The organism is Amycolatopsis sp. A1MSW2902, from assembly GCF_017312175.1.
Lineage (GTDB): Bacteria > Actinomycetota > Actinomycetes > Mycobacteriales > Pseudonocardiaceae > Amycolatopsis > Amycolatopsis nivea.
In genome coordinates this window covers 8,585,753-8,701,095 of the sequence record NZ_QJPO01000001.1, presented here as the reverse complement: position 1 = coordinate 8,701,095, position 115,343 = coordinate 8,585,753, and the positions used below count along the sequence as shown (strand labels likewise).

The 115,343-nt window shown below is 68.6% G+C and carries 91 protein-coding genes and 1 pseudogene (1 of these 92 cut by a window edge); 50 read left to right on the top strand and 42 right to left on the bottom strand.

Features of this window, described 5'->3' with window-relative positions:
• Positions 1-8 precede the first annotated feature (8 nt).
• Entirely contained in the window at positions 9-923 is a 915-nt protein-coding gene (gene rmuC, locus DMP23_RS40780) for a DNA recombination protein RmuC (protein WP_037816668.1), read from the top strand.
• A 1,117-nt stretch (positions 924-2,040) separates the two neighbouring features.
• Positions 2,041-2,940, top strand: a complete 900-nt coding sequence (locus tag DMP23_RS40775) for a DUF6542 domain-containing protein (protein ID WP_043828139.1) — start codon at positions 2,041-2,043, stop codon at positions 2,938-2,940.
• A gap of 568 nt (positions 2,941-3,508) precedes the next feature.
• On the opposite strand, the gene DMP23_RS40770 is transcribed toward DMP23_RS40775, so the two are convergent.
• A complete protein-coding gene (locus DMP23_RS40770; RefSeq protein WP_337824158.1) occupies positions 3,509-4,519 on the bottom strand; it encodes a 4-hydroxy-3-methylbut-2-enyl diphosphate reductase in 1,011 nt (336 codons plus the stop codon).
• Positions 4,520-4,669: 150 nt separating this feature from the next.
• On the opposite strand from DMP23_RS40770, the gene DMP23_RS40765 reads away from it, so the two are divergent.
• The 6 genes from DMP23_RS40765 to DMP23_RS40740 all read left to right on the top strand — a co-directional run bounded on the left by DMP23_RS40765 (position 4,670) and on the right by DMP23_RS40740 (position 9,157).
• A complete protein-coding gene (locus DMP23_RS40765; protein WP_337824157.1) occupies positions 4,670-5,305 on the top strand; it encodes a lipid droplet-associated protein in 636 nt (211 codons plus the stop codon).
• Positions 5,302-6,567 carry an exodeoxyribonuclease VII large subunit gene (gene xseA, locus DMP23_RS40760; RefSeq protein WP_134667033.1) on the top strand — a complete coding sequence of 422 codons (1,266 nt, stop codon included), beginning with the start codon at positions 5,302-5,304 and terminating at the stop codon, positions 6,565-6,567. The genes DMP23_RS40765 and xseA overlap by 4 nt, the downstream gene beginning before the upstream one ends.
• A complete protein-coding gene (locus DMP23_RS40755) occupies positions 6,567-7,022 on the top strand; it encodes a hypothetical protein (protein ID WP_337824502.1) in 456 nt (151 codons plus the stop codon). The genes xseA and DMP23_RS40755 overlap by 1 nt, the downstream gene beginning before the upstream one ends.
• Positions 7,019-7,243, top strand: coding sequence for an exodeoxyribonuclease VII small subunit (locus tag DMP23_RS40750; RefSeq protein ID WP_037367840.1), 225 nt, complete (start codon positions 7,019-7,021; stop codon positions 7,241-7,243). Before DMP23_RS40755 ends, DMP23_RS40750 begins: the two co-directional genes overlap by 4 nt.
• Positions 7,244-7,332: 89 nt before the next feature.
• On the top strand, positions 7,333-8,385 hold the full coding sequence (glpX, locus tag DMP23_RS40745; protein ID WP_337824156.1) for a class II fructose-bisphosphatase: 1,053 nt from the start codon (positions 7,333-7,335) through the stop codon (positions 8,383-8,385).
• A gap of 19 nt (positions 8,386-8,404) precedes the next feature.
• The gene (locus DMP23_RS40740) at positions 8,405-9,157 is read left to right on the top strand and encodes a S1 family peptidase (protein ID WP_337824155.1); all 753 of its coding nucleotides are present in this window, start codon (positions 8,405-8,407) and stop codon (positions 9,155-9,157) included.
• A 1-nt stretch (position 9,158) separates the two neighbouring features.
• On the opposite strand, the gene DMP23_RS40735 is transcribed toward DMP23_RS40740, so the two are convergent.
• On the bottom strand, positions 9,159-10,130 hold the full coding sequence (locus DMP23_RS40735; RefSeq protein ID WP_337824154.1) for an NAD(P)/FAD-dependent oxidoreductase: 972 nt from the start codon (positions 10,128-10,130) through the stop codon (positions 9,159-9,161).
• A 165-nt stretch (positions 10,131-10,295) separates the two neighbouring features.
• Here DMP23_RS40735 and DMP23_RS40730 point away from each other — a divergent pair, with 165 nt between their 5' ends.
• Positions 10,296-11,693, top strand: a complete 1,398-nt coding sequence (locus DMP23_RS40730; protein ID WP_134667039.1) for a class II fumarate hydratase — start codon at positions 10,296-10,298, stop codon at positions 11,691-11,693.
• Positions 11,694-11,696: 3 nt separating this feature from the next.
• On the opposite strand, the gene DMP23_RS40725 is transcribed toward DMP23_RS40730, so the two are convergent.
• Positions 11,697-12,596: a DMT family transporter gene (locus DMP23_RS40725; protein WP_337824153.1), complete on the bottom strand. Its 900-nt coding sequence runs from the start codon at positions 12,594-12,596 to the stop codon at positions 11,697-11,699.
• An 88-nt stretch (positions 12,597-12,684) separates the two neighbouring features.
• Between DMP23_RS40725 and pdxR the strand changes: the two genes are divergently transcribed.
• The 5 genes from pdxR to DMP23_RS40700 all read left to right on the top strand — a co-directional run bounded on the left by pdxR (position 12,685) and on the right by DMP23_RS40700 (position 19,684).
• The gene (pdxR, locus tag DMP23_RS40720; protein ID WP_337824152.1) at positions 12,685-14,046 is read left to right on the top strand and encodes a MocR-like pyridoxine biosynthesis transcription factor PdxR; all 1,362 of its coding nucleotides are present in this window, start codon (positions 12,685-12,687) and stop codon (positions 14,044-14,046) included.
• 91 nt (positions 14,047-14,137) lie between these two features.
• Positions 14,138-15,817, top strand: a complete 1,680-nt coding sequence (locus DMP23_RS40715; RefSeq protein WP_337824151.1) for a PstS family phosphate ABC transporter substrate-binding protein — start codon at positions 14,138-14,140, stop codon at positions 15,815-15,817.
• A 69-nt stretch (positions 15,818-15,886) separates the two neighbouring features.
• Positions 15,887-17,458, top strand: coding sequence for an ATP-dependent DNA ligase (locus DMP23_RS40710; RefSeq protein WP_337824150.1), 1,572 nt, complete (start codon positions 15,887-15,889; stop codon positions 17,456-17,458).
• 157 nt (positions 17,459-17,615) lie between these two features.
• A complete protein-coding gene (locus DMP23_RS40705) occupies positions 17,616-18,920 on the top strand; it encodes a S53 family peptidase (RefSeq protein WP_337824149.1) in 1,305 nt (434 codons plus the stop codon).
• A 116-nt stretch (positions 18,921-19,036) separates the two neighbouring features.
• Complete coding sequence (locus DMP23_RS40700; RefSeq protein WP_337824148.1) at positions 19,037-19,684, top strand: Pr6Pr family membrane protein; 648 nt, start codon at positions 19,037-19,039, stop codon at positions 19,682-19,684.
• On the opposite strand, the gene DMP23_RS40695 is transcribed toward DMP23_RS40700, so the two are convergent.
• Complete coding sequence (locus DMP23_RS40695) at positions 19,644-20,864, bottom strand: NADH:flavin oxidoreductase/NADH oxidase family protein (protein WP_337824147.1); 1,221 nt, start codon at positions 20,862-20,864, stop codon at positions 19,644-19,646. The two genes, DMP23_RS40700 and DMP23_RS40695, sit on opposite strands and share 41 nt — an antisense overlap.
• A gap of 94 nt (positions 20,865-20,958) precedes the next feature.
• On the opposite strand from DMP23_RS40695, the gene DMP23_RS40690 reads away from it, so the two are divergent.
• On the top strand, positions 20,959-21,582 hold the full coding sequence (locus tag DMP23_RS40690) for an MBL fold metallo-hydrolase (RefSeq protein ID WP_337824146.1): 624 nt from the start codon (positions 20,959-20,961) through the stop codon (positions 21,580-21,582).
• 492 nt (positions 21,583-22,074) lie between these two features.
• On the opposite strand, the gene DMP23_RS40685 is transcribed toward DMP23_RS40690, so the two are convergent.
• Positions 22,075-22,542: a DUF309 domain-containing protein gene (locus tag DMP23_RS40685; protein ID WP_043828116.1), complete on the bottom strand. Its 468-nt coding sequence runs from the start codon at positions 22,540-22,542 to the stop codon at positions 22,075-22,077.
• Positions 22,543-22,609: 67 nt separating this feature from the next.
• Between DMP23_RS40685 and DMP23_RS40680 the strand changes: the two genes are divergently transcribed.
• Positions 22,610-24,049 (top strand): GuaB1 family IMP dehydrogenase-related protein, encoded by a 1,440-nt coding sequence (locus tag DMP23_RS40680; RefSeq protein ID WP_037816703.1) that lies wholly within the window; start codon positions 22,610-22,612, stop codon positions 24,047-24,049.
• A 57-nt stretch (positions 24,050-24,106) separates the two neighbouring features.
• Here the strand turns inward: DMP23_RS40680 and DMP23_RS40675 are convergent, their stop codons facing one another.
• Positions 24,107-25,393 (bottom strand): PhoH family protein, encoded by a 1,287-nt coding sequence (locus tag DMP23_RS40675; RefSeq protein ID WP_107051135.1) that lies wholly within the window; start codon positions 25,391-25,393, stop codon positions 24,107-24,109.
• Between the two features lie 735 nt (positions 25,394-26,128).
• Here DMP23_RS40675 and DMP23_RS40670 point away from each other — a divergent pair.
• Positions 26,129-26,377, top strand: a complete 249-nt coding sequence (locus tag DMP23_RS40670) for a hypothetical protein (protein WP_037367894.1) — start codon at positions 26,129-26,131, stop codon at positions 26,375-26,377.
• Between the two features lie 105 nt (positions 26,378-26,482).
• On the opposite strand, the gene DMP23_RS40665 is transcribed toward DMP23_RS40670, so the two are convergent.
• Positions 26,483-27,241, bottom strand: a complete 759-nt coding sequence (locus DMP23_RS40665) for an isoprenyl transferase (RefSeq protein ID WP_037816707.1) — start codon at positions 27,239-27,241, stop codon at positions 26,483-26,485.
• A 105-nt stretch (positions 27,242-27,346) separates the two neighbouring features.
• Between DMP23_RS40665 and trhA the strand changes: the two genes are divergently transcribed.
• Both trhA and DMP23_RS40655 read left to right on the top strand, forming a co-directional pair.
• Entirely contained in the window at positions 27,347-28,021 is a 675-nt protein-coding gene (trhA, locus tag DMP23_RS40660) for a PAQR family membrane homeostasis protein TrhA (protein WP_199817900.1), read from the top strand.
• A gap of 215 nt (positions 28,022-28,236) precedes the next feature.
• Positions 28,237-28,698 carry an SHOCT domain-containing protein gene (locus DMP23_RS40655; RefSeq protein WP_337824145.1) on the top strand — a complete coding sequence of 154 codons (462 nt, stop codon included), beginning with the start codon at positions 28,237-28,239 and terminating at the stop codon, positions 28,696-28,698.
• A gap of 29 nt (positions 28,699-28,727) precedes the next feature.
• Here DMP23_RS40655 and DMP23_RS40650 read toward each other — a convergent pair whose 3' ends face one another.
• From DMP23_RS40650 to DMP23_RS40640, 3 genes are all read right to left on the bottom strand, one after another.
• Positions 28,728-30,623 (bottom strand): acyl-CoA dehydrogenase family protein, encoded by a 1,896-nt coding sequence (locus tag DMP23_RS40650; protein WP_337824144.1) that lies wholly within the window; start codon positions 30,621-30,623, stop codon positions 28,728-28,730.
• A 58-nt stretch (positions 30,624-30,681) separates the two neighbouring features.
• A complete protein-coding gene (locus DMP23_RS40645; protein WP_037367819.1) occupies positions 30,682-31,236 on the bottom strand; it encodes a hypothetical protein in 555 nt (184 codons plus the stop codon).
• A gap of 94 nt (positions 31,237-31,330) precedes the next feature.
• Positions 31,331-33,319: a thioredoxin domain-containing protein gene (locus DMP23_RS40640; RefSeq protein ID WP_337824143.1), complete on the bottom strand. Its 1,989-nt coding sequence runs from the start codon at positions 33,317-33,319 to the stop codon at positions 31,331-31,333.
• A gap of 168 nt (positions 33,320-33,487) precedes the next feature.
• Between DMP23_RS40640 and DMP23_RS40635 the strand changes: the two genes are divergently transcribed.
• Positions 33,488-34,798, top strand: coding sequence for a DNA cytosine methyltransferase (locus DMP23_RS40635; protein WP_337824142.1), 1,311 nt, complete (start codon positions 33,488-33,490; stop codon positions 34,796-34,798).
• On the opposite strand, the gene DMP23_RS40630 is transcribed toward DMP23_RS40635, so the two are convergent.
• Genes DMP23_RS40630 through DMP23_RS40620 form a run of 3 tightly spaced genes read right to left on the bottom strand, consistent with a single transcriptional unit; the run spans position 34,776 to position 40,014 of the window.
• Entirely contained in the window at positions 34,776-35,654 is an 879-nt protein-coding gene (locus DMP23_RS40630; protein ID WP_337824141.1) for a DUF6339 family protein, read from the bottom strand. The genes DMP23_RS40635 and DMP23_RS40630 overlap by 23 nt on opposite strands.
• Positions 35,651-36,643: a hypothetical protein gene (locus DMP23_RS40625; RefSeq protein ID WP_337824140.1), complete on the bottom strand. Its 993-nt coding sequence runs from the start codon at positions 36,641-36,643 to the stop codon at positions 35,651-35,653. Before DMP23_RS40625 ends, DMP23_RS40630 begins: the two co-directional genes overlap by 4 nt.
• Positions 36,640-40,014 carry a sigma-70 family RNA polymerase sigma factor gene (locus DMP23_RS40620; RefSeq protein WP_337824139.1) on the bottom strand — a complete coding sequence of 1,125 codons (3,375 nt, stop codon included), beginning with the start codon at positions 40,012-40,014 and terminating at the stop codon, positions 36,640-36,642. Before DMP23_RS40620 ends, DMP23_RS40625 begins: the two co-directional genes overlap by 4 nt.
• Positions 40,015-40,171: 157 nt before the next feature.
• Between DMP23_RS40620 and DMP23_RS40615 the strand changes: the two genes are divergently transcribed.
• The 4 genes from DMP23_RS40615 to DMP23_RS40600 are packed head-to-tail and all read left to right on the top strand — an operon-like array spanning position 40,172 to position 47,929.
• Entirely contained in the window at positions 40,172-41,788 is a 1,617-nt protein-coding gene (locus tag DMP23_RS40615; protein ID WP_337824138.1) for an NERD domain-containing protein, read from the top strand.
• Positions 41,785-44,943, top strand: a complete 3,159-nt coding sequence (locus DMP23_RS40610) for a helicase-related protein (RefSeq protein WP_337824137.1) — start codon at positions 41,785-41,787, stop codon at positions 44,941-44,943. The genes DMP23_RS40615 and DMP23_RS40610 overlap by 4 nt, the downstream gene beginning before the upstream one ends.
• Entirely contained in the window at positions 44,916-46,832 is a 1,917-nt protein-coding gene (gene drmB / locus DMP23_RS40605; RefSeq protein WP_337824136.1) for a DrmB family protein, read from the top strand. Before DMP23_RS40610 ends, drmB begins: the two co-directional genes overlap by 28 nt.
• A gap of 14 nt (positions 46,833-46,846) precedes the next feature.
• Positions 46,847-47,929 carry a hypothetical protein gene (locus DMP23_RS40600; RefSeq protein ID WP_337824135.1) on the top strand — a complete coding sequence of 361 codons (1,083 nt, stop codon included), beginning with the start codon at positions 46,847-46,849 and terminating at the stop codon, positions 47,927-47,929.
• Positions 47,930-48,978: 1,049 nt separating this feature from the next.
• Here DMP23_RS40600 and DMP23_RS40595 read toward each other — a convergent pair.
• The gene (locus DMP23_RS40595; protein WP_337824134.1) at positions 48,979-49,311 is read right to left on the bottom strand and encodes a hypothetical protein; all 333 of its coding nucleotides are present in this window, start codon (positions 49,309-49,311) and stop codon (positions 48,979-48,981) included.
• Positions 49,308-50,222 (bottom strand): mycothiol conjugate amidase Mca, encoded by a 915-nt coding sequence (gene mca / locus DMP23_RS40590; RefSeq protein WP_238604290.1) that lies wholly within the window; start codon positions 50,220-50,222, stop codon positions 49,308-49,310. Before mca ends, DMP23_RS40595 begins: the two co-directional genes overlap by 4 nt.
• Positions 50,223-50,438: 216 nt before the next feature.
• On the opposite strand from mca, the gene DMP23_RS40585 reads away from it, so the two are divergent.
• From DMP23_RS40585 to DMP23_RS40575, 3 genes are all read left to right on the top strand, one after another.
• Positions 50,439-50,858 (top strand): DUF4307 domain-containing protein, encoded by a 420-nt coding sequence (locus DMP23_RS40585; RefSeq protein WP_337824133.1) that lies wholly within the window; start codon positions 50,439-50,441, stop codon positions 50,856-50,858.
• 187 nt (positions 50,859-51,045) lie between these two features.
• On the top strand, positions 51,046-51,546 hold the full coding sequence (gene greA / locus DMP23_RS40580; RefSeq protein ID WP_037816721.1) for a transcription elongation factor GreA: 501 nt from the start codon (positions 51,046-51,048) through the stop codon (positions 51,544-51,546).
• 97 nt (positions 51,547-51,643) lie between these two features.
• Positions 51,644-52,447, top strand: coding sequence for an MBL fold metallo-hydrolase (locus DMP23_RS40575; RefSeq protein WP_337824132.1), 804 nt, complete (start codon positions 51,644-51,646; stop codon positions 52,445-52,447).
• On the opposite strand, the gene DMP23_RS40570 is transcribed toward DMP23_RS40575, so the two are convergent.
• Positions 52,431-52,901, bottom strand: coding sequence for an Lrp/AsnC family transcriptional regulator (locus DMP23_RS40570; RefSeq protein WP_009083170.1), 471 nt, complete (start codon positions 52,899-52,901; stop codon positions 52,431-52,433). The genes DMP23_RS40575 and DMP23_RS40570 overlap by 17 nt on opposite strands.
• A 121-nt stretch (positions 52,902-53,022) precedes the next feature.
• On the opposite strand from DMP23_RS40570, the gene hppD reads away from it, so the two are divergent.
• The 7 genes from hppD (at position 53,023) to DMP23_RS40535 (ending at position 62,609) form a co-directional block, all read left to right on the top strand.
• Positions 53,023-54,222 carry a 4-hydroxyphenylpyruvate dioxygenase gene (hppD, locus tag DMP23_RS40565; protein ID WP_037816724.1) on the top strand — a complete coding sequence of 400 codons (1,200 nt, stop codon included), beginning with the start codon at positions 53,023-53,025 and terminating at the stop codon, positions 54,220-54,222.
• Positions 54,223-54,421: 199 nt separating this feature from the next.
• On the top strand, positions 54,422-54,985 hold the full coding sequence (locus DMP23_RS40560; RefSeq protein ID WP_134667077.1) for a YbaB/EbfC family nucleoid-associated protein: 564 nt from the start codon (positions 54,422-54,424) through the stop codon (positions 54,983-54,985).
• A 30-nt stretch (positions 54,986-55,015) separates the two neighbouring features.
• Positions 55,016-55,321, top strand: coding sequence for a type VII secretion target (locus DMP23_RS40555; RefSeq protein WP_037816726.1), 306 nt, complete (start codon positions 55,016-55,018; stop codon positions 55,319-55,321).
• Positions 55,321-59,337, top strand: a complete 4,017-nt coding sequence (locus DMP23_RS40550; RefSeq protein WP_337824131.1) for a hypothetical protein — start codon at positions 55,321-55,323, stop codon at positions 59,335-59,337. Before DMP23_RS40555 ends, DMP23_RS40550 begins: the two co-directional genes overlap by 1 nt.
• Positions 59,337-59,894 (top strand): hypothetical protein, encoded by a 558-nt coding sequence (locus DMP23_RS40545; protein WP_037816728.1) that lies wholly within the window; start codon positions 59,337-59,339, stop codon positions 59,892-59,894. The genes DMP23_RS40550 and DMP23_RS40545 overlap by 1 nt, the downstream gene beginning before the upstream one ends.
• On the top strand, positions 59,891-60,769 hold the full coding sequence (locus DMP23_RS40540) for an immunity 49 family protein (protein WP_337824130.1): 879 nt from the start codon (positions 59,891-59,893) through the stop codon (positions 60,767-60,769). The genes DMP23_RS40545 and DMP23_RS40540 overlap by 4 nt, the downstream gene beginning before the upstream one ends.
• A gap of 40 nt (positions 60,770-60,809) precedes the next feature.
• Positions 60,810-62,609, top strand: a complete 1,800-nt coding sequence (locus DMP23_RS40535) for a hypothetical protein (protein WP_337824129.1) — start codon at positions 60,810-60,812, stop codon at positions 62,607-62,609.
• Positions 62,610-62,614: 5 nt separating this feature from the next.
• On the opposite strand, the gene ilvA is transcribed toward DMP23_RS40535, so the two are convergent.
• Positions 62,615-63,820 carry a threonine ammonia-lyase gene (gene ilvA, locus DMP23_RS40530; RefSeq protein WP_037816730.1) on the bottom strand — a complete coding sequence of 402 codons (1,206 nt, stop codon included), beginning with the start codon at positions 63,818-63,820 and terminating at the stop codon, positions 62,615-62,617.
• Between the two features lie 95 nt (positions 63,821-63,915).
• Here ilvA and DMP23_RS40525 point away from each other — a divergent pair, with 95 nt between their 5' ends.
• Positions 63,916-64,179, top strand: coding sequence for a hypothetical protein (locus tag DMP23_RS40525; RefSeq protein WP_043828078.1), 264 nt, complete (start codon positions 63,916-63,918; stop codon positions 64,177-64,179).
• A 917-nt stretch (positions 64,180-65,096) separates the two neighbouring features.
• Here the strand turns inward: DMP23_RS40525 and DMP23_RS40520 are convergent.
• From DMP23_RS40520 to DMP23_RS40495, 6 genes are all read right to left on the bottom strand, one after another.
• Positions 65,097-66,254, bottom strand: coding sequence for a cystathionine gamma-synthase (locus tag DMP23_RS40520; RefSeq protein WP_134667085.1), 1,158 nt, complete (start codon positions 66,252-66,254; stop codon positions 65,097-65,099).
• Between the two features lie 102 nt (positions 66,255-66,356).
• Positions 66,357-67,013: a hypothetical protein gene (locus tag DMP23_RS40515; RefSeq protein ID WP_037816736.1), complete on the bottom strand. Its 657-nt coding sequence runs from the start codon at positions 67,011-67,013 to the stop codon at positions 66,357-66,359.
• 85 nt (positions 67,014-67,098) lie between these two features.
• Positions 67,099-67,644 carry a hypothetical protein gene (locus tag DMP23_RS40510; protein WP_235146593.1) on the bottom strand — a complete coding sequence of 182 codons (546 nt, stop codon included), beginning with the start codon at positions 67,642-67,644 and terminating at the stop codon, positions 67,099-67,101.
• 227 nt (positions 67,645-67,871) lie between these two features.
• A complete protein-coding gene (locus DMP23_RS40505) occupies positions 67,872-69,335 on the bottom strand; it encodes a hypothetical protein (RefSeq protein ID WP_107051136.1) in 1,464 nt (487 codons plus the stop codon).
• A gap of 115 nt (positions 69,336-69,450) precedes the next feature.
• Positions 69,451-70,821 (bottom strand): cystathionine beta-synthase, encoded by a 1,371-nt coding sequence (locus DMP23_RS40500; protein ID WP_337824128.1) that lies wholly within the window; start codon positions 70,819-70,821, stop codon positions 69,451-69,453.
• Between the two features lie 320 nt (positions 70,822-71,141).
• Entirely contained in the window at positions 71,142-72,056 is a 915-nt protein-coding gene (locus DMP23_RS40495) for a pentapeptide repeat-containing protein (protein ID WP_134667089.1), read from the bottom strand.
• Between the two features lie 120 nt (positions 72,057-72,176).
• Here DMP23_RS40495 and DMP23_RS40490 point away from each other — a divergent pair, with 120 nt between their 5' ends.
• On the top strand, positions 72,177-73,397 hold the full coding sequence (locus tag DMP23_RS40490; protein ID WP_037816740.1) for an acetyl-CoA C-acetyltransferase: 1,221 nt from the start codon (positions 72,177-72,179) through the stop codon (positions 73,395-73,397).
• Between the two features lie 63 nt (positions 73,398-73,460).
• On the opposite strand, the gene DMP23_RS40485 is transcribed toward DMP23_RS40490, so the two are convergent.
• From DMP23_RS40485 to DMP23_RS40470, 4 genes are all read right to left on the bottom strand, one after another.
• On the bottom strand, positions 73,461-74,993 hold the full coding sequence (locus DMP23_RS40485) for a DHA2 family efflux MFS transporter permease subunit (RefSeq protein ID WP_337824127.1): 1,533 nt from the start codon (positions 74,991-74,993) through the stop codon (positions 73,461-73,463).
• Between the two features lie 185 nt (positions 74,994-75,178).
• Complete coding sequence (locus DMP23_RS40480) at positions 75,179-76,456, bottom strand: YeeE/YedE family protein (RefSeq protein WP_370318197.1); 1,278 nt, start codon at positions 76,454-76,456, stop codon at positions 75,179-75,181.
• A 150-nt stretch (positions 76,457-76,606) separates the two neighbouring features.
• Positions 76,607-77,239 carry an LppU/SCO3897 family protein gene (locus tag DMP23_RS40475; RefSeq protein ID WP_337824126.1) on the bottom strand — a complete coding sequence of 211 codons (633 nt, stop codon included), beginning with the start codon at positions 77,237-77,239 and terminating at the stop codon, positions 76,607-76,609.
• A 147-nt stretch (positions 77,240-77,386) separates the two neighbouring features.
• On the bottom strand, positions 77,387-78,247 hold the full coding sequence (locus tag DMP23_RS40470; protein ID WP_037816748.1) for a Bax inhibitor-1/YccA family protein: 861 nt from the start codon (positions 78,245-78,247) through the stop codon (positions 77,387-77,389).
• A 320-nt stretch (positions 78,248-78,567) separates the two neighbouring features.
• On the opposite strand from DMP23_RS40470, the gene DMP23_RS40465 reads away from it, so the two are divergent.
• The 4 genes from DMP23_RS40465 (at position 78,568) to DMP23_RS40450 (ending at position 84,269) form a co-directional block, all read left to right on the top strand.
• Entirely contained in the window at positions 78,568-80,058 is a 1,491-nt protein-coding gene (locus DMP23_RS40465; protein WP_337824125.1) for an MSCRAMM family protein, read from the top strand.
• Between the two features lie 19 nt (positions 80,059-80,077).
• Positions 80,078-80,791, top strand: a complete 714-nt coding sequence (locus DMP23_RS40460) for a class F sortase (protein WP_037816753.1) — start codon at positions 80,078-80,080, stop codon at positions 80,789-80,791.
• 217 nt (positions 80,792-81,008) lie between these two features.
• The gene (locus tag DMP23_RS40455; RefSeq protein ID WP_337824124.1) at positions 81,009-83,000 is read left to right on the top strand and encodes an SDR family oxidoreductase; all 1,992 of its coding nucleotides are present in this window, start codon (positions 81,009-81,011) and stop codon (positions 82,998-83,000) included.
• Between the two features lie 120 nt (positions 83,001-83,120).
• Complete coding sequence (locus DMP23_RS40450) at positions 83,121-84,269, top strand: cell division protein DivIVA (RefSeq protein ID WP_043828063.1); 1,149 nt, start codon at positions 83,121-83,123, stop codon at positions 84,267-84,269.
• 926 nt (positions 84,270-85,195) lie between these two features.
• Here DMP23_RS40450 and DMP23_RS40445 read toward each other — a convergent pair.
• The 4 genes from DMP23_RS40445 to DMP23_RS40430 all read right to left on the bottom strand — a co-directional run bounded on the left by DMP23_RS40445 (position 85,196) and on the right by DMP23_RS40430 (position 87,803).
• Complete coding sequence (locus DMP23_RS40445) at positions 85,196-86,515, bottom strand: amidase (RefSeq protein ID WP_337824123.1); 1,320 nt, start codon at positions 86,513-86,515, stop codon at positions 85,196-85,198.
• Positions 86,516-86,526: 11 nt separating this feature from the next.
• Positions 86,527-87,162 carry a response regulator transcription factor gene (locus tag DMP23_RS40440; RefSeq protein ID WP_037816759.1) on the bottom strand — a complete coding sequence of 212 codons (636 nt, stop codon included), beginning with the start codon at positions 87,160-87,162 and terminating at the stop codon, positions 86,527-86,529.
• A gap of 102 nt (positions 87,163-87,264) precedes the next feature.
• Positions 87,265-87,528, bottom strand: a complete 264-nt coding sequence (locus DMP23_RS40435; RefSeq protein ID WP_037816761.1) for a hypothetical protein — start codon at positions 87,526-87,528, stop codon at positions 87,265-87,267.
• Positions 87,525-87,803 (bottom strand): WXG100 family type VII secretion target, encoded by a 279-nt coding sequence (locus tag DMP23_RS40430; protein ID WP_336157263.1) that lies wholly within the window; start codon positions 87,801-87,803, stop codon positions 87,525-87,527. The genes DMP23_RS40435 and DMP23_RS40430 overlap by 4 nt, the downstream gene beginning before the upstream one ends.
• Positions 87,804-88,123: 320 nt before the next feature.
• On the opposite strand from DMP23_RS40430, the gene DMP23_RS40425 reads away from it, so the two are divergent.
• The 3 genes from DMP23_RS40425 to DMP23_RS40415 all read left to right on the top strand — a co-directional run bounded on the left by DMP23_RS40425 (position 88,124) and on the right by DMP23_RS40415 (position 96,196).
• Positions 88,124-91,363 carry a BTAD domain-containing putative transcriptional regulator gene (locus tag DMP23_RS40425; protein ID WP_337824122.1) on the top strand — a complete coding sequence of 1,080 codons (3,240 nt, stop codon included), beginning with the start codon at positions 88,124-88,126 and terminating at the stop codon, positions 91,361-91,363.
• A gap of 63 nt (positions 91,364-91,426) precedes the next feature.
• Positions 91,427-95,047, top strand: coding sequence for a BTAD domain-containing putative transcriptional regulator (locus DMP23_RS40420; protein ID WP_337824121.1), 3,621 nt, complete (start codon positions 91,427-91,429; stop codon positions 95,045-95,047).
• Positions 95,048-95,116: 69 nt separating this feature from the next.
• Positions 95,117-96,196: an alpha/beta hydrolase family protein gene (locus DMP23_RS40415; RefSeq protein ID WP_337824120.1), complete on the top strand. Its 1,080-nt coding sequence runs from the start codon at positions 95,117-95,119 to the stop codon at positions 96,194-96,196.
• Here DMP23_RS40415 and DMP23_RS40410 read toward each other — a convergent pair.
• Genes DMP23_RS40410 through DMP23_RS40395 form a run of 4 tightly spaced genes read right to left on the bottom strand, consistent with a single transcriptional unit; the run spans position 96,182 to position 99,769 of the window.
• Positions 96,182-97,006 carry a carbohydrate ABC transporter permease gene (locus tag DMP23_RS40410; RefSeq protein ID WP_337824501.1) on the bottom strand — a complete coding sequence of 275 codons (825 nt, stop codon included), beginning with the start codon at positions 97,004-97,006 and terminating at the stop codon, positions 96,182-96,184. The two genes, DMP23_RS40415 and DMP23_RS40410, sit on opposite strands and share 15 nt — an antisense overlap.
• Complete coding sequence (locus DMP23_RS40405) at positions 97,006-97,890, bottom strand: carbohydrate ABC transporter permease (RefSeq protein ID WP_337824119.1); 885 nt, start codon at positions 97,888-97,890, stop codon at positions 97,006-97,008. The genes DMP23_RS40410 and DMP23_RS40405 overlap by 1 nt, the downstream gene beginning before the upstream one ends.
• A 5-nt stretch (positions 97,891-97,895) precedes the next feature.
• Positions 97,896-99,161: an ABC transporter substrate-binding protein gene (locus tag DMP23_RS40400; protein WP_238604274.1), complete on the bottom strand. Its 1,266-nt coding sequence runs from the start codon at positions 99,159-99,161 to the stop codon at positions 97,896-97,898.
• 14 nt (positions 99,162-99,175) lie between these two features.
• Positions 99,176-99,769: a helix-turn-helix transcriptional regulator gene (locus tag DMP23_RS40395; RefSeq protein ID WP_037816773.1), complete on the bottom strand. Its 594-nt coding sequence runs from the start codon at positions 99,767-99,769 to the stop codon at positions 99,176-99,178.
• Positions 99,770-100,171: 402 nt separating this feature from the next.
• Between DMP23_RS40395 and DMP23_RS40390 the strand changes: the two genes are divergently transcribed.
• Positions 100,172-101,143: a glycoside hydrolase family 3 N-terminal domain-containing protein gene (locus DMP23_RS40390; RefSeq protein ID WP_043828051.1), complete on the top strand. Its 972-nt coding sequence runs from the start codon at positions 100,172-100,174 to the stop codon at positions 101,141-101,143.
• Between the two features lie 30 nt (positions 101,144-101,173).
• Positions 101,174-101,617, top strand: a pseudogene (locus DMP23_RS40385) (HAD domain-containing protein); the annotation flags it as partial.
• Positions 101,618-101,684: 67 nt separating this feature from the next.
• On the opposite strand, the gene DMP23_RS40380 reads toward DMP23_RS40385, so the two are convergent.
• Complete coding sequence (locus tag DMP23_RS40380) at positions 101,685-103,097, bottom strand: tetratricopeptide repeat protein (RefSeq protein ID WP_337824118.1); 1,413 nt, start codon at positions 103,095-103,097, stop codon at positions 101,685-101,687.
• A 99-nt stretch (positions 103,098-103,196) separates the two neighbouring features.
• On the opposite strand from DMP23_RS40380, the gene DMP23_RS40375 reads away from it, so the two are divergent.
• Positions 103,197-104,111 carry an alpha/beta hydrolase family esterase gene (locus tag DMP23_RS40375; protein ID WP_337824117.1) on the top strand — a complete coding sequence of 305 codons (915 nt, stop codon included), beginning with the start codon at positions 103,197-103,199 and terminating at the stop codon, positions 104,109-104,111.
• A gap of 42 nt (positions 104,112-104,153) precedes the next feature.
• A complete protein-coding gene (locus DMP23_RS40370) occupies positions 104,154-104,561 on the top strand; it encodes a hypothetical protein (RefSeq protein WP_275292723.1) in 408 nt (135 codons plus the stop codon).
• Here the strand turns inward: DMP23_RS40370 and DMP23_RS40365 are convergent.
• The gene (locus DMP23_RS40365; protein WP_337824116.1) at positions 104,554-105,714 is read right to left on the bottom strand and encodes an FAD-dependent oxidoreductase; all 1,161 of its coding nucleotides are present in this window, start codon (positions 105,712-105,714) and stop codon (positions 104,554-104,556) included. The two genes, DMP23_RS40370 and DMP23_RS40365, sit on opposite strands and share 8 nt — an antisense overlap.
• A gap of 209 nt (positions 105,715-105,923) precedes the next feature.
• On the opposite strand from DMP23_RS40365, the gene DMP23_RS40360 reads away from it, so the two are divergent.
• Positions 105,924-107,288, top strand: coding sequence for a purine-cytosine permease family protein (locus DMP23_RS40360; RefSeq protein WP_134667455.1), 1,365 nt, complete (start codon positions 105,924-105,926; stop codon positions 107,286-107,288).
• Here the strand turns inward: DMP23_RS40360 and DMP23_RS40355 are convergent.
• From DMP23_RS40355 to DMP23_RS40335, 5 genes are read right to left on the bottom strand one after another with little or no spacing between them, the layout of a single operon-like run.
• The gene (locus DMP23_RS40355) at positions 107,257-108,129 is read right to left on the bottom strand and encodes a hypothetical protein (RefSeq protein ID WP_337824115.1); all 873 of its coding nucleotides are present in this window, start codon (positions 108,127-108,129) and stop codon (positions 107,257-107,259) included. The genes DMP23_RS40360 and DMP23_RS40355 overlap by 32 nt on opposite strands.
• On the bottom strand, positions 108,129-110,615 hold the full coding sequence (locus tag DMP23_RS40350) for an Hsp70 family protein (RefSeq protein WP_337824114.1): 2,487 nt from the start codon (positions 110,613-110,615) through the stop codon (positions 108,129-108,131). Before DMP23_RS40350 ends, DMP23_RS40355 begins: the two co-directional genes overlap by 1 nt.
• Entirely contained in the window at positions 110,608-111,108 is a 501-nt protein-coding gene (locus tag DMP23_RS40345) for a hypothetical protein (RefSeq protein ID WP_337824113.1), read from the bottom strand. The genes DMP23_RS40350 and DMP23_RS40345 overlap by 8 nt, the downstream gene beginning before the upstream one ends.
• Positions 111,108-112,451, bottom strand: coding sequence for a hypothetical protein (locus DMP23_RS40340; RefSeq protein ID WP_337824112.1), 1,344 nt, complete (start codon positions 112,449-112,451; stop codon positions 111,108-111,110). Before DMP23_RS40340 ends, DMP23_RS40345 begins: the two co-directional genes overlap by 1 nt.
• Positions 112,452-112,501: 50 nt before the next feature.
• Entirely contained in the window at positions 112,502-113,539 is a 1,038-nt protein-coding gene (locus DMP23_RS40335) for a LacI family DNA-binding transcriptional regulator (protein ID WP_337824111.1), read from the bottom strand.
• Between the two features lie 199 nt (positions 113,540-113,738).
• On the opposite strand from DMP23_RS40335, the gene DMP23_RS40330 reads away from it, so the two are divergent.
• Together DMP23_RS40330 and DMP23_RS40325 are read left to right on the top strand one after the other, a co-directional pair.
• Positions 113,739-114,992 carry an ABC transporter substrate-binding protein gene (locus DMP23_RS40330; protein WP_443111367.1) on the top strand — a complete coding sequence of 418 codons (1,254 nt, stop codon included), beginning with the start codon at positions 113,739-113,741 and terminating at the stop codon, positions 114,990-114,992.
• A 2-nt stretch (positions 114,993-114,994) separates the two neighbouring features.
• Positions 114,995-115,343: the 5' end (the start) of a carbohydrate ABC transporter permease gene (locus tag DMP23_RS40325; RefSeq protein ID WP_337824110.1), read on the top strand. It continues 614 nt past the right edge of the window; 349 of the gene's 963 nt are visible here — the first part of the coding sequence; the start codon lies at positions 114,995-114,997; the stop codon falls past the right edge of the window.

The window sequence follows — 115,343 nt, the reverse complement described above, 5'->3', positions numbered from 1 at the left end:
AGGACCGGGTGGAGACGGTGATCACCACCGCGGCCGTCGTGCTCGCGCTGCTCCTGTGCGTCGCGGTAGTCGCGCTGTGGCGGCTGTACAACGACGGAATGCGCCGCGCCGACGCGGCCGCGCGGCTCGTGGCGGCGGAGCGTGCGAAAGGCGACCAGCAGCAGCTCGCGCTGCGCCGGTACGAGGTGGCGTTCGCGTCGATCCACGGCCGCGGCGAACTCGGCGAACAGGTGCTCGTGGAAACCGCGCGCGCACTCGGACTGCGGGAGGGACTGCACTTCACCCTGCAGACCGATTTGGGCGGCGGCGGAAGCGCGAAGCCCGACCTGGTGCTGAATGTCGGCGGCGGCCGGGCGGTACCGGTCGACGCGAAAGCGAGCATGGCCATCTGGGCGGAGGCAGTCGAGACCGACGACCCGGAAGAACGACTCGACGCGCTGCGCGTCCACGTCCGGCAGCTGCGCTCCCGCGCGGCGGAGCTGGCAGGCAAGGGCTACCAGCGCTGGGCGGACGCGATCTACGGCACCATCATGTTCGTCCCGTCCGACGCGGCCGTTGTCGCTGCCCTCGACACCGATCCCGAACTGCTGCGCTGGCTGATCGACCGACGCGTCTTCCTGTGCGGCCCCACGGGATTCGGGGTGCTCGCGTCGGCAGCGCTGTTCGCCGCCAGCGACCGGGCGCTCGTCGAGGACGTCGAGCAAGTGCGCGCGGGCGCCGCCGCCGCACATCGAGCCGCGGGCAATGCGGTGGAGGCGCTGAATCTGTCCTCCACGCACCTGCAGCGCTTCGTTTCGGCCCGCCGCCGGGAACTCGAGGCACTGGAGTCGTTCCGCGCGACCGTCGCGCCGCTCACCGACGCGTCGGGCAGTCCGGCGCCGGTGCCGCAACTTCGGAAGGGAGACGAGGTGGCAGCTGGTTGAGGTCACGGCGCGATGGCCGCGGGCTCGGCATTCGCGATCGGATGATCGACGGTGTGCCCCTACGGGGCGGGCTCCGCAACGGGGCTTCCTGACGTCAGATGACGGCCGTGGGCTGATGCTCTCGCATGTGGAGCGTGGTTGACGTTGGGCAGGGCGAGGTTGCGGTTGTCTGGTCTGGCGGGACGATCTGCGCGGACTTGGCGGACGCGATCGTGGCGACACGGTTCGGCGGCATGCCTCCGGGACACGAATCCGGTGGCACGTCCCGACGAGCCGAGCCCATGCAGCGCGATCTGGCGGCATGGCCGCTGGCGGCGCGATCTGGCCGAGTAAGCCACGGCAGTGCACTTTGGCGGGCGTGGGTCAGATGGCGCGATCCGGCAGAGCGGGCCTCGGCGGCGCGATTTGCCTCCACGTCGTCCGGAGGGAGTGAGCCCGGTCGAGGGAGCAGTTGCGCGGCCTGGCGCGGTGCGGCTCGGCCCCTGGCGCTCTTCGCACGAGGAGCGTGGTCTCGCTCGGGCGGTGGCGCGGCAGGCGTCCGAGGAGTGCCCAGCGACGTCCCGGTGAGCGGTAGGCCGGAGGTCACGCGTCGGAGGCCAACACGGTGACGCGGCCCAAGCGGTCATCGTCCGCAGCGCCGACGGTCGGCGGCTTGCAGCTGAGTGCGGCGAGCGGGTACCAAGGTCCGGATTGCCCGGAACGAACGGCGAAGTCCAGGTTGGACACTGCTGCCGGGGCGAGCGAAAGGGCATGGTTCCGACGTCGCGCGGGCAGGATCCGGACGCTCAGGCGGCTCACGGGAACGTCAATTCCCGGTCAAGTTCCAGAACGGCGAATGTTCCGGAACAGGACCGGTGGCGCCGCCGTCGCGGTCGTCGGCTGGTGGCATAGCCTGGGGTCAGCGCAGGGCCAGGAAACGGGCAGCCGGACCATACCGTCGGTATCACCGCTGGTCAGAGGTCTGGTCCACTGGTTCCTCGTTCGGCGGAGCGGTGCGGGAAGGCCGTACCGCGGGTACCGCTCGACCGTACGAAATGTCATGCGGTCGAGTGGCTGCTTCGTGCTGTCCTCGGCAGTGCCAACAAGATCGTGACAAGTACGGGCTACGGTGTGCCTCGTGACCGCGATACGCGATCGCCAGAGCGATCCCGATGCCGATGACGCCCCCGTGCCGTGGGACGAGCGTCTCGTCGTCGGCACGAGGCGCGGCCTGCCCTGGTGGGCGGCTGTGCTCGTGGGCTTCGGCTTGGCAGTGCTCGGCGCCATCATCGACGAGAAGTCCACCGGCAGCCTCGGTTTTGTTTTCAAGGCGGGCTACTTCCTCGGGGCCGTGATCGCGGTCGGCGCGGTGCAAAGACGCGGACTGTTCGGTCCGATGGTGCAGCCGCCGCTGGTGCTCGCCGTCACCGTGCCGGGTGTGGTGCTGCTGACCGGCGGGGGTCCGGAAGCCAGCGACACCCTGTCGAAGCTGCTCAACATCGGGACGCCGCTGATCAAGGGCTTCCCGACGATGGCGGTCACCACCGGTGTCACGCTGCTGTTCGGCTTCTTCCGCATCTACCGCGAACGCGACCCGGACGCACCGGTCAAGATCAAGGACGGCAAGGTCCCTCGCACTCGGGACGAGGACGACGACAAAGCCGCCAACCGTCCGCGCTCACGGCCGCCTGCTGGTCGCGCTGGGCAGTCCGGTCAGACGCCGCCTCCGGGCAACCGTCGCCGTCCGCCGCGGGATCTCGACGCTCCCCCGCCGCGACGGCCGCGTCCGCCTGGCGAGCCGGGTGCCCGACCGCGTCGTGAGCCGATGGACCCGAACGCTCCGCGCGGTGGGCGCAAGCCGCCGCCGGAAGGACGTCGGCCCCGGCCGCCGGAGGGCGATCCGCGCCGTCGTGATCCGCGGGGTGACGCTCCGCCGCCGCGTCGTCGGCCGCGCGGGGACGAGCCACCGCCCGGGCGTCCGCGTCCGCCTCGCAGGGAACCGCCGCGCCGTCAACGTCCTTGGGAAGACGAGGGCTGACCGAGCGCGCAGGCCACGCTGGAATCGGGCGAACCGACGAAGCCTGACCGAGCATGCAAGTCACGCCGGAGCCGGGCGACTCGACGAAAGCTGGCTGAGCACGAAAGTCACGCCGGGGCTGGACCACCCAACGAGAGCCGAGCGGGCACGCAAGTCACGCCGGAGCCGGGCCACCCAACGAGGACTGACCGGGCGCGCAGGGCAGGTCGAAACCAGACCACTCGACAAACCTGACCGAGCACGCAAGTCAGGCCGAAGCTGGACCAACCGACGAGAGCCGACCGGGCGCGCAAGCCACGCAGGAACCGGACCATCTGCCGAAGGCTGGGCACCCAACTCACGGCGGAAGCTGGCAACACAAGGCAAACGAGAAAGGCCGCCGATCCCCACACCGGGATCGGCGGCCTTTTCGTTGCGGCTAAAGGAATTCTCTCGTCCGGGTCGTGACTCAGCACGAACTACTGCACGGCTCAGCGGCCAAATCGACCGGAGCGGCTCGCACGACTTCGCGGCGAAAGCTTCAGCGGCGCGCCAAACGCTCCGACTGCCGCAGCACCGAACGAAACCCTCAGGACTCCGACTTAACAGCCTTCCGAAGCTCCTTAGGCAACGCAAAAGCGATCTTCTCGTTCGCCGTAGTCACCTCGTCAACCTGCCCGTACCCGCGCTCGGCCAGCCACTTCAGCAGGTCTATCACCAGCACGTCCGGCACCGAAGCCCCAGACGTGACCCCGACCGTCGAGACGCCCTCGAGCCAAGCCTCGTCGACCTCCGAAGCGAAGTCGATCAAATGCGAGGCCGAAGCGCCAGCCTTCAACGCCACCTCGACCAGCCGCTTCGAGTTCGAGGAGTTCTTCGAGCCAACGACCAGCACCAGGTCGCATTCCGGGGCCATTGCCTTGACCGCGACCTGGCGGTTGGTGGTGGCGTAACAGATGTCGTCGCTGGGCGGGTCGGCCAAGGTCGGGAAGCGGTCTCGGAGCTGGTCGACGCGTTCCATCGTCTCGTCAACCGACAGGGTGGTCTGCGACAGCCAGATCACCTTCGACGGGTCGCGCACGTCAACCTTGTCGACATCCTCGGGCTTGTCGACCAGCTGCACCTTGTCCGGAGCCTCGCCAGCCGTGCCTTCGACCTCCTCGTGGCCCTCGTGGCCGATAAGAAGGATGTCGTAGTCGTCCTTGGCGAAGCGGTTGACCTCTTTGTGCACCTTGGTGACCAGCGGGCAGGTCGCGTCGATGGTGCGCAGGTTCCGTTCCTCGGCCTCGGCGTGCACCGCGGGCGAGACGCCGTGTGCGGAGAACACCACGAGCGCGCCCTCAGGCACCTCGGACGTCTCGTCGACGAAAATCACGCCGCGTTCTCGCAGGGTCTCGACAACATGCCGGTTGTGCACGATTTCCTTGCGCACGTACACCGGCGGCCCATACAGCTCGAGCGCCTTCTCGACGGCGACGACCGCGCGGTCAACGCCGGCGCAGTACCCGCGCGGCTTCGCGAGCAGCACGCGTTTGGCGGCGCCGGACCGGGAGATCGTCGGGGTACCGGCGGGTTCGGTTCCGGGACTCGCAGAAGTCATGCCTCCAGGGTACGGGCAGTGCCGATCCGGGGTTGAAGTCCTCGTTCGGATGATGGCGGCGGCCATTCAGGCTGTGCCGGGCGTCACGTCCGGTGCCCCTGGCCACCCGTTCGGTTGGGCAGAACAGCCCTGATGCGGCACGCTGGACCCATGAAGCCACTCCCGCTCCCCCTCCGGGTCGCCGCGGGCCTCGCCGTCACCACCGCCGAGCGGGTTCGTGAGCTCCCGAAGCAGCTCACCGGCCTGCCGGTCACCGTCGTGAGCCAGGTGCTGCAGCTGTCCATGCGCGTCCAGCAGCAGGTCACCGAGCTGGCCATCAAGGGCGACGACGCGCTGGCAATGCTGCGTCCGGTCGAGGACACGCCCAGCTGGGCCACGTTCGACGAGGACGCCGAGCCCGAGTTCGCCCCGTCCCGGCCCACGCTCGTGCCGGTCGACGACCTGCCCGAGCCGCGTACCAACGGCCATCGCGCGCAGCCGCCGGATCTCGCCGCGGAAACCATCGACGATCCGTGGGTCGAGGAGACCCGCGCACTCGCCGAGGAGCACTCCGAGGGCGAGAACGACAGCTCCTCCGGCCCGGCCGGGCTGGGCAATTACGACGAGCTGACCCTGCCGCAGCTGCGTGCTCGGCTGCGCCGGCTGACCGTGCCTCAGCTGGAAGAACTGCTGGAGTACGAGAAGTCCCACGCCGACCGGGCGTCGTTCGTCGGCATGCTCGCGCGGCGGATCGGCAACGCACGCAAGGCCGAGGAACAGCCGGGCGACCCCGCGGAAGGCCAGTGAGCAACGACCCCGCCACCAGCGCGGAGAATCCGTGGCCGGTCCGCACTGTCGCGCGCAAGATCGGCGACTGGGTCCACCGGCTCGGCGACGTCTGGGTCGAAGGCCAGGTCACGCAGATGAACGCGCGGCCCGGCACGCAGACCGCGTTCCTGACCCTGCGCGACCCGTCCGCGGACGTCTCGATGTCCGTGACCTGTCCGATGTGGCTGGTGCGCGAACTGCCGACACCGCTGCGCGAAGGCGACCGCGTGGTCATCCACGCCAAGCCGTCGTTCTTTTTCGGCCGCGGCACGCTGAGCCTGCGCGCGGACCAGATCCGCGCGGTCGGCATCGGTGAACTGCTCGCGCGGATCGAACGGCTGCGCAAGCTGCTGGCCGCCGAGGGCATGTTCGCCCGCGAACGGAAGCGGCCGATTCCCTTTCTGCCCAAGGGAATCGGGCTGATCACCGGACGCGCGTCGGCCGCTGAGCGGGACGTGCTGGCGAACGCGCAGGCACGCTGGCCGCACGTGTTGTTCAAGGTGCTGAACACCGCCGTGCAGGGTTCGCAGGCGGTGCCGCAGATCCTCCGTGCACTGTCCATATTGGACAAAGATCCGGACGTCGACGTGATCGTCATCGCCCGCGGCGGCGGCAGCGTCGAGGATCTGCTGCCGTTCTCCGACGAGGCGCTGTGCCGGGCGGTCGCGGCCGCGGGCACGCCGATCGTCAGCGCGATCGGGCACGAGCCGGACACTCCCCTGCTCGACTATGTCGCCGACCTGCGCTGTTCCACCCCGACCGACGCCAGCAAGCGCATCGTGCCGGACGTCCGCGAGGAAACCGCGCGGGTCCGGCAGATGCGCGACCGCGGCCGGCGTGCGCTGCACGGCTGGGTCGACCGGGAGACGCGGCTGCTGACCCAGTTGCGCAGCCGTCCGTCGCTGGCCGATCCGCTGGGCCCGATCGAACGCCGCCTCAGCGACCTCGAGATGCACCGCGAACGCGGCCGGCGCGCGATGCTCAGTCTGCTCGCCAAGGACCAGGCGGAGGTCGCGAACGCGCGGGGCAAGCTGGCCGCGCTCGGCCCGGCGGCCACGATGGAGCGCGGGTACGCCGTCGTCCAGTTCACGGATTCCGCAGGCAACCTCCACGTGCTCCGTTCCGTCTCCCAGATCGAGGACGGAGCGCAGCTGCGCGTACGGGTCGCCGACGGGGCGGTCCACGCGGTGGCCGAGTCCGTCGAGCCGACTACACCCGCACCGGAAGGAGACCGGCCGTGATGCACCGGGCCCCGGCGTTCCTCCCGCTCACGGTGGACGCCGCCGCCCGGCTCGACGCCGGTCTCCTGCTGCGGCAGGCCCTGGTCACCGACCGGGCCGCCGACGAATGCTGGACCGCCCTGCTGGCCGGCTGCGGCACCGCGGCCCGGCGCGGGCTGGCCCCGCAGCTCAGGCGGCTGTCCGAGGCGACGTCCGAGCACGTCGGCGTCCGGTGGTGGTTCGCCGAAGGGACCGGCCATCGGCGACGCGTGGCGAGCGCGCAGGAGAACCTCGAGGACGCCATCGCGGACGGTGACGGGCAGGAGTTCGCGCTGGCGTTCGTCGGATACGACCACGCGATGGCCAGCGCGGTGGTCGCGGGCCCGCAGCGGGCCCGACCCGGTTCCCCGGGAATGTCGGCCGAGCGCGGTAGTCTGCGCCGACAGCCCCGTGCACCACAAGGTCGGAGAACGTGAGCGAAGCAGACACCGCCGGACTCGGTTACGAGCAGGCCCGCGATCAGCTCGTCGAAGTGGTGAAGGAACTCGAGGCAGGCGGGCTTTCCCTGGAGCAGTCGCTCGAGCTCTGGGAGAAGGGCGAGCGGCTCGCCAAGGTGTGCGAACGGCATCTGGAAGGCGCCCGCGAGCGGATCGAGGCCGCGCTGGCCTCGGTGGAGACCGACGACGACACAGAGTGACGTGCACCATGCGTTGCTGAATCGGTCAGGTGGTCTAGGGATCTGACAGACTGGGCACCCGCTGACGAACCGTGTTCCGGGAGGCCACCATGACCACCGCCAGTGACCGCAGCCGACGCGAAGCGCCTGATCGCAACCTCGCCATGGAACTGGTGCGGGTGACCGAGGCAGCCGCGATGGCGGCCGGCCGCTGGGTCGGCCGAGGCGACAAGATCGGCGGCGACGGGGCTGCCGTCGACGCGATGCGCCAGCTCGTCTCCACCGTCTCGATGCGCGGCGTCGTCGTCATCGGCGAGGGCGAGAAGGACGAAGCGCCGATGCTGTTCAACGGCGAAGAGGTCGGCAACGGCGACGGCCCGGACTGCGACGTCGCGGTCGACCCGGTCGACGGCACCACCCTCATGGCGAAGGGCATGCCGAACGCGCTGGCCGTGCTCGCCGTCGCCGAGCGCGGCGCGATGTTCGACCCGTCCGCGGTGTTCTACATGGAGAAGCTGGCCGTCGGCCCGGACGCGGCGGGCAAGGTCGACCTTTCCGCCCCGGTCGCGGAGAACATCCGGCGCGTGGCGAAGGCGAAGAACTCCAGCGTCAGCGACGTGACGGTCTGCATCCTCGACCGGCCGCGGCACGAACAGCTGGTCAAAGAGGTCCGCGAGGCGGGAGCCCGGATCCGGTTCATCTCGGACGGCGACGTCGCGGGCGCGATCGCCGCGGCCCGGCCGACCACCGGCGTCGACATGCTGCTCGGCATCGGCGGCACGCCCGAGGGCATCATCGCCGCGTGCGCGATGAAGTGCCTCGGCGGCGAACTGCAGGGCCGGCTGTGGCCGAAGGACGACGCGGAGCGCGAGAAGGCGCTCGCCGCCGGTCACGACCTTGACCGGATCCTGCTCAACGACGACCTGGTCACCGGCGACAACGTGTTCTTCTGCGCGACCGGCGTCACCGACGGCGACCTGCTGCGCGGCGTCCACTACCGGGCGGGCGGCGCGACGACGCAGTCGATCGTCATGCGGTCCAAGTCCGGGACGGTCAGAATGATCGACGGCTACCACCGGCTCGAGAAGCTGCGGGCGTACTCGTCCGTCAACTTCGACGGCAACCTCGAACTCGACGAGGGCGCGGTGCCTCCGCTTCCCTGATCTGCCAAGGAGTTTCCCGGTGTCGAAACGGCTGTTCGCGCTGGTGCTGACTGTCCTCACCGGAGTCGTGCTCAGCGCGGGCAGCGCGTTCGCCGGGCCCTCGATCGTCGGCGGGACCGACGCGGACCAGCCCTACCCGTTCGCGGTGTCCCTGCACACCTCGGGCGGCGCGCTGTTCTGCGGCGGCTCGCTGATCACGCCGACCTGGGTGGTCACCGCGGCGCACTGCCTGTCCGCGAAGGACCCGGCGACGATCGGGTTGCGCGTCGGCAGCAACGACGCGGACGAGGGCGGGGAAACTCCGAAAGCGGCGGAATTCGTGCTGCACCCGCATTTCAACGCCGAAACGCAGACCGGCGACGTCGGCCTGATCCGGCTGACGGCCCCGGTGAAGGCCGCGCCGATCGCGATCGGCGGTTCGGCGTCGCCAGGCACGGCGGTCCGAGTGATCGGCTGGGGCCAGACGTGCGCGACGCCGAATTGCGGCCCAGTGTCGAAGACGCTGCGCCAGCTGGACACGCACCTGGTGCCAGGCGCGAAATGCACGGCGGCGTTCGACGGAACCTCGGAACTGTGCACGGAAAGCCCTAGCGGATCCGGCTCGTGCTACGGCGATTCCGGCGGCCCGGAACTGATCCGCGACGGCGACCGGTGGACGCTGGCCGGGATGGTCAGCCGCCCGGGAAACCGGTCGTCGACATGCGGATCGGCTCCGTCGATCGCGACCTCGGCGGTGGCGTATCAGCCGTGGATCGCGGAGAAAACCGGCTGAGTCACTCGACGTTGCTCGAATGCCCCGGGAACAAATGCGCCTCGGGATTCAACGCCACCGCGATGTTGTTCACCGCCGTCGCCGCCTCGCCGAACCCGGTCGCGATCAGCTTCACCTTCCCCGGATACGCCGCCACATCCCCAGCGGCGTAAACGCGCGGCCGCGCCGTCGCCATCGTCGAATCCACCGAAATCGCGCGGTGATCGATTTCCAAGCCCCAGCTTTCGATCGGCCCCAAATCCGCGGTAAAGCCCAACGCCGCAACCACCGCGTCCGCGCGCAGCTGCTCGTCCGCGCCGCCCTTCACTGTCACGTCGACCGCCGTCAGCGAGCCGTCCGGGGCTTCGACAAAGCGGGCCACCTCGGCGTCCGTGACCAGCCGCACGCCCAGCTCCTGCACTTGCCGCACGATCGATTCCGCAGCCCGGAACTTCGCGCGACGGTGCACGAGCGTCACGCTCGCCGCGACCGGATGCAGCGCCAGGCACCAGTCGAACGCCGAGTCCCCGCCGCCGACCACGACGACGTGCTGGCCCGCGTGCGCCGCCAGCGATGGGACGAAGTGGACCATCCCGCGGCCGAGCCAGCCGTCTCCGGCGGGCAGCGGACGGGGCGTGAACTCGCCGATGCCCGCGGTGATCAGGACCGCGCCCGCGCGCAGCACGTCGCCGCCGTCGAGAGTCAGTTCGAGACCGCCGTCGACGCTCTCCAGCTTTTCCGCCTTGCGGCCGAGCAGGTAATCCGGCTTCCACGGCGCGGCCTGGTCCACCAGGCCCTGCACGAGATCACGGCCGCGGATCGAGGGGAACCCGCCGACGTCGTAGATCATCTTCTCCGGGTACATCGCGGTGACTTGCCCGCCCGGTTCGGGCAGCGAATCGACGACGGCCATCGACAGGCCGCGGAATCCCGCGTAGTAGGCGGCGAAGAGGCCGGTGGGACCGGCTCCGATGACGACGAGGTCGTAATCCATGAGGCTCGCTCCATGCCAGTGGTGGGTGGCGGTGATCGAGAACACATCGAGAGTAGCCAGTGTGGCAATGCCACTCCGTTGAGGGCGGAGGTGGGGCGGGTGCGGGTTACCGAGGTGGGCGACAACACCCGGCCGGTTGCGCGAAACGGGGCCAGAATCGGGGGTATGGCTGAACAGGAATACCGGATCGAACACGACACGATGGGTGAGGTCCGCGTCCCGGTCGACGCGCTTTACCGCGCGCAGACGCAGCGTGCCGTCGAGAACTTCCCCATCTCCGGCCGCGGTCTCGAGCGCGCCCAGATCCGCGCGCTGGGCCTGTTGAAGGCCGCCGCCGCCCGTGTGAACGCGCGGCTCGGCGTCCTGGACGCCGACGTCGCCGACGCGATCGCGAAGGCCGCCGACGAGGTCGCCGAGGGCCGTCACGACGAGCACTTCCCGATCGACGTCTTCCAGACCGGCTCGGGCACCTCGTCCAACATGAACGCGAACGAGGTCATCGCGACGCTGGCCAGTCGCGCGCTCGGCCGCGACGTGCACCCGAACGACCACGTCAACGCGTCGCAGTCCTCGAACGACACCTTCCCGACGACGATCCACGTCGCCGCCACCGAGGCCGTCCTCACCGACGTCGTCCCGGCGCTGGAGCACCTTGCCGGCGCGATCGAGGCGCGCGCCGAGGAGTGGCAGGACGTCGTCAAGTCCGGGCGCACGCACCTGATGGACGCCGTGCCGATCACGCTCGGCCAGGAGGCGGGCGCGTGGGCCGCGCAGATCCGGTTCGGCATCGAACGGCTGCAGTCCGGTCTGCCGAGGCTGGGCGAACTGCCGATCGGCGGCACCGCGGTCGGCTCCGGCCTGAACGCGCCCGACGGTTTCGGTGCGGCGGTGTCGGCCGAACTGGCGCAGATCACCGGGTTGCCGCTCACCGAGGCACGCAACCACTTCGAGGCGCAGGCGACGCAGGACAGCGTGGTCGAGACTTCCGGGCACCTGCGCACGGTCGCGGTGTCGCTGAACAAGATCGCGAACGACCTGCGCTGGCTGGGTTCCGGCCCGCGCACCGGCTTGGCCGAGCTGGCGTTGCCGGACCTGCAGCCGGGTTCGTCGATCATGCCGGGCAAGGTCAACCCGGTCATCCCGGAGGCGACGCTGCAGGTCGTCGCGCAGGTCGTCGGCAACGACGCGGCGGTCGCGTTCGCCGGCGCGGCGGGCAACTTCCAGCTCAACGTGAACCTGCCGGTCATCGCGCGCAACGTGCTCGAATCGGCGCGGCTGCTCGCGGCCGTCTCGCGGCTGCTGGCGGACAAGGTGTTCGCCGGGGTCACCGCGAACGTCGAGCGCGCGCGGCAGTACGCGGAGGGGTCGCCGTCGATCGTCACGCCGCTCAACAAGTACATCGGTTACGAGGAAGCGGCCGCGGTAGCGAAGCAGGCGCTCAAGGAACTCAAGACGATTCGCGAGGTCGTGCTGGAGCGCGGGTACGTCCGAGACGGCAAGCTCACTGAGGCACAGCTGGACGAGGCACTCGATGTGCTGCGGATGGCGCGTGGCGGCAAGTAGCGGTCAGCCGATCGTAGCGGCTCGCTCGGACAATTCCGGGCGAGCCGCTTCGCGTTTCCACAGTCCACATGCGACTCCCGCGGCGACCAGGATGACCCCGGCCAGGTCCTTGAGCTCGAACTGTTGCGCCCCGATCAACACCGCCACGGCCAGCCCGGACACCGGCATCAGCCCGATCAGCACGCCCGCCCGGTCCGCGCCCAACTCGACGACGCAGCTGTACCAGAGCACGAAAGCCACCGCGGTCACCACGACGGCCAGCAACAGCAACGCGACGAGTTCACGCCCGTTCGGCCACCGCCAGGCTCCGGCCGGATCGACCACCGTCCCGACCACGGAACCGCTTGCCGCAGCGGTGAAACAGCCCCACGCGGACGTGGCCAACGGTCCGAGCCGACGCAGCAATCCCACCGCGAGCAGGGTGAACGACGCTTCGCACAACATCGCCAGCGCAGCCAGCAACAGCCCTGGCGCGGAAGCGGATCCGCCGCCGGACAGCACCACGATGCCGAGCCCGGCCAGTACCGACCCGACGACCGGCGCGGCGGACGGACGGCGACCGTCCAGCATCGGCGCGATCAACGCGAGCACGAGCGGGCTGGCCCCGAGAAACGCCGCCACCGCACTGGGTTCCGCGTAGCGCTGTGCCAGCAGCAGACAGGCCTGGAACCCGATCATCCCGGTCGCGGCGAGGCCGAGCAGGGTCGGCAGATCGCCCAGTTTCGGCCGCGGCAGCGGACTGCGCGTGACCTTCGCCCAGCCCAGCAGCAGAAGCCCGCCCAGCGCGTACCGCAACGCCTGCCCGGTGATCACCGGATACCCGTCCAGCATGCCGGTGACCGGCACCGATCCGCCGACCAGCACCGCGCCGGCCACCCCTGAAAGCACCATCGACCGTTTCACGCCGCTCAGTCTTCAGCGGAGAGTGGTCTATTCAGAAGGACCACTCAACACTGGCCTAACTGGACCACTTGGCCGTACTGTCGTGGCCGTGGAGACCATCCGGGAGTTGCTCCTGCCCGCCGCCACCGGAGGACGCCGGGGCCGCGCCGTCGAGGCCGCGTTGCGCGACGCGATCCGCACCGGGCGGCTGGCGGTCGGCACCCGGCTGCCGTCGAGCCGCGATCTCGCGCGCCAGCTCGGGGTCGCGCGCGGCACCGTCACCGCGTTGTACGAGCAGCTCACGGCTGAGGGTTACCTGCTGAGCAAGCACGGGTCAGGCACTCGCGTCGCGCCGATCGACGATCCCGCGCCGAATCCTCTGGTCAGCGCAGCGAAAACGCCGACTTGGGAGTTCGACCTGCGTCCGGGCCTGCCCGCCTTGTCGGCGTTCCCGCGGGCAGAATGGCTTGCCGCCGAACGAGAAGCCCTGAACGCGACGCCAGATCTCGGTCTCGGCTACCCCGATCCGACCGGACACCCGGCGTTGCGCGCGGAACTGGCCGCTTACCTCGGCCGCGTCCGGGCGCTGCCGACGAACCCGGACGACATCGTGATCACCAGCGGAGCCGCGGAAGCGTTGTCGTTGCTGGCCGACGCCTTGCCGGACCAGCGCATTGCCGTCGAAGACCCCAGCCACCACGGCCAAGCGAACCTGCTGCGCGACCACGGGCTTGCCCCGGTCGGAATCCCGGTCGACGACAAGGGCATCAATGTCGAAGCACTGTCCATTTCAGACTGCTCCGTCGTGCTGGTGACCGCCGCACACCAGTTCCCGCTCGGCGTCGCGTTGCATCCGGAACGCCGTCGGCAACTGCTTGCCTGGGCGGCGGAAACCGGCGGACTCATCCTCGAAGACGACTACGACGCCGAACATCGCTACGACCGTCCCGCGCTGGGCGCGATGCGCGCGCTCGCACCGGATCACGTCGCGTACATCGGCAGCGTCAGCAAAGTTCTTGCGCCAGCGTTGCGGATCGGCTGGCTCATTCCGCCGCGACGGCTGCGCGACGCCGTGGCGCGGGTCAAGGAAATGCACGACCTCGGCTGCCCGCCGCTCCCGCAAGCCGCGCTCGCGCATCTGATCGCCACCGGCGGTTACGACCGGCATCTACGCCGCACTCGACGGCTGTACCGCGCTCGTCGCGACGCGCTGATCGAAGCCCTGACCGAGCGTCTTCCGCAATGGCAGCCGGTCGGAATCGCCGCCGGACTGCACCTCGTCGTCCGGCTGCCCGACAGCACCGATGACGTGCGGCTGCAGGAAAAACTCGCCGCGGCAGGCGTGCACGCTCCGGCTTTGTCGACTTATTCCCATACCTCAGCCGGATATCCGGGCCTCGTGCTCGGGTACGCCGCGCTCCAGCCGGACCGGCTCCGCGCCGCTGTCGAGCGGATCGCGTCGGCCGGTTGAACCGCTGGTGAACACCTGGTGCACCGGGGAGGGGTCCCGTTGATGACGCTTAGGGTTGACCTTCTCGGGAGCAGGCAAGGGGGAGGCGACCGTGAGCTTCGGGGAAATAGTGCGAACACTCGCCGACGTGCTCACGTCCAGCCGCGGCATCGTGCCCATCGCCGTCGTCGCGGGCGCGACCATCCTCGCCCCGATCATCGACCGCTACGTGATCCGCCGCAGGCGCGTGATCTACCGGGAGCTGTACAACTCCAAAATCGGCCTCAACCCGGTCACGCTCAGCGACTCGGACAACGGTGCGGTGCAAGCGGATCCGGAACTCGTGCGCACCGTGCAGCTGCTCGAACCGCTCAGCGTGGTCGTGATCCGCATCCGCAACACCGGCAGCTTCGACATCGGCCCGGACGACTGGGAACACCCGCTGCAGTTCACCTTCGGCAGGCGGGTGGTGTGGGACGCGCGCGTGTCCGATGCCAAAGACGGGTTGCGTGAGGTGGTACGGAACGGACTTGAATTCTTCACTCATGATCAGCCTACGCCGGAAAACGGAACCGCGCGACTGTCCGGTGTGCGAGCGTTGCTGCCGCAGCGGCTGACCGCACTGCTGCGGCAAGCCGACGCACCGGCAGCCGCAGCACCGCAATGGCACGGCGTCCGCCTCGAACAGCTTTCCTTGAAGCGGCGGGAAAAGTTCAAACTCGTCGTCGTGCTGCGCGAGCCGGACGACTGGCGCGGCGGGTCGTTGTCCAAGGAACTGGACGTCACCGGAAGGCTCAGCGGCGGGCGAATCAAAGACGAACGCAAACAGCGCTGGCTGTCGTGGCCGGTGGTCACGGGAGCGATCGGGGTGCTGCTGACCGGGGCGTTGCTGAGCATGCTCCTCGTCGCCGTGTCGCGCGGGTCCGAACCCGGCTGTGGCAACGGATCCCTCGCGGTGCACGGATCCAGCGCGTTCGCACCCATCATGAACAGCGTCGCGACCGAGTACCAGAAGCTGTGTCCTGGCGCGACGATCACAACGCAAGCGGACGGAAGCGTGTCCGCGGTGCGCGAACTGGGGCCGTTGCCCGCGGAACAAAAGGACAGCATGGCAGTGCTTTCCGACGGCAAGGCTTCCGGCGCAGGGCCGGATCTGGTCACGCAACCGGTCGCAGTGCTCGTGTACAGCCTGGTAGTGAACAGCGCCGTCGGCGTCGACCGGCTGAGCAATGAGCAGGTGCGCGGCATCTTCAACGGGAAGTACACCGACTGGGCGCAACTGCGCGAGGGTCCGTCGATCCCGATCCGGGTTGTCGGGCGCGGGCAGGAATCGGGTACGCGCAAGACTTTCGAGCAGAAAGTGCTGGGTGCCGCAGAGCCGGGACTGTCCTCGGACGACTGCCGGACGCCGACCCGCGACCCGCACGCCACCGTGGTGCGCTGCGAACGCGGCAAGACCGACGAACTGCTGCGCGCGGTCGGCGACACCCCCGGTGCCATCGGCTACGCGGACGTGCCCGCGGCCAAGATCGCCGCGGCGGGAGGCCGCGTCGCGATGGCGAAACTCGACGACCGCTACCCCGACGTGACCAGCATCGACGCTGGCTATCGCTTCTGGACGGTCGAGTATCTCTACACAAAGGGCGTGCCGGAGAACGATTCGCTGCTGAAGCAGTTCCTCGACTACCTGCGCAGCAGCACGGCGCGGGCGGAACTGCAGGACGCAGGGTACACGCCATGTGTGACAAAACAGGGGCTGCTGGACCAGTACTGCACTCGTCCGGATGCCTGACCAGCTCTTTTTCACCCGGTCGAGGCTGGAGCGAGAGTTTTTGTCGGTGGCGGGGGCGATGATGGCCGGGTGTTGTTCACCGACCTCGTCACCGCCTCCGCCGAACTGGCGGCCACGCGGTCACGGAAAACGAAGATCGCCGTGCTGGCCGCCGTGCTGCGCGCGGCCGAACCCGGCGAACTGCCCGCGGTGATCGCGTATCTCACCGGGCAGACCGCACAGGACCGGCTCGGCGCCGGCTGGCGCACGCTCGCCGACCTCGCCGTCGAACCCGCGGCCACGCCTGCCGTCTCGGTGGCGGAGGTCGATGTCGCGCTCACCGAGGTCGCGGCCGCGGCGGGCGCGGGTTCGGTGAAGCGCCGGGCGGAGGTGCTCGCCGCGCTGTTCTCCCGGTTGACCAGGGCCGAGCAGGAGTTCGTGTTCCGGCTCGTCACCGGGGAGCTGCGGCAGGGTGCGCTGGAAGGCGTGATGGTCGACGCGGTCGCGGCGGCGGCCGAGGTGGAGGTCGACCAGGTGCGGCGCGCGTTCATGCTGTCCGGGCGGCTGCCGGTCACCGGACAGGCGGCGCTCACCGGGGGCGCGGCGGCGCTCGCGGAATTCGGGCTGGAGCTGGGCCGTCCGGTGCGGCCGATGCTCGCGTCGCCGGCGGAATCGCTGGAGGAAGCCGTGACGGAGCACGGGAACGCGATCGTCGAGTACAAAATGGACGGTGCGCGGATCCAGGTGCACCGGCGCGGCGCGGAAGTGCACGTGTACACGCGCACGCTGCGGGAAATCACCGGCAGCGTCGCCGAGTTGGTCGAGCTGGTGCGGGCGCTGCCGTGCGAATCGGTGGTGCTGGACGGCGAGACCCTCGCGCTCACCGACGACGGGCGGCCGCGGCCGTTCCAGGAAACGATGAGCCGGTTCGGCAGCACGCGGGACGAACAGGTGCGGGCGTTGCTGCTGCGGCCGTACTTCTTCGACTGCCTGCATCTGGACGGGGTCGATCTGCTCGACGCGCCGTTGTCCGAACGCAACGAGGCACTGCGCCAGGTCGCGGGCGAGCACGTGATCCCCGGCTCGGTCCGGCCGGAATCGCCGGCGGCGGTGCTCGACGCGGCGATGGACGCCGGGCACGAGGGCGTGATGGTGAAGGACCTCGATTCGATCTACGCGGCCGGACGGCGCGGGCGCGCGTGGCTGAAAGTGAAACCGGTGCACACCATCGACCTGGTGGTGCTGGCGGCGGAATGGGGCCACGGGCGGCGCACCGGCAAACTGTCGAACCTGCACCTCGGCGCGCGCGATCCGGACGGCGGGCCGCCGATCATGGTGGGCAAGACGTTCAAGGGCCTTACCGACGAGCTGCTGGCCTGGCAGACCGAGCGGTTCCAGGAGATCGAGACGCACCGCGACCGGTGGACCGTCCACGTGCGGCCGGAGACGGTGGTCGAGATCGAGCTGGACGGGGCGCAGGTCAGCACGCGGTATCCGGGCGGGCTGGCGCTGCGGTTCGCGCGGGTGGTGCGGTACCGGCCGGACAAGGATCCCGGCGAGGCCGACGCCATCGACACCGTCCGCGGGCTGCTGCGCGGCAGCCGTCCGGCGACGGACGCCAGCCAGGCGGAGCAGTCCGGTTCCGAGGAGGCATCCGGATGATGATCGCCGCGCCCGCCCTCCGGATGAGTGGGCATATTACGGACATCGGGCAGTTTTCCCCGCTGTGCTCAGGAAAACGCCCGACGAAAGTCGATGTCGCACCCGTGGCCGCGTACCCGAGAGTGGGAGCACTGGCCTGCGTCGATAGGAGAAAAGCATGACGTTCCGGGTGAAATCAGCCGTCCGGGGACTCGGGCGGCCGATGACCCTGCTGGCGGGCGTGGCGCTCGCCGCCACCGTGGTGGCGGCACCGGCCAGTGCCGCGCCGGCGCCGCCGCAGCAGCCGCCGCGACACCACTTCTCGGCTGCCGCGCAGTCGTTCGTCGGCGCGACCACGGTGCGCGAGCGGGTGGCACGGCTCAACGCGGCGATGGCCAAGCTGCCGAAGGAAAGCGGCGCGTACAACGCCACGAAGCTGTGGAACCAGGGCATCACCGGCGCCGGGTCCACCGTGGCCACGCTCGTGTCGTTCGGCGACGACAAGGTCAAGCAGGTGCTGGACGAGTACTCCCGGCAGCACGGTCTGCCGCCGGCGAACGTCGAGGTGCTGCAGCCGTCCGGTGCGGTGCCCGCGTGCACCGATCCCGGGGTGGACACCGCCACCTGCCAGTCGTGGGGCGGGGAAACCGATCTCGACGTCACGATGATGCACGCGATGGCTCCGGGCGCGAAGATCGTCGTCGCCGCCACCCCGGTCGCCGAGACGCAGGGCTTCGCCGGGCTGCCGGAAATGATGCACGCGGTCGACTACATGACCGAGCACCGCATCGCCGACGTGGTTTCGATGAGCTTCGGCACCACCGAGGAGAACTTCCCGTCGTTCGAGTCGATCAAGACCCTCGACCCGGCGCTGGAACGGGCGAGCAAGGCGGGCGTCACGCTGGTGGCGTCGTCGGGCGACGACGGCCCGACCGGGGCGTACCTGCAAGGTCCCGGCCGGTATCCGTACCGCGTGGCGAGCTGGCCCGCCAGCGACCCGAACGTCACCGCGCTCGGCGGCACCCAGCTGCACCTGGACGCGAACGGCGTCCGCACCCAGCCCGACGACCTGGTCAACGCCGCGGACAACGGGTTCAGCGAGGGAGCGGGCCTGTCGAAGGCGTACGCGCGGCCGTCCTGGCAGAACCGCGTCAAGAAGATCACCGGCAGCACGATGCGGTCGTACCCGGACATCAGCATGGAAGGCGTCCAGGGCACGTCGCAGTCGGCGCCGTTGTTCGCCGGCGTGCTGGCGTTGGCGGTGCAGGCCAACCACGGGCGACTGGGCCAGATCAACCCGGCGCTGTACTCGAAGCTGGGTCCGAAGGGCACCGCGGCCGGGATCGTCGACGTCACCAAGGGCGACAACAGCCAGTGGGACGTCGAAGGCTTCAAGGCCGGTCCGGGCTACGACATCGCGAGCGGCTGGGGCACGATCGACGCGTCGATCTTCGTGCCCGCTTTGGTGAAGGCGGTGCGGTGATGCGGTAGTCCCCGCGCCGCGGGCGGGCATCCAGGTAGGTTCGCCCGGCCCTGGCTCGATCGGACACGGTCGGGTCGGGCCGGGCGAACCCGCTCCGGAGCCGTAGTGTCAGCGGTATGTCGTCGAAAGCGTTGGCCCGGCTGTGGTTCGGGGTGACCGCGGTGGTCGTGGTGGCCGCGCTCGTGATCCAGATCGTCGCGCTGGTGCCGCCGCAGGGACGGTACGTCAGCTTCGGCGGACGAGTCGCGAACCTGTTCACCTATTTCACGATCATCTCGAACGTCCTCGTCCTCGTCACCAGCGCGGCTTTCGCCCGCGGACGCGGCACCTCGCCGCTGATGCGCGTGCTGTGGCTCGACGCGCTGGTCGGGATCGTGGTGACCGGGGTCGTCTACCAGGTCGCGCTCGCCGGGCTGTACCAGCTGCACGGGCTCGGCCTGGCCGCGGACATCCTGCTGCATCGCGTCAGCCCGGTGCTGTGCGTCCTTGGCTGGCTGCTCTTCGCTCCGCGGGTGCTGGCATGGCGCACCGTCTGGTGGTCGCTCGCCTATCCCTTGGTGTGGCTGGCTTTCACGCTCTTCCGCGGTGCGATCGACGGCTACTACCCGTACCCGTTCATCAACGCTGACAACCTCGGCTACGGGCAGGTCGCGCTGAACTGCCTGCTCATCGGCGTCTTCTTCATCGCACTCGCCAGCGGTGCCCGGGTCGCCGACCCGCAGCTCAGGCGCGGACCCGCCGAAACGCGTTCAGCGGATCGCTGAGCCCAGCCTGGGCGAACGCTCGCAACGCGCCACGCTTGAGGTCCACCGGCTTGCCCGCGGCGACGCGGTGCATCTGCTGGGTGTGCCACTGGATCTCGAGCAGGCTGTCGGCGAGCCGGATTCCCGTGCGCGGGCAACGGCGTTCGGCCCGCACGTCCTCGCCCGCGAGCAACCGGCCCGGCAACCCGGGGTCCACAGTGAACGGACGGCCGATCCCGATCACGTCCAATGCACCGGATTCCAGCGCCTCCGCCATGCCCGCCGCCGTGGTGAACCCGCCGGTGACCATCAGCGCGACGTCGCTGATCTGGCGGGCTTTCGCCGCGTAGTCCAGGAAATACGCCTCCCGCCGCTGCGTGCTCGTCCGGCCGGACCCCATCATCACGGCCCGTTCATACGTGCCGCCGGAGATCTCGAGCAGGTCGATCCCGGCCTCGCCCAGCGCCCGGACCACCTGCAACGACTCGTCCTCGTCGAAGCCGCCGCGCTGGAAGTCGGCACTGTTGAGCTTCACCGAAACCGGCACCCGATCCCCCACCGCGTCCCGGACCGCGCGCACCACCTCAAGCAGGAACCGGCTGCGGTCGCGCCCCCATTCGTCGTCACGACGGTTCACCAACGGCGACAGGAACTGCGAAATCAGGTACCCGTGCGCGCCGTGAATCTGGATCCCGGCGAACCCGGCGTCGACGAACGTCCGCGCCGACACCGCGAACCTCGCCACCACCGCTTCGATCTCGTCCCCGGTCAACGCCCGTGGCGCCGCGAACGCCGTCCGCACGCCTCGGTCGCCGAACGGCACCGCCGACGGCGCGACCGGCTGGCGAGACAAATACCGCGGACTCTGCCGTCCGGGATGGTTGAGCTGCACCCACAACTGCGCGTCCGTGCCGTCCACGGCCCGCGCCCACGACCGGTACGCCGCCGGGTCGGGCTCGGCGGGCAACGCGACGTTGCGCGGTTCGCCGAGCGCGGTGGGATCGACCATCACATTGCCGGTCACGAGCAGGCCCGCGCCCCCGCGCGCCCAGGTCCGGTACAGCTGCGCGAGCTCGGCGGAAGGCGCGTTGCGACGGTCGCCAAGCTGCTCGCTGAGCGCCGACTTCGCGATCCGATGCGGCAGCACGGCCCCGCAGTGCAGTTTGAGCGGTTCGGCGAGCAGATCCCGGGGGTCGGTCATGAGCAGTCCCGTCGTCGCGGCTAACTTACCGCGAGTAAGGATACTCGAAAGTAGGTACCGGCGGTATGCCTCGCGGGCCACTAGGGTCTGCGGCATGACGGCCATAGTGCAGAACCTGGTCACGTCGGGCGTGTTCGAGCTCGACGGCGGCAGCTGGGACGTGGACAACAACGTCTGGATAGTCGGCGACGGCTCCGAGGTGATCGTGATCGACGCCGCGCACGACGCGGACGCCATCGCGGACGTGATCGGAGAACGCACAGTCCGCGCGATTGTCTGCACCCACGCGCACAACGACCACGTCAACGCCGCCCCCGCGCTGGCCGACCGCACCGGCGCCCCGATCCTGCTGCACCCGGCCGACCGCGTCGTCTGGGACCTGACCCACCCGGACCGCGCCCCCGACGGCGACCTGGCCGACGGACAGGTCATCACCGTCGCGGGCACCGACCTCACCGTGCTGCACACGCCCGGCCACGCCCCCGGCGCGATCTGCCTGCACAGCCCCGACCTGGAAGTCCTCTTCACCGGAGACACCCTGTTCAACGGCGGCCCCGGCGCGACCGGCCGCTCGTACTCCGACTACCCGACCATCGTGAAGTCCATCCGAGACCGCCTCTTCCCCCTCCCCGACGCGACGATCGTCCGCACCGGCCACGGCGAAGCGACGACCATCGGCAAGGAAAAAGCGGGATCGACTGACTGGCCCGCCGCCTGACCACCCTTTCTCGCCGGGCGGGGCGGCATGTCTGTCGCCCTGCCCGGCGAGTTACGCGATCGGCTGGCAGAAGCGTTTGCGCCCAGCCTGCCTGTCCTGCATCTGCGCGCGGTGCCGCCCTTCCAGAACCGCGTCCGCCGAACCGTCCAGCTCACGACCGGCCGCTGCCTGCTACCGGATCAGCCCGCATCGCCGCTTGAGCCGCGCCACGTAGCCGCCCGACCTCGACCGGCAGCCGCGCCGAACCACACCGCCGCACCAGAGCGCGCGTCACCGCTCGCGCTGCACGACATGCTCGCTCGACCTCGACCTCGACCTCGACCTCGACCGCAGCCGCGCTGAGCCGCACAAAAGCCCGCGTGACCGCCCGACCTGCAGTCTCACGGAACCGCACCAAGGCCCACCGCACAATCCGAGCGCCCCGGCAACGCAGCGAAACCCCCAGCGCAGGCAAAACCCAGCCCGGTCACCCCCCCCCGGAAGCAACCCCGTCTACGGAGCCAGCCGAGGAACCTCCGGCTCCACCCGAGCCCGCTCCCGAGCCTCCGCCGCAAGCGCTTGCGCCCACCGCTGCAGCCCGGCCACGTCGATCCCGTGCGGCGGCACCTCGGCGAACGGCGCGATGTTCTCCGCACCCCGCTCCAGCAGGGCGACCGCCCCGTTCCCATTCCCCCGCAACGCGTGCGTCAGCCCCACCGCCAGCTGGGCGAGGCCGCGCCACAGTTCGCGTTCCGGGCCGTCCGTCGTTTTCCACGCGTCCTCGAAGACCTCGTGGGCGTGGAACGGGCGGCCGGCGTCCAGCAGGTCCTGCGCCTCCGCCAGGGTCTCCTCCGGGGTCCGCTGCACGCCTTCCGGCTGGCGCGGCACGCCGTCGGAGCCGTACGGCAACGGGCGGCCAAGGCCATCACGAGGGCGGGCGTTGCGGGCGCGCCCCTGGTCGTCGCGATCACGGCTGTCCACCTCGCCATTGTCCCACGGGCCACGCCGGGTTAGCGTCCCGCGCGCAAGCCACGTAGCCTGGTGACTCGTGCGCTTTCTGGATGGGCACGTGCCCGCTCACGACCTGACCTACGACGACGTGTTCCTGCTGCCGAACCGTTCGGACGTGGAATCCCGCTTCGGCGTCGACTTGTCCACTGTGGACGGCACTGGCGCGACGATCCCCTTGGTGGTGGCCAACATGACGGCCGTCGCCGGGCGGCGGATGGCCGAGACCGTCGCTCGCCGCGGCGGGCTCGTCGTGCTTCCGCAGGACGTCGACACGGCCGCGGTGGCCGAAATCGTCTCCTGGGTGAAGTCCCGCCACGCCGTCTGGGACACGCCGCTGGTCCTCACCGGCGGCGACGCGGTGGCCGATGCCCTCAACCTTGTGCACAAACGAGCACACGGCGCGGTCGTCATCGTCGACGGCGACGGCAAGCCGGTCGGGGTCGTGGACGAGGCCGCCTGCGCCGGTGTCGACCGCTTCGCGCGGCTGGCCGACGTCGCTGAGCCCGCCGTGGTCGCCGTGCCGCTGGACACGCCGCCGCGCGAGGTTTTCGAACTCCTGCACAGCCACGGCGGACGGCTCGCTCTCGGTCTCGATGCCGAGGGTCGCCTCGCCGGTGTCCTGACCGCGGTGGGCGCGCTGCGTTCGGAGATCTACACCCCGGCCGCCGACGCCGACGGGAAGCTGCGCGTCGCCGCCGCGGTCGGTGTGAACGGCGACGTCGCGGCGAAGGCCGAAGCGGTGCTGGCCGCGGGCGTCGACACGCTGGTCGTCGACACCGCGCACGGGCACCAGGAAAAGATGATCGCCGCGCTCAAGGCGGTTCGTTCGGTGTCGCCGAAGGTGCCGGTCGTGGCGGGCAACGTCGTCACCGCCGAAGGCACGCGCGACCTCATCCACGCGGGCGCGGACGTCATCAAGGTCGGCGTCGGCCCCGGCGCGATGTGCACCACGCGGATGATGACCGGCGTCGGCCGCCCGCAGTTCTCCGCGGTCGCGGAATGCGCCGCCGCCGCCCGTGAGCTGGGCAAACACGTGTGGGCCGACGGCGGCGTGCGACACCCGCGCGACGTCGCGCTGGCACTGGCCGCGGGCGCATCGGCGGCGATGGTCGGTTCGTGGTTCGCCGGCACCCACGAATCCCCCGGCGACCTGCGCTACGACGAGCAGGGCCGTCCGTACAAGGAGTCGTTCGGAATGGCGTCGAAGCGTGCCGTCGGAGCCCGGACGCGCACGGACAACGTCTTCGACCGCGCGCGCAAGGCGCTGTTCGAGGAGGGCATCTCCACGTCGCGGATGGCGCTGGACCCGAACCGGCCCGGCGTCGAAGACCTGATCGACTCGATCTGCTCGGGCGTCCGCTCGTCCTGCACGTACGCGGGCGCGCGCACGATCGAGGAGTTCCACGAGCGCGCGGTGCTGGGCGTGCAGTCGGCGGCCGGTTTCGCCGAGGGTCGCCCGCTGCCTTCCGGCTGGTAAGCAGTCCTGGAAAGGCCCCTCGAGGAAGTTCCTCGAGGGGCCTTTTCCGGTCCTAGGTCAGCCGTGGTCCTCCAGCATCTCCGTCACCAGCGCCGCGATCGGCGAGCGCTCCGAGCGGGTCAGGGTCACGTGCGCGAACAGCGGGTGCCCCTTCAGCTTCTCGATCACCGCCGAGACGCCGTCGTGCCTGCCGACGCGCAGGTTGTCCCGCTGGGCGACGTCGTGCGTGAGCACCACCCGCGACGCCGAACCGAGCCGAGACAGTACGGTCAGCAGCACGTTGCGCTCCAGCGACTGCGCCTCGTCCACGATCACGAACGTGTCGTGCAGCGAGCGGCCCCGGATGTGCGTCAGCGGCAGCACCTCGAGCATGCCGCGGTCGAAGACCTCGTCCAGCACGTCCTGGCTGACCAGCGCGCCGAGCGTGTCGAACACCGCCTGCGCCCACGGCTGCATTTTTTCGCTCTCGGACCCGGGCAGATAGCCGAGATCCTGGCCGCCGACCGCGTAGACCGGGCGGAACACCACGACCTTGCGGTGCTGCTGGCGTTCCATCACCGCTTCCAGGCCCGCGCACAGCGCCAGCGCCGACTTGCCGGTGCCCGCGCGCCCGCCGAGCGAGACGATGCCGACGTCGGAGTCCAGCAGCAGGTCGAGCGCCACGCGCTGCTCAGCCGAGCGGCCGTGCAGGCCGAACGCCTCGCGGTCGCCGCGCACCAGCCGCACCCGCTTGTCCGCCGTGACCCGGCCGAGCGCGCTCGAACTGCCCGCGAGCAGCCGCAACCCGGTGTGGCACGGCAGTTCGCCCACCTCCCCGAGACCGAACTCCGCCGGATCCGCCGAACCGCCCGAGAAGAGCGCGTCGATCAGCTCCTGTGGCGCGTCCACGTCCGCCATGCCCGTCCAGCCCGACGGCGTGACCTCCTGCGCCCGGTACTCGTCCGCGGTGAGCCCGACCGCGCCCGCTTTGACCCGCAGCGGGATGTCCTTCGTCACCAGGACGACCGCCGGCTGCTCCGTCGCGAGGTTGAGCGCGCACGCGAGGATGCGGTGGTCGTTCGAATCGGTGCGGAAGCCCACCGGGAGGACGGACGGATCGGTGTGGTTCAGCTCCACCTGCAGGGTGCCGCCCTGGTCGCCGATCGGGATCGGGGCGTCGAGCCTGCCGTGCTTGAGCCGGAGGTCGTCCAGCAGCCGGAGGGATTCCCTGGCGAACCAGCCGAGTTCGGAGTGGTGGCGCTTGGCCTCCAGTTCGCTGATGACGACCAGCGGGAGCACCACCGCGTGTTCGGCGAACCGGGTGACCGCCCACGGGTCGGAGAGCAGCACCGACGTGTCGAGCACATAAGTGATGCGTGGGGATTCGGGCGAGATCGAGGCTTTCTCCGGCGCTTGAGCACCGGTCGAAGAACGGCCTGAGGCCTTGCGGGGTGAACGCTGCGCAGTCACGACGGCATCTCCCTCGAGGGCGTGTGCACCCCACGCCCGCACTCGCTGGGCCGGGCACCTCCCTGGCTGGGTCCGCACTCCCTGACGCTGGCTGCGTCAGGCGGCACGGCCACGAGGGCCGGGTGCCGGCCCCCTCGTGCATCTCGTGGGCGGCTGAGCCGCCCCCTCGATCAACGCCACGACCAGGGCCTCCCGCGAGAATCCGCACGGAACGCGAACTCTCTATTCCGGAAGGTACCTACGTCCGCCCCGTCGTGCAGGCAGCCACACAGGTGATTCGCCGATTCGTCATCCCACCGTCGGTCGCCCGAAACAGAGTGTCCACAGTGCTCACTCAGCGTCACGAGGCCCGGCGATCAGGGGGTCACACAGATGGATGATCATGGAAAATTAATCACCGAGTGCAGGCAATTCTCAGGTAAAGGGCCTTGTACCACGGGGAAGACCGGAATGCATTTCGCGTCCTGGACACTGAACCGTACCGAGTGAACTGGGCCTTCCAGCGCTCACACAATGGGCGTACGCACCATTCGCTAGAGGCCATTCGGGGGTAATTTCCTTACTGCGGGACACACCACCGGAACACTCCGGTGCCCCGAATCCCAGTATCTCTACCTAGGAGTGTGCGAAGTGCTGAAGAAGGCTGGAATTGTCGCCGGTGCGGCCGCGGGCCTGATGATGATCGGCGGGACGGCGTTCGCCTCCCCGGCCGCCACCCAGGGCGCTCCGGACCCGACGTTCGGCGACGCCTACGCCACCTTCATCGAGGGCGGCGGCGCGCTGGGCTACGGTGCCGCTTCGCTGGTCGCGGGTGCCTACACCGGCATCGCGCTGACCCCGGCGCTGGTGGCCCACTCGATGGAGCACCACCACGGCTGAGCCGTCTTGCGCGAAGGCCCCGGAGCCCGGCTCCGGGGCCTTCGCGGCGTTAGCGGCCGGGTCGACCGGCCCGGCTGGGTGGGTCCGCCGGGCCGGTTCGCCGCGTCAGGCCCCGAACCGGCGGTGCCGCCAGGCGTAGTCGCGCATCGCGCGGAGAAAGTCGACCCGCCGGAATGCCGGCCAGTAAGCCTCGGTGAACCAGAATTCCGAATGCGCGGACTGCCAGAGCAGAAATCCGGAAAGCCGCTGTTCACCGGATGTTCGGATAATCAGATCCGGATCCGGTTGGCCTGACGTGTACAGATGTTCCGAGATGTGGTCGACGTCGAGGATTTTCGCGAGTTCGCGAATCGAAGTACCCTCGTCGGCGTGCTGCAGGAGAAGCTTGCGGACCGCGTCGGCGATCTCCTGCCGCCCCCCGTAGCCGACCGCGATGTTCACCTCCATGCCCGAGTGGTTCTCGGTCCGCGCCACGGCTGCGGTGAGCTTCTGCGCCACCTCGAGCGGCAGCAGATCGAGCGCACCGACGATGCGCAGCCGCCACGGCGCCTCGGCCCCGGCGAGCTCGTCGGTGACGTCGGTGATGATTTTCAGCAGCGGCGTGAGCTCGTCCGGATCGCGGTTGAGGTTGTCGGTGGAGAGCAGCCACATCGTCACGACCTCGACCTCGGCCTCCTGGCACCAGCTGAGGAAGTCGGCGATCTTCTTGGCCCCGGCGCGGTGCCCGTCGGCCACGTCGGTGAACCCGGCCTCCCGAGCCCAGCGGCGATTGCCGTCGAGCATGATCGCGATATGCCGCGGATGACGGCCTGCCGACTGCTGGATCAGACGGCGGCTGTAGATGCTGTAGACAACGTCGGACATGAAGGACCGGAGGCTCACGTCGCCCGAGCGTACGCACCCCTGGAGCAAGGGTGTGACGCGCCACGGGGGCTGGCGAAAAACCTACGGTCCCGTAGCCTTGGCGAGGTGAGCGTGACGATCGAGCCCCCGCCCGTGCCCGAGGACACTCGGCCTCGGCTGCGCGGCCACATCCACTTCTGGTCGTTCTTCGGCGCCGTCGCCGCGGCCGCCACGCTGATCAGCCTCGCCGCGTCGACGGTCTCGCCGGTCGCCGCACTGGCGACGTCCGTGTACGGCCTCACCGTGCTGGGCGTTTTCGGCGTGAGCGCGCTGTATCACCGCAGGCTGTGGAGCCCGCGCGCGTACAAGTGGATGAAGCGCGCCGACCACTCGATGATCTTCCTGTTCATCGCCGGCACGTACACGCCGTTCACCCTGCTGGCCATGTCGAAGCCAACGGGATACATCGTCCTGGGCATCGTGTGGGGCGGCGCGATCCTCGGTGTGGCGATGAAGATGCTGTGGCCGCACGCACCGCGCTGGCTCGGGGTGCCGATCTACATCGCGCTCGGGTGGGTCGCGGTGTTCGTGCTGCCGGAGCTGCTGAGCCATGCCGGAGTCGCGGCTTTGGTGCTGCTTTGCGTGGGTGGTCTGTTTTACACCGTGGGGGCGGTTTTTTACGCGGTGAAGTGGCCGAATCATTGGCCGGAGACGTTCGGGTACCACGAGTTCTTCCACGCGTGCACGGTGTTGGCTGCGGTGTCGCACTATATTGCGATCTGGTTGGCGATGTACTCGTAGCTCCGGTTCGCGCGAGTCCGGCGATTGCCCTTCCCAGCCGCGACAAGCTTCTCGCCGCATGGTGGACAGATCGGGCAACGGCAGCGACAGTGGAACTCAGTTCACCACTTCCGGGAGGACTGAGAGCCGATGACCAGCGACATCCCCTTGTTGCAGTTCAAGAGCCACATCGCGGGCAAGAACGCCACGGTGCAGATCTTCTCCGACCGCGTCGAATGGAGCGTCCCCGCGGCGTCAGCGGCGGCAAGCTCACCGCCGGCCTTCTCACCTCAGGCGTGTCCCTGCTCGCGACCGGTGTCCGCTCTGGCCGGGCCGGCACCGAGATGATCCCGATCAAGAACATCTCGAGTGTCACGACGAAACGCGATGGCTTGCGTTTCACCGCCGTCCAAGTAGTCACCAGCGGGAACACGATCGATTTCCGGGTCGGCCACAACGAGGCCAGGCCGATCAAGGACCTTCTCACCGAACTGGTCCTCGGCAGCCATCCCAGTCAGCAGGCGTCAGCGGCAAGCGAACCAGCTCTCGCGAGCCCGGCACCGGAACCGCCTCCCGCGTCGGCATCCGCGACCAGCAGCCTCGCTGCTGATCTTGAAAAACTCGCTGAGCTCCGCGAGCGCGGAATCCTTACCGACGAGGAATTCGCCACGCAGAAGTCCCGCCTGCTCGGCATGTAGGCCTGTCCGCGCTCGAATCGACGCCCGACTCAGCCGTTCAGCATCGGGGCCGCCAAGAACTGTTCCGGAACCGCGAACCCGTCCACCAACGTCCGCGCATGTGGCCGCAAAGTCCCGCACAATGCGTTAACCGCCGCAGTCACCGCCTTGGACCGGGTTGCGGAGATCCGTCCGTGCTCAAGGAACCAAGCGCGGTCCGCTTCGATCGTCGACAGGGCGTACAGGTCGCACACTCGATCCAACAGCGCCGCAGCGTCCGGGTCGGGGCACGCGGCCACTGCGCGCGCGAAGGCGTCGAGGGTCAAGCGGTCCACGTGTACGCGGCCAGCGAGCAGCACATGGTCCTGTACGGAGTTGAAGACGCCGAAGGGATCCGAAGCAGCTCCGCGGAGACGGTTGGCCACACCGCTCAGCACATGTTCTTCACGGTCCTCGAAGAGACGCTGTTGCCACTCGCGGTCGAAGAGCACCGAGGCATCGTCTGACTCGGTCAGGCGTTCCAGGAACTTCCACGCCGCCGAGCGCTCCTTCACGGTATCCACCAGCTGTTCAGCGACAAATCGCGCAGTCGCGAGCGGGCTGAGGTCTTCGAAGTGTTCCTTGTACTGCGTCAGCAAGCCCTTCGCGACCAGCTGCAACAACACAGTGTTGTCGCCTTCGAAGGTAGTGAAGACGTCCGTGTCGGCTTTCAGGCCGGCCAGCAGGTTCTCCGACAGGTATCCGCTGCCGCCGCAGGCTTCGCGGGCGGTTTGGATCGCTGCGGTTGCATGCCAGGTGTTGAGAGCCTTCAGACCGGCGGCGCGGGATTCCAGTTCGCGTTGTTCTTCTTCCGGCGCGTCGGACGCGATGTCGTGCAGTGCGGCGACCAGTTCCTCTTGCGCGAAGTGCAGAGCGTAAGTCTTCGCCAAGGCTGGCAGCAGTTTTCGTTGGTGCCCCAGGTAATCGAGGATGACCACCTCGTCACCTTCCGGACGCTGGAACTGCCGCCGCTGGTCGCCGTAGCGCACTGCCAGCGTCAGGGCTCGCTGGGTGGCGCATCCGGCACTGCCGCCGACGCTCACGCGCCCGCGGATGAGCGTGCCCAGCATCGTGAAGAAGCGGCGGCCGTCGCTTTCGATCGGGCTCGTGTAGGTGCCGTCCTCGGCTACGTCGCCGAAGCGGTTCAGCAGCGCTTCCCGTGGCACGCGGACGTGGTCGAAGGTCAACCGTCCGTTGTCGACGCCGTTCAGACCGGCTTTTATGCCGCAGTCCGCGATGGTGACGCCAAAAGCCGGAGCACCGGAATCATCGCGGATCGGGACCAGGAAGGCATGTACGCCACGGGATTCGCCGCCGGTGATCAGTTGTGCGAAGACCACCGCGAGTTGTCCGTCGCGGGCGGCGTTGCCGATGTATTCCTTGGTGGCACCGGGATCTGGGCTGTGCACGACGAATTCGCGCGTCGAAGGGTCGTAGGTCGCGGTGGTGTGCAGGTGCTGAACGTCCGAACCGTGGCCATGCTCAGTCATCGCGAAGCAGCCGAGCAGGTCCAGGTTCATGATGCGGCGCAGGTACTTCTCGTGGTGCCTCGCGGTGCCGAGCAACTGCACCGCACCGCCGAACAGGCCCCATTGGACCCCGGCCTTGACCATCAGCGACAGGTCGCCGTAGCCGAGCATCTCGAACGACATCACCGACCCGCCGACGTCGCTCAGCCCGCCGTACGCGGAGTCGAAGCCGAGCGCGGGACGGTCGGTTTCGGCGAGTTTCCGCAGCTGGTCCAGCACCTGGACGCGGTGCGCTTCGACGTCGAGACCGATCGTGTTCCGGAACTTCTCCGTGCTCATCTGCGCGCGGACGTCGCGCTTCAACCCGGCCCAGCGTCCGTCGAGGACTGCGGTCAGCGCGTCCGGGTCCACTTTCTCGGGCACAGCAGGGACGTCCACGGTTCCTCCGATGCAGCAGGGTGCCACCAGCCTGCCGCAGCGGAGGATCTTCCGCAGCTCAGCCCAAATCGGGCCCCTTCGACCGCAGGTCGTCGACCTTGGTCATCGCCTCGCGCAGTTCGGTCAGCCACGCGTCCGCGTGCTCGCCGACCAGCCGCACCGCCCAGGCCAGCGCCTCGGACCGCGACCGCGCGACGCCGGCGTCCACGAGCGTGTCGAGGACCAGCCGTTCGGGCTGCCGCAGCCGGGTCATCACCGGCACCGACAGCGTCGTGAAGTGCGCCGTCGTGCCGCCCAGCTTCGCGCCCCACGCCACTTTGCGCTGGTAGCGGTGCTCAGCCTGCCGCGCGATCTCGATCCGCTCGTCGCGGGTTTCCTCGCGGAACCGGCTGATCCGCCCGTCCTCGGCGGCCGCGCGGGCCGCGTCGTCGGCGTATTCGCCGGTCAGCGCGGGCAGTTCGCCGACGATCAGGATCTCTTCCCGGTCCACGGTGATTTCCGGGTCGCCGGTGAACCAGCCGTCCGGGAGCCGTCCGCCGAACCACGCCGCCGCGTCGTCCGCCGACGGAGCCTCGGCCTGCTGCCAGCCCCGGCCTTTCCAACCTCGCCCCATCACGTCCACCAACCTTGATTACATGATTACGTCACTACTGAAGCTACGCTGATTCCACCGTGGCAGGTAGCGCGTTCACCAGGGGCGGAATTCGTCAGAGCTGGGCGATGAGCTGGTCCGCCGCGGTCACCGGGCGTTCGCAGGCGTAGCCGCGGCAGACGTACGCCGCCGCCTCGCCGTCGACCAGCGGCCGGTCGGCCAGCAACGGGACACCGGACGCATCCGGCTCGCCGCCGAGCACGATGCCGCCGCCGTGGATGTGCTGCGCGGCGGCGGTCACCAGCTCCGCGCGGTCCGCGCCGACGACCGCGACCTGCACCGGTCCGGACTGCGCCGCCTCCGCCACGGACAGCCAGTGCCCAGCGAACCGCGGCACCCGCGCGGCGAGCAGACCGACGCGGCGCAACGCGAGTTCAGCAGCGTCGCGGTAGCGCGCCGCCTGGTCAGGCCCAGCCAGCGCGGACGCGGTGAGCAGTGCGCCAGCCAGCGCCGAAGCGCCGGACGGACTCGCGTTGTCCGTCGGATCGGACGGGCGCTGCACCAGGATTTCGGCGTCGTCGGCGGTGTCGTGATACGCGCCGGGCGCGGAATCCGACGCGAAGTGCGCCAGTGCGACGTCCAGCAGCCGGGTCGCTTCGGTGAGCCAGCGCGGTTCGCCAGTGGCCTGGTGGAGGGCGAGAAGACCGTCAGCGAGGCAGGCGTAGTCCTCCAGCACGCCGACCGGCGTCCCGACCGCGCCGTCCCGCGAGCTGCGGCGGAGTCGTCCGTCCACGATGTGCAGGTCCAGCAGCAGAGACGCCGCGCCACGAGCGAGTTCGATCCACTGTGGACGCTCCAATGCGACGCCCGCTTCGGCCAGCGCGGAAATCGCAAGACCGTTCCAGGCCGCGACTACCTTGTCGTCGCGCCCCGGTTGCGGACGCTCCGCGCGCGCTTCGAGCAATGCCTGCCGGACGCGCTCGAAACGGTCGAAATCGTCCGGATCTGTCCGCAGCTGAAGGGTCGACGCACCTTCTTCAAAGGTGCCCTCTTCGGTGACGCTGAACAGTTCGGCCGCCCACGGGCCGTCCTCGCCGAGGACGTCGTTGAGCTGCGCGGGCGTCCACACGTACGTCAATCCCTCGACGCCTTCAGTGTCCGCGTCGAGGGAAGCCGCGAAACCTCCTTGCGGCGTAAGCAGATCGTGCTCGAGGAACCGGACGATCCCTTCCGTCACCCGCAGCGCCGACGCCGACCCACGACGCGCGAGATGCGCGTACACTCGGAGCAACAACGCGTTGTCATACAACATTTTCTCGAAGTGGGGAACGATCCACTCCGCGTCCACGGAGTAGCGCGCGAACCCGCCGCCCAGCTGGTCGTGAATGCCGCCGCGAGCCATCGCGTCCGCAGCGGACTCGGCGAGCGCGTGCGCCTGCGCCGAACCCGTGCGTTCGTGGTGGCGCACCAGGAACTCCAGCACCATGGACGGCGGAAACTTCGGCGCACCACCGAAACCGCCGTGCACGGGGTCTGCCTCCTGCGCGAGTTTCGTCACGGCTTCCGCCAAAGCGTCGGCGTCGACGGCGGCCTCCTTCAGCGGACCGCTCTGCTCGGCAAGGTGCCCGACGATCTGTTTCGCACCCTCGCGCAGGTCGTCCGGCCGCTCCTCCCACGCCTCCGCGACGGCCACGAGCAGCTGCGTGAACGACGGAATCCCGGGGCGCGGGGCGGGCGGATAGTAAGTGCCGCAATGAAATGGCTCGCCCTCGGGCGTGAGGAAGCAGGTCATCGGCCAGCCGCCCTGTCCGGTCATGGCCTGCGTGGCGGCCATGTAGACGGCGTCGATGTCCGGCCGCTCCTCGCGGTCGACCTTGATGTTCACGAAATGCGCGTTCATCAGGGTCGCGGTGCCCTCGTGCTCGAAGGACTCGTGCGCCATGACGTGACACCAATGGCAGGCGGCGTACCCGACGGACAACAGAATCGGCACCCCGCGACGGCGCGCCTCCGCCAGCGCTTCCGGCCCCCATTCCCACCAATCGACCGGGTTGTCGGCGTGCTGCAGGAGGTACGGGGAAGTCGCTTCGGCGAGGCGGTTCACTCCGTCAGCGTCTCACATCCTGCGCCGATGCACCGGCACCAAATAAGCCGCCTGATACTCAACCGGGGTGCCTCTTGCACAGTCCGATGCCGTGCTGCAGCAGACTCGGGGCATATGATTCGGTCCGTACTGACAACATCCTTAGATGGCCGGCTAGACTTCGGCTCCATGAGCAGCCTGGGAGCACCTAGACACCCCTTCGACGGGGTTCGCATCCTGGACCTCTTCGCAGGCCCTGGAGGGCTCGACGTCGCCGCGCACTTCCTAGGTTTCAAGAGCATCGGCATCGAGTGGGACCAGAGCGCATGCGAAACGCGCTACGCGGCTGGCCTGCCGACCTTCCATGCCGACGTCACTGTCATGCGCGAGCATCGTTTCGATGAGATCCCCGCCTCGGTCGACGTGCTGGCAGGCGGGCCTCCGTGCCAATCCTTCTCCGTCGCAGGGCGCGGCGCGGGCCGAGCAGCGCTCGACACCGTGAAAGAGTTCATGCACCGCCTGGTGCATGAGGAGGACGAAGCCGAGGTCGACAAAGACCTGCATGCACGCGGAGTGGACCCGCGAACAGCCTTGGTGCTCGAACCTCTCCGCTGGCTCCTTAAGGCGATCGAGACGGAAGGTCGCGAACCGTACAAAGCCATCATTCTGGAGCAGGTTCCTACTGTCCTGCCTCTGTGGGACGTTTACGCGCACCTTCTGCGCGGCGGTGAGGGACGTCTCAAGGGCGTCAAGTACGAGGCGGATTGCTGGGCGCTGAAAACTGAGCAGTTCGGGGTTCCCCAGACGCGCACCCGCGCCGTACTCGTTGCGAGGCTCGTAGGCTCGGGAGCCGTCGAGCGGCCCGCTACGACACACCTGCCCTTCAATGTGCATCGCCAAGCAAGCAGCCCTGGACAGACGCAATTGCTCCCGACCGGCGTCGAGCGTGAGATCCGTTGGCGGTCGATGGCGGAAGCACTCGACGCGGCAAGCACACTGAAGGGGTCGTCGATCGACATCTCTCGGCTTCGCAGCAGGGGCAAAACAAAGTTCTTCGTCATCTCGAACTACGGATCGAACGGCGACCCTAAGCGGCGAGGCGAACGTCAGTCCGACGAGCCTGCCTTTACTGTCACCGGCAAAGTCTCCCGGAACAAGGTGTACAAGACCAAAGCAGACTACGAAGCGGGGAAGTCAGACCGCTTCACCATCGCCGAATCCGGAGTGCTCCAAACATTCCCCCACAATTTCCCTTGGTCCGGCAAGGACCAGGCTCAGCAAGTGGGCAATGCAGTGCCTCCCCGCCTCGGAATGCACGTGCTCAGCAGGGCGCTGCGCGACAAGGCCCCCACGAAAAAAGAACTAGCCCGCTCAGCGACCTGGCCCGCGGTCCCCGCAACGACAGTCGAGGAGCTGCGAGCCATCGGATGCGGTGATCAGAGCCAGTGCCCTCCGGCCGAATCCAAGAGTGCTCAGCCTACTCGGAAACCCTCCCCCTGACCGGTGCCTCGGCGAACAACTCCTCGAAGTGTGCGGCCAAACCCCGCACCGCGTCTTCCGGAACCCGTTCTTCCTCCGGCCCTTCCGGAAGCTCGTTCCGAGGCGAGGGAAGAGCCGATGCGGCACCCGCGATCCAGTCACGTAAGGCATCGCCGTCACGCTCCACATCCGGGGCCACCAGGTCGTACATCAGAGTCGCCGCGGCTGCGTTAACCGCGGGCGTCAAGGCGTTGATCTCCCTGCCGGTGCGCACGGTCCCTCGCTCTAGCAATCGAACGAGTGCCTGAGCGGTCGGCCGATGATCGATAACGTCCAGTCGAAGCGCGGAGTTGAGCATGTCCTGATTGCCACAGGCCACGACGACGGGGCGGTAGTCGGAACCGTCCCGAAAGAGTTCCGCCGCCCACCAGAGGCGGGCGAACGACTGCTTGTAATGCGGACCGACGAACCTGTCGCGAGCCACGCGCACGCGCGAACCGTCCTCCTTCGGCTCAGGCAGATGCCGCCAAACGACATAGTCCGGCGCAACTCCGAGAGCCAAGTACGTCCACAACCCCTTTTCAGCGGCTTCCCTGCGCGTCAACCGGAGGGTTTCGTGCAGTCGCGGCGCCAACCAGGCGTCCGCGGCGGTAGGGCGTTCCGCTCGGAACTTGCTCAACGCGTCGTCGATCAGATCCCGTACTCGAACCAGATCCAGTCGCGCGTCGTCACCCGCCAGCGGCTCGGCCACCTTGTTCAGCGCGATGGACGGAACGTCCTCGCGGCCTTCGAGCACTCCCGCCGAGAGGAAATCGGCGGCTTGCGCATCGGAGAGCAGGGCCAGCCGCTCCGGCAGATGCTCAGGTCGGGAAGTCACGCGTGGGCCTCCTGCTCGAATCGTTCGATCTCGCGGACGGTGGAGGCCAATGCCTTGGGAATCCCGGCACGTCGCGCGGCGGCGTACTGGATGCGCGGTTGCAGGTCCATCCAACTTCCCTCGCCGGTGCGTCGCGTGTGCACTTCGAGGAGAGCTTCTTCCTCTGATCGTCCAGGAATGACGTCCGGAAGCATTTCCCGAAGGACCGCACCCCGCCAATCCGGCGGAAAGAGCGGCGCTCCGTCCTCTTCGATCTCCAGGCTGCCGATCGCCGTGTGAAACACCGCTGTCCAGACATCGGCACACATCTGGGCCAGCAGCATCTCGCCCACTATGTTCTCCATCTTCGATCCCGGGTCCTGCACCAACGCGGCGAAACCCTCGAAGTCCGAATTCATCCGCACAGCGGGCATCCGTCCCGAGGTATCCACCGCCCAAGGCGCGTCCCGGAAGCTCCGCAGCCACTCCGCTCCGCGGGCGAAGCTCACTGTGGTCACGTCCAGCTGGCGATCCCTCAGCGGGACGTCGGACGTCACATCGATCAACCACTCCTGGTCGGTGGAGCCGATGACCCGCCCTGCCACTCCCCCCACCGTTGCCACCACGTGCACGACGAGGGAGGCTCGATCCGCATGGTTGTCCCGGTCTATCTCGATCTCCCCGGTCCATTCCCGATCACCCTCCAAGCAGGGCTTCAGCCGAGACACCGTGCGGGTGTTGGTGGCCCCTTCGGTCAGAACAGCGACGACCGCGACATCTGACCAACTGCCCTTCGCCTCGATCTCTCGAACTGGCACGGACGCGGTCACCGCAAGCTTGGCCGTCTGCCAGTCGTCGCGTTCCGCCATTCCGAGTGCTGCCACCTGCTCGACTACCGAACAGCTTCGCGAGTCCAGCTGCTCGCGGCTTTCCCCCGGGCCGCGCAGCCGGACTGCTGTGACCCGGGCCGTCACCGCACCGGTCAGCCGAGGATACGAGTAGACCTTCACGCGACGGCCCCCTTGTTCTCCTGAAGCTCGACTATGAGGCCGGTCAGAGTTGCCCGTACCGGGTGGGTCGACACATCGGTGACGCCCCGGAAGACAGCACGACGCGTTCCAGAAGCGAAATGCAACACACCGTCGACTGCTTCGCAACCGCTGACGGCGACCAGCTCTGCCCATTTGACTAGCGGGCGCGGGCCCGAGCGCACTTCCAGTTTGGCAACGGGGTTCATTGCCCAGGTCTCGCTCCCAGGTGCCACCTTGACGACCGCGGTGATCTGCCACGCGCCGGAAGCGTCGACCTCGGCGTCCAGCTCATCCAGTTTCGGAGGCGTGGCTGTTCCCCTTGCCTTGGCGGCTGGTTTGCCCGAGATCTTGAGTCGTTTGCTTACCTTGCTCGTAACGGTCGTCTTCTCTTTTTTGGAAATCGCCACCAATCGGTGCACAGCCTGATTTGTCTCCCAGGTCATCTCCGCGATCCGACGATGGGCCGACGGCGAGTAGCGTATCCTCAGCTCCTCAGTCTGGGCCCACTTGTTGTGCTCTGGCGGCTCGGAAGCACGAAGGAACTCCTCGGCTTCGGCTGAGAAGGGCGCGTCCGCGCCTGCTGCCAGACCAGCCAGCAGGACGGCTTGAAAAGGGTTGGTGCCCACAGGTAGACCGGGTACCCGACTGGTCTTGACCGTCATGCGATTGCCGCGCATCGCCGTCACGTGATTGATCCGGCCGTCGGCGTCGGTGGCTTCGGTGACGAGAAGGATAGCCTTGTGGTCGCCTGCCGCACCGGCGGCACCCCGCACAGGGAGTTTCAGGCGCACGGTGGCAAGAGCTACTTGACCGGCCTCGGTGAGACGATCCACCGTAGTCCCTGCCAGGAAGGCTTGAAGAGCCCGCGAACGAGCAGGCTGGTGTACCTGCGGGTCGACCCGTTCCTCCTCGATGTGTTCCACACCGTTGCGTAGCGTTCGCACGGACGCCTCCAGCAATGGCCGATGCTCACCCCCAGATGTCATCGCTGCCCAAAAGTTGCGTCCCAATGCGCGGACCAGTCGCTGGTGCATCCGCTCGAGAGTGTCGTCGTCCTCGTTCGCACTGCCGTCGTAGTCCTGCCCAGTTTCAGCCAGGCTGGCCACATCATGAGCTCCCACGATCAAGAAGGAGGTGCCTGGCTCATCGTCCTCTCTGGTGAGATGCAATCGCTCGACCGCGCCTTCGTCCGCCCACCAGGAGCGGACGACTTCGGTGTTCTCCGCTCTGGGGTCGGGCTGCCCTAGCCAAGCAGGACCGGCGAACCTCCTGCCGCCCACTTCCCGCCACGGCAGGTCGAGCCGACCGATCACCCGACGCCGAGTACGCCCCTCGTGCGGTTCGGAAAGCGTCGAATTCATGAGAACGAGACCCAACCTGCTGGTAGCCCACAACGTGGCCTTGCCCAGACCGTACGACCCGCCGGCCGACACATCGGACTTATGGCTGTCCAGTTGGCGTCGGACCACCGCCGCGAACCGACCGTCCTCGTAGTCGTCGCCGGTGAGGCCGTTGGCGTTGTAATCATCGATCCGGAGAAGCACCAGCCGGTCCCGCTCGATCATCTCGCGCAGTCCGGAGCTGATGACGCGTCCGACTTTCTGGTCCTGCGCCGCGGCGGCCGTATAGTGCGGCCGGAGGTCGTCCCAGTGGATCGCGTCGCAAAACCGGGCAAGGGCCTCGCCAGTCAGTTCATGCAGGGTGTAACGAACCCGGACCGGACGGTCGTTCCGCCGGTCGCGCTCGTCCAGGCTGTTCTGAGTCGCCTCGCGCGCCAGCACCTCCATGTCGGCTTCGAACGCGAAGGCCGCCGCGTTCCCGAACTCTCGCCCGCCGTCATCGTGCCCGGGACGGTGGTACCACCTGACCGATGCCTCTAGCTCAGTCGTTTCTCGGCCGAATTCGGGCTCCATCGAGGTCACCAATTCCTCCCCTCTGTCGAAACTGCTCTCCGCCTCCGGCATGTCTGCCCCGGACGTGGGCGCGACAGCAGCGGTACCTGATTCCGCTCGTTTCGCAGGAGTTCCGCGGCGCGTCGTTCTCTCAACCGCGTCCCGCTCAACGCTTCGGGCCGCCCTCGCACGCCGGCGTTCGGCAGCGGCATTATCCGGCTCGAGGCCCAAGGCTATCCTGATGCTCATCAGCGCCTGACCCTCGATTTGCCGAATGCGCTCCCGCGTGACGCCGAACTTTTTACCGATTTCCTCCAGATTCCAAACCTGCTCGTCAATTAATCCGTTTCGCAGTAACAGAATCTCACGCTCTCGCGAGGAGAGGCCGCATGCTTCGAACCACTGGAAGATCTCCTGACGCTCGAAGGTCGACCACAATACCTCCTCCGGGCCCGGAACTAGCGCCAGGTTGTCGACGCACAGCTCGCCAAGCGTCACGTTCCCGCCCGCAGGCTGATCGAGCGACACAACCCGGCGAGCCAGACGGAGATAATCGACCACTTTCTCCGGACGCAAGCAACACGCCAGAGCAAGATCGTCCACATTGGGCTTCTTGCCGAACTTGAGAAAGTGCTCTCGCTCCCGCTTCCGAATTTTCTCGACATCCTCCCATACGTGTACCGGCAGTCGAATAATCAGCCCCTCGTCGGCAATCGCACGAGACACGCTCTGGCGAACCCACCAGGTGGCGTAGGTTGAAAACTTGTACCCCCGGGAGGTGTCGAACTTCTCGACCGCGCGGATCAGGCCGAGCACGCCGTGCTGCACGAGGTCGTCCTGACCGGGATAGTCTCGATGCCCCCATGCCTTCACTGTCTTGTAGACCAGCCCCTGGTTGTGGACGATCATTGCCGAAAATGCCTGATACGCCTCGCCTTCCCGCGCCAGACCTGCCACGTACCCGTCAGGTAAGTCCTCCATCGAAGTAAGATTTCCACGGAATAACAGGACCAATCCCACTTCTTCCTCTGCGCTGAGCACCTTCTTGCCCGGATTTCGTAGCCGTCGATCGGCTCTGAGCACCCGGCGCGCCGCGGCACGCGCGGACTCCGGATCACCGATCCGCACTGGGCCGCGGACCTCGGCCAGGACTGGACCATCCTCGATGTCTTCGCCCTCAGAGAAGTCCAGAGCGTCGAAGCCCTCGCCGGAGGGAGCCTTGCGATCGACTGTCGTCTCCGGATCGGAGAGCGGTTCCGCAGCAACGTAAACCTGTCTATCGACTACCTCGCCCCACAGGGTCTGAGCCCTGCCGTCGTCAAGTCGCGCCGCCTGCACCACCTGCGCATGCGCCGATTCGCGGTCGACTCCTTCGGCCGCGAATCGGCTGACCAAACGAACGAGCAAACCCCAGCCGGCGTCGTCGATCCGTTCACCGGATCCACTGGCCCGCCCCATAGTCCCTCCCCCGCGCAGTCCCGTCCCGACTGCGCCCGCTCATAGTTCATCATCCATCATTCCGGCCAGACCAGCGGCACTTCAATCAAGCCGCGTGAGGACAAGCCCGAGGACTCGGTATGTTGAAGGCGTTTCGACGCGACGACGGGGAGAGTTGATGCGGATCATCCCGAGCGAGGTCTCGAGCATTACCAAGAGCCAGGGCGAACGCAGCGTGTTCGCCGCGCTCAAGGAAATCCCCAACCAGGAAAGCGTCGCGTTGCACTCTGTCCATCTCGGCCGACATCGCTGGAAGCGCGTCGGCGAGATCGACTTCGTCGTCATCACTCCCGACATCCTTCTCTTCATCGAAGTCAAGGGCGGTCGTATCGTACAGAAGAACGGGCAGTGGTACTACGGACCAATCGGCCGGGAGACGGGACCAAAAGAAAGCCCGTTCTCCCAGGTCAGCGGCGGAATGCACGAGCTCGAACGGAAACTCGCCACCATGGTCGGCGACCTCAGGGACCTGGGGGTCCCCAGCGGGTATCTCGTGATCACCACGGACATCGATCTGGACCGCACAACCGAATTCGAGCCGGAACAGTATCTGGGCACCACCGCCTACGCCGGCGGCCGTGGTCTTGAACAGGCCATCAAACGAGCCGCCCGCTTCTGGCAGGGCCGCAACAGGTGGGCGCGCACCCCTGTCCCGGGCGGCGTTCGTCGAAAGATACTGGACGCGATCCGCCCGGAATTCGATCTTGTGCCCAATCTGCAGTCCCGGCTGGCGGATCTCGACGTCGTGTTCGAACGCCTGACGAACGAACAGATGGACCGGCTCGACGAGCTGGAGTCCAATCCACGCCTCATCTGGACCGGAGGCGCGGGCACCGGCAAAACGTTCCTCGCCGCAGAAGCAGCTCGTCGTAAGTCCGCCGTCGGCAGTGTCCTGTTCACCTGCGCGAGCAGCACATTGGCTGCGCACCTGACGCGAATCCTCGCCGACGACGCGATCACCGTCCTGCCTTTCGACCGGCTGGACGAGGTCAAGCACCGCACCTTCGACCACCTGATCCTGGACGAGGCACAGGACCTGATGACCTTTGACAGCCTCGAAGTTCTAGAAGAGCTCGTTGCGGATGGCCTCGAAAAAGGCCGCTGGATCTTCATGCTGGATCAGAACAACCAAGTGTTGGCTCCGGACTCCTACGACCCCGAGGCCTGGGACTACTTGCGTACATTGGGCTCTGTATACGGGCCGATGAAGCGCAACTGTCGCAACACCGTGCAGATCGTCAAGCAGGTGCAGCAATTCACCGGTGCCGACTTAGGCATCGCCTCTGCCGGCGAGGGAAGCCCAGCCCAGTTCGTCGACTCGAGAGACCCTCAACACGAAGCCGGGCTGTTGGACAACTATGTGAACGAACTCGGCCAGCAGGATGTCTCGTTACACGACATCACCCTGCTGTCCGCGGCGGGCAACTGGGAGACGAGCTCAGCCCGGCTTTCTCGACGCGCGTCCAAGATCCAGCGTTTCATCGACATCGTCGGCTCCGAAACCGCCAAGCATCGGCTCACCTGGTCGTCAATCGCCGATTTCAAAGGCCACGAGAGTCATATCATCTGCCTGATCGACCTCGAGCCCGAGCACTTGGACGGCAGGCTCGATGCCATCTACGTCGCCTGGACCAGGGCACGCGCACAGCTCTGGATCTCGTGCCGCCCGAACGTCCGGAAGAAGCTGACGACTCTAGGCACGGCCGTACTGGAGCGAAACGGCGGACTGAAATGAACGAATTTGCCGCGCGCATCACCAGCCATCGTGACGAGTACGTGGCCTATCTGCACCGGCAGCTGGTCGGTCCCCAACCGAACGAGACGGAGACGCTCGTCGACCCGCCCGACCGGCGTTACCTGATGGGCACCTTGTACCCGCGCGGGGCCTCCATGCTGGAACACACCCAGGAAGGGGGGGAAGAGGGGTTCCACGAGGCCGCGGCGGGTAGCGGAGAGGAGGACAGCTTTGCTGAAGATCCGGTGGCCGAAGCGAACGCTTGGCTTCCATCTTCGCTCGGCTTCTCGTTCTTCACCGACGCCCGTCGGATCGAGGTGTCTTGCGCGGCCTCCCGCTATCTAACGCTCCGTGATGGCGGACGCCGCAGTTGGCAGCGGCAACCGCGCCTGTCTACGACGACGTCCATCGACCTCGACACGTCGAGCCCGGTTCCTTGTCTGGACGGGCATGGTCGTCTCCATGTGCGGTGGCGGCCCTTCGGCAATGGCCATCTGGTTACCTGCGTGCTGGCCAACGAACACCAGGAGGACGAGAGCCGCCACAAAGACCGGGATCTAATGCTCTTTCAGGTCGAGCTTGAGGCGACGACGGAAGACGGCACTGTGCTGGAGTACCCGAGCACGCGTCTGAACAGTCGCGACGAGGAAGAGCAGGAACTTCGCGTCCAGTACCGGCACATCGTCACCAGGGCTGTCGGACACGGTTGCGCTGTCGAGTGGAACGACAGCTCCGACCTGGTGACGACCGTACGGGCGCAGGTCATGCCTCAGCAGGTGGTCGAGCACATCAAGCCCGACGGACCCCGCGATCTGCCCGTGCTCAACCTGGCCCACCTCTCGCAGGCCGAGCTGACGCCGGATGACCTGCGCGTCGAGCTGAAATCCTTCGTCCTCGGATACCGCACCTGGTTCGCGGGCCAGCAATCGAAGGCGAAGACTCTGCGACCGTGGGCCGCCGAGCCGGCCAGGCGACTCCTCGACCGAATCGGCACCGCGCTCGACCGCATGACCTTCGGTGTGGAAGCACTTACCGCATCGACACCTGCTGCGGGCAAAGCACGCGAGGCGTTCCGCTTGGCAAACCGAGCGATGGCACTTCAAATGCTGCACAGTCGCCCGGAACTGGCGGGAAGTCGTCGTCGCAGGGATAGCGAGGTGCTCAAGCTGAACGAGCCTCCCGCCGACTACGCCTGGCATCCGTTCCAGCTCGCCTATTTCTTGCTCGTCGTCGAGAGCCTGATGAACCCCGGACACGAGGACCGACGCACGGTCGACCTCATTTGGTTCCCGACAGGCGGCGGAAAGACCGAGGCTTACCTGCTCACCGCCTGTTTCGAGATCCTCTTGCGCCGGCTCCGATTCGGCGCGAAGGGAGGCGGCACCGCTGTGCTGAGCCGATACACCCTCAGCCTGCTGACTACTCAGCAGTTCCAACGTACCGCGACCGCAATCTGCGCCCTCGAGTACATCAGGGCCGGAAAGGACGGTCCGCTACCGGACGATCTAGGCGAGGAGCCCATTTCCATCGGTCTCTGGGTCGGTCAGGAGACAACCCCGAACAAGATCTCGGCCGCGGAGGTGGAACTTGACGAACTGAAGCAGATGAGCACGCCGGATGATCGGTTCCTGCTGGAACGATGCCCGTGGTGCGGCACTGAGATCGTTCCAGCGCGAGGCGGCCGGGTGAAGGACTTCGGCATCCGGGCCGATGGGATCAGCACCTCGTTCTTCTGCCCGCGCAACACCTGCGATTTCCACGAGCAGCTCCCAGTGGCGGTCGTGGACCAGCAGATCTACCGTAACCCGCCAACCTTCGTGCTCGGCACTGTCGACAAATTCGCGAGATTGGCGTGGGAGCCGGAGGCGGGTCGCCTCTTCGGCGCTGACGGCAGACACGCACCCTCGCTGGTCATCCAGGATGAGCTGCACCTGTTGGCAGGCCCGCTGGGGACCACAGTCGGCCTCTACGAGTCGGCCGTCCTCGAGCTGTGCGCCTGGGGAGGCACACCTCCGAAGGTAATCGCTTCGACAGCGACGATCCGACGCTCACAGGAGCAGATCCGAGGTCTCTACGGCCGTCCCGTACAGCTCTTTCCTCCGGCAGGGCTGACAGCCGGACATTCGTACTTTGCTTCGCCTGACGAGGACAAGCCCGGACGACTGTACGTCGGTGTCATGGCACAGGGACACACCGCTTCGACAGCAACTGTCCACGTGGGAGCGGCCGGACTGCAGGCGCCCGTGGCGCTCAGCGACGACGAAGCTCTGCGCGATGCTTACTGGACCATAGTTGCCTATCACAACAGTCTTCGGGAGCTCGGTCGAACCGTCACTATCGCGCGGGATGATATTCCAGCGCGGCTGGAACACTTGACGAAGGACAGTTCCGAGCAACGCAAACTGGAGGACAGCGACGTCGTCGAACTGACCAGCAATGTCCCGCGAGCCGAACAACCGCGGCTTCTCGAACGCTTGGGGAAGCCTTTCAAGGAACGAGACAGTGTCTCTTTCCTCGCCACGACCAACATGCTCTCTGTGGGCGTCGACGTCCCGCGGCTCGGCCTCATGATCATGAACGGACAGCCCAAGACGACGTCTGAGTACATCCAGGCCACCAGTCGCGTCGGCCGCCGCAAAGTACCTGGGTTGATCATCACTTTGTTCCGCTCGTCTAAACCGCGTGACCGCTCCCACTACGAGTCCTTTGGCGTCTATCACCGTTCGCTTTACCGGCATGTTGAGCCCACCAGCGTCACGCCGTGGTCCCTGCCGTCTCGAGACCGGGCGCTCCACGCAGTGCTCACTATCCTCATGCGGCACGGCGTGGGCCTCAACGCGGAGAACAAAGCAGGAGACATCCTGCAGCACGCGGACGACCTCGCGCGTGTGCGCGAGCTCGTGGTTTCCCATGTGCAGCGCGCCGATCCGAACGAAGCCGATGCCGCGGCCGCGCAGCTGGATTCCCTGATCGAGGAATGGAAGCAAGAGGCGGAAAATGCCCGGGGCGAAGGTAGGCGGCTCTACTACAAGCCGCAGGGAAGAACACAGGCCGCGCTGCTCACCGACTTTGGCAAGCAGGAAGGAATGTGGGAGACGCCGCAGTCCATGCGAAACGTCGACCGTGAATGCCTTATCGCCGTCAGGGGAGCGTGAGACTAATGAAAGATATTCGCCGAAAGGTTCGCAGGACGCAGACCATTACTCCCTTCGGAGTCGGTGGGATCATTGATCTGCGCGGCGAGTCATTCGTGGCCGCTGACATCCGCAGCTGGGCCAGCAGTGGAGACCCAGTGGATTCTCCTCGGCTCGCGGAAAAACTTCACGTGGATAGATTTCGCTCCGCCCCCGTCATCCCGTCCGGAAAAGCTGCCTACGTATCTCGAAATGGACCTTCGTACATCCGATTCCCCACCTGGCTGTTCTGCCCTCGGTGCAGGGTCATGAAAAAATGGCACGCCGGACTCGAAATCAAAGATAAACATCCCGTATGCGACCGCTGTCCAGGGAAGCCACAGTTGGCACCCATGCGTTTTATCCAGGTATGCCGTGCCGGCCACCTAGCGGACATCGACTGGCGACGGTGGGCGCATTCACAAAGTGAGACCCCTGATCAACGCCAATGCCAGGTCTACCAGCTTCGTTTTATCGCCACCTCCGAGTCGTCCGGCCTCGACGCCCTGCTGGTCAGATGCGACTCCTGCAGGGCCAGTCGCAGCCTGGCCGGAATCAGCCAGAAAAACGTCCTCAAGCAGTTGCAAAGCAGATGCCGCGGAACTCATCCGTGGAATAACGAAGACGATGAAGAAGATAACTGCGAGGAAACACCTCAGGCAGTACAGCGCGGTGCCTCAAATGTATACTTTCCAGTCACTCACTCAGCCATTGACATTCCCGAAACCTCAAGAATTCCGGACGGCGACGAGCTCACTCAAAGGGTCGTTGATCACAAATTCTGGCCAGATTTTACCAGCACACTCGACGGCCCCCTCGCCGATCATTTTAAAAGCATTATCTCCATTCAGTGCCAAGTTTCAGAAGAATTTGTCGAATCAATACGACGGCATACGGTCAACAATGCCTCATTGAACCCTTCGACCAATTCAGATGACGACCTAAGCATTGCCGAATGGGAAGCTTTTTCCACTCCAGAATCAGTCACGAATTCAAAAACTTTCTCTGTGCGCCGGACCCTTCTCGGTGTCGACGACGCCGATCCCCGCTCAATGCATGAGCTCGACGCGGCAATCTCCACCGTGGTGGTAGCGGATCGAGTACGCGAAGTCCGCGCCCTGGAGGGATTCTCGCGGTACGAACCCATCCCGGGCGAGGACGAAGAGGGTGGCCGTCTCGTTTCGGTCAACACCGCGCGTCGAACTAGGTGGCTGCCTGCAGTGGAGACTTACGGCGAGGGGGTTTTCATCTCAGTAGATGAAGACCGCCTCACCTCCTGGGAGGAACTCCCGTCAGTCCGAAATTGGACACGAAGGATCGAGCGCGACCTGGATGCCTCTTTTAAGGTCGACCGGTTGCGGGCAAAGTCAGGGCCAGCGTTGCTCCCGAGGTTTGTAATGCTGCACACCCTGGCCCACCATTTTATCCGCCAGCTCTCCTACGACAGCGGATACAATGCGGCTTCGCTACGGGAACGCGTCTACGCCAGAAGCCATTCGCCGGGCAGCGGGCATCCACCGCAAGCAGGTGTGTTCGTCTACACCGCCGCAGGCGACGCCGAAGGAACGCTCGGCGGCCTCGTCCGACAGGGCCAACCGCCCTATCTTGCCGAGACCTTGATCCGCCTGCTCGAATCGGCGCAGTGGTGTTCACAGGACCCGCTATGCGCCGATTCGACCGGACGTTCTCTTGCCAACCTCAACCGAGCCGCGTGTCATGCCTGCACGCTCCTTCCGGAGACCTGTTGCGAGATCGACAATTCCATCCTGGACAGGACGCTGCTGGTCGGCGGCAACGACGTTCCAGGATTTTTCCAGGAAACTCTCGGCGCTGCGCTGGAAGAGTCGGCGGAGACCGTGAATCGGTCATGAGAATTCCCTCTCTCGTGGAACTCGGGCTCGAGCAACAGAAAGTCATTGACCTCCCGTTCCAAGGTTGTCACGTCGTTACGGGTCCGCCCGGCGGCGGAAAGACCGTCACAGCCGTCTACCGCGCCTGGACCCTGGCAGTCACCGGCCGGGACGTCGTCCTCATTACTCGGTTCGATCTGCTCCGTCAGTATCTTTCCCAACTGGCTCCCGATCTCACCGCGGCAGTCGACATCACCACTTACGAATGGTGGGTCAGGAACTTTTGGCGGGAACGCTTCGAGACAGCACCGCCACGAGACGACCAGGACGAGCGGGGCTACGACTGGATCGAGATGCAGCGCAGTTGCATACTCCGGAACATGGCGACGACCATGCACTTGGTAATTGACGAAGGACAGAACCTTCCACTCGGCTTCTACCAATTGTGCCAGGTCCTCGGCGTCGACGTCACGGTGTTCGCAGACGAGAACCAGCGCATCAGCGCCGAGCACAGCACGCTGTCTGAGATTCGACAAACGCTCGCGGCAGAGATCGAGCCGCTTGTACTGCCGAACAACCACCGGAATAGTCGAGAGATCGCATTGCTGGCGAACGAGTTCCGCACAGAGCCTCACACCGAGACCGTCTTGCCAACGCGGGTCGGGCCGACCCCCGTCGTCATCAAAGTTCCCTCTCTCGACGCCCTCGCCACTGGCGTTTTACAATACTTCAATGCCTATCAGCATCGGACCATCGGAATCATTTGCAGAACGACATTTCTGGCGCGGAGTATCCAGAGTAAACTGACCAGAGTGGGCTTGGCGGCTCAGACTCAAGCTTACGTCCACAATGATCCTTTGCGACACGCCGTCGATTTTTCGAAGGGTCGCATCAAGATCGTCAGCACAGCCAGCATCAAGGGCCTAGAATTCGATAGCGTCTTCGTTCCTGATTTGGATTCATACGACGAGGACCCCACCAGCATCGATGCACGCCTGCGCTTCTTGACGATCTGCACTCGCGCCCGCGAGGATCTTTACTTGGCCCATCGAGCTCCACGGGAACCTGCAATCTTGTCAACTGTACCAGCTTCTCGGTTGACTCGAAGAGAAGCATGACTCGTCGACGCAAACAAGCCGTCCAGGAGCGCTTTGTGCGGCGAGAAGAAGACCATTGCGCTGGCCGGGCAAGACCGTAGCAACACAGGGCGTTGGCTGCCTCAATCATGGCGTCCACAGTGCTAGGCAAGCCACTGACTACCCAAAGAGCCTGTGGCGCTGTCATTGGCCGACCCCTGCCAAGCTGGCTGCCTCAGCGACGCGAGTCGCGCCGCCCGCGCCAACGCTTGGCAAGGCTTTCTAATTCATCGCCCACAGAGCCGCGCATCCGCGGGCCCGGCTGGCGCAGCTCCCGCGCTGTCCGCTCATCAGCGCGAACAACACCGACCATACTTCGCAGGCAAATCGGTCGAGCGAACCTGCGTCAAGACTGGTCCTCACGGACAAGATGCCATTCGACGCTGCACGTCGGCGGCCATCTCGTCGTGTTGAGTCCGCGAGCAGGCGTGAATCCACAAACTCGCATCGACAAAATCCCCGTCAATGGTGCGCCTCAGCACCCAGCAGACGCCGAGCTGAGGGCTGCAAGTCGGCCGGGCGATCACCGCGATCAGTGGAAAGAGTCTGGTTAACGTGCCACTTACAACGTGCTAGAAGCCAGTACAAGCTGGCGGTACCGCCTTCGCAGCCGGTTCCTGGATGATCAGCAATTGCACGGCGAGCAGCATCGACTCCCACACCATCGACGACGGGCCACGCCGGCGCTGAGCCAGCAGCACCTTCTACGACGACGTCACGATGCGCTGGCTGCCAGCACCCGCAACTGTCCAGATTGGCAGGGACGCGCAACGGCCGAAGCTAACTCGGCCTGCGGGGAACTGGGGTGTCAGCTCGGCGCTGTCGGAGAACCTGCTGACAACGCTGAACTATACGTTCATCTGCACCGTCAGCAGGACCTAGTGGCCGCCCAAGGATAGTGCGTACCCCCACACTTGGTAGGTCCTCTGCAATATATGTGCCGAGCATCTGACCGAACAGCAGGCTTGGCACAGAGCTGTCGGACCGAATCTCGTCACGATCGACGTGGCTCGGCCCGCGCCACCCACTGGTCAGTCGCTCTTCTTGCCCGCCGCGTCCGGCTTCTTCTCCGCCTCCGCCGTCTCCGGCTCCTGTTCGGCCGTCTCAGCCTCGGCTGCCTCGGTCTCCGAAGCGGTCTCTTCCTTGTCGAAGCTCTGCGGCACCTTCTTCAGGTGCTTGCTCATCGAGCGGACCAGGAAGACGACCGCGACCAGGAACAGGATCAGCACCAGCAGGCCGACCGGCGAGGACTTGCCGAAGTCCTCGCCTTGGCCGCCGTTGTCCCCGCTGTCCGGCTGCTGGGCCAGCACCAGCGCCGACGCGGTGAGCGGGACGACCGCGACGGCCGGCACACCGAAACTCATGGGCTCACCTTCTCCTTGATGCCTGCGAACAGATCGTCCTCCGGCAGCGTGCTGTCCACCAGGGAGCGGTTCAGCTCGTACTCCTCAGTGGGCCACACCTCGCGCTGGATCTCCAGCGGAACGGCGAACCAGCGGCTGGTCGGGTCGATCTGCGTGGCGTGCGCCTTCAGCGCCTCGTCGCGCACCTCGAAGTATTCCCCGCACTCGATCCGGGTCGTCACCCGCTCCATGATGTCGGCACGGTTCGGGTCCCAGGACTTGAGCCACTCCTCGTACGGCGACTCCAGCCCGGCCTCCTTGAGCGCGGTGTCGAACGCCACCATCCTGGCCTTGGAGAACCCGTGCATGTAGTACAGCTTGAGCGGCTGCCACGGCTCGCCCGCCTGCGGGAACCGTTCCGGGTCGCCCGCCGCGTCGAAGGCCGCCATCGACACCTCGTGCGTGCGGATGTGGTCCGGGTGCGGGTACCCGCCGTTCTCGTCGTAGGTCGTGATGACGTGCGGGCGGAACTCGCGGATCACGCGCACCAGGGCCTCGGTGGACTCCTCCAGCGGGATCACCGCGAACGAGCCCTCCGGCACCGGCGGAAGCGGGTCGCCCTCGGGCAGCCCGGAGTCGATGAATCCCAGCCAGCGGTGGCTCACGCCGAGGATCTTCGCCGCGCGCGCCATCTCTTCGCGGCGGATCTCGGTCATGTTCGCGAGCACGTCCGGCCGGTCCATGGCCGGGTTGAGAATGCTGCCCGCCTCGCCTCCGGTGCAGGTCACGACCATGACCTCGTGCCCGTCGGCGACGTATTTGGCCATCGTGGCGGCACCCTTGCTCGACTCGTCGTCGGGATGGGCGTGCACCGCCATCAGGCGCAGTCGCTGCTTGCGGTCTTCTGTTGTCAGCTCGTCGGCTCCCACCATGGTCCGAACGGCCCTTTCCTGTCCTGTTATTCCGTGACACCTGGTTGCGCCGCGGTAAACCGCCCCGGCTCCGCGCCGCCGGAACGGGTCGCGGATACTCGACCAGGGTGGTGCCCCGGACCGGCCGCACTGCCTATTGTCCCCAGGGGTACGACAAGTTTGACCGGAGGCCCGGATTTGCAGAGCGGGGAGACCGTGACCGCCGAGGGTGGCGCCGTGCCGGCGCGGCCCGCGGACCGGTACGGCACCGCGGGCAAGGGCAAGCCGTCGAAACGCTGGCGGAGGTGGCTTTACGTGGCCATCGCGCTGGTCGTGAGCGGCGCGATCGGCTTCGTGTACTACCTCAACCTCGGCACGACCCCGATCGAAGCGGAGCGCATCGGCTTCGAGGAGCGGCCGGGCGACGCGATGCAGGTCACCATCAACGTCACTCGGGACGACGACAGCAAGCCCGGCGTGTGCGTCGTCCGGGTGCGCGACAAGTCCGGCGCCGAAAGCGGCCGCCGGGAGGTGCTGGTTCCCGCCGGGGCCGGCCACGGCAGGGTGAACACAGTGGTGAAGAGCATCGGGACCCCGGTGACCGCCGACGTGTTCGGCTGCTCGTATTCCATACCACGCTATCTGTCAACCCCGTAGCGGCCAACGGAGTGAAATGCGCGGCGAGCGTCCGCGCGGCGTGAAATGGACCGGCGTCGACCTGTCCTGCCGTGATACGCTCGTACACCAGCACGGCCCCCGACGGGCCGTGTTTTTCCTTTATCTCAGCCGCGTGCGTACGCGGTGGCCGGCTTGTACACCCAAGCCTGGCAGGCCCTACGAGGAGATGGTGACCGTGAGCGACACCAAGGTGACCTGGCTGACCCAGGATGCCTACGACAGGCTCAAGCACGAGCTCGACGAAATGATCGAGAATCGTCCGGTCATCGCCGCCCGCATCAACGACAGCCGCGAAGAGGGCGACCTCAAGGAGAACGGCGGCTACCACGCGGCCCGCGAAGAGCAGGGCCAGGCCGAAGCCCGGATCCGGCACCTCCAGGAGCTGCTGCGCAACGCGAAGGTCGGCGAGGCTCCGGACGACGACGGCACGGCGGGCCCCGGCAAGGTGCTCACCGTCAAATACGACGGGGACGACGAGGAGGAGAAGTTCCTGCTCGCCACCCGGGAAGAGGGCGCGGAGGGCGCGCTCGACGTGTACTCCCCCGAGTCGCCGCTCGGCAAGGCGCTGCTCGGCGCCAAGGAGGGCGAGTCCCGCGAGTACGAGCTGCCCAACGGCAAGACCATGAAGGTCACCCTGGTCAAGGCGGTGCCTTACAGCGAGTCCTGACTCGTTTCCGCCGAACGCGCGCCCGCCCGGTTTTCCGTGGCCCGGCGCGCGTTCGGCGGTCTAGCGTGTCTTCCAGCACAACCACTGGAGGACACCGATGAGCACCCGACCGCTCTGCCTGACCTGCGGGATGCAGTACGCCGCCCCGCGCGCGGACTGCCCGATCTGCGAGGACGAGCGCCAATACGTACCGCCGGGCGGGCAGAAGTGGACCGACCTGGCCACGCTCCGCGCAGACGGCACCCTCAAGCCGCGGGTCGAGGAGCAAGGACCGGGGCTCATCGGCGTCGGTTCGGATCCGAAGTTCGCGATCGGCCAGCGCGCGCTGCTGGTCCGCGCGGCCAGCGGCAACCTCCTCTGGGATTGCTCCGCCTACCTCGACGACGAACTGATCGGCAAGATCACCGAACTCGGCGGCATCACCGGCATCGCGATCAGCCATCCGCACTACTACACGACGATGGTCGAGTGGGCGCACGCCTTCGACGTCCCGGTCTACCTGCACGAGAACGACCAGCAGTGGATCGGCCGTCCGGACCCGTCGATCCAGCTGTGGACCGGCACGACGCTCGACGTTTCGCCGGATCTCCAGCTGATCAACCTCGGCGTGCACTTCGCCGGCGGCACGGTGCTGCACTGGCCGGACGGCGAGGAAGGCCGCGGCGCGCTGCTGACCGGCGACATCGTGCAGGTCATCCCGGACCGTACACATGTCGGTTTCATGTACAGCTACCCGAACCTCATCCCGGAGCGGCCAAGCGTCGTACGGCACGCCGCGGAACTGTTGGAGCCGTACGCGTTCGACGCCATCTACGGCGCTTGGTGGGACGCCATCGTGCGTACAGACGGCCATAACGTCGTACAGCGCTCCGCGAAGCGCTACCTCACGTACGTGTCCTAGCCGTTCGTTCGAGCAACGGCCGCACTCGCGGCGGCACTGGTGTCGACAACGCGATCGAAGTCGACGTACGCAAAACATCGGGCACGCCAACCACTTCGTCGATAACGCGTTGCAGATCGTCGTTGTCACGCGCGACAAGGCGTACGAAGAGGTCGCCTTGTCCGGTGGTGGCGTGCACTTCGCACACTTCGTCGATCGCAGCCAGTGCCTCCGCGACACCGGCGCGTTTGCCCTGCGCGATTTCCAGCACGGCGAACGCGGTGAGGCTGTACCCCATCGCGGCCAGATCGAGTTCGGGCGGGAAGCCGCCGAGGATGCCGCGTTCGGTGAGCCGGTCCAGCCGGGCCTGCACGGTGCCGCGCGCGACGCCGAGCCGGCGCGCGCATTCGAGCACGCCGAGCCGCGGCGAGTCGGTGAGCAACAGCAGCAGTCGCGCGTCGAGCGAGTCAAGCACCGGTTTTCTCCCTGCGCAAGTTGTCCAAGATGACCGAGCTGCTCCAGGATAAGCTGAGCACATTGTCCAGCTGAAACGGAAACCGTTGCGCAGCTTGCCGGGCGCAACTCATGCTCAGTGCATGACCTCCACGATGGATCCGCACGGCGCACTCGACGACGTCAGCTATGACCAGCTCCGCCAGCTCGTCGGACTGGTGGACCACGACGCCTCGACCGACCCGTTCCCGGTCAAGGCCCTCGACGCGGTGGTGTTCATCGCGGGCAACGCGACCCAGACCGCGTGGTTCTACCAGGTCGCGTTCGGCATGCAGCTGGTCGCGTACTCCGGCCCCGAAACGGGACAGCTCGACCACAAGGCCTTCGTGCTCAAGTCCGGTTCCGGCCGCTTCGTGATCACCGGCGGCGTGAAGCCGGACTCCCCGCTGCTCGACCACCACCGCCGCCACGGCGACGGCGTGATCGACCTCGCGCTGGAGACCACCGACGTCGACAAGTGCATCGAGCACGCCCGCAAGGAGGGCGCGACGATCCTCGAGGAGCCGCACGACGTCTCCGACGAGCACGGCACGATCCGCCGCGCGGCCATCGCGACCTACGGCGAGACCCGGCACACGCTCATCGACCGGTCTCGCTACAACGGCGTCTACCTGCCCGGCTACGAGCCGCGCGAGGGCACCGTCAAGCGGCCCGAGGGCGCGCCGAAGCGGCTGTTCCAGGCGGTCGACCACTGCGTCGGCAACGTCGAACTCGGCAAGATGGACTACTGGGTCGACTGGTACCACCGCGTCATGGGCTTCGTGAACATGGCGGAGTTCGTCGGCGACGACATCGCCACCGACTACTCGGCGCTGATGAGCAAGGTGGTGTCGAACGGCAACCACCGGGTCAAGTTCCCGCTCAACGAGCCCGCGATCGCGAAGAAGAAGTCGCAGATCGACGAGTACCTCGAGTTCTACGAGGGCGCGGGCTGCCAGCACATCGCGTTGGCCACCAACGACATCATCGCCACCATCACCGCGATGCGCGAGGCGGGCGTCGAATTCCTCGACACCCCGGACTCGTACTACGACGACCCCGAGCTGCGCGCCCGGATCGGCAAGGTGCGCGTGCCGATCGAAACGCTGAAGGAGCACCGGATCCTGGTCGACCGCGACGAGGACGGCTACCTGCTGCAGGTCTTCACCAAGCCGATCGGCGACCGGCCCACCGTGTTCTACGAGCTCATCGAGCGGCACGGTTCGCTCGGCTTCGGCAAGGGCAACTTCAAGGCCCTGTTCGAGGCCATCGAGCGGGAGCAGGAGCGCCGCGGCAACCTCTGATCCGCTCCCTCCCCTTCCCCGGCCCGTCCGCGAACCTCGCGGGCGGGCCGTTTTATTTAACAGCGCGCAACCGGAAGTTCGCGTACAGTAGTCGACATCACATACTAAACCGCGCCGCGCGGACAATTCGGAACCGCGCGGAACCGACGGGGCCGCGCGACCGTCATTCTGGAGAAGTCACCGTGGAGAAGGGGGCCCGATGCCGGACAGCGTCGACGCCAGCGAGCAGATGATCGAGGGCTGGACCAAGCAACTCCAGCAGACTGCTGCCCGCTACCAGGCGATGGCCGAGCGCATGCAGGGCCAAACCGTCACCGAGCGGTCGAAGGACGGTGCGGTCGAGGTCACCGTGGATGCCAAGGGGCTGCTGAAGAACCTGGTGCTCGCGGACTCCGCGGCGGGCAAGAAGATGGCCGACGTCTCCGCCGAGGTGATGCGGCTCGTGCAGCGCGCGCAGGCCCGGATTCCCGAGCTGTTGCAGCAGGCCGCCGCCGAGACCGTCGGCGGCGACGAGACCGCGGAAACCCTGGTGGCCGACGCGCAGCGGACGTTCCCCGCGCCGCCGGTCGAGGAGCAGGCCGAGTCCGCGTCCGACCGCGTGCGCCGGTTCCTGCCCGAGGACGCCGAAGAAACCGGTGCCCCCGCACCGCCGCCGGCGCGTCCGGCAGGCCCGCCGACACCACCGCCACCGCCTCAGCAGCAACGTCGCCGCCGGAGCTCGTCGGACGATGACGACGACTTCGGCGGATCGATCCTGTCCTGACTTCAAGCCGTTCCAGGGGGAAGAAAAACCATGGCACCCAGGGGTTATGAGATCGGCGGCGATCTCGAGGCGCACGCCCGTCAGCTCGACGGGATCGCCGACGGGCTGAAGCAGGCTGTCGACGCCGCGAACCAGGTCAGCATGCCGACCGACGCGTACGGCATTCTCTGCCAGCCGTTCCGGATGATGCTCGACCCGGTCGAGAACTACGGGATCAACGCGCTGGAGAACACCGTCACGGCGATGGACGCCCAGGCGCAGAAGGTGCGCGACGCGGCGAAGGCGTACGACAGCTACGAAAGCGAAGCCGCCGGTTCGATGAAGGCGAGCGACTGATGCCCGAAGGAAATCCGCTGGTCGCAGAGTCCAAAAAGGACGGCGACGGACCGGGGCCGTTCACCGAGGGCAACGGCGACTACGGCTACGCCACCGGCATCAACATCGCCGAATCGGCCACCGACGCGTTCAAGGGGATCGCGGACGGCGACTGGGTTTCCGGCGGTCTCGGCGTCGCGAGCCTCGCCGGCGAGATCGCGGGCGCGGCGATCGACCCGTTCGGCTACCTGATGTCGTCGGTGGCGTCGTTCCTGATGGAGCACGTGCAGCCGCTGAAGGACATGCTGGACTCGGTCGCGGGCAACCCGCCGGTGATCCAGTCCTATGCCGACACCTGGGGCAACGTCGCGAAGGCATTGCAGGAACGGCAGAAAGACCTCGAGAACGCGGTCAAGACCGGCACCGCGGAGTGGAAGGGCGACGGCGCGGACGCGTACCGGAAGTCCGCGGCGGAGGCGGCCGAGGCGATCGGCGGCGCGGCGACGGTCGCGAGCGCGATCGGCACCGTCACGATGATCATGGGCCAGGTCGTCGCCTTCGTGCGCGGCCTGGTGCGCCAGCTCATCGCGGACCTGGTGGGCAAGCTGATCTCCTGGGTCATGGAGGAGGTGTTCTCGCTCGGGTTCGGGACGCCGCTGGTGGTCGCGCAGGCGGTCACGGCGATCTCCAAGTGGGGCGAGAAGATCAGCGAGCTGCTGACGAAGCTGTGCGAGACGATGCGCCGGGTCTCGCCGCTGCTCGGCAAGCTCGCCGAGGTTTTCACGAAGATCATCAAGGTGCTGGGCAAGCTGGCCGGCAAGGTCACCGGCCTCGACGTGATCAGCACGAAGAACATCAAGGCGGGCGGCTTCTTCCACCGCGGCGGCTCCGGCGGCGGCACGGGCGGCTCCGGCGGCGGGCCCCACACCGGATCCGGCGACGGGGACGCGGATCCCGGTTCGCCGTCCGGTTCGCGTCGCTCCAACGGGTCGGACGGTGCGGACGGCGACAGTCCGAACAGCGGCCACAACAGCTCGGACGGTGCTGACGGCTCCGATGCGCCCGGTGATCACTCGGGCGATTCCGGCAGCCCCAACGGATCCGACAGCCCCAGCAGTGACAGCCCGTCGGCCGACAGCTCGCCTTCGTCGTCGCCGGATGGCACTGGACCGTCCACAATCGACACTGCGACGTCGTCGTCCCGGCGCGGTTCCGACAGCCCGGTCGGGAGCCACACCGACTCCAGCCCGTCGACGTTCGCCGGCGATTCGAGCCCGACGTCCGGGGTCGGAAACAGTGTCCCGGACAGTTCTTACTCGCCGCAAAGCTCTTCGCACAGCGACGGCCCGTCCTCGGTCAGCGCTCCGCCCAGTCATTCCAGCGGGGCACCGCATTCCGGCGGGTCCTCGTCGTCGGGCGGCGGCACGCATTCCGGCGGCAGCGAGCCGAGCTCGCATCATTCGAGCAGCAACGATTCGACATCGGCGAGCGGGTACGCCCCGCCTCGCGCGGACGCTCCTTCCCCGCAATCCGCTCCCCCGCAGCACATTCGCTCGAACGACGGCGGCGGTTCGGCACCGAACCAGAGCCCGGCGGGCGGCGGGATCCCGCAGCAGGGTGGCGGCGGCAGCCCGACCAGCGCCCCGGCCAGCGGCGGCAGTCCGTCGCCTCGGCCCACCGGCAGCGGCTGGACCGGGACGCCGGGGTCGCGAGCTCCTGACGTGGCTCCGAACCGGGTTCCGGACAGCGGTCCTTCCAGCCGGCGGCCGAGCGGCGGCCCGAGCCCGGCGGACAACGGCGGACCGAGCCGCACTCCGGATCGTTCCGGGCCCGCGCCGCAGCGGCCCAGTGACGGCGGTTCCGCGGCCCCGGCGCAGCGCACTGGCGATGGCGGATCCAGTCGGCCTTCAGACGGCGGCTCCACACCGCGCACCGGCGACGGCGGATCCAGTCGGCCATCAGACGGCGGCTCCACGCCACGCACCGGCGATGGCGGGTCCGGTCGGCCTTCGGACGGCGGCTCCACGCCGCGCTCTGGCGATTCCTCCGGCGGTGGCGGATCTTCGCCGCAGCGTCCGGCGGATTCGTCGAGCGGTCCGCAGCGTCCCGGCGCCGGCGGCGACGTCGGACAGCCCAAACGGCCTGGTACGGATCCGGGTCTCGGCCGTTCGGAGCCCGCTCCGACGTCCGGCGGCGGATCGCCCTCGTCGGCGAACCGCGGGTCCGGCGACGGTTCCGCACCCCCGGCCGCGGCGGCTGTCGCGACCGGTCCCGGCGGTGCCCAGCGCGGCACGGAGGCAGGCGGCGCACGGCGTCCCGACGGCTCCACCGAACCCGTCGCACGCGGCGGCGCTCGCACTGACGCGCCGCCCGCCAGGCCCGGCGAAGCCAACAGTCCACAACGGACTGGGAAACCGAACGCCGACGAGCCAGGAAAGCCGAAGGACGGCGGCAAACCCGAGAAGACCGCCCCGGACAAGAAGCACGACGACGGGAAAGGCAAGCCGGGCAACGACAAGTCCGACCACAAACCGGATCGCGACGCGCCCGAGCGCAAGCCGGACCACGCCGACCCGGAGCCCAAGCACCAGGACCCGAAGCACCACGACGGGGACGGGTCGAACCACCACGACAACCCCGACCACGACGGCACTCCGCCGCACCACGACGAGCCGCTGTCGCCGGACGAGGTCAACCACCGGCACGCAGAAGACACCCCGGCGGGCAGCTCGTACCACCGCGGCGACCCGGAACTCGGCGACCTGCCGCACCGCGTCCAGCCGGACCCGGACGGGCGCTACACGGTGGACGTGCACGTCACGGCTGACTGCCACGCCCGCATCGGCGACCGGCTGTACACGCCGGAAGAGTTCGCGGACATCCTGCGGCGCAACGGGAACTACGACGGCAGGCCGATCCGGCTGATCGGCTGCGACGCGGGGTCGAACGACTTCGCGCACCGGCTGTCGCGCGACCTCGACACCGAGGTGATGGCCCCGAGCAAGCCGGCGTGGACCGATTCGAACGGCCGCGTCTTCTCGTCCAACTACGAAATCGGCCCGGACGGACGGATGCGGCCGCGGATCCCGCCGGACGGCGAATGGTCGGTGCACCGTCCGGACGGCACGTCGCACCACGTCGGCGACGACGGTTTCGCCCCGGACGGCAAGCACCACGACCCGCACGACATCGACGCCGACAGCGCCGTCGACCGCGGACAGCCGCCGTTCAACCAGGAACAGCGGGACCAGGACGTGCGCGATCTCCGCCAGGAGAACCGCGACCGCCGCGCCGAGGGTCTCGACGACGTGCGAGACCTGAACGGGAACCGCAACCCGCTCACCGACGACGTGCGCCGCCCGCACGAACGGGCCCTCACCACGGCGAGGTACCGCGACGCGAACGGCGAAACGGTCGATCTCTACAGCTTCAGCGGGAAGTCCCACGACTGGGCGCCGGCGAAGGACGGTCCCGAGTGGCCGAAGTCCGAGCGGCTGTTCGGCACCAAGGACGCCGGTCCGTACCGGCCCGAACTCGGCATGCCCGACCCCGACGGCAAGTTCGGCCGCACCCACGACTCGGAACCGAAGCTGCTCGAAGAAATGGTGCGGCACAATTTCGCCGCCCGTTCCGGACTCGACCGCGACGAAATCGACGACATCGTCAAGAAGCAAATCGAGAAATCCCGGCGCGAGGAAGCGGCATACCTCAAAGCCAACAACGAAAACATGTACCGCGACGGGCTTCGCGGCGACACCGCGCGAGCCCGGGACCGAATGGACGGCGCACTCGAGGAAATCAACCGCCGCGGTGCGGAACGCGCGCACCAGAACGGGCAGACCTACACGCCGGTGACGCGCGAAGACATGAGCGGCGACCTGCGGATGGTGGTGGACCTGCCGTCGACCAAGCGGGACATGATTCCGAACGAGTACCAGATCTGCGACTCCTGTACCGATGTTATCCTGCAGTACAAGCAGCTTTTCCCGAATGTCCGGGTCGAGGTCGTCAACCTCGCCGGTGAAAGGTTGATGTGATGACGGCGTCTCCGGGCGACGGCGCGGAACTGGTTCGCGCGATCTTCGCCGGTGCGGTCGAAGCCGGTTTGCGCGCGGAATCGGTGCGCGGAGCATCCGATGCCGAGATCGACGCGATGGCGCAAGACCAGCGCGCCCGGGCCGTGCCCGCCGCGGCGAGGGAAGTGCTGCGCCTCATCGGCACGACGCACGGACTGTGGCTGCCGGGCAGTTCGCTGGGCGTGGCCGCGGTGCGCGGCGAGGCCAAGAACCACGCCGTCGCCACCGCGAACGCGCAGAACGCCGAACTGTCCGATGTGGACGGCGCACTGGTGCTGGCCGCGCACGGCGGGTACACCTACCACGTGGTCGACGGGGCCGACGCCGATCAGGACGACCCGCGGGTCTGGCTGCTCACCGAGGACGAGCCCGCGCGCGTCGCCTGGACTTCGGTCAGCGCGTGGTTCAAGGCCATCACTCCGGACGTCGAGCGGTATCGCGAGCGCCTGGAGGTCATGCGCGAGACCGGGTCCGATTTCCTGCCGCCGTGGGCGCAGGACATCGTCGTCGGCGGATGACCGTGCCGCTCGCGGACCAGGGCGGGACTGCCGTTGCCCGGCATTCCGTCGGCGTCGACGTCGCGTGGAAGCAGATCGAGAAGCTGTCGCCGCAGGTGGCTTTCTACTTCGACTACCTCGCGCAGGACACCGGCGTGCTGGCGAACATCGTGCGCCGGGAACTGATGCTCGGGCAGTACCGCAGCGTCGTCGACCCGGACGCCGAGGAGCCGGACACCTGGGGCGATCTCGAGCTCGCCGCTCAGGCCGCAGCCGCTGTGTTCACCGCGGCGTGCGCGCCGGAGGCGCAAGAGGTCGAGGCGGTGATCGGCAGGCCGCGGCGCTTCGCGGCCACCGGCCCCACGTCGCACACCGGCCCGGCAGCTTGGCTCACCGCGGCGTGGCTCGCCGTGATTCAGCGCGATGACGTGCTGATCCAGCAGCTGGCCGAGGTACCGCTGGACGTGCTGCGCGCGTCGGGCATCGAGTACGACGCGTACCTGTACCCGTGGGTCGAAACGCTGCAGACGTTCCTCGCGCACCGCGAGGTCACTCCGGAGATGTTCCTGCCCGCGATGGAAGGCGCCGACCCGGACACCGCGCGGTTCACGCCTCCCGAGGTGATGCTGCAGCTCGTGTACCCGCCGATCCGGATGTTCTACTACGTGCTGCGCCGGGACTCGGAGAAGTTCGCCGAGGCGTTCGTCTCCGCGCTGGAGCGGCATCGCGAGTACTGGACCGCCGAGGACCGCGCCACCGATCCGGACGGTTACCTCGCACTGGCCCCGCTGGCGGTCGCGGTGCTCGCCCGTTCGGTCGGGATGACCTTCGACGTGCAGTCCGGTTACACGCCGGCCACCCTGCTCGCGGGCCGTCGCCCGTCGCGGAACGGTTGATCGAAATGAAGCGTTCGCCCGGTGAGGAGCCGCTGAACCCATGACCCGGCCACCGGTGCCGCTCACCGCTGCCCAGCAGCAGGAGCTCGTCCAGCAAATCGGCCAGGCGGCCGCGGCCGCGCTGCCCGCGGGCTGGCAACAGTTGCAGGTCGTCTGCCGCGCCGCGGGTCGGCACGTCGAAGTCGACGTCGCCGCGCTCGCCCCGGACAACCGGACCTACCCGGTCCAGCCGCATCCGGAGCTGCCACGCCTGTTCGGCGTGCTGCGCACCGGGATGTACCAGCCGGGCCGTGGCACATGGCTGACCGCGACCTTGGTGTTTTCGCCGCAGCAGCCGCCGTTCACGGACTACCAGCCGGACGTCGAACCGCGCTGGCGGCAGCTGCCTCCGCCGATCGGCTTTCAGGACGAACTGCGCTTCTTCCCGCGCGAGGACCGCTTCGTGCCGCCGTGGTTGCGACAGCGAGCTGGCGCGACTCCGCCCGCCGCTGCTCCCGGACAGCCGGTTCCGCCGCCTGTCCCTGGCGCGGGTCCCGCGGTGCCGCCGCCGTTGCCGGGTGCCGAGAATCCGCCTGCTGCTCCTCCGGGGCAGGCTACTGAGCAACCGGTTCCCGCACTTCCCGTGGACGAGCCCAGCTCACCTCCGCCGCTGCCGGGTGCCGAGAATCCGCCTGCCGCTCCTCCCGCACAGGCCACTGAACAACCGATTCCCGCACTTCCCGTGGACGCGCCCGCCTCGCCTCCGCCGCTGCCGGGCACCGAAAACCCACCCGCCGCTCCTCCGGCACAGGCCACTGAGCAACCGATTCCCGCGCTCCCCGTGGACGAACCCAGCTCACCTCCGCCGGTGCCCGCCACTCCGCCGCCGCTGCCCGACCTGGAGCAGGCCGCGTCGGCGTCGGCTGGTGACGAGGCGCAGTCCGAGCCGAGCGAGGTCGCGGCCGCGACTACGGCTTCTGCGGAAGCACAGCCGACCGAGGCGGAAACCGTTGCGCCCGAAGAGGATTCAGCGAGTCCGGCAGTCGAGCTGCGTACGCCCCGGGTCTACAACGGGCTCGACGAAGCGGGGAATCCGGTCGTCGAACGGGAAGCGCTGTCGGCGGAGGAGCGCGAGCGAGTTCTCGCCTATCTCGACAGCGCGCCGGTCATCCTGGCGTCGCGCAGCAAGGACACCGACGCCTTCGATCGGTCGCGCACGGACGCTGTTCCGCTGAACTTCCGTACCGACGGCAGCTGGGTGTGGCCCGGCGCGGTCGCCTATTACCTGCGCGAGCACGGAATTTCGCCGGATCCGGAGCTACTCGGGCACATCCGGGCGGCCGGATATGCCGCACCGGAGGTGGACGAAGCGACGCAGGAACGGATGCTCGCGGCGCTGACCACCATGCCCGCCGAGGAAAGCCGTCCCAGCGAACCGGCTCCGAGGGATCCAGAGCAGTTGCTGGGCGAGATCTCGACGGCCCTCGTCGCCGCGGCTCCGCAGGGATGGCAGCAGATCGTCTTCGACTTCATGACGCTGGGCAGGCACGCGAACCTCGCCTGCGGCGCGCGGATGGCGGACGGGAGCACGCAACAGGTTCCCGTCGCGCGAGAGCTGTCGAAGCCGTTGGCTGAACTGCGGCGCGCGAAGTACGTCCAAGGGCGGGGCACCTGGTACACGCTCTCGCTGGTCATCGACCCGCCGTCGAACTACCAGGCCAGCTTCGACGAGGACGACGAACCGGCCTTCCACACGCCGCCCCGGCCCGAGGATTACACGCTGGACCAGGAACTTTACCCGCGCGAAGAGGATTATCTCCCGCTGTGGTTCAGCGCCCGGCTGCCGGAAAGTCCACAGTAGACTGTTCAGCTGACGATCGTGAACCCCGCGTCGGCGAGGGCGGCCTCGACGTCCTTGCAGTGTTCCGGGCCGCGGGTTTCGAGGGCGAGGGCGACGTCGACCTCGCCTAGGGCAAGGCTGCCGGAGATGCGGGAGTGCTCGACGTCGAGGACGTTCGCGCCGAGGTCCTTCACGCAGGACAGCACGGAAACCAGCGAGCCCGGCCGGTCCGGCACGCGCAGGTGCAGTTTCAGGTAGCGCCCGCCCGCGGTCATGCCGTGCTGGATGATCTGCTGCAGCAGCACGGGATCCACGTTGCCGCCGGAGAGGATCGCCACCACCGGCGGCTCGAAAGCACCGGGATGCTGCAAAAGCGCGGCCATCGAAGCGGCGCCGGCCGGTTCCACGACCAGTTTCCGCCGCTCCAGGCACAGCAGTACCGCGCGGGACAAGGATTCCTCGCTGACCGTCACGACGTCGTCGACCAATGACTCGACGTGCGCGTAGCTGACCTTGCCCGGCTCGCCGACCGCGATCCCGTCCGCCATCGTGTGCACCTCGCGCAGCCGGACCGGCGCGCCCGCCGTCAGCGAGGACGGATACGCCGCGGCGTCCTCGGCCTGCACGCCGATCACCCGGATCTCCGGGTGCAGCGCCTTGACCGCCGCCGCGACCCCGCCGACCAGCCCGCCGCCGCCGGTCGGGACGAGGATCGTTTTCGCGCCCGGGACCTGCTCGAGGATCTCCAGTCCAACCGTGCCTTGGCCGGCGATGACGTCGGCGTGGTCGAACGGGTGGATGAAGACCGCACCGGTGCGTTCCGAGAACGCGATGGCTTCGGCGAGGGTTTCGTCGACGACCGCGCCGTGGAGGTGGACCTCCGCACCGTAACCGCGGGTCGCGGCGAGTTTCGGCAGCGGAGCGCGCAGCGGCATGAAGACGGTCGACGAAATGCCGAGCAGCGAAGAGGCCAGCGCGACCCCCTGCGCGTGGTTGCCGGCACTGGCCGCGACGACGCCGCGCGCGCGTTCCTCGGCGGTCAGTCCGTGAATGCGGGTGTAGGCGCCGCGGATCTTGAAGGAACCGGTGCGCTGCAGGTTCTCGCACTTGAGATACACCGGGCCGCCGTGCAGCCGGCGCAGGTCGCGGGCATGCTCCATCGGCGTGACGCGGGTGATGCCCTCGAGAAGCTTGCGCGCTTCCTGGATGCGCTCGACGCTGACCAGTTCCATGGCGCCGATGATGCCACCGACGGACGGCCGGGGTGCGCCGCCCGCCGGACCGGTACCCTGATTACGGCAGCCACACATGATCAGGGAGTGCGACCATGGCACGCGCGCAGCACGGGACCACCTCCCGGGCCAAGTCCCGCACCGGTCTGCTGCCGCTCGCCGCGGGCATCCTGTCCGCCGTGGCCCTCACCGGAGCCGCCTTCGCGACCGTCGAAGCGGCCGGCTGCGGGGGCCCCGCCCAGTACATCCGGCACGACAACCACGTCGAACTGGTCGGCGGTTGCGTCAACGGCACCGACCTCCCGGCCACGACCGGGACCCGGCAGGCCAATGCACTGCCGGAGAACAGCAAGCCCTGACCGACTGGCTGGCTGGGTTGCAGCTGGGCTGCGGCCGGGCCTGAGCTTGGGCGGCATGGGTTTCGCCGGGATCGCCGGGCGAGGCTGGCGAGGCTGGCGAGGCTGGCGAGGCTGGCGAGGCTGGCGAGGCTGGCGAGGCTCGGAAATGGTCCGCCGGGGTGGCGGATTATGCGTGATTCGACGCGGCTTGACCAAGCCAAGCGAGGCAGCCCAGGGCCACGCAGCAGGCGATTTCGGCGAAGACGGCCGCCCCTTGGCTCTGAAACTGGCTCTCAGCCCGGCAGTTTCAGCGATGGCAGAGGTCAGATCTGTGCCGCCGGGCAAGCCCTGACCACCTGGCTCGGCCGAACTCCGGCGGAGTTGAACAGCGGGGATTGGAACGGCACGGGTTTCTCTGGGTTCGCCAGCCGGGGGCAGGTGTTCGCTGGGGGCGATAGTGCCCCCAGTTCGCCAACCGTGACGGGGACGCAGCCTGCCAGACGGTGACAGTTCCCCGAGTCCGCCAGCCGAGACGGGGACGCGGCTCGCCAGACGGCGACAGTTTCGCCGGGTTCGTCAGCCGAGACGCGGCAGCGGCTCGGCTGACGGCGGTAGCCCCCCAGACTCACCAACCGAAACGGGGAAACGGCTCGCCGAGCGCCAATGGTTTCGCCGGGTTCGTCAGCCGAGGCGGGGATTCGCCGGGCGGCAGATTATGCGGGATTGAATGCACCGGCCAGCTTCCGAGCAAGCGAAACGCAGCAGCTTCAGCGTCCGTCGCACCACAGATTCGCGCCGCGAGGCAAGCCGGTCGCCAAGACCCACCAATTCAGCGCGGAGGCCGGACTCCGCAGCCACACGGCGATCGGCCGAGACACAAAACCCATCGGGCACAGCCAAGAACGGGGCACCGGAACCAGTGCCCCGTCAAGCCGAAATCAGCCCAGCGCCTGCGTAAGGTCCGCCACCAGGTCGCGTCCGTCCTCGATGCCCACCGACAGCCGGATCAGGTCTTCTGGGACTTCCAGCGTCGAGCCTGCCGTCGAGGCGTGTGTCATCTTGCCCGGGTGTTCGATCAGGCTCTCGATGCCGCCGAGCGACTCCGCCAGTACGAACAGCTTCGTGCGCGACGCGACTTCCAGCGCCGCTGCCTCGCCGCCCGTCACGCGGAACGACACCATTCCTCCGAAGCGGCGCATTTGCTTCGCGGCGACCTCGTGGCCGGGGTGTTCCGGCAGGCCTGGGTAGTAGACCTTGGTGACCTTCGGGTGCTTCGCCAGCGTGCGGGCGACCAGGTCGGCGTTGTCGCTGTGCCGTTCCATCCGCAGGGCCAGCGTCTTGAGACCGCGCAGGGTCAGCCACGCGTCGAACGGGCCGGGGACGGCGCCCGCGGCGTTGCGCAGGTAGAAGAGTTGCTCGCGCAGTTCGTCCTCGTTCGTGACGACCGCGCCGCCGACCACGTCGGAGTGGCCGCCGAGGTATTTGGTGGTGGAGTGCACCACGATGTCCGCGCCGAGGGCCAGCGGGGTTTGCAGGTACGGCGTGGCGAAGGTGTTGTCCACGACCAGGCGCGCGCCCGCGTCGTGAGCCGCGCCGGCCAGTGCGGCGATGTCGGCGACGCCCAGCAGCGGGTTGGTCGGCGACTCGCACCAGATCAGCTTGGTTTCCGGGCGCATCGCGGCCCGTACGTCGTCGATGCGGCTGAGGTCGGCGACCGTGTGCTCGACGCCCCACAGGCTGAGCACCTTGTCGATCAGCCGGAACGTGCCGCCATACGCGTCGTTGCCCAGGACCAGGTGGTCGCCGGGGCGCAGGACCGTGCGCAGCACCGCGTCGGACGCGGCCATGCCGGACGCGAACGCCAGCGTGTGCCGGGCGCCCTCGAGCGAGGCGAGGGCTTCCTCGAGCGCGGTCCGCGTGGGGTTCGCGGTGCGCGAGTATTCGTAGCCGCCCTCGCGGGTGCCGCCCACGCCGTCCTGCGCGTACGTGGACGTTTGGTAAATCGGCACGATGACGGCACCCGTGCGGGGATCGGGCTGCTGCCCGGCGTGGATCGCGCGTGTTTCAAAACCCAGGACGGAGTAGTCGTCGGCCATGGTTCCCAGGGTACGGGGCACCCCCGACAATCCCATCAGCTGGGAGGCAACTCACCATGCGGGAGAGGCTGCCGGTACAAACCCGCACCGGCAGCCCCGCGGTCACCAGCCCTGCGGAGCCGGGTAACCGCCCTGGACCGGTGCGTCCGGGCGGTAGTTGACCCATTCCGCGGTCGGCTTCACGATCGCCAGCACCAGGGTCGCGACCGGCGGGATCAGCCCGATCAGGGCGCCGCCGATGCCCGCGCCCAGCACCTGGGCGCTGCCCTTGTATCCAGCGGTCGCGACGCCGGCGAGAACGACGCTCAAGATCGTGTACGCGATCACCAGCCCGCAGCCGATGATCGTGCACAGCCGGGCGGCCGGCTTGTGCAGGAACAGGCCGATGCCGCCGAAGAACAGCAGGCCGACGAGCACCGCGTTCACCACGATCGACGCGTACAGCTGCCACAGCGTGATGTGGATGGCAGACAGCGCCACCACGGCGAGGATGATCGAGATGATCGCGAAAATGCCGCCGATGATCGCGAGGATCCCGGCGATGATCGCGGTCGCGCCGTTCGGCTTCTGCTGGTAGACGCCAGGTCCGCCCGGGTACCCCGGATACGGCTGACCCGCGGCGGGCGGGGCGAACGGCTGCTGCGGGGCGCCCGGGTACGGCTGGGCCGGCGTCGGCTGGCTCGCCGGGTACGGCTGACCGGGGAACGGGCCGCTCTGCGGGTTCTGCGGCTGGCCCTGCGGGTTCTGGGGGTAGGTCACGGGGAGTCCTCGGTGCATCTGGTCCCGCCGGGCGGCGGGCGGAGTGCTTGTATCGTGCCAGCTCCGTCCCGTTTTCGGGGAGGATTTACCACTGTCGCGAGGGTGACGAAGCAGGCACCACGGGTGCGCGGTAGCGCAGGTAGCCGAAGGTCCGCGGCAGTCCGGCCAGCACGAGCACCAGCAGCACCGCCGCCGCCAGCGTGACGCGGTCCAGCGCGGCGAAATTCTCGAACCGCAGCAGGGTCCGGAAGTACTGGGCGTACCCCGGGGAACCGCTCAGCGCGGGTTCCAGCAGCAGCGCGCCGAGTGCGAGCAACGCGCCCGCGATCAGCAGCACCGCACCGGCCGTCGCGCGGAAAAAGGTCGCGATCGCGCCGATCAGCAAGACCAGCGAAGCGGCGAGATACGCGCCGAGATCGGCGAGGGTCAGCGGCGAGAGATCGCCGAGACTGAATCCGGACGGAATGTCGAGGAACAGTCTTGCCGGGAGGTAGCCTGCCGTCGCGGCGGCGACGAGACCGAACAGCCCGGCCGCGATCGCGGTGCTCCCCTTCGGGCGGCGCGGAACCGGTTCCGCGAGGGAGGATTCCCGTTCCCGCTGCCGTGCCGGAAGTGCGTGCAGGCCGCTCACGGCAGGTCCCCCTCGGGCTGGGAAGGCGATTCGGACGGCGCCCACCCTAGCCCGGAAACGCATCGTTGGGGACCGGCGCGAGCGCATGTGCGCCGCAATTCCCCCGGCTGCCGGAATCGCCGGGAAAAGGCCACCAGCTCCGCGCGAACCCCGCGAAAAACGGACTGGGAACGACGAAGGGCGCCGCCGTCGGGAGACGGAGGCGCCCTTCGCGGAGATTCAGCGAGTCACCACTGCTGCGGCGGCTGCTGGCCCGGCTGGCCGTAGCCCGGAGGGGGCTGCTGCCCGCCCGGCGGCGGGTACTGGCCCGGCTGGCCGAAACCGCCCGGCTGCTGCGGCGGCTGGCCGTAGCCCGGCTGCTGGCCCGGCTGGCCGTAACCGGGAGGCGGCTGCTGCCCGAAGCCCGGCTGCGGGTTCGCGCCGCTGCCCGGGTTCGGACCGCCCGGCTGCGGGAAGCCCCCGCTGTTCGGGTTCGGACCACCAGGCGGCGGGAAACCGCCGGACTGCGGCTGGCCGAAGCCCTGCGGAGCGCCGCCGCCGAAACCGCCCGGCTGCTGCGGTCCGCCAGGACCGCCCTGGCCGCCCGAGGACGAACCGAGGCCGACGTACTGCGAGGTCGCCGGGATGATCGCGACCACGCCGATGATCAGGATGATGATGCCCAGGATCAGCGTCAGCATGCCGCCGCCGCTCGTGGCGCTGGAGCTCGCGCCGCCGTACTTGTCGGCGAAGGAGCTGCTGACCGAGGTCCCGGACTTCGCCAGGATCGAGAACAGCAGCAACAGCACGCCGCCGACGAGCACTCCGATCGGGGCGAGCTTGCGCATCACGGCCGCACGCGAGGCGAGAGCCAGCGCGACGCCGCCAGCCAGCGCGATCACCGCGCCGACCAGGATCATGATCACGTAGAACAGCAGCGTGCCCGGCGAGGCGAGACCGGCCTCGTCGAACAGCTTCTGGTACCGGCTCGAGCTCTCGTACAGCTTCGAGTAGTCGCTGGTGTCGCTCATGTAGCTGAACGACACGATCAGCGCGATCAGGCCGAGCACCGCGGTGACGCCGCCGGCGATGTAGCCGTACAGCGCGTTCCCGCCGCCCGCCGACGGCGCGGCGGACGCGCCGAACGGGGCGGGCTGGCCGAAGCCCGGCTGACCCGGCTGCCCGGGCTGGCCGAACGCGCCCTGCGGCGGGGCGCCGAAGCCGCCCTGGTCGAACCCGCCCGGCTGGCCGAAGCCCTGCGGCGGCTGACCAGGCTGACCAGGCTGACCAGGTTGTCCCGGCTGCCCCGGCTGACCCGGCTGGCCGAAGCCCTGCGGGGCGCCGAACCCGGCGACCGCGGCCGGGTTGTCCGCCGCGCTCGGCGGCGGGGCGTACGGGATGTTCTGCGGCTGCTGGCTCGGCGGGACCAGCTGCGTCGACTCGGCGTTGCCCTCGGCGCTCACGGGGTTGACCACCTGCGTGGCGTTCGAGTCAGCCGGCTGTCCCGGCTGCACGACCTGCGTCGGTTCCGGGGTGTCGCCGAAGGTGCCGCCGCCCTGAGCGGGCTGCTGCGGCTGGCCCGGCTGGACCACCTGGGTCGGCTCCGACGCGCCGAAGGGACTGTCCTGCTGCGGTGTAGGACCACTCGACGGGCCCTGCGGCGGCTGCTGGCCGCCGTCCCAGGGCTGGTTCGGTGGCTGCGGAGCACTCATGTGGGTCTTGAACCCCCTTGACGAGGACGCGAAAAAGTTCTATTCGGCCGTAACGCTATCGGATGCCCGGCCAGGACGCGCGCAGACGCCCCGGCCGGCGTCGGTGAGCTTGTGCCTATCTGCCCGCGAGGAACGCGAGCAGATCGTGCCTGGTGACGACGCCCGCCGGCTTGCCGTCGATCAGCACCAGCGCGCCGTCGGCCCCTTCGAGCGCCTTCATCGCGGCGCTCACCTGCTCGCCCGCCCCGATCGTGGGCAGCGGCGGCGACATGTGCGTCTCCAGCCGGTCGGCCATGTGGGCCTTGCCGGTGAACAGCGCGTCGAGCAGGTCGCGCTCGTTGACCGCGCCGACCACCTCGGCGGCCATCACCGGCGGTTCGGCGCTGACCACGGGCATCTGGCTCACGCCGAATTCCGCCAGGATGGCGACCGCTTCGGCGACCGTCTCGTTCGGGTGCGAGTGCACGAGGCTGGGCAGCGCGCCGGACTTGCGGGTGAGCACGTCGCCGACGGTCGCGCCGGAGGAATCCGGCGGGAGGAAGCCGTAGGACGACATCCAGGCGTCGTTGAACACCTTGGTGAGGTAGCCGCGGCCGCCGTCGGGCAGCAGCACGACCACGACGTCGTCCTCGGTCAGCCCCTCGGCCAGCTTCAGCGCGGCGGCCACGGCCATCCCGCACGAACCGCCGACGAGCAGGCCTTCCTCGGTCGCGAGCCGGCGCGTGATCTCGAACGAGTGCGCGTCGCTGACCGGGATGATCTGGTCGGCGACGTTCCGGTCGTAGGTCTCCGGCCAGAAGTCCTCGCCGACGCCCTCGACCAGGTACGGCCGTCCGGTGCCGCCGGAGTACACCGAGCCCTCGGGATCAGCCCCGACGACCTGGACGCGGCCGTCGCTGACCTCCTTCAGGTACTTGCCGGTGCCGGAGATCGTGCCGCCGGTGCCGACGCCCGCGACGAAGTGGGTGATCTTGCCGTCGGTCTGCCGCCAGAGCTCCGGGCCGGTGGAGTGGTAGTGGCTGGCCGGGTTCTCCGGGTTGGCGTACTGGTTGGGCTTCCAGGCGCCCTCGATCTCGCGCACGAGCCGGTCGGACACGTTGTAGTACGAGTCGGGGTGCTCGGGCGCGACCGCGGTGGGGCACACGACGACGCGCGCGCCGTACGCGCGCAGCACGTTGCGCTTGTCCTCGCTCACCTTGTCCGGGCAGACGAACACGCACTGGTAGCCCTTGCGCTGGGCGACCATGGCCAGCCCGACCCCGGTGTTGCCCGAGGTGGGCTCCACGATCGTGCCGCCTGGGCGCAGTTCTCCGGAGGCCTCGGCGGCCTCGATCATCCGCAGCGCGATCCGGTCCTTCACGCTGCCGCCCGGGTTGACGTACTCGACCTTGGCGAGCACGAGCGGCTTGAGCCCCCGCGTAAGCGAATTCAGCTTGACCAGCGGGGTGTTGCCCACGAGGTCCACGATGTGTTCTGCGTACTCCACGGCGACCAGCCTAAACAGCCGGGCCCCGGACCGGCCAGCGCGGGATCGGCGGGCGGTCTCCGGGTGCGCGTCGGGGCCACGGGCGGCGCCAGGCGAGGTCGGGCCTCCCCGGCGCGGACCTCAGGCAGCCACCAAGCCGCGCGTCGACACCGGGGCGGGCCCGAGGGCCGCCGCACGCCGATCCGTGATCCCGTCCCGGAGATCCGTCCCGGCCCGCAATGCCGCGCAGTAACGCTTGAGGGCCATCATGACCGGTTCACCTCCTAATCAGGGATCCTCTTCTTCTTGTTGACTCTTCACGAATCCTAGCGGTTCCGCGGTTATTTCGAAACACCCGATGGAACCAGCCGGAGCCAGCCGTCGTCGCCGGGTTCTTCGGTCCAGCCGGGCGGCCAGGTCCGTTTGTAGCCGGGCTTCGCGAGCGCGCCGGCCAACCCGGCTTCCGAGTGCGTCCCGAATTCCGCGTGCTTCTCGAACTTCGCGCCGCGGAATACGTCGTCTCCGCCGCCGAGGACGGTGCCGCGGAAGTCCGCGCGTTCGCGGAACACCGCTTCGTGGAAATCGGCCTTGCTGCGGAATTCGGTGCCGCGGAACGTCGCGAATTCCTCGAATTTGGTCTGGTAGCACACGATGGAACGGATTCTGCAGTGCGTGAGAGTCAGCGCGACGAGCCTGGCCCCGGAGAAGTCGAGGTCGATGTCCGGCCAGTACGACCCGTTCGGCTCCTCGCCGCCGCCCGGACGCAGGTGCAGCATCAGGATCCGCTGCGCGGCCTTGCGGACCTGCACCTCTTCGTCCGTGCCGTCCAGCGGCATCCGCAGGTACGCGCAGAGCACGTTGACGATGGTCTGCCGCTGGTCAGCGTGGCTTTGCGCGAGGCGTTCGAGCGCGTACAGCCCGGCCAGCCGGACCGGGGCCTTGTCGCTGCCGAGCTGGTCGGCGGCCTTGCCGTACATGTCGGTGATCCGGCGCTCGGTCGCGTCGTGGTCCTTCTGTTCCAGATCCAGTTCGGCGGACCGCTGCCGTCGCGCGGCGAGCAGGAGCGCGGCCGCGCCGCCGGTCCCGACGACGATGCTCGAGGCCGTGCGCAGCGCGTCGAGCCGCGACGAATCGGCCGGGGTGCCGCCGCCGAGCAGCCACAGCAGCAACGCCGCCGCGACGGCCGCGAGCAGCACGATGCCCGTCCCCCACCACGCGATCGTGCGGGTGGACAACACCCGGTTGCGCTCGGTCACGGCGGAAATCCTCCCACGGGAGCAAGGTGGTGCATGTCGCCTTCGGCTTTCGGACGGACGCCGGACGCGGCAAGATGGTGAGCAACCGCTTAGTGCCGCCGACCCGAGGATGTGTCAGTCATGCCCGAAGCCGTCATCGTCTCCACCGCTCGCTCCCCGATCGGCCGCGCCGGGAAGGGCTCGCTGGTGGGGATGCGCCCCGACGATCTTGCCGTGCAGATGGTGCGCGCGGCGCTGGACAAGGTGCCCCAGCTGGACCCCGCCGACATCGACGACCTGATGCTCGGCTGCGGCCTGCCCGGCGGCGAGTCCGGCTTCAACATGGGCCGCGCGGTGGCCGTCGAACTCGGCTACGACCACCTGCCCGGCTGCACCATCACCCGGTACTGCTCCTCCAGCTTGCAGACCACCCGGATGGCGCTGCACGCGATCAAGGCGGGCGAGGGCGACGTCTTCATCTCGGCGGGCGTCGAGGCCGTGTCGCGGTTCGCGAAGGGCAGCTCCGACTCCTGGCCGGACACGCACAACCCGCTGTTCGCCGACGCCGAGGCGCGCACCCAGGCCACCGCCGAGTCCGGCGCGGACAGCTGGCAGGACCCGCGCGAGAACGGGCAGCTCCCCGACGTCTACATCGCGATGGGCCAGACCGCGGAGAACCTCGCGAGGCTCAAGGGCGTCACCCGCGAGGAGATGGACGAGTTCGGCGTGCGGTCGCAGAACCTCGCCGAGAAGGCCATTGCGGACGGCTTCTGGGCCAAGGACATCACGCCGGTCACGCTGCCGGACGGCACGGTCGTGTCGAAGGACGACGGGCCGCGCGCTGGCGTCACGCTCGAAGGCGTGTCCGGGCTGAAGCCGGTCTTCCGCCCCGACGGCCGGATCACCGCGGGCAACTGCTGCCCGCTCAACGACGGCGCGGCGGCTGTCGTGATCATGTCCGACACGAAGGCGCGCGAACTGGGCCTGACGCCGCTGGCGCGCGTCGTGTCCACCGGCGTCACCGGCCTGTCGCCGGAGATCATGGGCTACGGCCCGGTCGAGGCTTCGAAGCAGGCGCTGTCCCGCGCCGGTCTGTCCATTTCGGACATCGACCTGGTCGAGATCAACGAGGCGTTCGCCGCGCAGGTCATCCCGTCCTACCGCGACCTTGGCATCGACCTCGACCGGCTGAACGTCAACGGCGGCGCGATCGCGGTCGGCCACCCGTTCGGCATGACCGGCGCGCGGATCACCTCGACGCTGATCAACTCCCTGCAGCACCACGACAAGCAGTTCGGCCTCGAGACGATGTGCGTCGGCGGCGGGCAGGGCATGGCGATGGTGCTGGAGCGGCTTTCCTGAGCCCAGCAACGCAAAAAAGGGCCGTCCGCGGGGGTTCGCGGACGGCCCTTTTCGATGTGCGGGTCAGTGCATCAGCACCGGCGGAGCGACGTCGTCGGAGCCCGTCGTCTCGGGCACCACGCGCTTCTTCGGCAGGAAGAACGCGGGCACCAGGCACAGCGCCAGCAGGATCGTGCCCCACAGGAACGTCGTCGCGAACGACTCGCCCGCGAGGCCGGCCGCGGCGTCGTGCGTGGCCGGGTTCATCGTCGCCGCGGTGGCGACCAGCTGGCCCTGGCTCGTCGGGACGCCGAACTTCCCGGCGAGCAGCGCCGCCAGGATGATCGACATCACCGCGGACCCGATCGCGCCCGCGGTCTGCTGCAGGATGTTCGTCGCGGTCGAGGCCTTCGCCATGTCCTTGGACTGCAACGTCTGCAGCGCGGCCGAGGTGATCGGCATCATCGTGCAGCCCATGCCGATGCCCATCACGAACAGCGCGGCCAGCAGCTGCCAGTACGGGGTGGTCGCGGTGACCTGCGTGAACACCACCATGCCCAGTGCGATGAAGACCAGGCCGGGCACCACGATCCGGCGCGGGGCGATCTTGTCCGCCAGCCGTCCGGTGATCGGCATCGCCAGCATCGCGCCAAGGCCCTGCGGGGCCAGCAGAAGACCTGCGTGCAGCGCGCTCTCCCCGCGCACCAGCACGAAATACGTGGGCAGCAGCAGCATCGCGCCGAAGAATCCGACGCAGAACACCGCCATCGTGATCATCGCGACCGAGAACGACCGGTTGCGGAACAGCTTCAGGTCGATCAGCGGGTGCTCCATGGTCCGCGCCCGCAGCACGAACGCGATCAGCAGCACGATCCCGGCCAGCGCGGGCAGCCACACCTCGAGCGCGCCGACGGTACCGGTGGACGGAATCCGCGAAACACCGAAGATCAGCGCGGCCAGACCCGGCGACACCATCAGCATGCCGAGGAAGTCGAACCGGTTGCCCGGCTCCGGGTTGTCCTTCGGGAGCAGCCGGAGCGCGAGCACGAAGGCGATCAGTCCGATCGGGACGTTGATGTAGAAGATCCAGCGCCAGCTCACCGAATCGACCAGCCAGCCGCCGAGAATCGGGCCGCAGATCGGGCCAAGGAGCATCGGCACGCCCAGCACGGCCATGACCCGGCCGATCCGCTGCGGACCGGCCGCGCGGGTCAGGATCGTCATGCCCGCGGGCATCAGCATGCCGCCGCCGAGGCCCTGCACGACGCGGAACGCGATCAGCGATTCGACGTTCCAGGCGAGCCCGGCCAGCATCGAGCCGATCAGGAAGGTGCCGATCGCGAGCAGGTACAGCCGCTTCGTGCCGAACCGGTCGGACGCCCATCCGGTGACCGGGATGACCGTCGCCAGGGCCAGCATGTAGCCGGTGGCGACCCACTGGATGGTGTCGAAGGACGTGGCGAACTGGATGGTGAGCTTCTGGAGCGCGACGTTGACCACGGTGGTGTCGAGGATCGCCATGATGGCGCCGAGCACCACCACGGACGCGACCTTCAGCACTCCCCGGTCGAGTTTGTCACCGGCATCCGGCGCGGCCGGAGTCGCGGGTGCGGACATGCGGAACCCCATCTGTTAGTGGTGATGCGCAAGCCCGCGACGCGACAATACGACGGCGGTTCCCCCTTGCGCGCGCTCCAGACTAGCCGAGCGGCAAGCGGCCACGCAGTCTTTTTCGCTGCCGGGCGAAATGCGTGGGGACTTTTCGCGCAGTCACGATGACCTGCGAAAAGTCCCCGATCGGCTCAGCAGATACTGTCCGTGCGCACAGGGTTGCCCAAACCGAACAACGGCCGCAGTTTCAGCCCGATCCAGGTGCCGAAAAGCGCGAACGCGCCCCACAGCCAGCCGTGCAGGCTGCCGACGGAGATTCCGCCGAGGTACGCGCCGATATTGCAGCCGTTCGCCAGTCGCGCGCCGATGCCCATGAGGATTCCGCCGAGGATCGCGGCGACCGCGGTGCGCCACGGGATCGAGCTGTGGATCTTCCACGCGCCCGCGGCCGCGGCGGCGACGAACGCGCCGATCATGATGCCGATGTCGGTGAGGCTCGTCTTGTCCTGCCAGATCGGCTTGGACAGGGACGTCGCGTTCGCCTTCAGCTGCCAGAACTCCCACTGCTCCGGGTGCAGTCCGAACACCTGGAGAATTTTCGCGCCCCACAGGCTGAACGCGCTCGTGACGCCCCAGATGCCGCCGGAAACCAGGTACACCGCGCCGGCCAGCACGCCGAGCACGACCGCGCCGGCGAGGATCGGCCAGGAGCCGCGGAAGATCCGGGCGAACCCGCGCGCGGTCGGCACGGTGTCGACCGGCGGCGGCACGCGGCGCTTCTGGACCACCCGGGTCGCGAGGACGATCGCGGCGAGCACCGCGATCGTGATCGCCCACGAACCGAACCAGCCGACGTGGTCCGACAGCAGGAATCCGGAAACCTGCGGCCAGCCGGTGAACAGCGGATAGCCCCAGGTGTAGAGGACCGAACCGGTGATGAAACCGCCGAGGGTCAGCACGATCGTCGACTGCCCGGCACCGACCGCGAACAGCGTCCCGGACGCGCACGCGCCGCCGAGTTGCATCCCGATCGCGAACAACGTGGCCCCGACGAACAACGCGAGCCCGATCGGCCCGACGTTCGTCACTGGCACCGGTTTGCTGCCGAAGAGGCCCGCGCCGGTGCCGCAGATGAGGGCGATGAGCGTCGCGGCGGTGCCGAGCAGAAGGGTGTGCGCGCGAAGGCCCTGGCCGTTGCCGACGGCGATCAGCTGCCGCCACGCGGACGTGAACCCGAAGCGGGAGTGGAAAAGCGCGAGGCCGAGCGCCAGCCCCAGCACGAGCAGGACCCCGAACTTCGCGCCGTGCGCGGCCCAGACGTAGGCGGTCAGCCCGACCGCGAGCACCGCGGCGACCGCCAGCGGGACGACCTTGACCGGCTCCTCCGGTTTAGGCGCCGGAGCCGCGCACGAGGTGGGGAAGTCGAGAAGTTTTCGCTCGTCGACAGGGGAATCGGTGGTCGCCACCACGTCTCCTGAGGGGGTCGGGGATGAACGGGGCCCGCCCGGCGGCGGGCGGCGATCCACGTTAGGTCCCGGTGAGCCCCGGACGCAGCCTGTCTCACGGAGTGCGACGAACGGCCGAAACCGGGCGTCCGGACGGCCCCTTTGTACCGCCCGTCAGCTCTTGATGCAGATGGCTTCCTCCGGGTCGGAGTACCAGCGGACGGTGGTCGAACCGCTGCCCTCGCACGCCGACCGGTCCTTCGCGCCAGGCACGAGCTTGACGATCTCCGCGTTCTTCTGCGGATCGGTGCACGGCACCTTCTGGTACGTCGTGCTGGCGGTCTGGAGCCCGGAGAGGCAATCCCCTTGCTGCACGTTGGGGATGAGGCAGAGCACGCGGTGGTTCTTGCCGCCGGTGGTGTAGCGGTAATAGTCGCCGCGCGGGCAGGTGCCGCTCCGGGTGGCGCGCGCGACCGCGACCTTGACGTTCGCTCCGGGGTCAGCGCAGTCGACGGTTTTCGTCGTCGTGGTCGAGCCGGACTTCTCGATGTGCATGCAGTCGCTGGCGTGGGTGTTGCTGGTCGAGTTGCCGAACTTGAGGAAGCCGATGACGACCCCCGCCGCGACGATCACCACCGCTACGGCGACCAGCACCACGGTCCTGGTCGGGAAGTTCCGCTTCGGGCTCTGCTGGGGCGGCATCCCGCCCGGACCGTAGTGCTGCTGGAACGGCGACTGGCCTTGCTGTCCGTAGCCCTGTTGTCCGTAGCCCTGCTGCGGTCCGTGCCCGTGCGGGGGAACGCTCACGTGATGCCTCGCAAACCCGAAAGAAAGATTCCGACCGGGCACATCCAACACGACGGCCTCGGGAGCGCGCAGAGCTTCCCGGCAGAAAAACAGAAAAGGCGCTCCGCGTAACGCGGAGCGCCCCTTCCCGGGAAACCTGTGCGACGGCTAGTCGCGCAGGTAAGACAGCAAACGCAGGATCTCGAGGTACAGCCACACCAGCGTGGTCATCAGGCCGAACGCGGCGTACCAGGCCCACTTCGACGGCATGCCGGCGCGGATCATCTTGTCGGCCTGGTCGAAGTCGAGCAGGAAGCTGAACGCGGCGATGCCGATGACCACCAGGCTGAAGACGATGGCGAGCGGGCTGCCGTCGCGCAGCGGGTTGAAGCCGAAGAACAGCGCGGTGACCAGGTTGACCAGCATCAGGATGGCGACGCCTGCGACCGCGCCGACGATCCACTTGGTCAGCTTCGGCGTGACCTTCACCGCGCCGGTCTTGTAGACGACCAGCATCGCGACGAACACGCCCGCGGTGCCGATGAGCGCCTGCAGGGCGATGCCCGGCAGGAACACCTCGAACAACCCGCTGAGCGCACCGAGGAACAGGCCCTCGGCGCCGGAGTAGACGAGCGTGAGCGGACCGCTCGGCTTCTGCTTGAAGATGATCACCAGCGACACGACGAGGCCCACCACGAGCCCGCCGATCAGCGCGCCGAGGAGCGGGCCGCTCGGCGAAAGCCTGCCGAGGGAGTCGCGCACGAGCTGGGACTGCGCCCAGATCGCGGTGAGCACGCCGACGACGAGCGCGACGCCGAGCGACATGCCGGTCTTGATGACGACGTCGTCGACCGTCATCGGACGGTCGGCGGAGGCGGTGCCCATCTGGCCAGGGCCGTAACCCGGGACGCCGCCTTGGCCCTGCGGCTGGCCGTAGGGCTGGTCGAAGCCGACGTTCGGCCCGTACTGCCCGGTCGCGGCCGCGCCGCGCGGGAGATTGCGGAACGCCGGGTTGCTGCTGGAACGCACCTGTCCTCCTGGACTTTATGGCACCTTGCATCGGGTTCAACGACCGCGGCGGCTCGCTGGTTCCCGTTCGGGTAAAGCAGATTTTACTCATCACCCGCACGGGTGGGGCCACCCCCGTTACGGCCACCGTAGGCGATGAAGGTCACGACCGTTCACCGCAGGTCACCCGATGGTCTCTAGACAACTCCCCCGCTGACCCGCGAACCTTCACATCGCGTGTCCGGGAAGTGACCGAACGCGTGTCGGGGAGTTGTTCGATCAGGTGAACTGCGAGGACGCCGTTCAGGCGTCGGCAGGCACGTCGAAGGAGCCAACACACCATGGGGTGGATCTCACGCCCGCGCGCTCGCTGGCGCGCGGCCACCGGGCTGGTCGCGACCGCACTGCTCGGCGCACTCTCCGTAACCGCGATCGGGGCGACCCCGGCCTCGGCGGCCGCCGTCACCGGCCACGGCCGAAACATCGAGCACAAAGAGTCAGACGGCGTCACATACAAGGACTGGCTCGGCTCCTACAAGGTGGGCGGCAAGGACGTTTTCTGCGTCAGCTTCCACCTGAAGGCACCGGACAGCGACGAGGAGTACCAACCAGGTCAAGATCTGCTGACGAAGTGGGGCAAGCCGTTGGAGCCCGACATCGCAGGCAACATCTCCTACCTGCTGTTGCGTTACGGCAACACCTCCGATGACGACGAGGCAGCCGCGCTCGCTCATCTGCTGCACTCGTGGACCGCCAAAACGCAGACGCCCGGCGACACGGACTTCGGCACGCCCCCGAACAAGGCGGCCTATCCCGAGGACAAATACTTCAAGCTCCTCACCCCGGAAGCCGCCAAGGACGTGGCCAAGATGAAGGCCGAGGCCGAGGCGAACCGCGGCCCGTGGACCGCGTCGGTCACCGCGCCGAAGGGCGATCAGCACCTCGGCCAGCCCGCGACCTGGACGGTCACGGTGAAGAACTCCAAGGGCAAGGGCATCCCGGACGTTCCGGTGAAGCTGACCGCCACCGACGGAACCATCGGCCAAGCGGACAAGCAGGCAGACACGGAGAAGGCGTCCGATTCTTCGGCGGGCAACTCCGCGCCGCAGGCCGCGCAGAAAGACACGACGCTGAAGACCGATGCGAACGGCACGGTCACGGTGAAGGTCACGCCGACCGGCGACCAGCCGAAGCTCGTCGCCTCGTTGTCCGCGCCCGCGGACAAGCCGACCGTGCAGAACCCGGTCAACACCAAGGACGGGATCCAGAGCGTCGTCGGCACCGGCGGCGAGAAGCAACTGACCGCCCAAGGCGTCGTCGCGGTGGCGAAGCCGGGCAAGGTGCAGGTCACCAAGACCGACGCCAAGACCGGCAAGGGCATCGGCGGCGCGACGCTGCGGGTCACCGGCAAGGACCGCAAGACCGCGGCCACCGGCCAGGACGGCAAGCCGCTGAACGGGCCCGACGGACAGCCCGCCGTGGTCACCACCAGCGGCGAGAACGGCACCGCGACCGTCGAGAATCTGCTGGCCCCGCAGGAGGTCTGCGTGGTCGAGGTGAACGCGCCGCCGGGCTACACCAACGCGTTCGACCCGAACAATCCGCCCGCCGCGTGCGGATCGCTGACGCCGGGCGGCACACTTGCGCTGACTGTGGCCAACACGCCGAACGAAGTACCGCACGCGATTCCCGCCGGCGACCTGCCGGTGACGATGGCCAAGGGCACCGTCGAGACGAGCTTCTCCACCGCCGGCATCGCGGGTCTCGCCGCGCTGGTGCTCGTCGGTTCGGGGCTGGTCGGGTTCGCCGCTCGGCGGTCGGCGCGGCGGTAAGCGAAAGCAGCAAGGGCAGATGAGCGGAAAAGGACGGCTGGTCGGCGGGTTCGTGCTCGGCGCGGCAAGCGTGCTGGCAGTGGAACTCGCGACGGTCGTGATCAGTTCGCCGCCGACGACGGTGGTGGCCGGGAGCGCGTCCCCGGTCGCCGCCGCCGTTCCGGCCGCTTCCCCGCAGCAGCTGGCTCCCGCGCCGCCGCCGTCGAGCAGTTCAGCGGCGCCGCCGCCCAGCAGTTCAGCGGCCGCTCCGCCGGCGGCACCCGCGGAGCATCGGCAAGCTCCGGAACCAGGACCGCAGGCGCCGGGCACGATCCGGCTGCCCGGCGGCGGGACCGCGGCGATGGTGCGGCAGGACCTCGGGCCGGGCAACACGCTTCCGGTGCCGTCGGACATCGGCCAGGCGGCCTGGTGGGGCGCGGATCTGGAAGCGGTCAGCGGCGCGAGCGTGTTCGCGGGCCACGTGAACTGGCGCGGTGCGACCGGGCCGTTCTCGGAACTGTGGAGCGAGCGCATCGGCGGCGTGGTGACGATCGTGGACCGCGCGGGCAAGACGAGCCGTTACCGGATTTCGCAGCTGGTCACCGTGCACAAGAACGATCTGCCGAGCCGCGCCGACGATCTCTTCGGGCAGGCCGGTCCGCATCGGGTCGTCCTGGTGACCTGCGGCGGACGCTGGATCGGCGGGAGCGACGGGTACGAGGAGAACCGCGTCGTGATCGCGGACCCGGAGTGAGGGGTCCCCTCGCGACCCGCTGAACCCGCGCGAGGGGTCCATTCGCGCAGTTTCTGAGCGGCCCCTCGTTCGCGGAAATCCGCTGCCACCTGCGGGACCCCGTGCCGACGCTAAGTTACTTGCGAGTAACCTCACCCTGCCGCGTTGTGGTCAGGGCGGCGTCCATGCAGCAGAATGCCCATGGGTCCAGGCGGCGGCACGGCGGAGGGTGATGGAGATGGCGACGTTCTTGGTGACAGGCGCGACCGGGTTGATCGGGCGCCAGGTCACCCGGCAGCTGCTCACCCGGCCGGACGTGGAACGGGTCGCGCTGGTGGTGCGCGCGTCGTCGCGGGGGAAGCTGGCCGCGCTCGTCGACGCGTGGCCGCATCCGGACCGCGTCACGCTCGTGACCGGCGACCTCGGCGAACCGCTGATGGGAGTGTCCGAGGCGGACCGGGAGGCGCTGCGCGGCGTCGACCACGTCATCCACCTCGCCGCGCTCTACGACATCACCGCCGACGACGAAACCAGCATCCGGGCCAATGTGGACGGTACGCAGAACGTCATCGACCTCGCCGCGGACCTGAACGCCGGGTGCCTGCACCACGTCTCGTCGGTCGCCGTCGCGGGCGACCACGAAGGACTGTTCACCGAGGACATGTTCGACGTGGGACAGCGCCTGATCACGCCGTACCACCGCACCAAATTCGAGGCCGAGAAGCTCGTCCGGGACCAGCACGAGGTGCCGTGGCGGGTATACCGCCCCGCGGTCGTGGTCGGCGATTCGCAGACCGGCGAGATGGACAAGATCGACGGCCCGTACTACCTCTTCCCCGCGATCAGCAGGCTCGCCGGGCTGCCCGACGTCCCGTCCGCCGGACCGGATCTGGGCGACACCAACGTGGTTCCGGTCGACTACGTCGCGAAGGCCCTGCTGGAGCTGGTCACCACCCCGGGTCTCGACGGCCGCGCCTTCCACCTCGTGAACCCCGAACCGCAGCCGGTGGTGTCGGTCTACAACGCGTTCGCCCGCGCCGCCGGGGCGCCGACGATCACCGTGCAGCTCGGCGACAGGGTGTCGAAGGGAATCGTCGGGCTGGTCAAGCTCAGCGAGCACATTCCCGGGTTCACCATCGCCCGCGACGCGGTGCTGGAGCGGCTCGGCATTCCGCCGGTGCTGCTGGAAACGATGGCTTTCCCGTCGGTGTTCGCGTCCGCGGAGACGCGCAAGGCGCTGGCCGGAAGCGGCGTCGAGGTGCCGCGGCTCGAGGAATACGCCCCCACGCTGTGGCGCTACTGGCGCGAACACCTCGACCCGTTCCGCGCGCGCAAGCACGGTCCGCGCGGCGAACTGGACGGCCGCCGCGTGATCATCACCGGCGCGTCGTCGGGCATCGGCCGGGCGACCGCGCTGAAGGTCGCCGCGGCGGGCGGGGTGCCGCTGCTGGTCGCGCGGCGGCAGCACGAACTGGAAGAAGTGCGCGACGAGATCATCGCGGCAGGCGGCACCGCGTCGGTGTACCCGGCCGACCTCACCGACGAGGATTCGGTGCGCAAGGCCGTGGACGCGATGCTGTCCGAACACAGCCGGATCGACATGCTCGTGAACAACGCCGGCCGCTCGATCCGGCGGTCGATCAAGCTGTCGTACGACCGGATGCACGACTACGAGCGCGCGATGGCGATCAACTACTTCGGCGCGGTGCGGCTGATCCTGGCGGTCCTCCCGCACATGTCGGAGCGGAAATTCGGGCACATCGTGAACGTGTCCTCGATCGGCGTGCAGGGAATCGCGCCGCGGTTTTCCGCCTATGCCGCGTCGAAGGCCGCGCTGGACTACTTCTCCCGGATAGCGGCGACCGAAACGCACGGCGACGGGATCACCTTCACCACCATCCACATGCCGCTCGTGCGCACGCCGATGATCCGGCCGACGAAGATCTACGACGCGTTCCCGACGAAATCGCCGGAGCAGGCGGCGGACATGGTGCTGAAGGCGCTGATCCAGCGGCCGAAGCACATCGGCACCCCGGCGGGCCAGGCGATCGGGCTCACCTACACGCTCGCGCCGGGGCTGACCGACGCGATCGCGTACCAGGGTTTCCGGATCTTCCCGGATTCCGCGGCGGCGGGCGGCAGCGGGAAACTGAAGATCGGGCGGGGCGAGAAACACCTGTCCCGCGCGGCGATGGCGCTGGCCCGGCTGTCGCGCGGCTTCCACTGGTAGTGACGGCTTCGCGCGGCGGGTGAGGCCGTTCAGGCGAGATCGACAGGAAGAATCGACCCGGGGCGGTGATTCGCCACTCCTGGCGGCACGCACGCCAGGTGCGCGGGTACGGTCGTGGGCATGGTTCCCGAGCGAGACAACGGCCTCCTCCCGCTGCGGCGCGAGTACACCGAAGCCTGGCGCGGCTTCGACCGCACCGAGGTGCGGCAGTACCTCGACCACCTCGAAAGCCAGCTGCACCGGCTGATCACCGACCGCGACGCGGCGGCCGCCCAGGTCGCCACGCTGTCGCGCGAACTCGAGACGACGCGCGGCGAGGTGTCGAAGCTGCAGTCGCGGGTCGAGGAACTGATGAAGCCGCCGGAGCGGCTCGAGGACCTGGACGAGCGGATGCAGCGCACCGTCACGCTCGCGAACGCGCGGGCCGAGGAGATCACCAAGCGCGCGCAGGTGGCGGCGGAGAAGCACTGGGCGTCGTCCACCGAGGCGTCCACGAAGCTGCGCGAGCGGTACCACCGCCTGGTCGAGGAGCTGGACAAGCAGGCCGAAGCGCTGCACTCGGAGCACGAGGCCGCGCTGAAGGAAACCCGCGCCGAAGTGCAGCGGCTGACGGTCGAGGCGGCGCAGCGCCGGGAACTCCTCGACAACGAAGCCGAGCGCAAGCGCCGCAAGATCGAGCGCGATTTCGACGCGAAGATCACCGCCGAGCGCACCGCGCACGAAAAGATGATCGCCGACCAGCGCACGGCCAGCAAGAACCAGGCCGAACGCCGTATCGCGGAAGCCACCGCGGAGGCGACCCGCCGCGTCGAGGAGGCGACGGCGGAGGCCAAGCGCCGTCTCGACGAGGCGACCACGCAGGCGGCCCAGCGCACCACCGCGGCGACGCGCAAGGTCGAGCGGCTCGCCGAGATCCGCGAACAGGCCCGCAAGAACCTGGCGCTGGCGGACGAGGTCCTCGGCCGCAGCGAAGGCTTGCTGACGGCACTCCCGTCGGAATCGGTGCTGCCCGCCGCGTCGAAACTGGTCGGCGGCGACGACCCGGCGAAGCCAGACCCCTCGCCGGCCCCGGTCGAGCCGAAGCCCGCACCGTCGCCGAAGCCGAAGGGCGAGAACGGTTCTGCTGCCAAGAGCGCGACCGGGAACGGCTCGTCCGCGAATGGCGGGGCGACGGAAAGCTCCGCCGGGAACGGCGCGAAGAACGGCAACGGTTCGACGGCGAACGGCGCGAAGTCCCAGCCGCAGACGGCGGGCAAGCCGAGCAGCTGACCCAGGGCATCCAGTGAGCCCGTCGGACCGGACATGGTTCGGCGGGCTCACTGCGCTAAGCCCCAGCGACAAACGGCAGGCAAGCCCAGCAACTTGGCCACGGCATGTGGTGAGGCCGCCAACCTGGCACGGCCCGGCGGGCACCAACGCCAAGCCCCAGCCGCAAACGGCGACCAGCCCAGCCGCTAACCCACGGCATCCAGTGAGCCCGTCGGACCGGACATGGTTCGGCGGGCTCACTGCGCCAAGCCCCAGCCACAAACGGCGGGCAAGCCAAGCAACTCAGCCACGGCATGCGGTGAGGCCGCCAACCTGGACGCGGTCGGCGGGCACCAACGCCAAGCCCCAGCCGCGAACGGCGACCAGCCCAGCAGCTAACCCACGGCATCCGGTGAGGCCGCCAACCTGGACACCGCCCGGCGGCCAAGTCCCAGCCGTACACGGCGCGCGAGCCCAGCAACTTAGCCCGGCACGCAGCGCCGGGGTGCCTCGTCACCGACGGATCGGCACGGCGGCGCAGTTATGCAACGCGAAGCCGCGCCCAAGAAGGCGGCGAGCGCGAAGCCGACAAGCACCTCCGCCCAGACTCCGCGGCGGCGGTCGGCGGGCTGGTCGACGTGGCGGATTCCCGCGCAGCTCTGAACGACAGGGCATCTCAGCGGACAGCGCGTCCGCGACGGCCTGGCTGGTGCGCAGCAAGCACGGATTTCCACCCCGTTCCGCGGGCGAAACCAGCGCGGCGGCTAACCCAGCCGCCGTGAACCCCTCCGCGCGAGCCTGCTTGTCGGCAACATCCGGCGAAAAGACGCGCGGTCCCACCAAGCACGCCAGCCGAGCCGGGGTGCCCCAGATCAAGTCCGTGAAGGGCTCCTTGAAGGAATCTGTTTCCCTCAAGGAGCCCTTCACGGCATCAAGCCAGTGAGCCCCTAGACCGTCCGCGGCCAGGGGTTCGCCGATTCCAGTTCCGCCGCCAGCCCCAGCAGCACCGGTTCCCCGCCGGGGCGGGCTACTAGTTGCACGCACATCGCAAGGTCATGGACGGGGTGCCGGGCCACCGGGACCGAGAGCGCGGGGTATCCGGCCAGGTTCCACGGGCCGGTGAATGACGCCACTCTCGAGGACGGGACTGCGTTCGCCAGCCACGGCTCGCGGTGCCAGCGGCGGGCTTTCAGCGGCAAGGTCGCCAACGTCGGGGTCACCAGCACGTCGTGGGACTCGAAGAACTGCTCCGCGATCGCCTCCCATTCGTCGCGGGCTCGGTCGTTGACGAGGCGTGCCGTCAGGCGGCCGAGGCGGACGTGGACTCGGGTCCGGGGTTGCAGGCGCGACAGGTCGAAGCTGCCCGCGGCCTGCTCAGCCGGACCGGCGAACCAGCGGGCGACTAGACCACCTAGGGCGCGGAGTGGGTAGGCGGGGGTCGCGGAAGTGACGGTGTGGCCAGCCGAAAGGAGCGAAGCGGCCTGGTCGACGGCGGCGCGGAGCGGGCGCGGCAGGGGAGCTCGGGTGAACGGGACCTGGGTGGAGGTCGCGATGCGCAGGGAACCCGGGGGCGTCAGGGCGGCCCATTCCGGGCGGTCAGCCAGAACGGACATCAGGAGCGCCGCATCGGCGACCGTCGTGGTCAGTGGGCCGTGGGTGGAGAGGCCGAACCAGCCTGGAGCGTCTTCGCGGACCACGTCGCGGCCGGGTTTCAGGCCTACGATTCCGCACATTCCGGCGGGCAAGCGAATAGATCCCAGACCGTCGGTGCCGTGGGCGATCGGGACCAGACCCGCGGCTACCGCAGCCGCGCTGCCGCCCGAGGAACCGCCTGCGGTGAAAGCTGGGTTGCGGGGGTTGCGTGCGATCCCGGAAGGGTCGTCGCTGGTCGGGAAGATGCACAGCTCCGGCACGCGGGTCAGGCCGACGATGACCGCGCCGGCCGCGCGCAGGCGGGTGGCGATCAGGCCGTCGGCGGTCGCCAGGTCGCGGGGGCCTGCTTCTGAACCCCAGCCCTGGTATTCGCCCGCTACCTCGGTGACATCTTTGACCGCGACGGGGACGCCGGCCAGGGGCAGCGAAGCGAGGTCCGGGCGGGCCGCGACTTCGGCGGCTTCGGCTCGGGCCTCGGCGAAGCGCACGCGGCGGAACGCGCCGACGACGCCGTCCGCTGCTGCGATCCGGGCGAGGGCTTCCTCGGTCACCTGGACCGGGTCCAGCTCCCCTGCCCGCACTCCGCGAGCGATCTCTACCGCCGTCTGCGCCATGGGTCAGAAGACTAGATCGCGCCGGCGCGCAGGGCATAGGCCACGGCGTGCGCACGGTTGTTCAGACCGCAGCGGGTCATCAGGCCGTACAGCACGTTCTTGACCGTCCGCTCCGAATAACAGAGCTTCGTCGCGATCTCCTCGGTGCCATAGCCCTCGGCGACCAGACGCAGCACGTCGCATTCGCGCGACGCCAGGCCGGACAGCGTGAGGCCGTTCGGCTCCAGCACGTCGCGGCGCATCCGCTGCACCTGCGCGAGCAGCGCGCCCTGCAGCCGCGGCGGGAGCGTTGCCGTGCCGTCGCCCGCGGCCAGTACTGCCGCGACCAGTTCGCCGCCGCCGGTTTCGCGGCGCGGCAGGATCGCGACGACCCCGCATTCGACGGCCGTCATCAGGTCGCTCTCGCGGAAATGGTCGACCACGATCACCAGATGCGGTCCGGTCAGCTGCTCGGACTGCCTGCCGAGGTCCCGCACCTGCGACAGCACCCGGTCGGTCACGTGCTCCTCCATCACGAGGACCACGTCCGCCTGGCTCGCCGCGTCCTGGCCGAGCAGGACCAGTTCCGGGCGCGAACCCAGCAGGCTCGCGGCTCCGGCCCGGGTGATCGGGTCCGAGGCGAGCACTGCGACCTTGACGAGCTTCACGGTTACCCCCTTCACATTGCCTGGACGCAGTGTGGCGGGCGAGACTTCACGTTTTCTGGCGCGCTCGTGAAGGCCGGTGGAGAAAACCGGGGTTTTCCCTGTTCAGCCGCCTCTTTTCGGGTCTGGAGACGAGATCTCGCGGAAGGCTTGCGCCGCCCGGTCGAGGCATTCGGGCATCCGGTCGAGCGCGGCGGCCCACTCCCGTTTGGCCTCCCGGTAGCGGGCCCGCGCGGCGGCGGGCCAGGCGGCCACCTCGGGTTCCACCGCCGACTCCAGTTCCGCCAGCACCGCGTCGAGGTCGGCGGTCGTGCGGCGGATCCGGGACAGCACTTCGGCGGCCTGCTCGAAGCCGGGATCGCCGCTCATCGATGATCAGGGCACCGCACGCGCTCATTTGAGCACTGTGCGGTGGTGGACGCGGCCGTACCGCGCGCGACGTCCACGAGATCTGCCAGACTTGCCAGAATGCGATCGAACTGCTGCTCCCAATCGTTCATCGCCTGGCCGAAGCGCACCGCCGCCTCGCCGCGCCACGACGCCTGCAGCGCCGCCATTTCGCTGTTCACCGTGCCGAAACAGGCGTTCGCCGCGTCGATCGCCGCCGCGAACCTCGCCCCCGCCGGGGCCGGAACCGGGTCCACGCCTCCTCCTCACCACCGCCGCGCCGAAGCCGCGAATCGAGCGCGCGGGTTCCTCATCGAGGCTGCCGCAGGGATTCCCGTCCGGAAACCGGGGAGCGCGGCCGATGCCCCTTTGTCGCGGCAGGTGTGCCTGCCGGACCGCCCGGCCGGTTTGCCCGGCGTTCACCGGCGGGCCTCTCCCCCGACCATGTCCACCGGACAATTCGCTGGACAAGACCGGCAAAAGCAACCCGGGGCGGTCCCGCGACGTCACCTTTTCGGCGTAAGCTCACCAGTGGCATCCGGCGTGTGACGATCCGTCAGCGCGTGAAGGGAGACCGATGTCGGCATCCGGCGGCGTCCCGGCGCCGGAAATCCAGCTGCTCGGACCGGTGCGAGCCTGGCTCGGCGACCGGCAGCTCGACCTCGGTTCCGCTCATCGGCGCACAGTCTTCGCGGTACTGGCCTTCTCGCCGAACCGCACCGTCTCCCGCGAAGTGCTCATCGACGCGGTGTGGGGCGACTCGCCCCCGGCCAGCGCGCAGGGGAGCATCTACACCTATATCTCCGGACTGCGCCGCGTCCTCGAACCGGGCCGCCGCAAAGGCGCCGAATCGCGGCTGATCGCGTCCACCGGATCCGGCTACTCGCTCTGTGTCGAACCGGAGCAGATCGACGTCCACCGCTTCAGCGCGCTGCGCGACCTCGGCAACCGGCTGCTCGCCGAGGGACGCCGGGCCGAGGCACGGAGCGTGCTCGACGAGGCTCTCGCGGAGTGGGACGGGACGCCGCTGCAATGTCTCTCCGGGCATTACGCGACCGCGCAGCGGGTGCGGCTGGAGGAACTGCGGCTGGCGACCGTCGAACGCCGGGCCGAGCTGGCGATGGACTCGGGCGAATCCGCCGGGCTCGTCACGCAGCTCGGCGAACTCGCCGCGGAACACCCGTTCCGCGAGCCGCTGCACGGACTGCTCATGCGAGCACTCGACCAGGCTGGCCGGCATCACGAGGCGCTCATCGTCTACACCGAGCTGCGCGAGCGGCTGGTCGAAGCGTCCGGCACCGAGCCGGGTCCCGCGCTGCGGGAGTTGTACGAAAAGCTGCTGGCCGTCGACGAGGCGGTCACGCCCGCGCCGGTCACGAAGGTCCCCCGCTTCCCGTTGCCGGTGCTGCCGCCGCGTCCGGCGACGTTCGTCGGGCGGGAAGACGAACTGCAGCTGCTCAGCGAAGCCGTCGCCGGTCTGGGCGGCGGCCTCGGCCGTTCGGTGTGGGTGAAGGGCGAACCGGGAATCGGCCGGACCGCCCTGCTGGCCGAAACCGTCGCGCTGGCACACGAAACCGGTTACCCCGCGCTGTTCGCCGCCGCGGACTCGCTCGACCAGGGCTTCGCGCTGCGTCCGCTGCTGGACGCGCTCGGCGTGCACCCGCGCGCCTCGGACCTGCGCCGCGCGGAACTGGCGGTGGCGCTCGCCGAGAACCCGGACCTGGACCCGGTGCAGGGCATTCTCGGACTCGTCCGGCAGCTGTGCGCGGACGGCCCCCTCGTGCTCGTGGTCGACGATCTGCAATGGGCGGACGAAACGACGTTGCAGGTGTGGCAGCACCTCGCTCGCGAGACCCGGCGGCTGCCGCTGCTGCTCGTCGGAGCGAGCCGTCCGCTCCCCCGCTCGGCCGCGCTCGAAGCGCTGGCCGCGGACCTGTCGTCCGGCGCGACCTCGCTGCTGCGGCTGCAACCGTTGCCGGACCACGAGATCCGGAAGATCGCCGCGGATCTCACCGGCGCGCCGCCGAACCGGATGTTCTCGGTGCTGCTCGGCCACGCCGCCGGAAACCCGCGCTACGCCACGGAAATCGTCGAAACCCTGCTCGCCAATTCGATGATCCTGCTCGACGGCGCGCACGCCATTGTGGACGGTTCGTCGTGCCGCTCGATCCCGTCGCCGCTCGGCTCGCGGGTCACGCTGTATCTGATCTTCCTCTCCAGCTCCGCGCGAGACCTGTTGCGCTGGGCCGCCTTGCTGGGCAAGGAATTCTCGCTCGCCGACATCGCGATCGCCACCGAACGCGCGCCGACCGCGCTCGTCGCCGCGGTCGAAGAAGCGCTCACCGCGGGGGTGCTGGTCGAGTCCGGCGATCTGCTCGCGTTCCGGCATCCGTTGCTGCGCCGCGTGTTGTACGAAAAGACGCCAGCCGCGATGCGCGTCGCGCTGCACCGGCAGCTGGCCGAAGCGCTCGATGGTGCGGGAGCGGGTGCGGAACGCGTCGCCGAACAACTGGCGGCGGCACCCGCGCAAGTGGACCCGTGGATGGCGAACTGGCTGGTCGAGCACATCGGCACGGTCGCCGCGCAGTCGCCGCGGGTCGCGGTGGATCTGCTCAAACAGGTGGTCAAGCAGGCTGTGCTGCCCGCCGAGGCCCGCGAACCGCTCACCGCCACGCTCGCCCGGCTGCTGTTCTGGCTCGGCCGGGAGCCGGAGGCGGAGGCGCGGTCGGTCGTCGCGCGCACCCAGGACAGCAGGCAGGCCGCGGAAATGCGCTGGATCCTCGCCTACATCTATTACCGGCGCGGCGAATTCGCCGAAGCCTCGGCGGAAGTCCGCCGTACGCTGGCCGATCCGAAGGTGCCGGAGATGTGGCGCGGGCGGCACGAAACCCTGCGCGTGACCATCGAGCGGTTCGCCGTCGACCATCGAGCGGCCGCACCGGATCTGTCCGAACTGGGTGTGCTGGACGGACTCGACAACGACGCGGACCTGAGCACCGCGCGCCGGCTGGCCGCGACCCGGGCGGTGCCCGGCGAGATGCACCTGGCCGGCGCGGTGCACTACTACTGGCGCGGCCGGTGGGGCGAGGCGCTGGCCGAACTCGACACGGTGATCCGGGGCGGTGCGGAAACCGCGTCGTATGTGTTGCGCAGCCCGGGATCGGCGTTGCTGGTGCACGGCGTCGGCGCGCTGATCGCGAGTCACCGGGACGAACCAGACGAGGCGCGCGCACATCTCGACGCGGCGGCCCGGCACCAGTTCCCGCACGGTCTCGAGCCGAACGGCGGCGACTACCTGCTCGCCGCGCGCGCCCAGCTCGCCGAGCTGGAAGGCGATCCGGAAGCCGCGCTCGCCGCGCTTCTCCCGTTGCTGGGCCAGAACTATCCGCCCGCGGCGCGTCAGCAGTGGCTGCCCGACCTCGCCCGGCTCGCCATGCAGCTCGGCGACCAGCCGCACGCGTTCCGGGCGCTGCGGCTGATGGGCGACACCAGCGGGTACGACACTCCGCCGTCGCACACCGCGGCCACCGCGCACTGCCGGGGCCTGGTCACCGCGGATCCGGACGCGATCCTCGGCGCCGCCACGCACTACGAGGCCGCCGGACGGATGCTCAAGCACGCTCGGGCCAGCGAGGACGCCGCGATCCTGCTCGCCGAGTACCGCCGTCTCGACGAGGCGCGCACGGCTTTCCTCGCGGCACTCACCAGCTACACCTCGGTCGGCGCGGCTTGGGACGTGCGGCGGGCCGAGACGCGGATGCAGCCGTACGGCATCCGGCGGGCCAGTCCGGTCCGCGCGCGTGCGGCAGGAGAGTGAACCGGGGTGGACTCGCGTCCATGATCGACCGGTAAACTCGGTCAACACGGCGAATGGAACGGCATGCCAGGGGATTTGCGGGTGACGGCGCTCGGCCCGTTGCGCGCCTGGCGCGGGACGACCGAAATCTCGCTCGGACCCGCGCGGCAGCGGGCGGTCTTCGCCATGCTGGCGGTCGCCGCCGGACGGCCGGTGCCGCGTGCGGAGCTGATCGCGGGCGTGTGGGGCGAGTCGCCGCCGGCCAGTGTCGAAGGCAGCGTGCACACCTACATTTCCGGGCTGCGCCGCGCGCTGGAGCCCGAACGCACTCGATGGTCCGCCTCGACGGTGCTCGGGTCCGGCCCGGCGGGGTACACGCTCGACCTCGCGCCGGAAGCGCTGGACGCGGCGAAGTTCGAGCAGCACCGGGAGAACGGCAAACGCGAGGCTGAGGCCGGGGCGCACAACCGGGCGGTGGCTGAATTCAGTGCCGCGCTCAAGCTCTGGCACGGCGAAGCGCTGTCCGGCGTGCCCGGCAACTTCGCCGAGCGGCATCGCGCGTACCTGGCCGAGCTGCGGCTGGACACCCTGGACCGAGCTGCCCGCAGCAGGCTGGAAATGGGCGGTCACCAGGAGATAATTGCCGAACTGACCGCGCTCACCGCCGAGTATCCGCTGCGCGAATCGCTGCGGGCCTCGCTGATGCTCGCGCTCTACCGCAGCGGCCGGCATTCCGACGCGCTCGACGTGTTCCGCGATGCACGCCGCACGATCCGCGCCGAGCTGGGCGTGGAGCCCGGTCCGGGGCTGCGCGAACTGCACCAGCGCGTGCTCTCCGAGGACCCGGCGCTGGACCTGCCGCGGCCCGAGGTGCCGGAGCCGGTCGTGCGGGTGCCGCAGGACCCGTTGCTCGGCCGGGAAGCCGAGGTCGGCAAGCTGCGCAAGCTTCTCGACGGCGTCCGCGCGGGCCGCGGGCGGGCGGTGTGGATCGAGGGCGAGGCCGGGATCGGGAAGTCGGAACTGCTGGCGCACGCGTTCGGCGACGCCGGTGGTCTGCAGGTCGCCTGGGTCGCCGCGGACGAGCTGAGCATGCGGTTCCCGTTGCAGGTCATGCATGAATGCCTGGCGATCGACCCGCATTCGCCGGATCCGCGCCGGGCACGCGTCGCGCTGAGCAGCGAGGAACCGGTGCGGCGCGTCGGCGATCCGGTGCTGGATTCGGTGGACCGGCTGCTCGCGCTCGTCGACGAACTGTGTGCCGAATCGCCGCTGTTGCTCGTGGTCGACGATTTGCAGTGGGCGGACGAGTCAAGCGTGCTGGTGTGGCACCGGTTGTCCGCGGCTGCCCGGCAGCTGCCGTTGCTGCTGGTCGCCGCGACGCGACCGGCACCGGAGCGGCCGGAAATGACTCAGCTGCGCCGCGGGGTCGAGACCCGGGACGGCATCGTGCTCGACCTCGGTCCGCTCGGCGAGGACGACGTCCTGTGCCTGCTGCAGCGGCAGATCGGCGCGGATCCCGGGCCGCGGCTGCGGGACCTGACCGCTCGTGCCGGCGGCAATCCGTTGTACCTCAAGGAAATGCTGGACGCGCTGGTGCACTCGGGCGCGGTCGAGCACCTCGACGGGCTCGCCGACGTCCCGGATCCGCTGCGGTTCGAGCCGCCGGAATCGATCGTCGCGGCGGTCAACCGGCGGCTGGAGCTGCTGCCCGAGCAGACCCGGCACGTGCTCGGCTGGGGCGCGATTCTCGGCATGGAGTTCGCGGTGGGCGACATCGCCGCGGTGCTCGGACAGCGTCCCTCGGACCTGCTCGGCCCGCTCGAAGCGGCCTTGGCGGACAACATCCTGCTCGACACCGGAACCCAGCTCGCGTTCCGGCTTCCGTTGCTGCGCCAGACGTTGTACCACCATTTGTCGCCGGAAACGCGGGCCGTGCAGCATCGGCAGGCGGCCGAAGCGCTGGCCAAGATCGGCGCGCCGGTGAAGCGGGTCGCCGAGCAGCTCGTGGCCGTTCCGTCCACTGTGGACCCTTGGGTGCTCGACTGGCTCGTGGAACACCAGAGCGCGGTGTCAAACCGGGCCCCGCTGATCGCGGTCGAGCTGCTGGAACGCGCGCTCGCCGTGGTCGAGGACGACGATCCGCGCCGCGAACCGTTGCTGGTCGCATTGGTGCGGGTGCTGTTCCGGCTCGAACGCAGTCCGGAAGACCTTGCGCTGCAAGCACTTGCGGTGTCACGCGATCCGGACAACGCGGCGGAGATGCGCCACGTCGTGTCCGCGATGCGGTTCCGCCGCGGCGACGTACAACTCGCGGTGGAGACTCTCGGGAATCCGGCGGAGGATCCGGGAGTGCCGGAGCTGTGGCGGGTCCGCGGCCGCCATTTGCTCGCGAACTTCCGGCGCGGCGGGCTCGACGACCTCGACGTCGCGGAGAAGACCGCACATCGCGCGCGGGCCGAGGCGGACGGCGACCGCTACCTCACCGCGCATGCGCTGCAGACGTTGTGGCTGGTCGATTCCGTGCGGCGGCACCACGCCAGCGCGCTGAAGCACGTGGACGAGGCGATCGCGGCCGTCGGCGACGAGCACGAATTGGCTGACCTGCACCTGGATCTGCTGGACAACCGGGTCTTCACGCTGCAGAACCTCGACCGGCTGGACGACGCGAACCGCACGCTGCAAGAGGCCGCCGAGGTGACGCGGCGGCACAGCATGCCGAGCGGGTTGCAGGTTTCCGTTGCGGTGCACCGGTATTGGGAAGGCCGGTGGGACGAAGCGCTGGTCGAACTGGATACGGTGACCGAGGACGGTCCGGCGATCACTTTCTTCGGCCTGCGGGAACCGGGTGCGGCGGCGCTGTTGTTGCACGGGGTCGCGGCGCTCATCGCGGCGCGGCGGGGCGAGCACGCGCAGGCGGCGGCGCTGCTGGACGCGGCGGAGGAACACGCTCCCGCGACCAGCGCCGAGCGGGAGAGTTTCGACTTTTTGCTTGCCGCGCACGCGCTGGTCGCCTATCAAGAGGGTGATCTGCAGAAGGCGATCACGGTGTTCGAGCCGATCCTGAATCCGACTTACGCGCAGATGATGTTGCGGCATCAGTGGTTGCCGCAGTTCGCGCAGATCGCCCTGGCGGCGGGCGACCGGGCCGCGGCGGAGCGGGCGCTGGCGGTGTGTGTCGAAGAGGCGGAGAAGGAACTCGAACCGGCGCGGGCGTTCGCGGCCGCGGAATGGTGCCGGGGGTTGCTGGGCGAGGATCCGGAGCCAGTGCTGCGGACGGTGGAGCATTTCCGCGCGGTGGGGCGGAAACCTGAGCTGGCGAGCGCGTTGGAGGACTCGGCGGTACTGCTGGCTCGGGTCGGCCGGTTGGACGCCGCGCAGGCCGCGTTCGATGAGGCGGCTTCGCTGTACACGGAGCTTTCCGCGGCGTGGAATCTGGAGCACGCGGAGACGCGGTTGCAGGCGGTCGGCGTGCAGCGTGGGGCTTCGCTGACGTCGGCGCGGCCGGAGCACGGGTGGGAGTCGCTGTCGACGCTGGAGGTCCGGATCGCGCGGCTCGTCGCGGCTGGGCGGTCGAATCCAGAGATCGCGACGGAGCTTCGACTGCCTCGACGGACGGTTCAGGCGCACGTCGTGCGGTTGCTCGGGAAGTTGGATGCGCCGTCACGCAGCGAGCTCGCGACTGCTGTGGCGCGCCGGACGGGGTGACGAAAGTCGGGGGTCGCTGACGACGGTCGGCAGGCGCGGGCGACCCGGCTGGAACGGCAGAGTTCCGGCATGCGCTTCCGAACAGTCCTCGCCGCTGCCCTCCTTCTCACCGCCTTAGGGGCCGCGCCCGCTGCGGCGGAGACCACTTTCGAGCTGCCTACCCCAACTGGCCCGCACGCGATTGGCGAGCGCGATGTCCACCTCGTCGACTCGGCGCGGGACCGGGAGCTGATGATCAGCGTCTGGTATCCCACTCGGCCCGGCGCTGGGCCGAAGGCACCGTACCTGCCCGCGGCGGCCGCGTCGTACTTCGATCAGGGGGCGGCACCAGCATTGGGGCTGCCGACCGGCAAGGTCGACTGGGCGGCCGTCCGGACGCACGCCCGGGCGAACGCGCCGGTGCAGGGGCGGTGGCCGGTGATCGTGTACTCGCCGGGTTGGGCGTCGCTGCGGGCGCTGGGCAGTGCGACCGCCGAGGATCTCGCCAGTCGTGGGTACATCGTGGTGACCATCGATCACACCGGTGAGGCGCCGTTCGTCGTGTTCCCGGACGGGCGCGTGGTGTTCTCCCAGCAGAGCAAGGACCTGGTGGCGGGGATGCGGACGCGGGTCGCGGATGTCCGGTTCACTCTTGACCAGCTGCCCGGCATTCCTGGGCTCGGCAAGGCGATGGACCTGAGCCGGGTCGGGATGATCGGGCATTCGTTCGGCGGGGATACCGCCGCCGAAGTGTCCACGGTGGACTCCCGGGTGGACGCTGTGGCTGATCTGGACGGGTGGCTCGCTTACGACGTCGACGGCAAGCAGCTCACTCGTGCTGGCGCGGACGGGGTGACGCGGCCGGTGCTGTTGATGGGGTCGTCCGGCAGCACCAGCGACGGTCAGGCGCGCAGCCATCGGACGTCACCGGCGTGGAAGTCGTTGTGGGAGCACCGTTCGGCACCCAAGCAGGACATCACGCTGGCGACCGCGATGCATTACAGCTACACCGATGTCCAGTGGTTCCTGCCGAAGCTGGCCCAGCAAGTGCCAGTGGATCCGAAGGTTCAGGAGACCCGGATCGGGACGATTGATCCTCGGGTGAGCATCACCGTGCAGCGGTCCGCGATCGCCGGGTTCTTCGGGCAGTACGTCTCACGACGTCCGTAGGCCGGTCGAGATGCTGCGCACCAGGTTTCGGCCGAGGAGCAGGAACAGGATGATCACCGGCAGGACACCTAGGGTCGCGCCGGTCAGCATCAGGGCGTAGTCGGTGAAGTAGCCGCTGGCCAGCTGGGACAGGACGACCTGCACGGTCGGCGTTTCCGCCGGGTCAAGGACTACCAGCGGCCAGAAGTAGTCGTTCCACGCACCGAGGAAGGTCACCATGGCCAGGACGGTCGCTTGTGGACGGATCGCCGGGACTGCCACGTGCCAGAACGTGCGCAGGATCGACGCTCCGTCCACAGTGGCCGCGTCTACCAGGTCCTGGTCGATCGAACCCTCGCACGCCTGGCGCATCCAGAACACGCCGAACGCGCTCACCAGCGCGGGCACGATCACCGCCTCGAGCCGGCCGTACCAGCCGAAATCGCTCACCACCAGGTAAAGCGGCACGACGCCCAGCTGTGCGGGCACCATCGCCGAGCCGACCACGATGAAGAACAGCGTGTTGCGGCCGCGGAAGCGGAGCCGGGCGAAGGAAAAGCCCGCGAAGCTGGACAGGACCACATTGGACACCATCACCGTCGTCGCGACGATCAGCGAATTGCCGATCGCGAGCCAGAAGTCCACCGTGGTGAAGACGCGCTGGATGTTGTCGAAGAGATGGCCGCCGGGCAGCAGCAGTGGAGAGGTCTCGCCGATCGCCGCATTGTCCCGAGTGGACACCACGAACGACCAGTACAGCGGGAACAGCGACGAGGCGACCAGCCCCACCAGCACCGCGTACACCCAGCCCCCGGCCCGGCCCCGGCGGATCACGGCGCACCCACGAACCGGCGCAGCAGCCGGTAGTTGAAGATCGCGAACACCAGGCAGATCACGAACATCACCCAGGACAGCGCCGCCGCGTATCCGGCGTCGAATTTGCCGAAGCCCTTTTCGTACAGATACATCGTGAGGGTCTGGAACTGCCGGTCGTTGCCGCCCGCACCGCCGTTGCCGGTCGCGTCGAACAGCTGCGGCTCGGCGAACAACTGGAGCCCGTTGACCGTCCCGGCGACCGCGGTGAACGCGATCGTCGGGCGGATGCCGGGCACGGTGATCGACCAGAACGACCGCCAGCGCGAGGCACCGTCGAGCGCGGCGGCCTCGTACAGATCCTGCGGGACCGCTTGCATCGCGGCCAGATAGATCAGCGCGTTGTACCCGGTCCAGCGCCACATCACCATGCTCGCGACCGCGAGATGCGACGACCATTGATGCGACTGCCACGACACCGGCGGCACCCCGAACCAGCCGAGCACCTCGTTGACCACGCCGTAGCCCGAGCTGTACAGCTGCGCGAACACCAGCCCGACCGCGACCACGGACACCAGGTTCGGCAGCAAAAGCCCGGCCCGCCACCAGGTCGCCGCGCGCAGCGGCCGGTTCAGCAGCGCGGCGATGCCCAACGCGAGGAAGAACTGCGGAATCGCGGCGAGCAGGAAGATGCTGACGGTGTTGAGAAACGCGTTGTAGAACCGCGGATCGCTGAACAGCTCCGCGTAGTTCGCGAGGCCGAGGCCGCCTTCCGGACCGGACAGCAAATCCCACCGGTGCAGCGAAACCCACGACGTGTACAGCAGCGGGAACGCGCCGAACAGTCCGAAAAGGACAAAGAACGGCAGGATGAAGACGTAGGGGGTGAGCTTCCGGTCCACGACAGCTACTTGATCGCGTCGCGGCCCATCCGGACCGCGTCGGCCCACGCCTGCTCGACGTTCTCCGTCCCGTCCTCGATCCGGCCGAGCGCGCGGCCGAATTCGGGACGCACGTCCGCGTCGTGCAGGCCGCGGTAGTTCGGCCGCAGCCGGTCCGCCGACGCCGCGTAGATCTGGCCGACCGGAGCGTTCGAGAAATAGGGATCGGTGTGCGCGACGACCTGCGGATCCTGGTACACGCTCGGTTCGCTCGGCAGGATTCCGTCGGAAAGGAAAAGCCGTTTCTGCTGCGCGGGCGCGGTCAGCCACTGCGCGAGATCGTAGGCTTCCTTCGGGTGCGCGCTTTGCTTCGGCACGGCGAGGAAGGAACCGCCCTGGTTGCCGCTGTTGCCCGGCACCGTGGTGACGTCCCATTTGCCGCTGCCCGCGTCGCCGCCGGCTTCCTTGATCTGCGCGAGCATCCACGCCGGGCACGCGATCGTGGCGAAGGTGCCCTGTTTGATCGCGACGTTCCAGGCCTGGGTATAGGTGGTCGCGCCGGCCGTTTCGTGGGCTTGCGCGAGACCGCCGGACAGCTGGAAGGCATTGCGGACGCTGGGATTGCGGTCGGCGATGTAGGAATCGTCCTTGGCGGAGAAGTAGTTCTCCGGCGACTGGTTGAGCATCGCGGTGTAAACGGTGCCCGCCGAATCGGCGAACTTCACCTTCGGCAGCTTTTCGGTGAACCGGGCGGCGGCGTTCGCGTACCCCTGCCAGTCCGGCATCAGCTCGGCGACGGCCTTGCGGTCGGTCGGCAATCCGGCCTGCTGGAACAGATCCCGGCGGTAGCACATCGCGAGGCTGCCCATGTCGGTGCCGAGTCCGAAGACGTAATCGCCCGCGGTGCCCTGCGCCCACTTCCACGGCGCCCATTGCTGTTTGAGCTTGTCCGCGCCGTAATCGGCCAGGTTGACGAATTTGTCCTTGGCCCGGATGTACTTCGGGATGTACTGCTCCTCGACCGCGACGACGTCGGCCGCGCCGCGACCGGCCGCCAGCTGCGTGGCGAGGCTCTTGAAATGCGTGTCGAAATCGGTGACCCGGCTGCGGATCTCGATGTTCGGATGGTCCTTCTGATACTGCTCGAACAACGGCGCGTAGCCGAACTCGCCGAACGTGGCCACGCTCAGCGTGATCTTCCCCGAGGACGCGGCGGAACCGCACGCGGCCGCCAGTAACAGGAATGCGGCGGCGAGCGCGGCAACGGCCGGGCGCCGGGTCAGCTTTCGCACGTGGTGAGCATCCTTCAAATCACTCCGGCGCGCAGCGCGTAGGCGACGGCGTGCGGACGGTTCCGCAGCTTGAGCCGGTTCGTCATTCCGTAGATCACGTTCTTCACGGTCCGCTCCGAGTAGCAGAGCTTGTTCGCGATTTCCGCGGTGTCCCAGCCCTCGGCCATCAGCCGCAGCACGTCGACCTCGCGCGGCGACAGGTTGGTGCGGTCGCCGCCCCGGCGCAGGGTCTCCGCCTGCTGCAGCAGGTCCCGCATCGAGGTCTCGCGCCCGGAGGCGGCGGCCACGATGCTGCGCACCAGCTGGTCGCCGCCGATCGCGTCGCGCGGCAGCACCGCGGCGACGTGCCAGGCGGCCAGCTCGGCGAGATCGTCGGCGTCCACGTATCCGGCGACGAACACGATGGCCGCGGGAGTCTCCGAGGCCGCGGCCCGCAGCGCCGCCTTCACCTCGCGGGTGACGCGGTTCGCGGCGAACACGAGCACCGCGGCTTCACCGCGCTGCTGGCCCGGCATCACCCGCACCTCGCGGCGCGTGCGCAGATGGTCGATGAGGCCCGCGAGGGTGATCGGGTCCGAAGCCCATGCCGCAACCTTGACCTGATTCATCGCTGCCTCCCCGGTGCAGAGCCTGTGCTTGTCGTGTGCCGGTCAGTGTGCCCACCGCGGCTTCACGAAATCTCTAGTCGGGACGCGCTCATTCTTCACAGCGTGAAGTTGGGCCCGCCGGTGGGGTTCCGTTACCGTCACGGAGACCTGTCCAGACCAGCAGAGGAAATGATGAAGGCGCACGCACGACCCCGCTGGAGCACCGCAGGAGCCGTCAGCGCTTTGACGCTCATATGTGCGCTTTCCGCGTGCTCCGGGGATCGTTCCGCTTCCGGAACAGCAACGCCCACCGCGCTCACCCCGCCGAGTGCGGGGAGCTCGCCGCAAGCCGCTCCACCTGCGTCAACCTCGCCGGCGCAGACTGTGCCGGGACGGGGGTCGTGTGCGTCGGCGGTGTCGGCGATGGATCCGCGGGCACGCGTGGCGCAACTGGTGGTGCCGGGCGTCAACGCGGGCGATCCGGCGGGCGTCGCGAACCTCGTGCGGACGCAGCAGGTCGGCGGGATCTTCGTGGGAGACAAAAAGACCACGCTGTTGCAAAATGGCGCGCTCGACGGGGTCCAGCGGGCGGCGAAGATCCCGGTTTCGGTCGCCGTCGACGAGGAGGGCGGCCGCGTGCAGCGCATCGACGACCTCGACGGCTCGCTCCCGAGCGCCCGGCAGCTGGCGGCCTCGAAGACGCCGGACGAGGTGCGCGCGATCGGCGAGCAGCGGGGCAAGCAACTGCGGGCACGCGGGGTGACCGTCGACTACGCACCGGACGCGGACGTGAGCGACGAACCCGACGACGCTGTGATCGGCGACCGTTCTTACAGCCCGGATCCGGAAAAGGTGCGGCAGTACGCACTGGCCTTCGCCGAGGGCCTGCGCGCGGCCGGGGTGCAGCCGGTGCTGAAGCATTTCCCCGGCCACGGCCACGGTTCGGGCGACTCGCACCGGGGCACCGTCGTCACGCCGCCGCTGGATCAGCTGCGCCGGGTCGATCTGGTGCCTTATCGCGACATCTCGGAATACGGCCAGGTCGCGGTGATGGTCGGGCATCTCGAGGTGCCTGGGCTGACCGGGGACGAGCCCGCGTCGCTGGCGCCTGAGGCGTATCGGTTGCTGCGCAACGAGTTCCACTTCACCGGGCCGGTGATCACCGATGACCTCGGCGGGATGAAGGCGATCACGGACCGGTTCGCGCTGCCGGACGCGGTGCTGAAGGCGTTGCAGGCGGGGGCGGATCAGGCGTTGTTCTCCTCCGGGCACAACGACGTGGGGGCGGTCGTGGACCGGCTCCAGCGGGCGGTGGAGAGCGGGGAACTGTCCGGGGCGCAGGTGGCGGCTTCGGTGGAGCGGGTGTTGGCGGCGAAGGGGTTTTGCCGTCCTTGACCTGGTGAGGGGGCTGGGTAGCGTCGGAGCGTGAAGCCGATTCTGCTGCTCGACGTGGACGGGCCGCTGAACCCGTTCGCGGCTGAGACTCCGCCGCTCGGCTACGTCGAGCACGAGTGGCGTGTTTCGCGCTGGCGGCGGAAAGCCGGGCGGCGGGCCTGGCTCAATCCGGCGCACGGTGCCGCGCTGCTGGCTCTCGCCGAGCGGACTGGCGCCGAGCTGGCGTGGGTGAGTTCGTGGGAAGACGAGGCCAACGCCACCGTCGGCCCAGCGCTCGGGCTGCCCGCGCTTCCCGTGGTCGGCGTGCGCGCCTACGAGCAGCACCCGGACTGGAAATACGGCGCGGTCGGCCGCTTCGCAGCGGGGCGGCCCTTGGCATGGCTCGACGACGACTTCGAGCTGTTCCCCAGCGCTCGGCAGCGGTTCCTCGAACGCCGAGGACACCTCGCGACCGCCCTGATCCCGGTCCACCCAGCCGAGGGCATCGGCCCGGACCACCTCGCCGCAGCGGAAACCGCCCTGCTGCAAGGCAAACCCGGACTCACTCCTGGATCTGAGCCAGCTCCGCAGCAGCGCTCACCGTCAGGGGATGGTCCTCCCCCAGCACCCTTCGGCACCTCGGCAGCAGGTCGTCCAGCACCTCAAGCGCCGCGGCCCGGTCGTCGAGGCGGAGGTGGATCCGCACCAGGTTTCCGGTAGTCCGCAAGGTGCCCAGTGCGTCCGGGCCCAGGGCGCGGCGGGTTCGGGCCAGGACGTCCTCCGTCTGGTCGCGGGCGCGTTCGTATTCGTTCAGCCCCATGTACGCCACGCAGAGGTTGCTCGCGACGATCAACGTCAGCGGATCCTCCTCGCCCAGGACGCGGCTCGCCCGGGGCAGCAGGTCGGCCAGCAGGTCGCGCGCCTCCGCGTGTTCGGTGGTGCCGATCAGGCATCCGGCCAGGCGGTTGGCGGCGGCGAGAGTGTCCGGGTGGTCCGCGCCCAGCGCCGTGGTCCATTCGGCGTGGATGAGCCGGCCCAGGGCGGCGCCGGGATGAGCTTGTCCGGAGACGAAGAGGTAGCGCAGCACTCGGATGAGCAGCGCGCGGCGCTCCGGCGGCTCGTGGCTTCGGAAGTCGCCCAAGGCGGCCGCCATTCGGATGGCGTTGGCGACGCGGCGGTATTCGGGCCACGATTCCTTCAGGTCGGGGTCCAGATCCACGGAGGCCGGCGCTTCCGCGAGCGGAGCCAGCACGGGGTAGGACGAAGGCTGGTCCCAGAGCGAAACGGGCGCACCTGACGCGGCGAGCAGGTTCGACGGGCACCCGCGTTCGTGGAAGAGATCGCAGCCGGAGCTGAGCACCGTATGCGAGCGGCCGGAGTAGAGCGCCGGCACCGGGTACGCGTGGAACGGCTCGCCGTGGTTGTCGATGACCGTGGTGCCGTGGCGGCCCGCGCAGGTCCAGTCCACTTCCAGCCGCCAGGCGACCTCGTGGGTGGTGGTGATCGGTTCGATCTCGAACTGCTCGACATCGGTGGCGCTGACGGTGAAGGGGAAGTCCGGGCCCTCCGCGACCAGCCGCGGCGACGGGGCGTCGAAGTCGGTCGTGAAGGGGCGCGGTTTCAGGTGCCCGCCGACCCGGACCACCAGGCACGCCGGGCGCGGCGGAGTTCGCGAGACGACCGCGATGCGCGCGGATTGCAGGACGACGGCTCGGTTCGTTCTGGCTTCCACCGTGATGACGTGGACCGTCCCGCCGGGCACGGCGACCTGCGGCGGATCGGTGTCGAGCACCAGGTCGGCCAAGGTTCCACCGGGTTTCAGGCGGACCGAGGCGATGAGCGGGTCGGCCAGGTCCGCCGGGCTGTCGCCCGACCGGCCGACGTTGATGTCGCCGTGCACCGCCCCGGCCATCACGACCTTGTCGAACTGGCCGCCGGTGATGCGGTTGACAGAGGACTCTTCCGCGTCCGTCACGGGAACGAGCCTAGCCGTTAACTCAATGAACGAAAGGTTCGTCCGGGGCCGATGCGGGGTGACTATTGTCGCGCTCGCCCGTCGATCGAGGAGGATCGGATGTCCGGACGTTTCCGTGCAGGCGTTGCCGTACTAGCGGCGGCGATCGGACTCGGGGTGCTCGCCGCCCCGGCATCGGCCGAAACGGCATCGCCGACGACCGGGTGCGGGCAGGCGGTCGCCCATCCCGGCGCCACGACCGTCGAGCATCTGACCTCCGGCGGGATCGATCGCGAGTACCGAATCTACGTGCCCGCGCGGTACGACTCGCACCGGCGGTACCCGGTCGTCCTCTCCTATCACGGGCACGGCCGCACGGCGGAGTACCAGGAACAACTGTCCGGCTTCTCCGGCTCGGACGTGATCGCGGTGTACCCGCAGGGCGTCACCGGCACCGACGGCAAATCCGCCTGGACCGGCGCGCCCTACTCGGCCCCGGTCGACGACGTCCGTTTCACCGGCGACCTGCTCACCTCGCTGCAGCACCGGATGTGCGTGGACCCGGCCCGGATCTACGCGGCGGGCAAATCGAACGGCGGCGGGTTCGTCGGCGTGCTGGCGTGCCGGATGGCCGACCGGATCGCCGCGTTCGCCCCCGTTTCCGGCGCGTTCTACCCCCAGGGCGGCGCCTGCCAGCCGAGCCGGAAGGTCGCGCTGCTCGACTTCCACGGTACCGCCGACACCACCATTCCCTATACCGGCAATCCGGCCAAGGGACTGCCGTCCATTCCGGACTGGTTGAACGGCTGGGCCGCCCGCGACCGGTGTTTCCCTTACCCCGTCTCGGTTTCTCCGGTGCGCAACGTGGTGAAGCAGTGGTGGCCCGGATGCTCGCTGGTGCATTACCGGATGGAAGGGGCCGGACACGTCTGGCCGAGCACTCGCCCGAACAACGACTCCGACACTCCTTCCGCGCTCGACGCCACCCCCGTCATCCTTAAGTTCTTCAAAGCACACCGCCTCGCCGGAGCCTGAATTTCCGCGCCGGGCGATCCCCGGGTGTGGCATCGTGACCGGGTGCACCTGCCATCCTCAGCTGACCAGATCCGGCGCTTCGAATGCCTCCGGATCACCGACATCGAGACCCGGGACTGGGTCAGCATCCCCGGGAAAGTGCTCGGCGTTTGGGACGGCGAGGACGCCGCCGCGACCGCCGAGCTCATCTCCGACCTGCCCGACGGGGAGTTGATGCGCTGCTTCCTGCCCCGCTACGGCGTTCGCGCGCACGGTGCCGAGGGGGTCTTGTTCGAGCTCGCCTTCTGCTTCCGCTGCAACGGTGTGCTGACCCTGCTGCCGGGCAGGGCAGAGCACGAGCTTGACCCGTTCGACGCGGAGTCCGCGCCCGCGCGCCGCCTGCTCGAGAAGTTCAAGGCCATCGACCCGAACCCCGCCGTACCTCGCGGCAGCCAGGCACCCCTCAGCTGACCCGTTCCGCCGGTTCCCGTTTCTTGGCGAGCATCCGGCGGAACCCTTCGGCGACCACCTTCGCGGTGTCCTTGCCGTTGTTGGCGGTGATCCGCTTGACCATCTCCGCGGACTCCGCGGCGATCGCCTCGCTGCGGGCGAACATCCGTTCCTCGTGCAGAGCCAGCGCGGTCTCGACGTCGTCGGGGTGCGCGGCCAGCAACTGGGCGAGGCCGGAACCGTCGAGCATGGCCAGGTTCGCGCCTTCGCCGTTCGGGCCGCGCAGGTGTGCGGCGTCGCCGATCAGCGTCACGCCCGGGGTCCGCTCCCAGCGGTGCACGCCCGGCAGCGTGTAGTGCCTGCGCAGGATCGGCGGGGTGTCGCCGCCGGAGATCAGCTCGCGGATTTCCGGGGCCCAGTCGGCGAACTCGGCCGCGATCCGGGCGAGCGCGTCCTGGGGCTCGAGGCCGTCGAGCGCGTCGAACCACTCCGCGGGCTTGTTGAGCATCGCGTAGGTGTGCAGGGCGTCGCGTTCGCGGTGCACCATGATGCGCCGGTCCGGGCCGGGCGAGCCCATCCCGCCGCCGCCCACGACTTCCGCGGCCGCCGGATGCCGGGTTTCGGCGTCGTAGAGGTAGGTCTCGACGAAGGCGAGGCCCATGTACTCCGGCACCGCGTCGGACAGCAGCGGGCGTACCCGCGACCACGCGCCGTCCGCGCCGACCAGCAGCTTCGCGACGACCGAACTCCCGTCGGCGAAGGAGACCTCGTGGCCGTCGGCGACCGTGCGTACGCCGCTGACCTTCCGGCCCCAGCGGACGGTGCCGTCGGGGAGCGAGTCGAGCAGCATCTGCCGCAGCTCGCCGCGCAGGAGTTCGGGGCGGCCGCCGGTGCCGTCGTCGGGGTGGTCCAGCAGGACGGTGCCGTCGGGATCGAGGATCCGCATCTGCTGGCGGCCTTCAAGGATCAGGCCGCGGAACTCGTCCATCAGGCCGGCCGCCTCGACGGCGAGCTGGCCGTTGTAGTCGTGAATGTCGAGCAGTCCGCCCTGGGACCGCGACATCGGCGACGGTTCGGCCTCGTAGACCTCGGCCGGAATCCCGTGCAGGTACAGGACCCGGGCCAGGGTCAGTCCGCCGAGGCCGGCGCCGATGATGGTGACTGGAGTCTGCATTGTTCTCCCCTGGTGAGCTGGTGACCTCCGAAGAGTGGCGGCCGTCGCTGGCACCGGCCGCACACTTCGCTGGCAGTCCGCTGCCAGGCGCTGACAGCTGGTCAGGGTCTGGGATCCGAGACAGAATCGTCCGGCGGCTACTTGGCCGGAAGAGCGCGCTGACGTTGAGTTCGTCCAGCGCATTCACCGAAGAACCGCAGGAGGGGCACGTGGCGGCCACACTGGAGCGACGCTCGATCGACCCGGTCCCGGAGTCCGAGCGGCACGGGCACCCGCGCAGCCTCTTCACCCTGTGGTTCGCCGCGAACACCCAGATCACGTCGGCGGTCACCGGCGCGCTGACCGTGCTGGTCGGCGTGCATCCGCTGTGGGCGATCGTCGCGGTCGTGGCGGGCAACGCGCTCGGCGGCATTCCGATGGCGCTGCACGCCGCGCAGGGGCCGAAGCTCGGCATTCCGCAGATGATCCAGTCGCGGGCGCAGTTCGGGGTATACGGTGCGGCGCTCCCGCTGGTGCTGGTCGTGGTGATGTACCTCGGCTACTTCGCGAGCGGTTCGCTGCTCGGCGGCCAGGCCGTCGCCCAGATCACGCACCTGCCGACGGACGCCGCGATCGCGGTCTACGCACTCGCCTCGGCGCTGATCGCGATCGTCGGATACCGGCTGATCCACCGGTTCGGCTGGCTCGCGTCCGCGCTATCCGTAATCGTCTTCCTCTACCTGACGATCCGGCTGATCAGCGGGCACGACCTCGGCGCCGTGCTCGCCGCGCCGCACCTGGACTTCCCTAAGTTCCTCCTCGCGGTCTCCCTGACCGCGTCGTGGCAGCTCACCTTCGGCCCGTACGTCGCCGACACCTCGCGATACCTGCCGTCGGCGACGTCGGTACGCGCGACGTTCTGGTGGACCTACGGCGGCACGGTGCTCGGCGCGGTGTGGGCGATGTCGTTCGGTGCGCTGGCCTACGCGATTGCCGGGAAGGCGTTCAAAGGCCATGAAGTCGCGTACGTCGTCGGCCTCGGCGGTGAAGCGCTGCTCATCCCCTTGCTGCTGGCCATCGCGCTCGGCAAGTTCACGGTGAACGTGCTGAACATCTACGGCGGCTACATGACCGTCGCGACCGCACTGACCGGTTTCGGCCGCCGCGCCGCGCTCTCCCAGGCGACGCGGATCGGCTACATCGCAGGCGTCGGCGTGGTCGGCGCGGTGATCGCCATCCTCGGCCGCGGGCAGTTCCTGTCGAACTTCGTGCTGTTCCTGGACTTTCTGTTGTACTTCCTGACGCCGTGGAGCTCGATCAACCTGGTCGACTTCTATCTGCTGCGCAAGGAAAAGTACGACCTCGACGCGCTCTACGACCCGAACGGCCGCTACGGTCGCTGGGCCTGGCCCGCACTGGCCGCGTACGTGCTCGGTATCGCGGTGCAGATCCCGTTCGCCAACGTCGAAGGCATTTTCGTCGGGCCGATCGCTCCGTTGCTTGGCGGTGCGGACATCTCGTGGTTGCTCGGGCTCATCGTGCCTGGCGCGTTGTACGTGGCGTTCATGCGCCGGTCGGTCGCACTTCGAGTGTGACTGTCCGGGCTGAGTCCGCGCCTTGATCCGCGCTGGAGACGGCGAACGCGGTCAACGGCAGCCCGCTCTCCGCGGCCAGTACCCGGGCCGCGGAGGACGCGCGTGCCAAGGAGACCGTCGAACCGCCGCTTGCTGGGCCGCCGGGGACTGCGACGCCGTGGCCGATCACGGTGACGCGAATGGACTGTCCCTTGAGGACAGGAGCCCAATCGGTCAACGCCGTTCGCCCGGCTGCGTTCGGAGTTGTCGCGTTAGGACTGAACAGGCTGCGGTCGAAGCTGACGGTGACCGCGTCGGAACCGGCCTTTGTGGACACACCTGGTGCGGCCAGCATTTGCGCTAGCTGCTTCAACCTCTCCTGCCGTTCCTTCGCGGCGGTGGCATCGCGGGATTCCTGGCCGTGGAGACGATCCAGCTCTGCGCGGAGACCGTCGTCCGACTTGGCCGCGGTGGCGACCGAAGGAGGCGGCTGTCGCGTAGTCAAAACCACCCCACCCGCGATCGCGCCGCCGATCAGCACCACCGCACCGGCGGTCAGCAGATATCGCCGAACCGGCCGCCGCCGCAAGCGTCCAGAGTGGACTTTCGCGATCACCCGACGTCCTGCTTCGGCGGCGGAATTGTCCGGTTGCAACGCCAGGACGGCCGCCCACGCCGCGTCCGCCGCCGCTAGATCGCCGGACTGTGCGTGCACGCGAGCCAGCAGATCGAGCCGCGCAGGATCGCCTGCCGAATCCGGTTCCAGGAGTGCGACGGCGGCCTCGTAATCGCCGCGTCGGGCGAGGTCGGCTCCTTCGGCGAGGACGAGTTCCCGTTCCAGTGCCTGCGAAAGCCCGCTCATCACCGCTCCCCGCGCAGAATGCCGCCGCCTGGCTGGCCTGGCCGGTCGTCGGGGAGCAGACGGCGCAACCGGCGGTTGACGTCCGGAAGCGCGGCCCAGTTTGACGTCGCGACCACGTGCTCGCCCTCCCGGATCAGCTCCCGCGCGCGAGCCGGGTCGGACATCGTGTCGCGCGCGGCCCGCAGTGCGTTGAACACCTCCAGGTCCAGCGAACCGTCTCGGCGCAGCAACAGCACTTGCAGGTCCAGCGCTCGCTCGGACAGCCGCTCGCCCGCCTCGACGTCGTGCGATTCGGCGATGGTCGCGTACCGGCGCTCGATCTCGGCCAGTTCGGTCCGGTCCTCGTCCGCGCCGACCCGGTCGACCAGCTCGCGGCAGTGGTCGATCTGGTCCCGCAGCCGTTCCAGCACCTCGGGTACGCGCAGCTCCGCCTCGATGTCGTCGAGATCCGCCTGCACGTCGCGCATCCGCCGTTCCGCGGCGACCGCGGCCCCCTCATCGGTGCCGCCGGAGCGCACCTCGTCCCGGACCGCCGCGACGCTCCCCTGTTCGTCCAGCCGGTTCAGCAGCCCGCGCGCCCGGTCCGACCGCGTCCCCTCGACCTGCGTCCGCACCTGCTCGTGCCGTGCTTCCAGCTCGTTCAGCAGCCGCCGCAGCGTCTGCGGATCCGGCACGTGCTGCTGTTTGAGGTCGATGACCGCCTCGAACTCGTTGTCCAGCAACGGCACCTCGGCCACCACGGACACCTGCCGTGAATCGTCCATCTCGAAAGTCATCACGACCTCGCTGCCGCGCGGCAGGTCGAACCGTACGTCTTTGGCGCGGATTTCGATGACGCCCACCTGCTGGTTCCGCTCGCCGCGGCGACGTTCGCCCTCCGCGACCGGAATCCGGATCACCGAGGACGTGTTGCCGCGCAACAGTGTCGCCGTGGTGAAGAACGTCTGCCGTTTCGCGGCCGGCAGCGGCGCGTTCTTCATCAGCATCGGGGTGAAGGAACCATCAGCCTCAGTCAGGCCGACCGTGTTGACCACGGTCTGGCCCATCATTTCGTTGAGCTGGTGGGTGATCGTGAGCGAGTCCGGCTGCACCGGAACGCGCGCGCCGGTCGGGTCGAGCAGTTCGATTTCGAACCGGTTCGTGCTCAGCTCGTCGAGCACCGCGTCAACGGTGAAAGTGCCGTCAGCGGAAAGCGAAACCTCGGACGTCCGGTAGACCGGCCTGCGCTGCGGTGCGCTCAGCGCGATCCGGAACCGCGACCAGTCCGCCGAACCGTCCGTCGAGCAGCGGCCGGACACAGGCACACTCGGCAGGCTGGTGGTGGCCGGATAGGACAGTTCCAGCGAGTATTCGCCGCGTTTCGCCGGGCGTACCGTCCTCGGGCGCGCCACAGTTCCGGCGTATGCGGCGGCACCACGCGCCACCACCGTGCTCGGGTCCTGACTGTGATCGAGCGGAATGCCGAGCCCGACCGACGGATCAGCCAGCAGCTCGCGCAACCCAGGCGCGAGCGTCGGTCCGCCGACCAACAGCAACCGGTCGATGTCCGCCGGGCGCAGGTTTGCCGACTCCAGTGCGGTCCGGCACAACTGCACGGCACGGAGATAAAACGGCCGCGCAACCTGATCGACTTCCTCGCGGCGCAGGGTGTACTCGAACATCTCCTCCTGCCCGTCGCCCCGGTCGAGGTCAAGCAGCACCTGAGTCTGTTCCGCTTGGGAGAGCTGGATTTTCGCGGTCTCGGCGGTACTGCGCAGCCGGGCGAAGTTCCGCCGCCAGCGCGGGTTGTCCCGGCGGAAATCGGTGAGCCCGAGTTGTCGCACCACCTCCGGAGCCAGCACGTGGTCCAGCACGGCTTGGTCGATGTTGCGTCCGCCGAGGTGCGTGTCGCCCGCGTGGTGCAGCACGCTCAATTCTCCCTCGGCAGTGCTGACGACCGCGGAGTCGAACGTGCCGCCGCCGAAGTCGAACACCATCCAGTGCGCGCCTTTGCTTTCGTTCTGGAACCCGAACGCGAACGCCGCCGCGGTCGGTTCCTGCAGCAGCGGGCAATTCCCGGTGAACCCGGCCAGTTTCGCCGCTTCCTGCGTCGCCTCGGTCTGATTCAGCAGGAATGCGGCGGGCACGGTGATCACCGCCGCGTCCGGCATTTCCCGCGGAGCAACGGAACTGCGCAGCGACCGCAGCACTTCCGCGGACAGTTCCACCGGCGTCATGCTGACCCCGGCCTTCGGGAATTCCCGCCGCACGTCCGGCAATCCCATCGACTGCTTGAATTCGACCTGCACACTGTCCGGGTCGTCCTCGAGCCTGCGCCGCGCCCCCGCCCCGACCTCGATCACGCCGCGCCGGCGGCACCAGACCGCGGAGGGCGTGTAATCCATCTGCATGTTGTTCTTGATCACCGACACCGCACCGTCGTCGAGCACCGCGATCGCGCTGTTCGTGGTGCCGAGGTCGATCCCGAAATCGATCGTGTCACGCATCCGTTTCCCCGTTCCCCCGGGCGGCCGGGCGCCCGACGATGACCTGTCCCATTTGGATCCGGCGGCCGGTCAGGTAAATCGACGGCCGCACGGTCTCCACCACCCGCTCGACATCCAGGTCCGGTTCGTCCTGGAACAACAGCACCTCGAGCGCCATCCCGGAGCCGAACGGGATCCGGTCGTGGTCCTGCACCAGCACACCCGCCGCGTCGAGCGCGTCCTGACTCGCGCTGAGGAACCGGCCCGCCTGCCGCGCCACGCGGTCCTCGGCCCCGGCGAGCTTCCGCCGTGCCCGCCACAACGCCGTCGCCGCCTCGGCCAAGTCCGATTCGGACAGTGGCGGCGCGTCGTCCTTAGTGGTCAATACCGCGGCGAGCTGGTCAAGCAATTCCCGCAACCGAGCGCGTTCTTCTGACTGGAGGCCAGGTTCGGCGATCCGGAATTCCTTGTGCTGCTTGCGTTGCCGCGCTTCTTCGCCCCGACGGTCTCGCATCACAATCTCCTCCGCAGCCGAACGAACGGGGCGACGTACAACAGCGCCGCCGCCACGGCGACAGCCAGCCAATACGGCAGCTCAACCGGACTGAGCGCCAGGTAAACCACGAAGTCCAGCCCCAGCAGAGCCGGGTACCGGCCCGGCTCGATCCACGGCCGGGCCGCGAGGAGGCAATTCGTCAACGCCCCGGCAACCGCGCCGAGAAAGATGACCGCCAGCAGCGCGCCTTCCGGAAGCTTCAAAGCCAGGAACACTGATGCCGCCAACGCGTGCAGCAACGCCCCGAAAATCCGCGCCGCCGACGGTTCCCGCTCCGGCGGCGGAGCTGGCGCGTACACCGTGGCAGCGAACTCGTTGCGAGCCACGGCTTCCAACGTCTCCGGATCGAGGCTGTATCGCCGGGCGACCGCGAACACGTCCCGGATCAGGCTCGCGGACGCGCCGCGCACCTCCGCGAGGGCAACCCCGATGTTGTTCGCCACCACCGCGATCGACTCCGAAAGCGAGGCTGTGCGCCGGAATTCCGCCCGCGGGACCACCTCTTCGAGCCGGTCGAACAGCGGCTCGACCTCTTTGACGGCCCGCTCCGCGGCGGCCTGCACCCGATTGCCGTCCAGGTCGCCGCGAAGGTCTTTGAGCAATGCCTCGACCCGCCGGTACGTCCCGTCGGCAATAGTCGCCCGCGCGTCCTCGACCGCGTGCCGATCAGCCTCGAACAACGCGAGATACCCGGTGAACCGCTGCGGCTCAGCCGACCTCGCGGCTACTTCGATCAACGGTGCGAGCAACGCGTCCGGCAACGCCGTCCGCAGCCCGTCCACAGTGGATTCGTCAAGCCGTCGATCGCCCAGCTTCTCGACGCGGTGGTTCAGATGCCGCCAGAAGGATTCGCTCCGCAGCACCACCGTCCAGCAACGGGCGGCTTCGGTCCACAAAGGAGCCGGGTGGTCGTCGGTGCGGTCGGCCTCCGCGTCGAGGGCTGCCGCGTACGCAGCGACCGCGTTGTCGTGCGCGCGGTGGAGCTGGAGCGGGCATTCGCAGTCGACTGGCATGCCCCAGATCCAGAAGACCTCGTCGACGAACCGGTGTTCGGTGTTGCCGAGCGCGTCGAAGGCAGCCCGCACCTCGTCGACGGTCGCGTCCGCGGGCACCCCGTCCGGCACCGCGCCGCCGACTTCGAGCACCCCTAGAACTCGAAGTCGCCGCTCCCGCACCTCGCGCCGGGTCGCGACCGCGGTGAGGCCGACGAGCCGGAACGGGTTGCGCCGGTACAGCTCGGGGGTCGACACCTCCCGCACCCGCGCCGCGGCGGTCCGGCCGCGCCCCTCGTTCGCTCCCATGCCCGGGAAGGTAAAACGACCCGGCTGGGAGGGGTCCCGGAAGAACCGGGCTAGCTGGACCCGCTCGACTCCCGGACGACCAGCGACACCGGCAGGATCTGCGCACCCGGCGCGACGTCCTCGCCGTCCAGCAGCCGCATCAGCGTCGAGACCATCGCGTGGACCTGCTCGCGCGGATCCTGATGCACCGAGGTCAACGGCGGGGTCATGGCCGGAGCCAGCGCGGCGTTGTCGTCGAAGCTGACCACCGCGACGTCGCCGGGCACGTCGCGTCCGGCATCCGACAGCGTGCGCAACGCGCCCACCGCCATCATGTCGCTGCCGACGAACACCGCGTCGAGATCGGGCACCCGCTCCAGCAGCGTGGCCATCGCTTTCGCGCCGCCAGCCAGAGTGAAGTCGGCTTCTTCGACCAGCCCGGACGGGTCGATCCCGGCGTCCACGAGCGTCTTGCGCCAGCCGGCGAGCCGGTCGATCGGCGCGCCCTGATCCTGCGGACCCGCGATAGTCGCGATCCGGCGACGGCCGGACTCCACCAGGTGCGTCACCGCCTGCCGGGCGCCGCCCTCGTTGTCGAAATCCACTAGGTGCACGCCCCGGCGCAGATCGGCAGCCGGTCCGCCGAACACCGTGGGCAGCTTCAGCAACCGCAACGCCCGGGGCAGCGGATCCGCACGGTGCGGAGCGAAGACGAGCACGCCGTCGACGTGTCCGCCCTCGAGAAACCGCACAGTCCGGCCGAGATCCTCCCGAGTGTCGCTGAAGAGCAGCACCATCTGACAGCCGACGTCGGCCAGTTCCCGGTAGCCCGCGCGCATCACCGCGGTCCGGTACGGGTCGTCGAGCAGTCGTGCTTCCGGCTCCGAGAGCACCACCGCGATCGCGCCGGTCCGCCGGGTGACGAGCGAGCGAGCCGCCTGGTTCGGCGAATACCCGAGGTCACGCGCCGCGGCCAGCACCTTTTCGCGCGAGCGCGCGCTGACGTACGCGTCGTCGTTCAGCGCCCGCGACGCGGTGGACCGCGAGACCCCGGCGAACGCCGCGACGTCCTCCAGCGTCGGCCGCTCGTCCTCGGACCGAGGCGCCACTCCGCCCACCCCCTGACTGTCGATCGGGTCAGCTTAACGGGGTCCGCCCGGGAGCGCTCCCGGAGACTCTGGCCTTGACATCCCCCGTTACCTGCAACACACTCGTTCGGCATCTGGGAGCGCTCCCAGAACGACTTCCAAGGGGTTGACGACGGTGACAACGTTCCGGAAGGGCCTGGTGCTGGCACTGGGCATCACGATGACCGCGGTGAGCGCCGCGGCGTGCGGCGGTGGCGGCGGCGACGTGCCCGCGGCGGCCGGGCCGAACGAGCACGTGGACCTGACGCTCGCGACGTTCACGGAGTTCGGCTACGAGGCGCTCATCCCGGAGTACGAGCGGCTGCACCCGAACATCAAGATCACCCACCGCAAGACCGGCCAGGGCGGGCCGTACGCCCAGGACATGATGACGAAACTCGCGGCGGGCTCGGGACTGGCCGACGTGCAGGCCGTCGAGGAAGGCCACCTGTCGGACATCCTCAGCAAGTCCTCGAAGTTCAACGACCTGAGCCAGATCGGGCCGTCGGGCGTTTCGCCGGACCGGTGGCTTTCGTGGAAATACGACGCGGGCAAAGACAAGAACGGCAAGCTCATCGGCTACGGCACGGACATCGGCCCGCTCGCCATGTGCTACCGCAAGGACCTGCTCGCCGCGGCCGGGCTGCCCAGCGACCCGCAGGCGGTGAAACCGCTGTTCGCCACCTGGGACAGCTATTTCGCGGCCGGCGCGCAGTACACCGCCAAGACCGGCAAGGCGTGGTTCGATTCGGCGGCGCAGAACTTCAACTCCATGGTCAACCAGCTGCCGGTCGGCTATCTCGACACCAACGACAAGCTCACCGTGGAGAACAACCAGGGCATCAAGGACGCCTGGGCAAAGGTGACCGACGCGGTCGCGAAAGGCGAATCGGCGAAGCTCACCGCGTTCAGCAACGAATGGAATTCCGGGTTCAAGCAGAGCGCGTTCGCGACAAAAGCCTGCCCGGCGTGGATGCTCGGGGTGATCAAGGAACAGGCCGGGCCGGACAACGCGGGCAAATGGGCGGTCACCGCGGCGTTTCCCGGCGGAGGCGGCAACTGGGGCGGCTCGTATCTGACCGTGCCGAAGCAGAGCAAGCACCCGCGGGAAGCCGCTGAACTGGCCGCCTGGCTCACCGCGCCGGAGCAGCAGATCAAGGCGTTCGAGGCCAAGGGCAACTTCCCGAGCCAGGCGAAGGCGCTGGAAAGCCCGCAGCTGCTGAACGCCACCGACGCGTACTTCGGCGGCGCGAAGATCGGTGAACTGTTCGCCGAGCAGGCGAAGAAGGTGGCGAAACCGCAGTACAAGGGCCCGAACGACGGTCAGATCCAGGAAAACGTCGCCAGCCCGGCACTGCAATCGGTGGAACAAGGAGCCTCGGCCGCGGACGGCTGGCAGCGGCTGGTCGACGGCGCGAAGAAACTCGCCCGCTGACGATGACAGTCATCGACAAGGTCGCTCCGGAAAGCCGGGCCGCGCCGCGGCCCGGCCTCCGCGACCGGCTGGCGCGCTGGGATGTCAAGGTCTCGCCTTATCTCTACGTGGCACCGTTCTTTATCGTGTTCGCCATCGTGGGCATGTTCCCGTTGCTGTACACGGCTTACGTGTCGCTGTTTCATTGGGAGGCCGGCGACGACAATCCCGATTTCATCGGACTGGACAACTTCAAGGAACTCTTCACCGATGCGCAGTTCTGGCACGCACTGGAAAACACGGTCAGCATCTTCCTGCTGTCCAGCGTGCCCCAGCTGATCATCGCGGTGCTGCTCGCCGCGGTGCTCAGTC

What these genes read in the sequence shown, in the direction of transcription:
- ilvA (WP_037816730.1), bottom strand. Translation starts at nt 63,820, where the DNA reads ATGGAACTGGTCAGCGTCGAGCGCATCCAGGAAGCGCGCAAGCTTCTC.
- greA (WP_037816721.1), top strand. Translation starts at nt 51,046, where the DNA reads ATGGTGACCGTGAGCGACACCAAGGTGACCTGGCTGACCCAGGATGCC.
- DMP23_RS40645 (WP_037367819.1), bottom strand. Translation starts at nt 31,236, where the DNA reads ATGGGGCGAGGTTGGAAAGGCCGGGGCTGGCAGCAGGCCGAGGCTCCG.
- DMP23_RS40770 (WP_337824158.1), bottom strand. Translation starts at nt 4,519, where the DNA reads ATGACTTCTGCGAGTCCCGGAACCGAACCCGCCGGTACCCCGACGATC.
- DMP23_RS40395 (WP_037816773.1), bottom strand. Translation starts at nt 99,769, where the DNA reads ATGAATCAGGTCAAGGTTGCGGCATGGGCTTCGGACCCGATCACCCTC.
- DMP23_RS40415 (WP_337824120.1), top strand. Translation starts at nt 95,117, where the DNA reads ATGCGCTTCCGAACAGTCCTCGCCGCTGCCCTCCTTCTCACCGCCTTA.
- DMP23_RS40550 (WP_337824131.1), top strand. Translation starts at nt 55,321, where the DNA reads ATGCCCGAAGGAAATCCGCTGGTCGCAGAGTCCAAAAAGGACGGCGAC.
- DMP23_RS40525 (WP_043828078.1), top strand. Translation starts at nt 63,916, where the DNA reads ATGGCACGCGCGCAGCACGGGACCACCTCCCGGGCCAAGTCCCGCACC.
- DMP23_RS40540 (WP_337824130.1), top strand. Translation starts at nt 59,891, where the DNA reads ATGACCGTGCCGCTCGCGGACCAGGGCGGGACTGCCGTTGCCCGGCAT.
- drmB (WP_337824136.1), top strand. Translation starts at nt 44,916, where the DNA reads ATGCCTTATCGCCGTCAGGGGAGCGTGAGACTAATGAAAGATATTCGC.
- hppD (WP_037816724.1), top strand. Translation starts at nt 53,023, where the DNA reads ATGACCTCCACGATGGATCCGCACGGCGCACTCGACGACGTCAGCTAT.
- DMP23_RS40615 (WP_337824138.1), top strand. Translation starts at nt 40,172, where the DNA reads ATGCGGATCATCCCGAGCGAGGTCTCGAGCATTACCAAGAGCCAGGGC.
- DMP23_RS40655 (WP_337824145.1), top strand. Translation starts at nt 28,237, where the DNA reads ATGGAGCGTCCCCGCGGCGTCAGCGGCGGCAAGCTCACCGCCGGCCTT.
- glpX (WP_337824156.1), top strand. Translation starts at nt 7,333, where the DNA reads ATGACCACCGCCAGTGACCGCAGCCGACGCGAAGCGCCTGATCGCAAC.
- DMP23_RS40390 (WP_043828051.1), top strand. Translation starts at nt 100,172, where the DNA reads ATGGATCCGCGGGCACGCGTGGCGCAACTGGTGGTGCCGGGCGTCAAC.
- DMP23_RS40505 (WP_107051136.1), bottom strand. Translation starts at nt 69,335, where the DNA reads ATGAGTGCTCCGCAGCCACCGAACCAGCCCTGGGACGGCGGCCAGCAG.
- DMP23_RS40755 (WP_337824502.1), top strand. Translation starts at nt 6,567, where the DNA reads ATGCACCGGGCCCCGGCGTTCCTCCCGCTCACGGTGGACGCCGCCGCC.
- DMP23_RS40610 (WP_337824137.1), top strand. Translation starts at nt 41,785, where the DNA reads ATGAACGAATTTGCCGCGCGCATCACCAGCCATCGTGACGAGTACGTG.
- DMP23_RS40350 (WP_337824114.1), bottom strand. Translation starts at nt 110,615, where the DNA reads ATGCGTGACACGATCGATTTCGGGATCGACCTCGGCACCACGAACAGC.
- DMP23_RS40635 (WP_337824142.1), top strand. Translation starts at nt 33,488, where the DNA reads ATGAGCAGCCTGGGAGCACCTAGACACCCCTTCGACGGGGTTCGCATC.
- DMP23_RS40355 (WP_337824115.1), bottom strand. Translation starts at nt 108,129, where the DNA reads ATGAGCGGGCTTTCGCAGGCACTGGAACGGGAACTCGTCCTCGCCGAA.
- DMP23_RS40490 (WP_037816740.1), top strand. Translation starts at nt 72,177, where the DNA reads ATGCCCGAAGCCGTCATCGTCTCCACCGCTCGCTCCCCGATCGGCCGC.
- DMP23_RS40765 (WP_337824157.1), top strand. Translation starts at nt 4,670, where the DNA reads ATGAAGCCACTCCCGCTCCCCCTCCGGGTCGCCGCGGGCCTCGCCGTC.
- DMP23_RS40450 (WP_043828063.1), top strand. Translation starts at nt 83,121, where the DNA reads ATGGTTCCCGAGCGAGACAACGGCCTCCTCCCGCTGCGGCGCGAGTAC.
- DMP23_RS40730 (WP_134667039.1), top strand. Translation starts at nt 10,296, where the DNA reads ATGGCTGAACAGGAATACCGGATCGAACACGACACGATGGGTGAGGTC.
- DMP23_RS40485 (WP_337824127.1), bottom strand. Translation starts at nt 74,993, where the DNA reads ATGTCCGCACCCGCGACTCCGGCCGCGCCGGATGCCGGTGACAAACTC.
- DMP23_RS40425 (WP_337824122.1), top strand. Translation starts at nt 88,124, where the DNA reads ATGTCGGCATCCGGCGGCGTCCCGGCGCCGGAAATCCAGCTGCTCGGA.
- DMP23_RS40460 (WP_037816753.1), top strand. Translation starts at nt 80,078, where the DNA reads ATGAGCGGAAAAGGACGGCTGGTCGGCGGGTTCGTGCTCGGCGCGGCA.
- DMP23_RS40535 (WP_337824129.1), top strand. Translation starts at nt 60,810, where the DNA reads ATGACCCGGCCACCGGTGCCGCTCACCGCTGCCCAGCAGCAGGAGCTC.
- DMP23_RS40690 (WP_337824146.1), top strand. Translation starts at nt 20,959, where the DNA reads ATGACGGCCATAGTGCAGAACCTGGTCACGTCGGGCGTGTTCGAGCTC.
- DMP23_RS40555 (WP_037816726.1), top strand. Translation starts at nt 55,016, where the DNA reads ATGGCACCCAGGGGTTATGAGATCGGCGGCGATCTCGAGGCGCACGCC.
- DMP23_RS40465 (WP_337824125.1), top strand. Translation starts at nt 78,568, where the DNA reads ATGGGGTGGATCTCACGCCCGCGCGCTCGCTGGCGCGCGGCCACCGGG.
- DMP23_RS40560 (WP_134667077.1), top strand. Translation starts at nt 54,422, where the DNA reads ATGCCGGACAGCGTCGACGCCAGCGAGCAGATGATCGAGGGCTGGACC.
- DMP23_RS40520 (WP_134667085.1), bottom strand. Translation starts at nt 66,254, where the DNA reads ATGGCCGACGACTACTCCGTCCTGGGTTTTGAAACACGCGCGATCCAC.
- DMP23_RS40695 (WP_337824147.1), bottom strand. Translation starts at nt 20,864, where the DNA reads ATGACCGACCCCCGGGATCTGCTCGCCGAACCGCTCAAACTGCACTGC.
- DMP23_RS40345 (WP_337824113.1), bottom strand. Translation starts at nt 111,108, where the DNA reads ATGCGAGACCGTCGGGGCGAAGAAGCGCGGCAACGCAAGCAGCACAAG.
- DMP23_RS40375 (WP_337824117.1), top strand. Translation starts at nt 103,197, where the DNA reads ATGTCCGGACGTTTCCGTGCAGGCGTTGCCGTACTAGCGGCGGCGATC.
- mca (WP_238604290.1), bottom strand. Translation starts at nt 50,222, where the DNA reads ATGGTGGGAGCCGACGAGCTGACAACAGAAGACCGCAAGCAGCGACTG.
- DMP23_RS40545 (WP_037816728.1), top strand. Translation starts at nt 59,337, where the DNA reads ATGACGGCGTCTCCGGGCGACGGCGCGGAACTGGTTCGCGCGATCTTC.
- DMP23_RS40455 (WP_337824124.1), top strand. Translation starts at nt 81,009, where the DNA reads ATGGCGACGTTCTTGGTGACAGGCGCGACCGGGTTGATCGGGCGCCAG.
- DMP23_RS40705 (WP_337824149.1), top strand. Translation starts at nt 17,616, where the DNA reads ATGACGTTCCGGGTGAAATCAGCCGTCCGGGGACTCGGGCGGCCGATG.
- DMP23_RS40665 (WP_037816707.1), bottom strand. Translation starts at nt 27,241, where the DNA reads ATGTCCGACGTTGTCTACAGCATCTACAGCCGCCGTCTGATCCAGCAG.
- DMP23_RS40575 (WP_337824132.1), top strand. Translation starts at nt 51,644, where the DNA reads ATGAGCACCCGACCGCTCTGCCTGACCTGCGGGATGCAGTACGCCGCC.
- DMP23_RS40330 (WP_443111367.1), top strand. Translation starts at nt 113,739, where the DNA reads ATGACCGCGGTGAGCGCCGCGGCGTGCGGCGGTGGCGGCGGCGACGTG.
- DMP23_RS40340 (WP_337824112.1), bottom strand. Translation starts at nt 112,451, where the DNA reads ATGGGAGCGAACGAGGGGCGCGGCCGGACCGCCGCGGCGCGGGTGCGG.
- DMP23_RS40445 (WP_337824123.1), bottom strand. Translation starts at nt 86,515, where the DNA reads ATGGCGCAGACGGCGGTAGAGATCGCTCGCGGAGTGCGGGCAGGGGAG.
- DMP23_RS40735 (WP_337824154.1), bottom strand. Translation starts at nt 10,130, where the DNA reads ATGGATTACGACCTCGTCGTCATCGGAGCCGGTCCCACCGGCCTCTTC.
- DMP23_RS40365 (WP_337824116.1), bottom strand. Translation starts at nt 105,714, where the DNA reads ATGCAGACTCCAGTCACCATCATCGGCGCCGGCCTCGGCGGACTGACC.
- DMP23_RS40595 (WP_337824134.1), bottom strand. Translation starts at nt 49,311, where the DNA reads ATGAGTTTCGGTGTGCCGGCCGTCGCGGTCGTCCCGCTCACCGCGTCG.
- DMP23_RS40620 (WP_337824139.1), bottom strand. Translation starts at nt 40,014, where the DNA reads ATGGGGCGGGCCAGTGGATCCGGTGAACGGATCGACGACGCCGGCTGG.
- DMP23_RS40700 (WP_337824148.1), top strand. Translation starts at nt 19,037, where the DNA reads ATGTCGTCGAAAGCGTTGGCCCGGCTGTGGTTCGGGGTGACCGCGGTG.
- DMP23_RS40435 (WP_037816761.1), bottom strand. Translation starts at nt 87,528, where the DNA reads ATGAGCGGCGATCCCGGCTTCGAGCAGGCCGCCGAAGTGCTGTCCCGG.
- DMP23_RS40420 (WP_337824121.1), top strand. Translation starts at nt 91,427, where the DNA reads ATGCCAGGGGATTTGCGGGTGACGGCGCTCGGCCCGTTGCGCGCCTGG.